The sequence below is a fragment of the Aeromicrobium sp. UC242_57 genome (assembly GCF_044452305.1).
Lineage (GTDB): Bacteria > Actinomycetota > Actinomycetes > Propionibacteriales > Nocardioidaceae > Aeromicrobium.
This window is the reverse complement of sequence record NZ_JBIOAM010000003.1, coordinates 526,796-634,007: the sequence shown is the minus strand read 5'-3', so window position 1 is coordinate 634,007 and position 107,212 is coordinate 526,796. Positions and strand designations below refer to the sequence as shown.

Sequence of the window (107,212 nt, the reverse complement as noted above, 5' to 3'; positions counted from 1 at the left end):
CTGCACCGGGACGATACGTCGCATGTCGCCGTAGGCCGGGTCAACCACCCGCAGGTTGATGCCGCGTCGCTTGCCGCCCAGGTCGGCCTTCATCGGCATCTCGCTCACGATCGAGTGGAAGTCGATGCTGAACTCGTCCATCGTCTCGGCAAACACCCGACGTATCTCAGCGAGATCAGTGCGTCCACCCGACTCGCTGTAGGGGTAGAGCCGAACGTCGCCGCTCGTCCCTCCTGCCGTTCGGCGGACTCCACGATGGCCTGCTGCGCCATGCTGCCCACGGCGACCGCTGTCGTCAGGGAGCACACGGCGACCGCCACGCCCACCAGCGATAGCAGCACGCGCAGCTTGTGAATGCGAAGCTCCTGCCAGGCCTCGACCAGCGCGGCGACGAAGCCCGTCACACCGACACCCCTGCCTGCAGGCGGCCGCCTTCGAGCCGGAAGCGCTGGCGCGCCATCGCCGCGACGTTGACGTCATGGGTGATCGTGATCAGCGCGGCTCCCGTGTCGTGGGTGACACCATCGAGCAGCTCCATGACCTCACCGCCGGTCTCGAGGTCGAGTGCGCCCGTCGGCTCGTCAGCGAGCACGACCTTCGGGCCGCGTACCAGCGCCCGGGCGATCGCGACCCGCTGCTGCTCACCGCCCGACAGGCTCTCGGGCATCGAGTCGAGCCGGGCGCCGAGGCCCATCCGGTCGAGCATCTCGGCGGCGATCGTCCGGCGCCGCCAGAACTGCGGACCCGGCGCGTACATCAGCGGCGCCGCGACGTTCTCCAGTGCGGTACGGCCCGGCAACAGGTTGAACTGCTGGAACACGAAGCCCACGTCACGGCCGCGGATGCGGGCGGCGGCACGTGCAGACAGTGCGCGCACGTCCTGACCTGCCCATTCGAGCACCCCTGTGGTGGGGCGATCGAGCAGGCCCAGCAGATTCAGCAGGGTCGACTTGCCAGTGCCTGAACGGCCGACGATGCCCACGTGGTCGCCGTTCGAGATCGTCAGGTCGACCCCGGTCAGGATGTGAAGGTCTGAGTCGTCAGGCAGCTTGACGGTGCGGGTGACGTCGGTCAGCCGCAGCAGCTCACTCACCCGTCCATGCCCTCGGCGTAGGGGTCTTCCTCGCCGTTGTTCGTCGCTCCGCCGGGCACGAACTCGAGGATCTCGTCACCCTCCTCGACGCCTTTGCGCACCTCGACCACCTGGCCATCGCTGATGCCGAGCCGTACCTTGCGCTCGACCGGCTCCCCGTCGGTCATGACCCACACCGAGCCCTTGCCGATCAAGCCGCGCACTGCGGTCACCGGGATGACGAGCACCTCCTCTGCCCGGCCGACGTCGATCGACATCGTCATCTCGAGCTGGTCGAAGACCCGGACGTCCTCGGGCACGACACAGGTGACTGACGCGCCACCGCCTTCGCCGCCCATCGGCTCGCCCTCGTCCATGCCCATCTCGTCGTAACCGCCACCGGACTCTGGGGCGGCCGTCGACGTGGCGCCGATCGTGAGGTCTCCACACTTGAACGGGGCAGGACCGTCGGAGATCGTGACCGTGGCCGATCGAGGCGGGTCGAGCAGGCGGTACTGGTCGACTGCTGCGATCGAGCCGCTCGCCTTGAACGTGTCACGACGCACCGTGCCCACGACGTCCCCCTTGGCGACCGGGTCGTTCAGCGACTTGGCGTAGGAGGCCACTTTGCCATCCCGCGTTGCCAGGACGTTGTGATAGGTCGGCCGCGGCTTGCTCGGCGCCTTGTCCTCGTCATCGCTCTCGCCAGACTCCGAGACCTCGCCCTCGGACTTGATCTGGAACAGCGCGTCGCCGGCCTTGACCTGGGCCCCCACCGGCAGGAAGACGTACGTGATGACCCCGTCGTGGCTGGCCTTCGCCTCGACCGGCGGATCGACCACGATCGTGCCACCGACCTCGAGGGTGTTCTCGATCGAGCCCCGCTCCACGACGGTGTTCCGCAGGACCATCTCACCGGTGGGCTTGACGCCGCTGCCCTCGGCCTGTGGCTCGTCACCGAACGCCAGCACAGCCAGGCTGACGGCGATCACCGAGAAGATCACCACCCAGACGACGGGAAGGATCACCTTGCGGAAGACTCTCATGCCTGCAGTTCCTGTCGTCGCTGTGCGTGAGCCCTCGCTCAACGTCACGTCAGTGTAGGGACGATCAGGGACCGCTTGAGGGAGAACACCGCTTCCTGCGAGTCGGCGTTCACCCGGCGAAGAAAAATCACCGAACAGAGTCGGTCGTGACTCTCCACGCGGTTATGGTGACTTCATGCTTCTGATCGGAATCATCCTGTTCGGCATGATCATCGGTGCCGCTGCACAGCTCATCGTCGGCAAGCCCGAGAAGGGCATCGACTGGTCGATGGCATTCGTCTCCGGACTCGTGGGCTCCTTCGTCGGCGGACTGCTGATCAGCCTGCTCGCCGGCGATGGCATCGAGCTGCGTCCCAGCGGCATCATCGGCTCCCTGGCCGGCGCGGTGCTGGTGACCCTCGGCTGGCAGCTGTCCCGCCGCAAGGCTTGATCGCTGACCGGCCATTCGATGTCTCGTCAGCTGATCCCGTCGGATTCGTGCGAGCGCTGTCAGGTTCGCAGCCAGTCTGGGACACTGGAGATATGAGCGTTGCGCCGATCCTCGACATCGAAGCCATCGCTCACGCCTGCGAGCAGCACGGGGTCGCCCTCTTGCAGGTCTTCGGCTCAGCCGTCACGGGTCGCTTTGACGAAGATCGAAGCGACATCGACTTCTTCGTCGATTTCCTTCCTGAGATTCACGATCTGCTCGCCAGCTATTTGGCCCTCAAGGCCGACCTTGAGCAAATCACGGGCCGAAAAATCGACTTGGTGATGTCTGATGCAGTCGAGAACCCCTACTTTGCGGCCCAGGCATTCCGAACCGCCCAGAACGTCTATGCAGCCTGAATCTGCTGCTCTGGGACCTTGGGACCGCAGCGAAGCGGATCCAGAATTTTGTGTCAGGCAAGTCGTGGAACGACTACAGCAACGATCTCCTGCTCCGTTCAGGCGTCGAACGGCAATTCGAGATTGCCGGTGAAGCGATGAGCAAGCTCCGACGTGTCGACACCCACACCACTGAGCTCATTCCCAACGTTCACAAAATCATCGGTATGCGAAACATTCTGATCCACGGGTATGCACAGGTGAACGACCAGACTGTCTGGCGGACTGCCACGGAGAACCTCGATGAGATCGTGGCATCGGTGGACGTGTTGCTTGAAAAGCTCGGCCGACCGGACCGGAGCGTCTGACCACGCTGTACGGCCTTGTATCGATCATGGCGCCGGTTGATTGATCGCTACCTCCGCCACCTTCTCCACCGGCGCGTGGTCCAGCTCTGGCAACAGCCGATCCAGCCAGCCGGGCAACCACCAGTTCGCGACGCCGAGGAGCTTCATGGTGGCCGGGACGAGCACGAGGCGGACGACGGTGGCGTCGAGGAAGATGGCCGTGGCCAGTCCGACTCCCATCATCTTCACGACCGGGTCACTGCCCAGGATGAAGCCCGAGAAGACCGCCACCATGATCAGTGCAGCCGCGGTGATGGTGCGTCCGGTGCCGGCGATTCCCTCGATGACCGCGCGGGTGTTGTCGCCGTGGCGGCGGTACTCCTCGCGTATCCGTGAGAGCAGGAACACCTCGTAGTCCATCGAGAGCCCGAACAGGATCGCGAACATGAACAGCGGGATGAACGACACGATCGGCACCGCCTGTTCCACACCGATGAGACTTGCCGCCCAGCCCCACTGGAAGACCATGACCAGAACGCCGTACGCCGCACCGACGCTCAACAGGTTCAGCACGACCGCCTTCAACGGCACCAGCACCGACCGGAACAGCAACGTGAGCAACAGGAAGGACAGCAGCAGCACCGCCGCGACGAATCGCAGCATCCGCTCCTGCACCCGGTCACCGAGGTCGGCGAAGGTCGCGGTCTGCCCACCCACATGGGCCGTCGCAGAGGTGCCATCCAGTGCCGCCGGGAAGACGTCGCTCCGGAGCCTCGCGATGGTCTCCTGGGTGGCCTCGTCCTGCGGAGAGGTGGTCGGCTGCGCCACCAGGGTCGCCACGCCCGCCCGAAGATCGATGGCCGGCTTGCCGACCGACGCGATGCCAGGATCTGCCCCCACCGCCTGGGCGAGCGTCCCCACGGCGGATGTGTCCTGCGAGATGTCGACCGCGATCACGAGGAGCCCGTTGGCGCCGGGACCGAAGCCGTCGGCGATGAGGTCGTAGGCCCGTCGTTCGGTCCGCGACTCGGGCTTGGTCCCGTCGTCCGGGAAGCCCAGGTTGAGCGCGAGAACAGGCACGGCCAGGGCGATCATGACTATCGCTGCGCCGACCATGTACGCCTTCGCGTTGCGGGTCACGTGAGCGCCCCAGCGGTACCAGCCGGTGCTTGGCCGGTGCGCCAAGACGGTGGCCCGCCGCCGGCGTCCGTTGATCCGGTGCCCGGCCAGTCCGAGCAGCGCTGGCAGCAACGTGACCGAGGCGAGCACCATGACGAGTACCATCGCGGAGATGGCAACTCCTCCGCCGGTCACGAACGGGATTCCGGCGACGATCAACCCGAGGATCGCCACGACCACGGTGCCGCCCGCGAAGATCACCGCCTGTCCGGCCGTCGCGAGGGCCATGCCGGCCGCTTCCCGCGACCGGCATCCCCTGAGCCAGGTGCTCGCGGTGCCGGGTGACCAGGAAGAGCGCGTAGTCGATGCCGACGCCGAGCCCGACCATGGCCGCGAGCTGCGGCGCCCACGCCGGGATGTCGACCAGGTACGTCACGAGCTTCATCGAGGTAGCGCCGACGACCAGGCCGAACAGGGCCATCCCGATCGGCAGCCCCATCGCGACGAAGGAGCCGAACGCAATCAGCAGGACGACCATCGCCACCCCGATCCCGGCGACCTCACCGAGCCCGGTGGGTGCTTCCTCGAAGGCGAAGAACAAGTCGCCTCCGGCTTCGAGCGTCAGCGACGAGTCGTCACGTCACTCTGCGAGGGCGCCCTTCAAGTGGTCGAGGTCGGCCTTCTCGAGGTGCTCGATCGCTGGGTACTGCACGCGCACCAGCGCAATGTTCCCCTCTGGTGACACGTTGCTCGTCGTGCTCAGTACGTGTGGGAGGCCTGAGAGAGCGGCCTCCACCGGGGCCAGCTGCGTGGCAGCGTCCCGTGCTTCGAGGACGACGTGAGCAGTGACCCCGCCCTCGTCTGCCTGGGCCTGGTTGAGCAGCGAGCTGCTTGGTAGGAGTCGAGGCCAGGCGCCTCGAAGCTCTCATCCAGCTCACGCCCGAAGGCGGCGGACGAGGCAACGACGACCAGCGCGAGAACCACCCACGCACCGATGGCGACCCACGGCCGGGCCGCGGCAGACCGGCCGAGCCGGTAGAGGAGATTGGACATGCCTCCACGGTGGTCTGGCGCCGAGCGATCCACATCGGGCACATGACCGGTCAGCTCCTCAGCCGAAAGAACGACAGGCGGCTCGTGCTTTCGCCCCATACGCCCGCGCTTTTCAGTCTCTAGTCTGGGACGGTGCTCAGCTGCCTTCGTACGTTCGGTCCTTGCCGAGCCCCGCGCCCCGGACCCGCCAGCGCGGCGGTGGTGGGACTGGGCCTTGGTCAGCGCCCTCATGGTCTCGGCAACCGCGGAGGCGATCTTCCGCCCCGACCTCCCGTCGCGGCCCTTGGCCACCGTGGTAGCGCTCCTGGTGATCCCGGTCCTGCTCTGGCGGCGCACCCACCCGCTGCTGACGACGGCGATCGGCTTCGGTGGCGCCATGGTGCTGACCGTCCCCACGGTCGTCGACGGCGTCGACGTGGGACTGAACTCCATGGTCGCGATCGTCCTGCTGCCGTACTCCCTGTACCGCTGGGCTTCGGGACCCGAGGCACTGATCGGCACCGCCATCGTCGCCGTACCAGCGGGCCTCGGGCTCGCGGCCACCGAGTCCGTCGGTGACCTGATCGGCGGGGCCACGTTCTTGATCGCGTCGTTCGCGCTGGGAGCCGCGATGCGTTACCGCGCGGTGGCGCGTCAGCGCGAGGTGCAGCAGGTCAGGACGCTCGAGCGCGGAGAGCTCGCTCGCGACTCCACGACACCGTCGCCCACCACGTCTCGGCCATCGCGATCCAGGCCCAGGCGGGGCGCGCCGTGGCTGCGACAGACCCGGCCGCGGCCATCGAGGCACTGGCCGTGATCGAGGCCGAGGCCTCCCGGACGCTGTACGAGATGCGCACGATGGTCCGGGTGCTCCGCGATGGTGAGGCCGTCGACTACGCACCGCAGCGGGGCATCAGCGACCTGGACGGCTGACCCGGATGGGCCAGCTGGTACAGCTGCGCCGCACTGGCGACCTCGAAGGCCTGTCGCAACCGGTGCAGGTGGCGGTCTACCGGCTGTGTCAGGAGTCAGTCACCAACGCGATCCGGCACGCCCTCAACGCCACGCGGGTCAGCGTCGAGGTCGCCGGCGACTCCGACGTCGTACGGTTACGTGTGCACGACGACGGAGAAGCAGCCCGCCCCTCGACCACCGTGGGCTACGGCCTGCTCGGAATGGCCGAGCGCGCCAAGCTGCTCGGCGGCTCCTGTCAGGCCGGGCCTGATCCGGCCGGCGGCTGGACCGTCGAGGCGACCCTGCCACGTGAGGTGTCGCTGCCACGTGAGGTGCTGCGATGACGATCCGGGTGGTGGTCGCAGACGACCAGGTCTTGGTCCGCACCGGCCTCACCATGATCCTCAACGCGCAGCCCGGCATCGAGGTCGTCGGCGAGGCAACCGACGGCCACCAGGCAGTGACCGTGGCCCGCGAGCTTACGTCCTGACGTCTGCCTCTTCGACATCCGGATGCCCGGCATCGACGGCGTCGAGGCCACCCGTCAGCTCGCCGGCCCAGGGGTCGAGAACCCCATGGCGATCGTGATCATCACGACCTTCGACCTCGACGAGTACGTCCACGGTGCCCTCAAGGCCGGCGCCCGAGGTTTTCTGCTCAAGGACGCGGGGCCCGAGCTGCTGGTCCAGGCGATCCATGCGGCCGCCAATGGCGACGCACTCATCTCCCCTCACATCACCCGCCGCCTGCTCACGACCCTGGCCGGTCTGGACCGAGCCTCCCCGCCGACCCAGCCGATCGAGCCCCTCACCGAACGCGAGGAGGAGGTGCTGCTCACCGTTGCCCGCGGCCGCACCAACGCCGAGATCGCCGTCGAGCTGCACATCACCTTGAGCACGGTGAAGACCCACATTGCCGCCCTGATGAACAAGATCGGTGCACGCAACCGCGTCGAGGTCGCGATGTGGGCGTACGAGACAGGGCGGGTCAGGGACGTGGGCTGCTGATCAGTCTCGCCAAGAAGCGGGCGAAGTGGACGCATCCTCCCACCAGAAAACCCAACGCAGCCCCCAGGATTCCTGATGGCAAGCCAATTTCGAACACCGCAAACCAAGCGGTCGGAGCGTAGACATTGAGCCCGACGACCAGCCCGACAACTCCGCCAGCGACACCACAGAGCGCTGCGCCTAGGAGAGCGAACCGCAACATGATCGGGATCATGGCGATGTTGCGCCACAGCCTTTCGATCATGAGGTGACCTTGCTGTTTTGAAGGTTGTCGATCGCTTGGTCTACCTGCCGGACTCCAGAACTAGAGCCCACCTGTTCGTCGCGCCTTGGTCCAAGTCGACTCAGCGACAGCGTCACAGACTTCGAGGTTCCTTGTGGATATGGATCACGACGTCGGGCTCAGGGCTCCACTGTCCCTGGTGCTCTCCCACGCTGAACCCGCCTTTGGGAACCTTCCAGCCACGTACGGTGCAGGGTTCGTCCTCGTCTAGCGCAAGGGCGACCATCAGATCGCGGAACTCCTTTCCTTTCCGTGATCCCCTAAAGCCACCAAGGTCTTCGACGAACTCGGTGTCGCTATCGCGGGTATGCAAAGTAGAGCCAGCTCAAGTCCGAACACCTTTCCGACCTTCTGCGTTCTCGGACAGTCGCCCCTGCTGTGGGGAACGGGGCCCTCACTGTCGCTATCTCGCTCAGAGTACTGCGGTTGACTTGATACTGGATTTGGTCAGCGTTCCCTCGGAGGAGCTGCGGGGATCCCTCGCTGACGACCCACGCAGGCGGCTTCGCCGCGAGTGGTGCGCCGTGCTGGTGGGGCCCACTCGATTCACAGAGCCTTTATTCATGACGGATGCCCCGAGCAAAGAGCGCTCGGGGCATCCGTCATGAGTGGAGCTGCGGGGAATCGAACCCCGGTCCTACGGCGCTGAGTCAGGGCTTCTCCGGGTGCAGTCTGTCTAGTCGATTTTCTCGGCCCTGGCGCTCGAACAGACGCGTCGCCAACAGGCCCAGTCACAGAAAAGTCCCAATCACACCCTGCAACACAGTGTGATCAGCAAGTCTCCTTAATGAGACTGGCGATCCGGAGCGGAGACGCCCCCGGGCCAGCCCTTCACCTATCGCTTAAGCAGCGAGGGCGAAGTCAGTGCGCTTGGAATCGGCACTTGTTGGTTTCCAGAGATCGTTAAAGAGATAACCCTGGATCCTCTACCCGCTTCACCTGAATCGAACGACCTTAGTCGAAACCGATCAGCCCCTCTTGAGTTTTCAAGCGTTGCCGAAGCAACATCTCCATCCTACTCCCCTATGACACGCCTAGGTAGCAGCACGGCAGCGCAGGCAGCCGCAGCGACCAGCATGCCGATGCAGATCCACGTCCCCATCTCGAAACCCGGGCCGAACACGTCCGGGTCAGCGAAGTTCGATCCGGCGATCCCAGCGATCGGCGGGATCGCCGCCACGGCCAACAAGGACGCCGTGCGGGCGACAGCATCGTTGATGCCCGACGCGATGCCGGTCTGCTCCATCGGAGCCGCGGCCAGCACCGCCGTCGTCAGCGGCGCAACCAGCACCGTGATGCCGGCGCCGAACATGATCGAGGCGGGCAGGACGTCGGTCCACATGCTTGCCCCTGCGCCGATGCGGAGCATCATCGCCAGACCCACCGCAGCGATCAGCGGACCGACCGTCATCGGCAGTCGCGGACCGATGCGCGATCCCAGCTCGCCGGCCTTGGCCGAGAACAACAGCATGATGATCGTCATCGGAACGGTCGAGAGGCCAGCTTCGAGCGGGCGAGAAACCTGACACGTACTGCAGCTGCTGCACCAGCAGGAAGCCTGACGCTGCCAGGGCGCCGTAGATCGCGAACGTGCAGATGTTGGCGGCAGTGAAGACCCGATCGGCGAACAGCCCAAGCGGCACCAACGCGTGGGGCGTCAGCTTCTGGTGCACCACGAACACCACCATCAGCACGACACCGGCGGCACCCCACACCCAAGAACCGTCGACCAGTCCGTACGTCAACGCAGCCAGGCCTGCTGCCGTCAGACCGGCGCCCGCATAGTCGATCTTTCCCTGATCTCCGCTGGTCTCAGGCACGTGGCGCACCGTCAACCAGATCACGACTGCGGCAAGCGGGATGTTGAGCCAGAAGATCGACCGCCACCCCACCGAGTCGACCAAGGCGCCACCGACCAGCGGGCCGATCGCGGTCGTCACTCCCGACAGACCTGACCAGGCGCCGATCGCCTTGCCACGGTCTTCGGAGGCGAACACCGCCGAGATGATCGCGAGGCTTCCCGGCGTCAGCAGGGCCGCGCCGACGCCCTGCAGCCCGCGTGCGAAGACCAGCACACCGATCGTCGGGGCCACGGCGCACAGGACGGACGCGACCGCAAACCACGCGACACCGATGACGTACACCCGGCGACGGCCGAGCCGGTCTCCCAGCGAGCCGCCGACCAGGATCAGCGCCGCCAACGTCAAGGTGTAGGCGTTGACGATCCACTGCACGCCCGCCGCGCCGGCGTCGAGGTCGGCGTTCATCGCGGGCAGGGCCAGGCCGACGATCGAGCCGTCGAGGAAGGCCATGCCGGAGCCGAGGATCATCGCGGCGAGCAGCCACACACCTTGGGGTGTGGCGAGCCTGATGGTCCCGGCCTGGCTCACCGCGCGATGCCGAACAAGCCGACGCCGAAAGAGCTCGGCCGCATTGCTCCACAGCACCTGACGCATCCAGTCGTCGCCCAGGTCGAGCCGTTGCAGCACCTCGACCTGGTGCGCGTAGGCGTACGGGATGTTCGGGAAGTCGGTGCCGAACAGGATCTTGTCCTGCAGCGTCCGCAGCCGCGGGATGATCCCGTCAGGAACTGGTTGGCCCCAGAAGTCGACGAACGCCATCGTGGTGTCGAGCCGCACGTTCTCGTACTTCTCGGCGAGATCGCAGAACTCGTCGATCTCTGGCATGCCGAGGTGCGCGATGATCAACGCGAGGTCAGGGTGCCGCGAGAGGACGTCTGCAACGCCCGCCGGTCCGGTGTGCGCGCCAGGTGCCGGCCCGGATCCGGCGTGCAGGACGATCGGCGTCTCGCTCTCAGCCAGCGCACCCCACACCGGTTCGAGCAGCGGGTCGTTCGGAGCGAAGTCGCCGACCTGCACGTGCACCTTGAACACCTCGACGCCGTCGGCGATCAAGGCCGGCACGTAGGTCGCCGCCTCGGGGCTCGGGATAGAACGTCGCAGATCGCAGTGCCTCACGCGTCCGGTCGGCGAACGCGGCCGTCCAGTCGTTCATGAATCCCGCGATTCCGGGCTTGTGCGCGTACGACAGGGTCGAGAACTTGCGAATGCCCATCGAACGCAGGTGCGCGACCCGTTCTTCGTCGCTGGTGCGATACGTGATGGGCCACGGACGACCGAGCAGCGGACCCGCAGCATCGAAGTAGGCCCACACCTTCGCCAAGATCTGCGGCGGCATGAAGTGCGCGTGGACGTCGATGATGCCCGGCACACCGAGCCCCGCTGCCAGATCTGGCAGGTCGGCGTCGGCCAGTGCCACTAGTGGATGCCCTTGAGCCGCCGACCGAGATCGCGTTCGGCCTCACGGGTCGCATCACGTTCGGCGATCGCATGCCGCTTGTCGTACGTCTTCTTGCCGCGCGCCAACGCGATCTCGACCTTGGCGCGGCCGTCCTTGAAGTACAACGACAGCGGGATGATCGTCAGGCCCTTCTCGGAGGTGCGACGCTCGATGCGAGCGATCTCCTGGCGGTGCAGCAGCAGCTTGCGCTTGCGTCGCGTCGCGTGATTGGTCCACGTGCCCTGCGTGTACTCAGGAATGTGGACCTGCAGGAGCCAGATCTCACCGTTCTCGACATCACCGAAGCCGTCGACCAGCGACGCGCGCCCGGCACGCAACGACTTCACCTCGGTACCGGTGAGGACGATGCCAGCTTCGAAGGTGTCCTCGATGTGATAGTCGTGGCGCGCCTTCTTGTTCTGCGCTACGAGCTTTCGCCCCGTCTCCTTGGCCATCAGACCATTGTGTCATCCCGTGCCAGGTGGCGGCGAGCGAGCGTCCCGGCACTCGGCCTTTCGACGAGCTGAAGGAGCGCCAGTCACAGCCAGCCCATCGGGTTCACGGTCGAGCCGTTGGCCAGCACCATGAAGTGCAGGTGGCAGCCCGTGGAGTAGCCCGTCGTGCCGACGTAGCCGATGACCTGGCCACGCGAGACCTTGGAGCCGGCGCTCAGCGCGAACCGCGACATGTGGTTGTACGTCGTCACGACGCTGACGCCACGCTTGACACCGTTGTTGAGGATGACCCGGTTGCCGTAGGCGCCGTTGAAGTACTGCTCGACGATCGTGCCGCTGGCAGCTGCCTTGATCGGCGTGCCGCAGCCGACACCGAAGTCGGTGCCGTCATGCAGCTTGTACACGCCGGTCACGGGGTGCACGCGCATGCCGTACGGCGACGTGATGGGGCCGTTGACCGGGTAGGACAGCGCTCCCCCGCTGTCACCGCCCGATCCCTTGCCACCGGACTTGACCTGCTTGGCGGCCAGCGCCTTGATGCGGGCCTCGAGGGCCGCTGCTTCGGAGCGGAACGCCTGGTACTGCCGTTCGTCCTCGGCCTGGGCCGACGCCGCGAGGCGCTTGGCACCCTGGCGCTTGGTGACCAGCACCTCGACCTGCTCGGCCTGGACCTGTGCGATCTTCTCGAGCCGCTGCTTCTCGGCCAGGTTGGCGGCGGCCTGCGCGCGCTGCACCTTGACCTGGTCGCGCAGCTTCCGCACCTTCTGACGCTTCAGCTCGAGGATGACGCGTGTGGCGTCGAGCCTGCCGCATCGTGGCGACCTGCTGGTCGCTGATCGCGGTGTTGAGGCTCAGCTGCTCACCCGAACTCCTCAGCGTCCTCGCCGCGCAGCAGTCCGCTGACAGCGCGGAGCTTCGGATCGCCCTGCAGGAACTCCTGCACCGCGAACTCCTCGACGCTCGCTGCTGAGGCCTTGAGCTTCTTCTCGCCCTTCTTGAGGTTGACCCGTGCGGTCTCCAGCGCGACCTGGCTGCGGTTAGCTTGACCTGCATCTCCTGGTCGACCGCCTTCGCGGTGGCAACCTTCCCGCGGGTGCTTCCCAGCTCGGCGACTGCCGAGTCGAGTCGCCCCTGCGCCCGCTTCAACGCCGCAGCGGCTTCGATGAGCCCTGCGTGGACGCCTCGAGATCTTTCTTGGCCTTGGCCGCCTCGCTGGTGGCTTCCTTCTTCTGCCGTTCGAGATCGTCTTTCTTGTCGGCGAAAGAGGAATGGACATCGTCGCGACGAGTGCCGTCGCGAGCAGTCCGGCTGTCAGCGCATGGCGACTTCTGGTGAACATGACCTCGACCTTGGGGGAAGGATCCCCGCGGACCGGGGACTGTCGATGTGATGGAGAAAAACTATCAAGCCCGACTTTAGGCTACGAACCTCAGACGTCGAGGTATTTGCGCGTCAGCAGGAGTGTCGGGATCATCGCGAGGATCACCGCGAGGGCCGTCGTCAGGCCCATGACCTGCACGGCATCCGCCCAGCCCACCCACGTCGTGAAGTTGCTGAGGGTGTCGCGCAGGTAGCCGTAGACGACGAACTTCATGAAGGCCGCGAGCCCGCCGATCGCCAACGCCGCAGAGATCAGCGCCGCCAGCAGCGACTCGAGGAGGAAGGGCAGCTGGATGTGCCAGCTCGACCACACCGACGAGCCGCATGATGCCGATCTCGCGGCGCCGCGCGTAGGCAGTCATCCGGATCGTGTTGGAGACCTGCAGCACTGCCGCGACGACCAGGAGCGCCGAGATCGCCAGCGCACCGTTGCGGAGGCTTGTCGAGTGCCGTGAACAACGGGCCGAGGGTCTCCTTGAGCGAGATGACGCTGCCGACTCCCTGCATGCCACCGAGCTGGCTCTCGACGCTGTCGTACTTCTGCGGATCGTTCAACGTCACGAAGTAGGACGACGGGAACGACTCGGGGCTGATGGTCTCGAGCTGGCGACGACCCGTCTCTGACTGACCGAACTTCGCCTTCGCGCTCTCGTACTGCTCGGCCGGCGTGCGCTCGTCGAACGACTTGACCTGCGAGTTGCCCCGCATGGCCTCCTCGATCGCGGTCTTCTGCTCCGCTGTGGCGACGCCACCGATGCAGTTGGCGCTGGGCGAGTTCTTGGTGCACAGGTTGACCTGCAGCTGGAGGCGGTCGCCGAGGTACTTCTCGGTGCGATCGGACTGGGCCAGGATCAGCAGACCCGAAGCTGCCAGCAACAACGACACGGTCATCGTCACGATCAACGAGATCGACATCGACTTGTTGCGCGACAGGCTCTGGCGCAGCTCACTGAGGGTGCTTCGCATGATGTCCTTAGTTCTGGTAGCCGTAGATGCCGCGGGCCTCGTCGCGGACGATCAGCCCGCCTTCGAGCTCGATGACCCGTTTACGCATCTGGTCGACGATCGACGAGTCGTGGGTTGCCATCACGACGGTCGTGTCGGTGCGGTTGATCCGGTCGAGCAGCTTCATGATGCCGACGCTGGTGGCCGGGTCGAGGTTGCCGGTGGGCTCGTCGGCGATCAGGATCATCGGCCGGTTGACGAAGGCGCGGGCCACGGCCACACGCTGCTGCTCGCCGCCGGACAGCTCGTCGGGCATGCGATGCCCCTTGCCGTCGAGGCCGACCATCTCGAGCGTCTCGGGCACCAGCTTGTTGATCTCGCTGCGGTGCTTGCCGATCACCTCGAGGGCGAACGCGACGTTCTCGGAGACGGTCTTGTTGGGCAGCAGCCGGAAGTCTTGGAACACCGTGCCGACCTGGCGGCGCAGCTCGGGCACCTTCCAGTTGGAGGCTGTTGATCTCCTTGCCCGCGACGTAGACCCGACCGCTCGTCGGACGGGCCTCCCGCAGGATCAGCCGCAGGAAGGTCGACTTGCCCGAGCCCGAGGCTCCGACGAGGAAGACGAACTCGCCCTTCTCGATCTCGAGATCGACGGCGTCGAGCGCCGCACGCTTCTGGCCGGGATAGGTCTTGGTGACCTTGTCGAATCGAATCACCCGATCGAGTTTAGGCAGGTACGCCCAGCACGTGGGGACGCACCGCCGTTCGGCCCCGCCAGTTCGAACAGATTCAGCCGCGTGCTCGCGACGCCAGCGAATACCGGCCTCGATGAAGTCGTCGATCTCGCCGTCGAGCACCGCCTGGGTGTTGCCGGTCTCGTACTCGGTGCGCAGATCCTTGACCATCTGGTACGGGTTGAGGACGTAGTTGCGCATCTGGTCGCCCCACGATGCCTGCACGTCGCCGCGCATCTCGTCGAGGTGCGCCCGCTCCTCGGCCTTCTTGAGGGCGAGCAGCTTGGCCTTGAGGATCACCATCGCGCTGGCCTTGTTCTGCAGCTGGCTCTTCTCGTTCTGGCAGCTGACGACCGTGCCGGTCGGGATGTGCGTCAGGCGGACGGCCGAGTCGGTCGTGTTGACGCTCTGACCACCGGGACCGGACGAACGGTAGACGTCGACCCGGATCTCTTCGTCGGGGATGTCGATCTCGTCGGTCTGCTCCAGCACCGGGACGACCTCGATCGCCGCGAACGACGTCTGACGACGTCCTTGGTTGTCGAACGGCGAGATGCGCACCAGGCGGTGGGTGCCGGCCTCGACCGACAACGTGCCGTAGGCGTAGGGCGCCTTCACGGCGAACGTCGTCGACTTGAGCCCGGCCTCTTCGGCGTAGGACACGTCGTAGATCTCGACGGTGTATCCGTGGCGCTCGGCCCAGCGGATGTACATGCGCTGCAGCATCAACGCGAAGTCGGCGGCATCGACGCCACCGGCGCCCGAACGGATCGAGACCAGGGCGTCACGTTCGTCGTACTCGCCGGACAGCAGGGTGCGGATCTCGAGCGAGTCGATGGCCTTCTTGATGCGCACGAGCTCGGCGTCGGCTTCGGCGAGGGTGTCGCTGTCGCCCTCTTCGGCGGCCATCTCGTGCAGGAGCGAGACGTCGTCGAGGCGCGACCGCAGGCCCGTGACCCGCTCGACCTCGGCCTGGAGCACCGAGAGTCGGCCGGTCACGCGCTGTGCGTTGGCCTGGTCGTCCCAGAGGTCAGGTGCACCGACCTCTTCTTGCAGTGCAGCGATCTCCACGCGCACCGCATCGAGGTCGAGCACTTTCTCGATCGACGTGAGGGTCGCATCGAGTGCCTTGGTCTGCTCTGCAAAGTCAGGTGTTGCCACCTGTCGAGGTTACCGTGCCGGGTCAGACGCTCTTGCGGCGGAACTCCGGCGACTGGGTCGGCCCGGTCGCACCGTGGGACTTCTCGCTGCCGTCATGGTCTGCGCCCTCGGCGGTTGCGTGGTGCTTGCCCGCCTTCTTCTCCAGGGCTTCGCGGAACTTCGCCTTCATGTCGGCCTTCTGGCCGTCATCTGTCGATCCTGTGCCTTGTGAGTTAGCCATGGGGCCACCTTAGCGTCCGTGTGATGTGATCGTCCTGTGAGCAAGGAGTGCCTGTTCTGCGGGATCATCGCCGGGACGATCCCCGCTGCGGTCGTGCTGGAGACCCCTGACGTCGTCGGCTTCCTCGACACGCGTCCGGTGTTCAAGGGGCACGTGCTGCTCGTGCCGCGCATCCACGTCGAGACCCTGCCAGATCTTCCGGAGACGCTTCTCGTGCCGCTGTTCTCGACCGCGCAGCGTGTCGCGGACGCCCTCACGTCCGGGCTCGGTGCGCAGGGGACGTTCGTCGCGATGAACAATGTGGTGTCGCAGAGCGTCCCCACCTGCACGTGCACGTCGTGCCGCGCACCAAGGGCGACGGGCTCAGGGGCTTCTTCTGGCCTCGGACGAAGTACGCCGACGACGAGGCCGAGCAGTACGCCACACGTATCAAGGAGGCACTGGCATGACCCTCACCCGCGACGAAGCCACGGCGAAGGCCTGCACCGTGCTGGCGGCCGAGGTCACGCCGTACGCCTCCAGCGGCTCGAGAACGACCCGGTGTGCGGCGGCTACGCCTTCCTCGCTGGTGACACCGCCGCGATCATCGGCTTCCACGGGGGCTACCAGACCAGCATGCTCGGGCACACCGGCGAGTCGATCGAGACCCTCATCGCGGGGTGGCTCGTCGAGCAGCGGCACCACCACGGCGTCGAGGCCCCGGTCGCCGCCCACGCCACGCATCCCTGCCCGATCTGCGGCGCCCTGACCGCGCACACCGATCGCTATCCCCACTCGGTGTGCGTCGACTGTCAGAGTCGGGCAACCGACCGGGAGGGACGTCGGATCGTCGGCTACAACGAAGGCTTCTCCGGCGGGCTGATCGTGTTCTACGCCGAGTCCCCCGCGGGTCCGCAGTCCGAGATCGCCGGCGAGGTGCTCGAGACCAGACGCTGCTGGATCGACGGCATCGAGTGCACGATCGGCGAGGCCCGCTTCGGCGGTGTCGTGATCGAGCGCCAGTAGACGACCGAAGGCCGAAATCGCAGGCGGAAGACCCTCCGCACGGCTTATCCTGCCCACGTGACCACCATTGATCCGTTGTTCCTGCCAGAAGGCACGACGTTCACTGCTGCTGACATCACCTTCTACGCCGCGCAGGACCGCAGGTCGATCGACGACGCGATCGACACCGCCGACCTGCTCATCAGCTGCCCGCACTCCGGTGCAGCGATTCCGGGCGAGCTGCGCCCGTTCTTGGTGCCGGAGTTCAGCCGTCGTCTCCAGCACCGACTACACCGACTGCTCGACGTCGCCGATCGCCCGGCGGTGGGCCGAGCTGGACCCGTCCGTGGTCTACGTCGAGAACCCGCACCCCCGCCTCGTCCGCGACCCCAATCGCGCCCGTCCGGGCGACCTGGCCGCAACACTGACCGAGGCCCTGCACCGCGTGCGTGAAGCCGGGCCGTTCAACCCCGTCGACCTCACGGGCGTCGACGCGATCCGCCCGGTGACGTTCTCGTTCTTCCCGATGCTCGTCGTGCCCGACAGCGATGCAGGTGTCGCCGAGCTCGTCGACGCCTTCGTCGAGGCCGGTTCCCGTGGGGTGGACGTGTACCAGGCGACGCGCGAAGACCTGATCGAACGCATGGTGTCGCGCACCCTGGCGGGGGTCTCGCCGTCCACCCACTTCACGACCCTGTCGTTCCACGACACCATGAACTGCACGACGACCCGGCAGGGCGCGGTCAACGTCGAACGAGATCCCAAGGACCGTCTCCCCGCGATCGTCTCGCTGTCCAACCGCGGCGACCACGACGGCGAGCCCCGGGCCGACGACCCCGTCGTCACGATGGCGCCCGACCGCCTGCGAGTGCTGGCCGAGGCACACCGTACGGCGTTCGAGGCGGCAGACCCGCACGACGTCCAGCTGAACCAGCCCTATCTCGGCAGCCAGGAGATCATCTCGGCCGGCGCGCGGTTCCGTCAGCTGGCGCCGCAAGCAGAACGAGCCGGCGTGACCCTCGACGCCGTGCAGGGCGAGTTCTTGCGCGAGCTGCTGCTCGGCGCCGAGAACGCCGCCCACATCAGCCGTCCTGGTGGCGACTCGCCCGACGCTGACCCCGATCACGTCGACCGGATCGCCCGGTCGTGCATGGCCGCGTGGGCGACGTACCGGGAGCAGCGAGCGGGCTCCTGATCGGTCAGCTGTCCCCTCAGCCGAGGACGAGGCCCAGCAACGCACCCGTCGCCACCGTGGTGACCGCCAAGATGATGGTCGGCAACGCGAACGAGTGATCGATCAGCTTGGTGCCGAGCTTGGTGCTCCCGGTCTCGTCGAAGTTCGCGGCCGCGATCTGGGAGCCGTTGGTCGGCAGCAGGTAGATGCCCGCGAAGGCACCCGCCCACATGCCCGTCAACAGACCCGGCGCGACCCCAGCGGCTAGTCCGATCGGCACGATCGTCCGGGTCGCGGTCGACTGGCTGGTCGTCAGGACGCAGACCACGAACACGCCCAACGCGAAGATCCACGGCGCGTCCTCGACGAGCCCGCCGATCGAGTCGACGATCTCGCTGGTGTGTGCCGAGATGAACGTGTCGGTCATCCAGGCCAGACCGAACAGCGCAATTGCCGAGACCATGCCGGCCCGGAACACCGTCTGCTCGGGGATCGCGGCGACCTTCGGGGCGCGAGACCAGCAGGATCAGCGTGCCCACGACGAACATGATCATCTGGATGATGGGCGTCATGCCCAGCGGTCCACCATCGGCATCCTCTGGCCTCAGGCCCTTGAACAGACCCAGCACCACGATCGCAAGGACGCCTGACAGGAAGATCAGCGCTGCATTGCGTCCGGCCGTCGTGGCCTTGACCTCGAGCTCCTTGAGCGCCTTCGCTCCCGGTGCGTCGAGCTCGCCAGAGCGGATGCGCTCCTGGATCTCGGGATCGTCCTCGATGTCGGCTCCCAGCCGGTTGACGACGATCGAGCTGAGCACGATGCCCACGATCGCCGCCGGGAGCGTGACCTTGATGATGTCGAACATCTCGAAGTTGTACGGGGCGACCTCGGTCAGCGTCACCATCGCGGCCATCGCCGCTGACACGGGGCTGCACGCCAGGGCGACGCCGGTGGCCACGACCGACAACGACAGCGGGCGCGACGGTCGGACGCCGTTGCGGTACGACAGGTCGCTGATCACCGGGAGCAGCGGATACAAGATGTTCGACGTGCCCGCGCCCACCGAGAACAAGAACGACACCAGCGGCGCGATCAGCGTGATCTGCTTGGGTCGGGCCGCGATGAGCTTCGCGGCGACCGTCACAAGCCAGTCGATGCCGCCGGCCAGCTGCATCATCGAGGACGCCAGGACGACCGACAGGACGATCAGCAGTGCGTCGACCGGCGGGCTGCCGACCTCCTCGCCGAAGACGAACACCAGGATCGCGACGCCCGTGCCGCCCCACAGGCCCAGGGCAACGCCGCTGGATCGGGTGCCCATGACGATGGCACCCAGCACGACAAGCAGTTCCAAGATGATGATGAACGTGTCCACGAGCGCTCCTCGGCCAGGATCCTGTTGGCGAGGATCCTACTCACATTCGGCGTCATTGCGCCTCACTTAGCCGAGCCGTCGCTCACTCCCCCAGCGTCAGCCGCGCGGTCGCTTCAGCGACGATGCGGGTGCGAGAGCTCCATCCCGGTGGCCTGATGGCCAGGTCGATCCTCCGCTCGAGCCTGACCGTGACCTCGTCGTCGCTGATCGAGACCCGCGCGACCCGCGTCCCTGGTGTGGTCACGTACTGCCTGACGAGACGTCGTGCCTGACTCCGGTCGAGCACGATGTCACCCTTCTCGTAGAACGTGTCGCGGCTCAACCCGTCTGCTGCGGCGATCGCGGCCCCATCGGCGAGGTTGTCGAGCTTGCGTCGTTCGAGGAAGGCCGCCGACGAGTTGACGACCACGACCACGAGCAGACCGATCACGACCAGGAAGCCCACCGTCATGACCGTGATCTGACCCTCCTCACGGCTCGCGGCCGTCGATGTCATCGCCCGCTCCGGAAGCTGCCGAATGCCTCAATGTGGGTGCTGTCGACCCGTACCCCGCCCAGCTGTCCGCCGAGCACCTGCGGCGTGAGCGGCAGACGCTGAGTCGTCCGTACCCTCACCCGCACCGACGACCCCGGGCGCAGGCACGCTGCCCTCGTCGGCAGGCACGTGACGTCGACCGATGCGCCGCGAAGGCCTTGATCGCTCAGAGCGATCCTAGCTGCGGCCCGCGCTCGACGCTCGCCCGTCACCGCGTCTGGCGACTGCAAGAACGCCCTCGCTGCCGCTCGGCTCGCCGTCGATACTCCGTACGAGGCCCGCTGGGTGTCGAAGACCGCGATCAGGAGGTAGACGAACGGGACCAGAAGGAGCAGCGTCAACCAGACGAACTCGACGGTCGCGGAGCCACCGTCACGCCTGTTCATGGCGGCACTTCCCGCACCGCGTGGCCCTGCACCGCCACCGAGACCGAGGGACCGAACAGCCCGAGCGCAGGGACCCGGGCGCGCACCTCGACCTGCGCTGCCGGGACCCCTGAGATCGTCGTCCAGGTCGCCGTCACGTCAGCGGCGTACCGGTCGTCGAGGGAGTCACGGATGATCCGACGAGTCTGGTTGGTCCCATCCGAGGTCGTCGCACCGAGTGGTGCCGCGGCGCGGGCGCCTTCTGATGCAGCCGCTGCCAACGTGTTGCGGACGTGCAGCACGAGGGCCACCTGGGCTATGCCCAGCACGAGCGGGATCAACAAGGTCATGACCAGCACGAACTCGACCACCGCCGCACCCCGCTCGTGCTCCCGTGCCGCCACTCAGCCGCCAACCGCCGACAACGCCTGATCGAGCATGGTCTGCAACCGTGGCCCGGCCAGTGCGGCAAGCAGCGCGACCAGGCCTGCGGACATGACCGTGATCATGACCCATCCGGGCACGTCTCCCTGTTCATCTGAACGATGACTTCTCCACATGTGCCTTCTTCCTTTCCTAGGTGCCCGAGGTGAGGTGGAGCCCGACGAAGCCTGGGAAGAACGCGAACACGACCGTGATCGGCAGGATCAGGAACACGACCGGGAGCATCATCGCCACCTCCTTGCGTCCGCCGACCTCGATCAGCTCACGCCGGCTCAGCTCACGGACGTCGGCTGCCTGCGCGTGCAGCACGTCGACCAACGGCGTTCCCCGCTCCACCGCGATGGCGAGGCCAGCTGAGAACCGGGCGATGCTCGTCACGCCGGTGCGAGCCGCGAGACCGTCGAACGCACTGGCCATGGGCATGCCAGTGCGGACATCGGCGATGACCGTGCCCAGCCGTGGCTGAGAGCACCGCGACAGATCTGCATGATGCGGCTCAGCCCGGCGATCGGGCTCTCCCCTGCCGCGACCGCGAGTGCCAGCAGATCGGCGACGATCGGGAACTCCTCCTGCATCTCCCGCTCGTGGGCCGCCACGCGGGACGACAGGTGCTGGTCGCACAGCAGCACGCCGAGGACGAACCCGAACCCGCAGATCAGGAGCAGGAACACGACGTTCGTGCGCCCGCTAGCCCAGAGCGTCACCGCGATGACGACTCCTGCGGCGAGGCCAGCACCACCCCAGGCAACCTGCACGAGCCGAAAGTCCTCGACCGTTCTGGGCGACCCGAGCCGCACCAGACGCCTGGACACGCTTGCCGTCCCGCCGACCAGATCACCGATCACGTCGCCCAGCTTGCGGAGCGACGGGCCGAGCACGGCGTCGAGCACGTGGGCAGGCCGCGGCGTCGAGCTGGCCGGATGGACGTCACGGACGTAGGGCACGACCCGTTGGTCAAGAGAAGGTCGCCGAGCTCGCAGCCAGCCCGAGAGTGCCAGCACGAGGCCCGACGACAGACAGAACCCGATCAGCGCGCCGGTCATGCGAGGATCCGGCGTTCTTCGGGGAGGCGGCCGATCCACATCATGAGGCGGTAGGCGACGACACACAGCACCGCCCCGGTGGCCAAGACCGCGAGTCCGGCGCCTGTGGCGAACCGGCGCACCACATCACCTTGCAGGCACATCAGCAACAGCACGATCCACGGCGCGGCGACCGCAAGCCGTGCTCCGTTGACGGTCCAGGACTGACGTGACTCCAGCTCGCCGCGGGTGCGCAGGTCTTCGCGCAGGAAGCCGGACAGTGAACGCAGCATCCGGCCCAGATCACCGCCGCCGACCTCCCGGGCCATCCGCAAGGCCTCGACCACGCGATCGCCGACCGGGTCGGCGAGGCGGGCCTTCAGCAGGTCGAGAGACTCGTTGAACCGACCGGTGCTCTGGTAGTCGTGGCCGAACTTGCTGAACGGCTCACGCAGTCCGTCTGGGCCGCGCTCCCCGAGCTGGATCAAACCCTCTGGCAACGAAAGCCCGGCTCTGACGGCTGAGGTCAGGTTGTCGACCGCATCCGGCCACATCGCCGCGTGCTCGCGCAGGCGTCTGGCAGCACGCCCGCGCAGGATCGCCACAGGCGTCCCTGCCGCCATCGCACCGAACACTGCCCGATCGACACCACCCCCCGACAGGCCGGTCATGACCACGCCGGTCGCGATGAACGCTGCTGCAGACAGCGCGACGACCTGCGACGGCGAAACTCCTTCGACACCGGCGCGAGCCAGGAGGCCGGCCAGCCGCGACCGACCCGGCCGCTCCCGACGCGTCGACTCCTGTCGAGGGTCGCTGAACGTCCAGCCGATCAGCAGGACCCCGACGCCGGCCAAGAAGCCGATCAGGGCGCCCATCGCGCAACCCCCAGAACGTTCTCGATGTCGATGCCGGCCTGCTCGAAGGCCTGACGTCGCACCGGCACGCCGTGTCCGCGTTCGAGCCGACCATCGCGACGGGTGAAGACTGCCTCCGACTCGATCAGGTCGTTCTCGACCCGTCCAGTGACCGCCACGATCTCGCGCACCGCGCGGCGTCCTTCGGCGTCGAGAGCCGTGTGGATCACGAGGTCGACGGATGCGGCGACGCTCGGCACGACGAAGCGCGAGCCGATGTTGTCGCCGGCCAGGAGCGGGAGCGTGCACATCTTGACCAGCGCCTGGCGGGCCGAGTTGGCGTGGACGCTCGCCATGCCAGGAAGCCCGGCGTTCAGGGCCAGCAACAGGTCAAGACACTCTGCGGCGCGCACCTCGCCGACGATGATCCGCGAGGGACGCATGCGAAGCGCCTCCTTCACGAGCATGCGCAGGTCGACCGTTCCCGTTCCTTCGAGGCCCGCCTGGCGAGTCTGCAGCGCGACCCAGTCAGGATGACCGCACTGCAGCTCGAAGACCTCTTCGACCGAGATGAGCCGTTGGCTGCCGGGGATCGACGCCGCGAAGGCAGTTGAGCAGCGTGGTCTTGCCTGCCTGGGTACCTCCGGAGACGACGATGTTGAGGCCTGCCCGGACGCTCGCGTCGAGGAAGGTCGCGGCCGGCCCGTCGATCGTCCCTAGCGTCACCAGATCGGTCAGGGAATCAGCTGTGGCGACGAACTTGCGAATGTTGACGGCAGCGAACCCACGACTGATGCCGTCGAGCACGACGTGGAGCCGGTGACCACCCGGCAGCATCGCGTCGACGAACGGCTGGCTGATGTCGAGACGCCGCCCCGACGATGACAGCATCCTCTCGACCAGCTCACGCACCTGCTCGGCAGTCAGGATCACCGAAGTGAGCTCGTGTCGTCCCTGCCGTGCCACGAAGACCCGCGAGGGATCATTGATCCAGACCTCCTCGACCGTGTCATCGTCGAGCAGGGCATGCAACGGACCCAGCCCGCTGACGTCGGCCAGGATCTGGCCCACCAGAACCTCTGGCTCCTCCAGCGGCCGCACCGCACCGGTCAGGCTGCGGGACTCGTGCTCGGCGATCGCCTCGATCGCGGCCCGCCGCACCGACTCGGTGTCAAGACGCGGATCGATGCGCCGTTGACGGACCAGATCACGCACCCGGTCAGCCAGCACGGTCGCCTGCGAATCCATCATCTGTCCCTTCACCTCACGGGACGGATCCCCGAATCGAGTTGGGACAGATACTCACGAACTCGCGGCCCTGAAGGAACCACGGCGACCAAGCATCTGGGGGAAAACTTCGCCAAAACGCACGAAAACACTCATAGGTATGAGTGTTTTTCGGTGGGTGGCTCCTCCGCCTGGCAGGTTCGATCAGGAAGCTCTGGCTGATCTTCCGAGGTAGAAGGCACCCACGAGGAACACCACGGTCAGGATGAAGAGCCAGAACGCGCCTTTGATGATCGCCCCCAGGACGCCGGTGACGATGGCCAAAATGATCAGCAAGATGACAAGAACCATGCCTGCAACGTACCGCCGCCACGAGGACCTCGCCAGGCGGAAACTGCTCGGCTGAAGCCTGTTCGAGTCAAACTCCGACACGAGCCGCACCCGAATGCCGGCAACCTGATTCAGCGGTATTGAGAACTTGCCTCTACGCAGTCCCGCAAGAGCGCCTGTGGGGCCATACTGTTTTTCAGCTGACGTCATCAGCACGGTCCATGCACGCCGGACCACGTCTTCTTGGGGAGCATCCATGGATCTCGGAGTATCCGATGTCGTGCAGCAGGTGGCGACGGGAGCGCTTCCACCTGGCGGCACCGTCGATGCGCTGGTCATCGAGGCTTATGAGCACGCACGGCCGCACCTCGACGGGGCCGTCGCCGACTACATCCCGATCTTGGCCGCGGCCGATCCTGAGCTGTTCGGGGTCTGCGTCGCCGACGTCGACGGTGGCGTCCACGTCGCGGGAGACACCGAGGTCGAGTTCTCGATTCAGTCGATCTCGAAGGCCTTCGTGTACGCGCTGGTCTGCGAGGCGTACGGGCACGAAGTCGTCCACGATCGGGTCGGCGTCAACAACACGGGGCTCCCGTTCAACTCCGTCATGGCGATCGAGCTCGAACGACGGGCACCCGCTCAACCCGATGGTCAACGCCGGCGCCCTGGCCACGACAGCGCTGATGCCCGGCGAGACCCCGGCCGAGCAGTGGGAGGCCGTCCGGCTGGGGCTGTCAGCCTTCGCAGGTCGTCCGCTCGAGATGGACGGCGAGGTGTACCGGTCAGAGGCTGCGACCAACCAGCGCAACCGGGCAATCGCCGGTCTGCTGGAGAGCTACGGCCGGGTCGAGCTCAACCCCCTGGACGTCGTCGACGTCTACACCAAGCAGTGCGCGCTGCGGGTCAGCGCGCACGACCTCGCCGTCATGGGCGCGACACTTGCCGACGGCGGGGTCAACCCCGTCACCGGCGAACGCGTCGTCTCGCCCCAGGTGTGCAGCGACACGCTCGCCGTCATGGCCGCCAACGGCCTGTACGAACGCTCCGGAGAATGGCTCTTCGAGATTGGCCTGCCCGGCAAGTCCGGAGTCGCCGGTGGCATCGTGACGATCTCCCCCGGCAAGGGCGGCATCGGCGTGTTCTCGCCGCGGCTCGACCCAGCCGGCAACAGCGTCCGCGGCCAACGGGCCACCGCCTACCTGTCACGGGCCCTCGGCCTGAACATCTTCGCCTCCGCACCTCACGTACCCACGAAGGGATCCATCGATGAGCACTGACATCAAGCATCACGTGGAGGAGCGCGTCTCCTGGTTGCCGATGGTGGGGCTGTTCCTCGCCCAGGTCCTGATGTCGTTCAACGTGGCGTCGCTGCCAGTGTCGTTGGGCGGCATGGTCGAAGACTTCGACGTGCCTGCGACCACCGTCAGCACCGCGATCGTCACGTACGGCATCGCCGTCGCCGCGCTCGTCATGGTCGGCGCCAAGCTCGGCCAGCGCATCGGCTGGGTGCTGATCTTCCGGATCGTGGTGGCGCTGTTCGCCCTCTCGGCCGTCATGATGATCGCGGCACCGTCAGTCGGCTGGGTCATCGCGGCGCAGGCGTTCGCAGGTGCATCGGCAGCCATCATCGTCCCGGCCCTCGTCGCCCTGATCGCCGAGAACTACAGAGGCGACCAGCAGGCCACCGCGATCGGCTCCCTCGGCTCCGCCCGCGCCCTCTCGGGGGTCAGCGCCTTCTTCATCGGTGGAGCGCTCGGCACCCTGGTCGGCTGGCGCCCGTCGTTCGTCATCGTCCTGGTGATCGCCATCGCCGTGTTCGTCCTCAGCTTCACCCTGCGTTCGGACGGCGGCGACCCCGGCGTCAAGATCGACCTGGTTGGCGCGATCCTCATCGGCCTCGGCGTCGTCGCCCTCACACTGGGCTTCAACAACCTCAACAACTGGGGTGCGATCGTGGCCAACGACGACGCACCCTTCGACGTGCTGGGACTGTCGCCCAGTCCCCTGCTGATCCTCGCCGGAGTGATGCTCGGTCAGGGCTTCTTCTGGTGGACGCGGTACCGCACCCGCTCCGGCAAGACTCCACTGATCACCCTGAGCGTCCTGAAGGCGCCCCAGGAACGTGCCGCGGTGTACGCGATGTTCATCGTCGTCTTCCTCGAAGCCGCGCTGAACTTCACGGTGCCGCTCTACATCCAGATCGTGCAGGGACGCAGCCCGTTCTCGACCGCCGTGGCGATGATGCCGTTCAACCTGACGGTCTTCATCACCGCGACGCTGGTCATCCGCACCTACAAGAAGTTCCCGCCACGCACGATCGGCGTCTTCGCGTTCAGCCTCACCACCGCGGCCCTGGCTTGGCTGGCGTTCGTCGTCACCAACAACTGGGAGACCGTGCCGACGATCGTCGGGCTCGTCGCCTTCGGCATCGGCCAGGGCGCGCTCGTCACGCTCGTGTTCAGCGTGCTCGTCACCTCAGCGCCCAGCTCGCTGGCCGGAGACGTCGGCTCGATCCGCGGCACGACCCAGAACCTCGCATCGGCCGTCGGCACCGCGATCGCCGGCGTCATGCTCGTCTCGTTCTTGTCGATCAACATCGCCCAGGCCGTCACCGATCACCCCAACCTGACACCAGAGCTGGCCGCCCAGGCAGAGCTCGACACCGTCGGATTCATCAGCAACGACAACCTGCGCGAGTCGCTGGCCGACACCGATGCGACCCCCCGACGAGATCGACGCCCTGGTCGAGGCCAACACCGATGCCAGGCTCAAGGCGCTCAAGATCGGCCTGCTGATCCTGGCCGGAGTGAGCGCGACGGCGATCGTTCCCGCATCGCGTCTGCCGCGGTATCGACCGCACGAGATTCCTGACCCGAGCGTGGTGGAGTAGGGCTGGAGCATGGCTGCTGTGGATAACGCTGGTGCGCAGAAATCGAATGTCTGACCCTTCGTGCAGAGTGGTTTGTGAGCCGGAATAGCAGTGATTCCGGCTCACAAATTCACTCTTGGAGGCGTATCCGGTGTCGGCTGTTCTTGTCTCGTTTCCTGATCCGTTGTCGGGTGGGGTTGTAGCGCTCAAGGCGGCTCTGGACACGATGCCGATCGGTGCATGGTCTGGGCTCGAAGCAGTGACGGTCCGTGGCCTGGCTGAAGAGCTGATGCGGATCGAGGCCCGGGTCAAGGCCCACCGAGCTGCTGCGGCCCGGGTGCTGGAGGCTTCGGGTCTGGCGAAAGAGTCTGGTGCGACGTCGACAGCGGCGTTGTTAGCTGGTGCGTTTGGTGGTGACCGGCGTGAGGCCGAGACGATGGTCCACCGCGGCAAAGCCCTGGAGACCGCACCGACCACTGAGGAAGCTCTTGCTGATGGTCAGATCGGTGCCAAGCAGGCCGGGATCATCGCCGACGCGGTCAACGACCTACCCGATGATGTGACACCAGCGCAGAAGCAGGCCTGCGAGAAAGCACTGCTGGACGACGCCCCGAAGTACAACCTGAAAGATCTGCGGTCACGGTCCAGGCGGATCACTGACCAGTTCAAACCCGCCCCCGAGGTCGACCAAGACGAGAACGACACTCTCGAGGATGAGGAGAAGAAGGCGTGGCGGCGGTCGGAGTTCTGGATGAACGCCAACGGCGACGGCACCACCTCGGGTGGGTTCAGGTTGCCTGACGCACAAGCCGAGATGCTGGACGCGGCGATCAAGGCGATCTGCGCCCCCAAACGCGACCACCTCAGAGACCACCCCGGCGCCAAAACAGAACCTGCTGACGCGAAAGCCACTGACGGTGAGAAGACCAGCGACACGGCCGGGCATGCGTTCTATGACCGTGGGCTCGACTGGCGCACCCGGATGGGTGTCGGCTTCGCCGAACTGTGCTCCAGGTTGCCTGGGCACCTGCTCCCAGGACGCAGCGGCCTCGGAGCCACCCTGATGGTCCACCTCGACTACGACACCCTGCTGCATGGTGTGAAGGCAGCGACCTTGTCGACCGGCACCCGCATCTCCGCCTCCCAAGCCAGACTCATGGCCTGCAACCTCGGGATCGTCCCGCAAGTGTTCGGCGGCAAATCACTACCGTTGGATCATGGGCATGAGCAACGGCTGTTCACCAAAGCCCAAAAACAGGCCCTCGCGGCCCGCGACCACGGCTGCACCTTCCCCGGATGCGACCGGCCGCCCGAACAATCAGAAGCCCATCACTACCGAATGCCCTGGGCCAAAGGATCGACCACAAAGCTCGACGACGGGGTGCTCGATCTGCCCCCACCACCACCGCCTCATCCACACCGACAACTGGTCAATCAGACTCAACCGGGCCACCGACCGCATCGAATACCGCGCACCAGGCTCACTCATCTGGCAGACCAACCACCGATGGCGACCCTGAGGTGTGTGGGTAGGCTGCGTCGCAACCAGACCATGTGGTCGCTGATTTCTCAGTGATGGCCCATCGTTGCTGCATGCTCTCGGCAATACTTCATCTGAGGGCATCGGAACGTAAGGACATCATGACCATCGAAGAGACAGTCGAACCGTCTGACTTCTATGTCCGCGGCGTCGAACGTCTCATGGTCGCCGTCCAAGAGCTGTCACTGGCTCGAGACCTCACACGTGTGCAGGAGATCGTTCGTACGACGGCCCGCGCACTAGTCGGTAGCGACGGTGCGACCTTCGTGCTCCGTGACAACGATCAGTGCTACTACGCCGATGAAGACGCGATCGAGCCCCTCTGGAAGGGCAGCAGATTCCCGCTCGAGTCGTGCATCAGCGGCTGGGCGATGATCAACAAGCTGCCAGCCGTCATCGAAGACATCTACGTCGACGACCGCATCCCCATGAGGCGTACCGTCCGACCTTCGTCAGAGCCTCGCGATGATCCCGATCCGCAGCCTCGACCCCATCGGCGCAATCGGCAACTACTGGGCCGACGGCCACCTCGCGACCGCCGAAGAGATCCGGTTGCTGCAGGCGTTGGCCGATGCAACCTCGATCGCCATGGAGAACGTCGCGATCTTCGGCGAGCTCGAACGCCGGGTCGATGACCGCACCGCCGAGCTGGAGCAAGCCAACCGTGAGATCCAGGAGCTCGCCGTCACCGATCCCCTGACAGGTCTGCTGAACCGACGCGGCTTCTTCCAGATCGCGACACTCCAGCTCGCAGCCGCCCGCAACAACCAGCGCACCTGCCTCGTGGCGTTCGTCGACGTCGACGGCCTCAAGACCGTCAACGACAAGCACGGTCACGTGACCGGCGACGCCATGCTCACACAAGTGACCCAGGCCCTCCGGTCCGTCCTACGAGCCGATGACGTTCTCGCCCGCATCGGCGGCGACGAGTTCTGCGCGTTCATCGTGCAACCTCCGCCAGACGGAAGCAGCCTGGCCGACCGGCTGCTGAGCCAGCTCGCCTCGGTCGAACGAAGCCGGCGACCTCCGTTACCGCCTGTCCGCCAGCATCGGCACCGTGACGACCGCCGAACTGCCAGACGCCACGCTCGACGACTCGTGCTTGCAGCCGACGCGCGGATGTACGAGCACAAGCGCATCCGCAACCACGAACGGTGAGGTGACAGGATCGGTCCATGACGTGGACCGCTCCCCGCCCTCTGACCTCCCCGACGCGGCCGACGAACCGGCCCCGAACGTCCCATCCTCGAAGGCATGCTCGACTGGCACCGCTGGACGCTGCACAACATCTGCGCCGGTCTGACCGCAGACCAGCGCGCAGCGCGACCGATCCCCTCAACCGGCCTGAGCTGCTCGGGCTCGTCCGCCACATGGCCAAGGTAGAGCGGGTCTGGTTCCGCAAGCGCGTCGCAGGGCAAGACATCGAGCACCTGCACAACTTCCGAGGCCCGCGACGACACCGACTTCAAGGTCCTCGACCCAGAGGATGCACCTGATGCTCTCATCCAGCTGATCGAGGAGCAGGCAGCCGCAGCACAAGCTGTCGCAGACCTCGATCTGGATCAGGAGATCGACGTCCACGGCAGTCCCATGTCGCTGCGGACCATCCACGTGCACATGATCCAGGAGTACGCCCGGCACAACGGACACGCCGACCTGATCCGTGAAGCGCTCGACGGCACGACCGGCCGATGACCGAATCCGAACCGACACCGGGCACGATGAACCCATGAAGCGCACCTCCATCCTGCTGACCGTCCTGACCACGACCGCACTCCTGGTCGCCGGCTGCGGATCGGACGAACCGCGCGCGACACCCACGTCACCGTCACCAGTGACGACGTCAGCCCCCACCACGGCAGCGCCGACCGACACCACCTCGACGACCACGCCGGAACCGACCCCGTCGCAGACTCCAACGCCTGAGGCGACGACCGCCAGTCCGACGACGGCGCCCACCAAGCCGACGAACAGCCAGGTCATCAACTACGAGACCGATGACGGTGGCGTGCTCATCACCCGGGCCGCCGACACGGCCAGGCTCACCGGCGCACCCGCAGACTTCAAGAAGTTCGTTGCCGCAGAGCTCGCCCGAAGCCGGGCCGAAGCCGATGCGGGCTGCCCGGAGAAGCCTCAGCTGTACGTCGCCCGACTCGCCACGGGCGGCTGGGCCGCTGGCGGCTACTTCGTGCCGCAGTGCGGTGGCTACGCAGCCCTGTGGACCAAGTCGGCAGGGGCCTGGAAAGAGGTCTGGAGCGGGCAAGAGCTGGTCGACTGCGCGACGCTGACCAAGTACGCCTTCCCTGCGAGCGTCGCCGGGACGTCGTGCCTCGACGGCGACAAGTCTGTGAAGTACCCGCGCCGCTAGCTGCGCTCGTAACAATCGTGTTTCCGCCGCCTGGGACACAGGACAGATACGTCATTCGACCGACGCACTGACCTGCCCATCGTCCTTACGGTTCCTTAACAGCCCCGACAGCACGGGGATACATGTGAAGGAGCCCAGACTCGATGGACAAGCTGACCGGCCGGGTGGCCTTGGTCACCGGCGCCGCCCAAGGCATCGGACACGCGACAGCCACCGCTCTTGCCGATGCCGGAGCCGTGGTCATCGCGACCGATATTCGCGACCAGTCCGACCTGGGTGAGCACATCCAGACCCGATCGCACGACGTGACCAGCGAGTCGCGCTGGACCGAGATCGTCGACGAGATCGAGGCCGAGCACGGCCGCCTCGACATCCTGGTGAACAACGCCGGCGTGTCAGGCTACGACCAGCTCCACGAGCTCTCGTTGGCCGAGTGGAACCGGATCATCGGCATCAACCAGACCGGTGTGCTGCTGGGCATGCAGCAGGCCCTGCGCCTGATGCGTCCGCAGAAGTCAGGCGCCATCGTGAACGTCTCGTCGATCTGCGGAGCCGCCTCCGTGAAGGGCGTTGCGGCGTATCACGCCTCCAAGCACGCCGTGCTGACGATGACGAAGAACGCCGCGGTCTCGTACGCCGCTGACGGAATCCGCGCCAATGCGGTGCTGCCCGGCTGGATCCGTACCCCGTTGACCCTCGGACAGACCGACGAGCTCAACGGCGCCTTCTTGGACGCCACCCCGATGCGGATGGGCGGCGAACCATCCGACGTCGCCGATGCCATCTGCTTCCTGGCCTCTGACCGTGCCCGCTTCATCACCGGCGTCGACCTTCCCGTCGACGGCGGCTACCTCGCCCGCTGAAAGGACTGAGATGAACCGTCTCACTGACAAGGTCGCCATCGTCACCGGCGGCGCCGTGGGCATCGGCTGGGCCACCGCCCGGCTGTTCGCCGAGGAAGGCGCCACCGTCATCGTCGCCGACCTCGCCAAGCCCGACCTCGACGCCGAGGACCCCGCGATCGCCTATGCCGAGCTCGACGTCACCGACGAGCACGCGTGGACACAGCTGGTCGCCGACGTCCTCGCGGACCACGGCCACCTCGACATCCTCGTCAACAACGCAGGCGTGATCGACTATGCCGGCATCGCCGACGTCACCCCGCACGACTGGGAGCGGGTCATCGGCGTCGACCAGACGGGGGTGTTCCTCGGCATCCGAGCTGCGCTGCAGCCGATGCTCGCGCAGCAGTCCGGGTCGATCATCAACCTCTCCTCGGCCTGGGGCGTCGTCGGCTCCGACGGCGTCGCGGCGTACCAAGCAGCCAAGGGCGCGGTCCGAGGTCTCACCCGCAATGCTGCGATCAGCTACGCCCGGTCCGGAGTGCGCGTCAACACCGTCATTCCCGGCTGGGTCACGACCCCGCTGACCAACCGTCAACCCGCGGAGAAGAACGCCGAAGTCATCGCGCTCACCCCGCTGGGATATGGCGCCGACCCGCGCGACATCGCGTGGGGCTGTGTCTACCTCGCCAGCGACGAGTCCCGCTACGTCACCGGCAGCGAGCTCGTCATCGACGGCGGCCTGCTCGCACAGTAGGCCCACCCCGTCAGAACCCACCGACTCAGGAGAAACTCCATGCCCCGCACCCTGTCCGTCGCCGCTGCTCAGTTCGAGCTGCGCGAGGTCGACTCCTTCGCCTCCTTCGCCGACCAGGTCCGTTCGCTGCTCGACGACGCCCGTGAAGCCCGGCTCGTCGTCCTGCCCGAGCTGATCACCGAATCGCTGTTCACGATCGACCCGGACTGGCGGTCGCACGAGATCGGCCAGCTGACCCGGATCGCCGACTTCACCGATGAGTACGTCGCACTGTTCACCGCCGAGGCCGCCCGGCGCGACCAGTGGATCCTCGCAGGCAGTCATCTGGTGAGGACCGAGGGCGGGCATGAGAACGTCGCCCACCTGTTCAGCCCGTCCGGCGACGTTCACGCCCACGCCAAGACGCACATCTTCCCGGCCGAGGCCGACTGGGACACGCAGGAGGGCGACAGCCTGGCGGTCTACGACATCGACGGAGTGACCGTCGGCATCGCGATCTGCTACGAGGCCGAGATCCCGGAGGTCTGCACCACGCTCACCGCCCTGGGTGCCGAAGTCCTGCTCACACCGTCCTACACGTTCACCGAGGCCGGGTTCTGGCGTGTGCGTCACTGCGCAGCAGCGCGTGCGATCGAGGACCAGGTCTACGTCGTGCACTGCCCGGCGGTCTCGCACCTGACAGCGCCGCTGTCACCTGGTTTTCGCGCGAGCCTCGGTGCTCTCCCCCTGCGACCTCGACTTCCCGGCCGATGGCGTCCTCGTCGAGTCCACGACCAACCAGCAGGACGTCATCACGTACGAGCTCGACCTCGATCTGCTCCACCAGAACCGTGCATCAGGTGCCGCGACCACGCACCACGATCGCGGCCGCCGCAAGGACCTGTACGCCAAGTACGCGCACGCCACCCTCTCAGCTGCCAACCGCACCACTTTCGAAAGGACCACGTTTCATGCCTCTCAACCTCCCCGACGGCAAGAAGATCGCCGTCAACGTCGGTGCCGACTTCGACGCACACTCCGTGTGGATGGGCACGTTCGGCAAGACCAGCCCGGGCTACCTCTCCCGCGGCGAGTACTGCGCAGAGGTCGGCGTGCCACGCCTGCTGGGCCTGTTCGAGCGCTACGGCGTGACGGGCACCTGGTGCACGCCGGTGCACTCGATGGCCACCTTCCCCGAGGCGTTCAACAGCATCCTCGAAGCCGGTCAGGAGATCGCCGCACACGGCTGCTTCCACGAGTCGGTCCCGTCCCTGGACAAGGACGAAGAGGCGCGGCTGATGGAGGAGACCATCGAAGGCCACCTGAAGCATGTGGGCGTCCGGCCACGTGGGTACCGCTCGCCGGCGTGGGACTTCACCGAGCACACCCTCGAGCTGCTGGAGAAGACCGGCTTCGAGTGGGACTCCTCCCTGATGGGTCGCGACTTCCAGCCCTACCACCCGCGTCCCGTGGACGTCCGGTGGGAGGAGGCGTCGGTGTTCGGTCCTCCCAGCCCGATCCTGGAGTTCCCCGTCTCGTGGTACCTCGACGACTTCCCGGCAGGCGAGTACATCCCCGGAGTCAACCCGGGCCTGGGATCCAGCGAGGTCATGTTCCAGCGGTTCAAGGATCACTTCGACTACGCGTACGCCTACGAGGACAATCCGGTGCTCGCGATCACGGTCCACCCCCAGACCATCGCCAGGGCCCATCACATTCTCGGCATGGACGAGCTGCTGGAGCACATGGCCAGTCATGACGGCGTCTGGTTCGCCTCGCTCAGCGACATCTACGACACCTGGACCGACGACTGATCTTCGCACTGCACGGCCCCACCCCCAGGCACGACCCTCACAGAAGGAAGCACCCCCATGAAGACACGACACCTCACCAGAGTAGCGGCTGCCGTCGGCGTTGCCGCCTGCCTCGCGCTGAGCGGCTGTTCCAACGACATCGCCGACTCCTCCGGTGGTTCGGACAAGATCATCGACGCCCCGGTCTCGGACCCGGCTGACCTCAAGATCGCCTACTTCTCAGCAGGCACCAGCAACTCCTACCTGCAGGCCTCGATCGACGAGGCCAAGAAGGTCGCGAAGGAGCTCGGAGCCAAGATCGACATCTTCGACGGTGGCTTCAACGCCCAGTCCCAGTTCGACCAGATGCAGCAGGCCCTGACCAGCGGCAAGTACAACGCCTTCGCGGTGGAGCCGAACGACGGCAACCTGGTGTGCGACATCCTCACGCAGGAAGCACCGAAGAAGAAGGTGCTGGTCTCGGTCTTCAACCTGCCGATCTGTGGGCGCGCAACCAACACGGGGGTCGAGACGTACGAGCCTGGCACGATCACGTACGTCGGCGGTCAGACCCTCGACGTCTACGAGAACTGGGTGCAGAGCGTCATCGACAGCAACGAGGACGGCGCCAAGATCGGCCTGATCTCCGGACCCGACCTGAATGCCAACACGATCGCCTTCTTCAAGGCCGCGAAGGCATTCGCCAAGGAGAAGGGCTTCGAGGTCGTTGCCCAGCAGACCACGGACTACACGACCCCGAAGGCGTTCAACGCCGCGCAGACCATGATGCAGGCCAATCCTGACCTCGACGTGATCATGTCGAACTTCTCCGGCATGACCCGTGGCGTGGTCGAGGCCGTCGGCAGCAAGAAGGTCCAGATCTTCGACTTCGGCGGAGACACGTGGGCGCTCGACCAGGTCAAGGCAGGCGCCCTGACCAGCAGCGTCATGATGCTGCCTCGCCTCGAGACCCGCGCAGCCCTCGAGGGTCTGGCCGACTACGTCCGTGGCAAGGACGTGCCGAAGTTCATCAACCTGACCGAGTCCACTCGCTGCCCGGGACACCGTTCGCCACGGCGGACAACGTCGACGAGTTCACCGCTCAGTACTGATCCCCGCCCGACCGATGCAGTGGAGGCGTCTATGAATGACACAACCGAACGCGCGATCACCGCGAACGGCGCACGCAAGGTGTTCAACGGCTCGGTGGCCGTTCACGGCGCCGACCTGGAGGTACGCACCGGCGAGGTGCATGCCCTGGTCGGTGAGAACGGCGCTGGCAAGTCGACTCTGCTCGGGCTGATCAGCGGCCGGCTGGCAGCTGACGGCGGATCGGTCGAGGTCTTCGGACACCGCCTCCACGGCGGCAATCCGCGCGAGAGCCGAGAGCACGGACTGGTCGCGGTCTATCAGGAAGCTCACGATGATTCCGGGCCTGTCTGCGGAGGCGAACGTCTTCCTCGGACAGGTCCGGACACGGGGCGGCCTGCTGGACCGACGCGCGATGCGTGCACGCTACGAGGAGCTGTGCGACGAGCTCGACATCCACGTACCGGCAGACATGCTCGCCCGTGACCTCTCGGTCTCCCAGCAGCAGATGCTGGAGATCATGCGTGGGGTCCAGAGCAATGGTCGGATCCTCGTCCTGGACGAGCCCACGGCCGCTCTGGCCGAGCACGAGCGCGACACGCTCTATCGGGTCTTGCGTGCGCTGACCGCACGAGGCACCACGATCGTGTTCGTCAGCCACAACCTCGACGAGGTCCTGGACCTCAGCGACACCATCACGGTCCTGCGCGACGGTCAGGTCGTTCGCAGCGCGCCGCGGGCGGAGTGGACCAGGCCGACGCTGATCGAGCACATGGTCGGGCGCACCGTCGACGTGCTCGCTGATCGCGGCACCCATCAGCTCGGCCGTGAGGTGCTGTCCGCCGAGAGGGTCTCGTTGCCAGGCGTCCTCGACGACATCTCGGTCACGGTCCGGGCTGGTGAGATCGTCGGGCTGTGGGGGCTGGTCGGTTCGGGTCGCACGACGTTCCTGCGCTCGCTGGCCGGCGCCGAGCCGGCATCGACCGGCCGGCTGACGCTGCACGGTGAGGCGATGCCTTGGCCGCGGAGCGTCCGCCAAGCCATCCACGACGGCATCGTGATGGTGCCCGAGTCCCGCAAGCAGGCCCTGGTCCTGGGCATGGACGGGACCAGCAACTACTGGCTCGGACGTTCACGGACTCGGTCCCCTTTCCTCGACCGTCGCGACGAACGCACCGAAGCCGGCGACACCGGCGACGTCTTCGCCTTCCGGCGGGCCCGTCTCGGCACCCCCGTGCGCAATCTCTCGGGCGGAAACCAGCAGAAGGTGCTGCTGGCCAAGTGGGCCGGTCACCAGCCGGACGTGTTCCTCATCGACGAGCCGACTCGCGGAATCGACATCGGCGCCAAGGCCGAAGTCCTCTCCTCGCTCGTGCGTCTCGCCAGCGAGGGCGCAGCCATCGTGGTGACGTCCTCGGAAGCTCGAAGAAGTCCTTGCGATCGCGAATCGCCTACTCGTCTTCGCCCACGGCCGTGTGGTGCGAGACATCCCTGCCCACGACCCCGAATTCGACGTGGACGCCGTCGTGCGCCACGGTTTCAGCCAGGAGCGACTCATGAACCAGCCCACTGACCTCATCACCGAGGGCGCGACGACGCCCTCGCACGCCGCCTCGACCACGACCGAGACGGCGTCTCCGCCGGCGCTGTCGGGTCTGTTCTCGCGGTTCGCCATGGTCGTGGTCCTCGCGGCACTCGTGGTGCTGGCGACGATCCTCTACCCGGGCTTCCTCTCTCCGGACAACCTGCGGGACATCTTGGTGCAGAACACTGCCGTGGGCATCGTCGCGCTCGGGATGACCTTCGTGATCATCTCCGGCGGATTCGACCTGTCGGTCGGAGCGACCTATGCGCTCGGGTCCACTGTGTCGGCCGGCGTGGCGATCTCGACCGGCTCGCCCAATCTCGGAATCCTGGCGGCGGTCCTCGCGGGCGTCGTCTGCGGCATCGCCAACGGCGTGCTCGTGGCCAAGCTGAACATCAACCCGTTCGTGGCCACCCTGGGCAGCGCGTCGATCATCTCCGGCATCGCCTACATCTACTCCAAGTCCGCACCGTTCATCGTCTCCGATCCCAACTTCAAGCTCCTCGCCCGATCCAGCATCGCGGGATTCCCGGTCCCGATCGTGATCCTGGCCGTGACCTTCGCCGCCGGCGCCGTGCTGCTGGCGATGACGCGGTACGGCCGCAACATCTACGCGATCGGCGGCAACCACGAGGCGAGCTGGCTGTCGGGTCTTCGAGTCACGAGCCTGACCGGCAGCGTCTACGTCATGACCGGCGTGCTCGCAGCCTTCGCCGGCACCCTCGATGCATCCCGCCTGGGAGTCGGCCAGGCCGATGTGGGTGCCAACATCGCGCTCGATGCGATCGCGATCGTGATCGTGGGCGGCACGTCCCTGCGCGGCGGCGAGGGAGCCGTCTGGCGGTCGGCCGTGGGTCTGTTGATCTTCGCGACGCTCACCAACCTGTTCTACAGCCTCAACCTGTCGCAGCACTGGCAGCTGATCGCGAAGGGAACCATCGTGCTGATCGCTGTGGCGCTCGACTCCTGGTCCCGCAACCGTCGGTCATGACCGGCTCGTCCCCTGTCGTTACCTTTGGGAAACCCACCGAGACCGCAGGGAAAGTTACACTGAGAACCTGGCCTCTGGCCAGCCAGCTCGTCCCGGAGAAGGAGTAGCCGTGTCCCATGCTTCGGCCGCCTCTCCTCGCCCCCAGCAGGTCCACGAGATCGTCATCGATCCCGAGGGCGATCTCTCGAGCGTGCGGGGCATCGGGGCGGCCGAAGCCACCAAGCGGCTCGACGGTCTGGTCGAGATCGCTCGGCGGGCGGGCCAGATCGCAGGACACCTCGAGCTGTCGTTCTTCTGGCGTGGCGAAGGCGGAGAGCCGTCTTCGCCACGGTGCGCAGCATGGCGCACGAGGATCGGACGTCGCTGTCGTGGATCGAGGACGCCTCTATCCCGTACGGTCTCACTGCGCGCGAGCTCGAGGTCGTCACGCTGCTGATCGGCGGGTTGAGCAACAACGAGATCGCAGCTCGCCTCTGGACCAGTCCCCGCACCATCAGCACCCACGTCGAGCGGATCCTCGCCAAGCTCGGCGTCGCCTCTCGGGCCGGAGCGACCAGTGTCGGCCTGGAGGAGAGCCTCCTGGTGCTGCCGGTGCCGGGCGGCCCTGAGGGCTTCGAACGGCTGCTCATGGGCATGCTCAGCACACCCCAGCCCGGCACACCGGCCGAGACGGCACTGCGAGCGGCTCCCTACCGGTCAGGCCGACCCGAACGTCCACGCAGCGGCCGCCGTTCGGTGCGCCGCCCCATCCTTCTGGGCAGCGCGTTCCCGGTGACCGGTGAGATAGCCGAGGACGGCGTCGAGATGGTGCGGGCGACTCAGCTGGCGATCGACGAGCTCAACCAACGCGGTGGCATCGCTGGCCGTGCGGTCGAGCTCGTCAACGTCGATCTCGACATCAAGGATCCGGTGTCGATCGCCCACGCATTCGAAGATCTGGCCGGACAGGACGTCGATGCGATGGTCTCAGGCTATCTCGGAGACCAGGAGGTCGCCCATGAGATCGCGGCCGAGCACCGTGCGCCGTACCTGCATGCGGCCACGCTCGACTCGATGGTGCGACTGGTGGGCGACAATCCGGGACGGTACGGCAACGTCTTCCAGATCTGTCCGAGCGACACCAACTACGGGCCGGGGTTCGTCGACGCGATGACCTACCTGCGTGACAGCGGGCAGCTTCCGGCACGCTCGCGGTCGCTCGCTGTCGTCCGCGGTCGCTGGAAGCTGGGTGATCTCGGCATGACCGAGTCGCTGGAGATGGCCGAGCGCAACGGCTGGCGGATCGACTACATCGCCGACGACGTGCACGGTGAGGACGGCTGGCGTGAGCAGGGCCGCAAGATAGCCGAGCTCGCTCCCGCCGCAGTGATGATCGGCAGCTACTTCGTCAACGAGACCATCTCGTTCATCCGCGAGTTCCTGACGGCCCCTTCACCGACGGTGCTGTATGCGCTGTACGCGCCGTCGATCCCGCGGTTCCGGATCGAGCTGGGCGCGCAGGCAGATGGCCTGCTGTGGGCGACGACGACCGGCACCTACTCAGACCAGGTGGCCCGTCGATTCACCGACCGATACCGCAGCTTCTCGGGCTGTCAGCCCGGGGCGATCTCACGCAGGCATCGCCTACGACCGGGTCCGCATCCTCTCGAACGCCTGGGCCAACGCAGACTCCCCGCGCGACTTCACATCGGTGGCCGAGAGCCTGCGTCAAGGCGTCCATCGCGGGGTCAACGGCGCCTATAGCTTCACCGATGCCGGGCAGTCGGCGCTCGCGTATCCTCTCGCCACACCCGATCCGTCGATCGGCATGGCCCACCTGGTGTTCCAGATCCAGGACAACCGGCAGAAGATCGTGTACCCGACGCCCTACACCGGGGCACGCTTCCGCAGGCCGCCATGGTGGCCGTCCTAGGTCGTCAGCTCGGCCCCTCCGTCCTTGAGGCGCACGCCGGTGCCCCCCAGTCGACGGGCTCCGGCCATCAACGACGCGAGTGTCCGTGCTGCCGTCGCGTGATCCAGGCCGTGCGGCGGACGGATGTTCGAGACGCAGTTGCGGTCCGCATCGGCCATGCCGATGGTCGGCGCCCAGGTGAGATAGGCACCCAGGCTGTCGCTGGCCGACAGCCCCGGTCGTTCGCCCACGAGAACCAGCACCATGCGCGCCCGCAGGGCCACGCCGATGTGGTCTCCGAGCGCGACCCGGGCCTGGACGGCGATCACGGGAGCCGCAAGGGTCGTCGACTGGTCGAGGAGCAGGAGCAGCTGCGGCCAAGACCGGCACGGCCTGCCGCTGGACCGCCGTGGCTGACAATCCGTCGGCCAGGACGACTGCGAGGTCGACAGGCTCACCGGTGGGAAGCGCCGAGCCGGGCCGCCGGCCGAGGTCGGGGCGGGTCAGGTAGGTCGCGCGATCGGGGGCCGCCGAGGTCACCTGGTGCGGAGCGCCCAGACCAAGACCCTTCAGATCTGCCATCAGGGCAGGAACGTCGAGCGGCAGATGTACCGCATCGCGTGCTGCGGCATGGTCGGCGCCGGCCTCGAGCATCGCCTTGGTCGAGACCGCGTTGCCGTGCCGCCCGAGACCGATGCGCGCCGGAGTCATGGACCGCAGCTCGCTCCAGGGGTCCAGGCTCATGATGCCGCCAGGGAGCGCAGCGCGGACGACACGGGGTCCACGGCCCTGATGCCGCCATCTGCCGTGAGCAGTCCTATCCGGTCGAGCCAGTGCTCGAACTCCGGAGCAGTCCGGCGACCAAGCACCTGCCTGACGTAGAGCGCGTCGTGGAAGGACGTGCTCTGGTAGCCGAGCATGACGTCATCGGCTCCCGGCACAGCGATCGCGAAGGTGCATCCTGCCACGCCCAGGAGAGTCAGCAACGTGTCCGTGTCGTCCTGATCAGCCTCGGCGTGGTTCGTGTAGCAGACATCGACCCCCATCGGGACGCCGAGCGGCTTGCCGCAGAAATGGTCCTCGAGCCCGGCGCGAGTGATCTGCTTGCCGTCGTAGAGGTACTCCGGACCGATGAAGCCGACCACCGTGTTGACGATGAACGGGTCGAAGGCGCGGGCCACACCGTAGGCACGCGCCTCCAGCGTCTGCTGGTCGACCGGGTGGCCGCCGGTGCCGAGATGGGCGCCGGCGCTCAAGGCCGATCCCTGTCCAGTCTCGAAGTACATGACGTTGCTGCCCACGGTGCCTCGTTCGAGCGAGCGAGCAGCATCGTTGGCCTCGACCAGCAGCGAGAGCTCGACCCCGAATCCGGCATTGGCGCCTTGCGTGCCGGCGATCGACTGGAAGACCAGATCGACCGGGAGCCCCTTCGCGATCAGGTCGAGGGTCGTGCTCGCATGCGTGAGCACGCACGACTGCGTCGGAATCTCATAGCGTTGGCGCACTTCGTCGATGAACGTCAGCAGCCGCCCGATCGTCTGCGGATTGTCAGATGCCGGGTTGATGCCGATCACTGCGTCGCCACACCCGAGAAGCAGGCCGTCGAGCATCGCCGCAGCGACGCCCACCTGGTCGTCGGCGGGGTGATTGGGCTGCAACCTCGTGGAAAACGTCCCGGAAGGCCGAGCGTGGACCTGAAAGCCGTGACCACGCTGGTCGCCGCAGCAACCGTGATGAGGTCCTGATGACGCATGATCTTGGAGACCGCGGCGACCATCTCCGGGGTCAGACCCCGTGCAATGCTCGCCAGACGGGCTGCTGCTTGCGGCTGTGCCGCAGTCTCCAGCAGCCACTCGCGGAAGCCGCCCACGGTCAGGTGCCGCACCGCGGCGAATGCCTCGACGTCGTGGCTGTCGAGGATGAGCCGGGTGACGTCGTCGGACTCGTACGGGACCACCTGCTCCTCGAGGAACGTGGTCAGCGGCAGGTCCGCCAGCACGAAGCGAGCGGCAGCCCGCTCGGCAGCCGACTCGGCCGCACATCCCGCCAGCACATCGCCCGAGCGCAGCGTGGTGGCCTTGGCCATCAGATCCACGAGCCCGTCGAAGGCGTACGTGCGCCCGTGCAGGACGTGCGAGAACTTCATGAGGGCCTCCTGGCGTCTGCTGACGTCTCGAACCTACGCCGCCGGGCGACCTCGTCGCGTCCGTCAGAAGACGTACGTGTCAGCCTGCGAAGGACGCCAGCAACGGCCGGATCAGCTGCAAGAAGCCGTCCGGACTCGCCTCGCGGTTGGTGACCTGACGCACCGCCACCCCGATCGCGTAGTCGACGGCCGCCTCGGCCAGGACATCGAGTGTCGCATCGTCCACCGCATCGGTGGACACCATCGAACGGACGACGGCGCTGGCCTGCTCGACGGCCGAGTTCTGCCGGGCCGTCTGTGCGGCAGCAAGGCGCGGATCGCTGATCGTGTCGAGCAACAGCTCCAGCTCGAACCGCACCCAGCCGGACGCGGTAGCCGCGGCAGCCCATGAACGGACCTGGTCCAGCACCTGGTCCGGCGAGGAAACCGCTGACACGCTCGCCCCCAGAGCAGCGATCTGCTCGGCCTGGAGTTGCTCGAGCACGCGCAACGCCAGATCTGCCTTGCTGCCGAAGCTCGAGTAGACGATGCCGGTCGTGAAACCGGCCTCCCTGGCGACCGATGCCAAGGACGTCGCGACGTATCCGTCGCGCAGGAAAGCCGTCCGCGCGACATCGAGCACGACCTCGCGATTCTGCTCCTGCACCTGGGCTCGAGTCGGGCGCGTCATGGTCACAGCGTAGCCACGTCACGCCTCAGATCGACGAAGAGTCCGCACTGTCAGCGTCGTCAGGGGTTCCGCCGGGAGCCTGCTGCTGGCCGTCGGACTGTCCTGGCATCGACGGTGGCTGACCCATCCCACCGGGCCGACCACCCGGCTGGCCACCAGGCTGCCCACCAGGCTGCCCACCCTGGCCCGGCAGGTTCCCGCGCAGCTGCCCCGGCCCGCCGCGTCCGTTGTCAGAGCCATTGCCCAACGATCCGAGCGCAGCTCCTGCGCCGACCCCGAGCACCACGGCCGTGACGGCGGAGACGACAAGAGTGCGGGTCGACCAGGCGCGCGCCGGCGAGGAGGTCGTGTCATGAGGTTCTGTCATGACGCCGACCTTGCGCCGGCAACCTGTCTGGAGCCTGTGATCGGCCTCGCCGACGCCTGAGCGAACCATTCACAGGTTCACCACAGCAAACACCCATGCGACTCCCGATCAGGTGACTCACACTGAATACATGGCTTCTTCACTGACCAGGTCTGACGGCTCACCTCTCAGAGTCCTCGTCGTCGACGACGAGATCAACATCGCCGAGCTGCTCCAGATGGCGTTGCGCTACGAAGGCTGGGACATCCAGACGGCGCACACCGGACGCAAGGCCGTCGCCGCGGCCAAGGAGTTCGTGCCCGACGCGATCGTCCTCGACATGATGCTGCCGGACTATGACGGCATGGAGGTGCTGCGCAAGGTGCGGGCGTTCGCCCCCCGACGTCCCCGTGCTGTTCCTGACGGCGCGCGACTCCGTCGAGGACCGGATCGCCGGACTGACCGCCGGCGGTGACGACTACGTGACCAAGCCGTTCAGCCTCGAAGAGGTCATCGCCAGGCTACGGGGTTTGATGCGCCGTGCCGGTGCGCTCGACGCACGCCCCGACAACGTCATCACGGTCGGTGACCTGACGATGGACGAGGACAGCCGTGACGTCACCCGTGCAGGACGTGAGATCGAGCTGACCGCGACCGAGTTCGCTGCCTGCGCTTCCTGATGCGCAATCCCAAGCGCGTCCTGTCGAAGGCACAGATCCTCGACCGGGTGTGGGACTACGACTTCGGCGGCCAAGCCAATGTCGTCGAGCTGTACATCTCGTACCTGCGCAAGAAGATCGAGGCCGGCGACGACGCCCCCCATGATCCACACCAAGCGTGGAGCCGGCTACGTCCTGAAGCCCGCCGAGTAGACCGCGATGCGCACGTTGATGCCGTCATCACTGACGAGCCGGTTGATCCTGACGGTGGTGGCCCTCGTTGCCGTCGCCAGCCTGCTGGTAGCCGGTGCAGTCACGCTCGTCATGAGTCACTACCTGACTGATCGCCTCGATGCGAAGCTCAGCCAGTCGATGGAACGTGCGCAACGCGCGCCGGCCTTCCTGGTCGGCGGCACCGACGACGGTCCCGGAGCTGGTCGCCCCAACCCGGGTCGCGGGCAGGATGTCGGACTGATCACCGTCGTCCCGGGCTACCCCGGATCGATCGTCACCCAGAGCGGCGAAGCACCGCGCATCTCCACCGCCGCACGTGATCTGCTCGCCGACGTCGAACCGGACGGCAAGGCTCATGACATCGACCTGCCGGCCTATGGCTCGTACCGTGTCCTGGCTGAGGAGAGCCCCGACGGCTCGACTTTTGTCGTGGGGCTGCCCCGCGACGATGTCGACGACACGATCTCCAGCCTGATCTGGTGGGAGGTCCTGCTGGCCCTGGGCGCGATCGCTGCTGCGGCGGTGGCGGGTCGGTTCTTGGTGCGGCACCAGCTGCAGCCGCTGCGCGACGTCGCGGCCACGGCCCACGAGGTCACCGCAATGCCCCTGTCGTCCGGCAGTGTCGGGCAGACCGTGCGGGTGCCCGACAACCTGACGGATCCGACGACCGAGGTCGGACAGGTCGGCGAGGCGCTCAACCAGCTGCTCGGTCACGTCGAGGAGGCGCTCGACGCACGCCACGAGAGCGAGCAGCAGGTTCGTCAGTTCCTGGCTGATGCCTCCCACGAGCTGCGCACTCCCCTGTCGACGATCAAGGGATACGCCGAGCTCAGCCGTCGGACCGGACGCGACGACCCTGATCAGATCCTGGCCAAGGTCGAGTCCGAGGCGGGGCGCATGTCGACGCTCGTCGAGGACATGCTGCTGCTGGCCCGCCTCGACGCCGGACGCGATGTCGACCGCCGTCCGGTCGATCTGACCCGGTTGGTCGTCGAAGCAGTCAACGACGCCCGCGTCGTCGACCGCGACCGCACCTGGACGTTCGACGTCCCCGACGAGCCGGTCGTCGTGACCGGTGATGAGCAGCGCCTGCACCAGGCCGTCACGAACCTGCTGACCAATGCGAGCCGGCACACGCCTCCGGAGACCGCGATCGACGTGCGGATCTCGGTCGACGAGACCGTCCGGGTCGACGTCCACGACGACGGCCCCGGTGTCGATCCGGCCTTGCTGCCGACGGTGTTCGAGCGGTTCACCCGGGGAGACTCGTCGCGGACCCGTGCTTCTGGCGGGGCCGGGCTCGGCATGTCCCTGGTCAAGGCCATCATGCACGCCCACCGCGGAGACGCCTCGGTGCGGAGCGCCCCCGGCGACACCACCTTCACCTTGACCCTGCCGCGCGACTAGAACGGGCCACAGGGCTAGAACGGGTCACAGGGACGGCACAGACTGGCCACACCGCCGTGCCAGCGCAGGCATCGACCGTGGAGTCATGAGCCCCACCACCCTTTCGGCGCCGCCGACCGTGCAACGGCACGACGCGGCCACCGTGACCTCCACCGAACCGGCCGCTTCGGCCCGACTGCGTCGTCTGTGGCGCGGGCGGGCCGAGGACTCGCCACTCGTGCGCCCTGCGCTGATCGTGCTCCTCGCTGCCACAGCCCTGCTGTACCTGTGGGACCTCGGAGCATCCGGCTGGGCGAACTCCTTCTACTCCGCGGCAGTGCAGGCCGGGTCGGAGTCGTGGAAGGCCTTCTTCTTCGGCTCTTCCGACGCGGCCAGCTCGATCACCGTCGACAAGACTCCGCTGTCGCTGTGGCCCATGTCGTTGTCGGTACGGATCTTCGGCCTCTCCTCGTGGGCGATGCTGCGTGCCGCAGGCGCTGATGGGCGTCGCGGCGGTCGGACTGCTGTACGCCACGGTGCGACGCACGACGCAGTCGGCCTGGGCCGGACTGATCGCCGGGCTCGTCCTCGCCACGACACCCGTCGCAGCGTTGATGTTCCGCTTCAACAACCCCGATGCGCTGCTGACCCTGCTGCTGATCGGGGCCGTCTACGCCACGATCCGGGCCATCGAGGCGCCTGGACGAGCCGTCCGGTGGCTCGCCTTCGGCGGAGCGCTCGTGGGACTCGCCTTCCTGACCAAGATGCTCCAGGCCTTCCTGGTGCTCCCTCCCCTGGCACTCGTGTACCTCGTGGCGTCCCCGACCTCGATCGGCACCCGCATCAGGCACCTGCTGATCGCGTTCGGCTCGATGATCCTTGCCGCCGGCTGGTGGATCGCGATCGTCGAGCTGTGGCCGGCGTCCAGCCGCCCGTACATCGGCGGATCGCAGAACAACTCGATCCTCGAGCTGACTCTCGGCTACAACGGCTTCGGCCGGTTGAACGGCAACGAGACAGGTTCGGTCGGTGGTGGAGGTGGTTGGGGCGAGACCGGACTGTCTCGGCTGTTCAGCTCTGAGATCGGCGGCCAGATCGCCTGGCTGCTGCCGGCCGCAATCGCGCTGCTGGTCCTCGGTCTGTGGTTCCGCCGCAGCGCCGGCCGCTCGGACCGTCAGCTCACCGGTCTCATCGTCTGGGGAGGATGGCTGCTCGTCACGGGACTGACGTTCAGCCTCATGGCAGGCATCTTCCACGCCTACTACACCGTCGCGCTGGCACCGGCGATCGCTGCACTCGTCGGCATCGGCATCTCCATCGTGTGGGATCACCGCAGCTCGGTCGTTGCCACGCTCGGCGCAGCGTTCGTCATCGCGATGACCGCTGCGATGGCCTTCATGCTGCTGGACCGCACCTCGACGTTCCTGCCGTGGCTGAAGTACGTGATCGTGGTCGTCGGCATCGCTTCTGCCTTCCTGCTGGTGCTGCACCGCCTGCTGCCTCGCCGAGTCGTGATCGCCGTCGCCGTGGCGAGCTTCATCACGATGATCGCCGCCCCAGCGGCCTACGCCATCGACACGGCGACCACACCGCACACCGGTTCGATCCCGTCTGCTGGCCCCAGCACCGGCGGCGGCATGGGTGGCGGGATGGGCGGCGGCATGGGGCGTCCCGGACGCGGCACGCAGCCGACGGGCCAAGGCGCAGGCCAGCCCGGCGGACAACCCCACCGGCACTGGTGGCCCGGGCGGCCAGGGCGGCGCAGGCGGCCTGCTGTCGGGCTCCTCCTCGACCGACCAGATCAACGATCTGCTCACGACGGATGCGGCTCGTACACCTGGGTCGGCGCAGCGATCGGCTCCAACTCGGCGTCCGGCTACCAGCTCGCCACCGAGTTGCCCGTCATGGCGATCGGCGGGTTCAACGGCTCCGACCCGAGTCCGACACTGGCCGAGTTCCAGAAGTACGTCGCCGACGGCGAGATCCACTACTTCATCGCCAGCGGTGCTGGCGGCGGGCGCGGGATGAACGCCGGTGGCAGCACCAGCTCGGCGATCTCCACCTGGGTCGAGGCCAACTTCACGGCGCAGACCGTCGACGGGGTCACCTTGTACGACCTGTCAGGCGGCGTGAAGTGACTGCGTTCGCCGAGCCTGGACCCGCACAGCCCGTCCAGCCGCTCGCGACGACACGGCGTCCGAGCCTCGACATCGTGATCCCGGTCTACAACGAGGAAAGGGCGTTGGTGGGGTCGATCGAGACGCTGCGCGAGAGCCTTCGGGGCCTGCCGTTCGACCACCGGGTGACGATCGCCGACAACGCCAGCACCGATGCGACCAGCCTGCTGGCCCGACAGCTCGCCCACCGGTTCGACGACGTGCAGGTCGTGACGCTGGCCGAGAAGGGGCGCGGCCGGGCACTCAAACGGGCGTGGTCGGACTCCGATGCCGATGTGCTGGTCTACATGGACGTCGACCTGTCGACCGACCTCAACGCCTTGCTTCCGCTCGTCGCGCCGCTGCTGTCGGGGCACTCTGATCTTGCGATCGGATCACGCCTCGCGCGGACCTCGCGGACGACCCGGGGTCCCAAGCGCGAGCCGTCTCGCGGACGTACAACGTCCTGCTGCGAGGTGCCCTGCGCGCCCGGTTCTCCGATGCGCAGTGCGGGTTCAAGGCCATCCGCCGTGATGTGGCCGAGCAGCCTGCCGCTGATCGAGGACGATGAGTGGTTCTTCGACACCGACTGCTGGTCGTCGCCGAACGGGCTGGACTGCGGATCCACGAGGTGCCGGTCGACTGGGTCGACGACCCAGACAGCCGGGTCGACATCGTCCGGACGGCGGCCGCCGACCTGCGCGGCATGGGCCGGCTGGGCTGGGCGCTGCTGCGGGGACGCATCCCACTGGCCGACGTCGCCACCACGGTGGGTCGAGCCACCGCGAGCAGCGCCGGTGGACGGCTGCAGCCCCAGCTCGTCGTGTTCGCCCTGGTCGGCATCTTGTCGACGATCGCGTACGGCGTCCTGTACGTGCTGCTGCGGGGCAGCCTCGGCGCACAGGAGGCCAATGCCCTGGCACTCGCCGTGACAGCCGTCGCCAACACGGCGGCAAACCGGCGTTTCACCTTCGGCCTCCGAGGAGGCAGCGACGTGGTCAAGCACCACGTGCAAGGGCTGCTGGTGTTCGGCTGCGGGCTGGCCGTGACCGCTGGGGCGCTGGCCCTGATGCGTGCCCTGCGGGGTGACGGGCATCCTCTCGTCGAGGTGGCGGTGCTGACGGCAGCCAACCTGTTCGTCACGATCATGCGGTTCGCCCTGATGCGCTGGTGGATCTTCCGTCACCGCACCTGACCGGACAAAAGCCCCTCTGAGCACGACATCAGCGGGACATTGGTTGTCTCGGCTCGCTCGATGCAGCAAGATCGAGTGCGACGGCACCACGCACAGAACGCCGACTTACCGAAAGTGACGACCATGGCTCAGAAACAGTCCATCCTCGGGCGTATCGGGCAGCTGACCCGCGCCAACATCAATTCACTCCTCGACAAGGCCGAGGATCCCGAGAAGATGCTCGACCAGCTCGTGCGTGACTACACCGAACTCGATCGCCGAAGCCCAGGATGCCGTCGCCCAGACGATCGGCAACCTGCGTCTGGCCGAGGCGGACTACGCCGAGGACGTCGCCGCGGTCAAGGAGTGGGGCGCCAAGGCGCTGGCCGCGTCCCAGCGCGCCGACTCGCTGCGCACTGCCGGCCAGGCCGCTGAGGCCGACAAGTTCGATGCTCTGGCCAAGGTCGCGCTGAGCAAGCAGATCAGCTTCGAGGGTGAGGCCAAGGCCGCAGCCCCCCAGATCGCCTCGCAGAACGAGACGGTCGAGCAGCTGAAGACCGGTCTGGTCAACATGCAGGGCAAGCTCAGCGAGCTGAAGACCAAGCGCGACCAGCTGGTGGCTCGTGCCAAGACCGCCGAGGCCCAGGCCAAGGTGCAGGACGCCGTGTCGTCGATCAACGTGCTCGACCCCACGAGCGGCTGTCCCGTTTCGAGGAGAAGGTCCGTCGCGACGAGGCGCAGGTCGCCGGTCAGGCCGAGCTCGCGTCGTCCAGCCTCGACGCCCAGTTCGCCGAGCTGGAGAACGACACCGCCATGACCGAGGTCGAGGCCCGGCTCGCCGAGCTCAAGGCACTTGCCGCTGGCAACCAGGAGGTCACCCCGTGAAGCTCAACGAGAAGTTCAGCTATGACGGCGCGAGTGTCGAGGACGTCTTCGGGCTGCTGTCCGACCAGGCGTTCCGTACCGAGTCGTGTGCCAACCAGGGCGCGACCGACTACGAGGTGACCGTGGTTCCGTCCGGCGACGGCGCGACCGTCACGATCGTCCGCACGCAGGCAGCCGACATGCCCGACTTCGTCAAGAAGCTGACCGGCAGCACCGTGAAGGTCAAGCAGACCGAGGTCTGGAGCGGGCCTGACGGCGACGGCAACCGCACCGCCGACGTCAAGGTCAGCATCATCGGTCAGCCGGCAGAGATGACCGGAAAGGCCGAGCTGTTCGCCCGCGACGGTGGCTCCGACTTCACGGTCGACGGCGACGTCAAGGTGTCGATCCCGTTCATCGGCAAGAAGATCGAGCCCGAGGTCGCCAAGGCCATCAAGTCCTCGCTCCGCGAAGAGGTCGAGTACGGCATGTCCAAGCTCTAATCCACCCCTCACGCTGACGAGGTGGTTATCGCCCCTTGACGAGGTGGTTGTCGCCGGGCGACAACTACCTCGTCGGAGGGCCGTAACTACCTCGTCAGCGGTGGAGGTGGGTGAGGACGGCGTCGAGCTCTTGCGGGGCGTACCAGGCGAGGTCGCCGCTGTCGTCGATGTCGAGATGGAACGACGCGACATCATCGAGCGAGACCGGACCATCAGGATCGTCCAGGTCGACGGCCGCTGCGACGTCTCCGTGCTCGGCGGCCTCCTCGACCGCAGCGAGCTCGTCCTCCTCGTCAGTCGACGCGGCCAAGAAGGCCTCAGCCGGCGTGACGCTCTGCCCCTCCTGCAGCGCAGCCAGCCGTCGCGCGACAGGCTCACGTAGACCCTCATCAGCGCTTCGCCGGACGTTGACGTCCACGCGGCGCACGTGCGCGGCGTCCTTCGACAGTTTCGACCAGTTCAAGCAAGGCGTCCTCGATACATTGAGCCAGGACGTCCACATCAGGCACAGCCTCACGGTCGGCGACGATGCCGAAGAAGACCTTGCTGTTGTACGACGTCACTCCGATCGCCAGGGCACGTTTGCCACTGAGCGGGATACAGGGGTAGACCTCGGCGACGGCCTCGCCGTCGAGGTAGAGCGGGTCTTGCGGACCAGGCACGTTGGTGATGACGATCTGGTGGCCGCGGCCGGCCTCCGCGTCGGCGACGCGCGCGCCGACAGCGTGGAAGGTCGAGGTGGCGAAGCCGGGCAGGGCCGCGAGCTTGTTGGCCGCCACCGCCGAACCGGTCTCGCGATGGTCCTTGAGCGCATACGACACCTGGTGCAGCCGGACGACGGGGTTGGACTCCCCCACGGGCAGCGACAGCAGGTGCCCGCGGACCTTCGAGCCCAAGGACGTCGGCAGCCCGTCCTCGGCCACGACCGACATCGGCACCATCGCCCGAAAAGCTCGTCTTGGCGGTCACCGGCTCGGCACGTGTCAGGATCCAACCGCGGATACCACCGGCGATGACAGCCAGAATCACGTCGTTGACCGTGCCTCCGTGCTCCTCACGCACCCGCCGGAAGTCGTCGAGATCTGCCGCGAGCGAGGCGAACCTGCGGTGTCGGCTCAGCTCGGTCGACAAGACACCGTGCGGGGTCTGCGCCTCTGCTCCGACGACCGGCAGCTGCGGGCCACCCGACCGAGGTTGAGCTCGGCGATCCGCACGGCCTCACCGGGATGACGCAGATTGCGTCTGATCGAGCCGGCGATCAGCTCGGCTGCGTTGGGCTCAGCTCGCGGATTCCACTCCTCGAACGGGATGTCGCGATCGTGCGCGGTCTCCTCCAGCAGCACCTGGGCGAGGTCGACGGTCTCTGACCCGTCGACGAGCGCCTGGTGTGCCTTGAACAGCAGGGCGACGCGGCCACCGGTCAATCCCTCGATCAGGTACAGCTCCCAGAGCGGACGGTCGAGGTCGAGCCGGCGAGCGATGAGCCGTCCGACGAGCTCGTGCAGCGCATCACTCGTGCCGGGCTTCGGCAGGGCCGACCGTCGCACGTGCAGCGAGATGTCGAAGTTCTCGTCATCGACCCACATCGGGGTGCCGAGCGCGCCCGGCACGGGGCGGGCCACCTGCCGGTAGCGCGGCACCAGGTCGATGCGTTCGTTGATGACGTGGATGAGCCGGTCGTAGTCGAGAGGTTTCTCGCCTGCCTCCAGGATGGCCAGCGACGCGATCTGGCGCGGCATCGTGGGGCTGTCCTGGTGCAGGAACATCGCATCCAGCGGGCTCAACCGTTGCATGACTCTCCTTGGGACGTCGTGCCCAAAAGTTACCACCGGGTCATGTGTCGGCGGCTGCAAGGACCGCCCGCGGTGAGACGGCGTCCATCACGGCGGTGGTCAGACCCTCGACGCGCGCGACGAACGGCGACGACGGCACGGCTTCGCGAGCGCTGCGACCGTTCATGACAGCGAGATCCACTCCTGGCTGGTCCAGTGGCAAGAACACCGCGGGCTGCTGGCCGGTCAGCCGGAGCACGGTCGACCGCACCTCCCGCTCGCCCCACCCGAGCGATGGTCGCATCTGGTTGACGACGATGATCGGCGTGGTCACCACCTCACGCAAGTCGTGGAGGCCACGGATGAGCCTGGAGAGCCCGACGGGATCAGGCTTGCCCACGACGACCACCGCATCGGCCAGGTCGAGCACCTGGAGTGCCGTCTGGTTGCGCCCCTGTCCTGGCGCGGATCCGGGTTCGAGGCAGAAGCCGCAGTCGACGACGACCAGGTCGCTGGCGAGCCTCAGCTGGCTCAGGACGACGTCGAGTGCGCCGGGCCGAACTTGCGTCCACATGTCGGCGCGCGGCAGACCGGTCAGCAGCCGCAGCTGCGGGTCGATGTCGAGCAGCTGCTCGACGACCTGGTGCGACCGCCCCTGGTTGACGGTGCGACAGGCCGCGACCAGCCCGCTGACCTCGTCGAGCACGCTGAGCAGCTGCGCCAGCGATCCCCCGTAGGTGTCGGCATCGACGACGACCGTGTCGGTGCCATGCGCGGCGGTCGCGGCGGCCAGCGCGAGCGCCACGGTGCTGCGGCCCGGCGCCCCCTGCAGGCCCCCACACGGCGACGAGAGGTGCGCTCTGCCCGAGCCCTTCCCTGAGCCGTCGTGGTGCTGGCGGGCGTGTCGCGGGCGATCTCGTCGAGCTGCCCCAGCTGCACGATCCGACTGATGCCGACGGTCGAGCACCGTGCGGGGTCTGCCTGCACCGCGGCGACCCTGACGCCAGCCTGTTCGAGCCGGTGGACCGTGTCGACGTCGAGCCCGACCAGGTCGACCGAGACCAGCGCCGCCTGCGCCCGTTCGCCGTCGGCGGTCGCCAGCAGGTCGGCGACGTCGACACAACGCCTCACCAGGCGAACCGTCGTGGACGATTCGAGCCGTGCAGCGCGCGGCTCTCCCAGGCAGCGTCGCCAGCAGCAAGCACGATGTCCATGTCAGGAGACCCGGACGAGAGTCACGTGCCGTGAGGCCACGGTCGCGATGACTCCGTCGGTCAGCCTCGACTCCGCGACGTCGACCAGCACCGTCTGGGCCAAGGCTGTGCCGCCTGCCGCACCGTCGCCGCCTGAGTGCAGGACGCGTACGGACTCGAGCACCTGGATCGCCTGGCTGTCTGCGGTGTCGCCCGGACCGGGGCCGACCCACACGTCAACGAGGTCACCGCGGGCCAGGTCGGACGGTGCAGAGCCCTGGACGACGTTGAGCGGTAGCTGCCCCCGCTTCTGGTCCGAGGCTCGGACGAGCGAGTCCTTCGCGACCAGCGAACCTGCAACCGCCGCGTGCGCCCAGACCAGGTCGTCGAGCGGCTCTGCGAACTCTTCGTCGGTGCGGACATACGTGTCGCCGGTCGAGCCCGACAGCATGACGCGCGCCGGTTCGAGGTCTGATGCCTGCACCTGGTCGCCGGGGGCCACCGACGACCTGACTGACCAGTAGGTGACGCTGTCGTCGTGGGTCGCGGCGAGCCGGGCACCCAGCAGCGTCGCACCCAAGACCAGGAGCACCCCGATCAGCAGTCGGGGGTCCCGCCACGGCCGGACCTGGAGTCGGATCTGCCCCTGGACCGGTCGACCCGGTCCGCGCCAGCCATCATGGTTCGGTTCTACCGATTCGGCCGACATCCGTCCAGCGGTTGCCGAGGATGTCCACATAAACAGTCAGCCGCATGACAACCTTGACACCAGTTCGTGGGAAACTGGGGCCATGTCACCTTCCAGCCCGCGGTTTCTCACGCTGGCGGACGTCGCCGAGATCCTCAACGTGACGGTCCGGCAGGTGTACGCCCTGGTGCGTTCCGGCGATCTGCGTGGCATCCAGATCGGCGGTCGTGGCCAGTGGCGGATCGAGAACGATCAGCTCGAGGACTACATCGCCCGCCAGTACGCCCGGGCCGAGTCGCACGACCTCTCCGACGAAGAGGCACCCGACGAGGTCACGTCCGAGCGCTGACCACCGCGATTGATCGCCACACGACGATCTGGAGGCGCCCTGCCTCGCTGCGGAGCCGGACGAAGTCTTGGCCGACGACGTCGACCGTCCCGTCGCGGGCGGTGCCGTCGAGGAGCCTGATCCGGATCTCCTCACCGGCCTCGCGCAATGCCCGGAACACGTAGCCCCAGCCGAGACGGGCTCCGACGGCGGTGACAGAGTCGGCTCGACGTTGGGCCGAGTGCAGGACGGTGACCGCGTCGACGGCGACGACATGGTCGACAGCGTCACCCCGGGCTGGAGCAGCTGCTCGTTGACGAGTCCGGCGGTCCCTTCGAGACGGCCCGCGCCACGCACCTCCAGGACGATGTGACCACCGGCCAGCCACGCCAGGTCGTCTCGGCCCAGCTTCCGTAACGCAAGCCGCCGACCAGCGCATCGCGTTCTTGCAGCTCCAGATCGGCAGCCTGAGCCTCGAGGTCGTCGAAGAGTCTGTCCCAGCGCACGCCGGCACGTTATCGGAATCCGCCGGCCCCCGACAGTGTCCCCAGCTGCTCGCTCCTTCCCATTGACATTCTGCGCCGTTCGGTCTTTTCTGTAGTCAAACGTCATCAAACGTCATCAAAGGAATACAGATGAAGCTCTCGTGGAGTGGTCGCAGTCTTGTGGCACTGTCGTTGGCAAGCACCTGGCTGCTGGCGCCCGACGCCGCCAGCTACCTGAGCACCCTGCATGGCGCCGAATTTCCCGACGTCCTGCTCGCCGCTGGTGCGCTGACCCAGCTGGGCATCTCGGTCTGGATCCTGGCGACGTGTGGCCTGGCTGTGGCCGGCGGCTCGACCCGCCTCATCCGACTGACGACACCTGCCCTCCTGCGCCAGGCGTTGTTCGTCGGAGCAGCCGGGGTCCTGGCGGTGGCCCCCGCTCACGCCGAACCCCAGCACTCACTCGACGGGCTGCTGCTGCCCGACCGGCCGACCACCACGGCGCGGGTCGCGCCGGCCCACGACACGGGCAGCATCTATGTGCGTCCCGGCGACACGCTCTGGGCCATCGCGGAGCGGTCGTTGCCTGCCGGTGCGTCCGTCGCGGACATCGCCACGGCGACTGCACAATGGCACGCCGCGAACCGCGCCGTGATCGGCCCGCACCCTGATGTCATCTTCCCCGGACAGAAGCCACTCCACCCGTTGGGAAGGACCAGCCATGAGAGCTGCCACGGCGTTGATTGCGCCACCGTTGCACGAGCCGTTCGGTTCGCACCTCGATCCCGGAGCAGGGCAGATTCCGTTGCCTTTTCCAGGAATGAAGCCGGTGCTGCCTGTGCCCATCGAACGCAATGACGCTCAGGTGATCCGCGAACGCGCGGCCCGGTTCATGCAGGCGCTCGTCGAGGTCTTGGCGGGGGTACGTCCAGCACGGCAGATGGCGGCGTGGATGGCGCCCGACGTGTACGCCCAGCTGACCTCGCGTCTCGCCGTCCACGCCCGCGTGCCGCTGAGGGCCCGATCTGGCAGCGGCCCACGGATCGTGTCGGTCCACGTCGCGATGGTCAGTGACGAGGCCGCTGAGATCGCCGGACGGATGGTGCACCGTGGACGCTCTCGCGCCGTCGCCGTCCGACTCGAGCTCCAGACCACCCACCGGGGCGACAAGGTCTGGCGCTGCACAGCCCTAGCCTGGGCCTAAGCCACTCCGCTTCGCCCGACCTGGCCCTCAAGGTGACCATGGCCGAGCGAAGCGAGGCAGGTAACGGGCGAAGCCCGCCGCGACGAAGTCGCGGGCTGCGCGGAGCGCAGCTTTACCTATTGTTCTTGCGCGACTTCCGCTGCTGCTTCGACTTCTGGCGGGCCCGGTTCTTGGCGTTGGCCTGGCGGCGCGCCTCGGTCTCGGCCGGATCTTCGTCGGCCAGCTCGGCGTGCACCTCGGGGTCGCCGTCTTCGCTCGGGGCGGAGTAGGTCAGCGCCTGGGGCGCCGACTTCACACCGAGTCCCTTGGCCGACAGCTGCATCGCCTCGTCGTCATCGTCGTCATCGGCGACCTCGACCTGGACGTCGAGGTTGAACAGGAAGCCGACCGACTCCTCGGCGATACCTTCCATCATGGCGTTGAACAGGTCGAAGCCCTCACGCTGGTACTCGACCAGCGGATCACGCTGCGAGTAGGCGCGCAGGCCGATACCTTCGCGCAGGTAGTCCATCTCGTAGAGGTGCTCACGCCACTTGCGGTCGAGCACGCTGAGGACGACCCGGCGCTCGAGCTCACGGACGACCTCTTCGCCGAGCTCTTCCTCGCGCTTGGCGTAAGCCGCGAGCGCATCGGCCGCGATGCGCTCTGGAGACCGTCGCGGCTGAGTCCTTCACGTCCACCGGCATCGGCCTCGACCTGCTCGATGCTCAGGCTGATCGGGTAGAGCGTGCCGAGCGCGGTCCACAGCTGGTCGCAGCTCCCACTCTTCGGGGAAGCCTTCGGTCGCGCCACCGACGTATGCCTTGATGACGTCTTCGATGTTGGCGGTGACCCAGCCGCGCATGTCCTTGCCCTCGAGCACCTCGCGGCGCTCGGTGTAGATGACGGACCGCTGCGCGCTCATGACGTCGTCGTACTTGAGGATGTTCTTGCGGGTGTCGAAGTTCTGCGCCTCGACCTGCGACTGCGCCGAGGCGATCGCACCGGTGACCCGCTTGTTCTCGATCGGCACGTCATCGGGGATCTTCATGGTCTGCAGGACCCAGTTGACCCAGTCGGCCTTGAACAGGCGCATCAGGTCGTCTTCGAGCGACAGGTAGAAACGGGTCTCGCCCGGGTCGCCCTGACGTCCGGAACGTCCGCGCAGCTGGTTGTCGATGCGGCGTGACTCGTGGCGTTCGGTGCCGATGACGGCCAGGCCGCCGGCTTCGGCGACGGCTTCCTTCTCGGCCTTGACCTGCTGCTCCATCTGCTGGAGCGTGGCGGGCCAGGCTGCCTCGTACGCCTCGGAGTCCTCGAGGGGGTCGAGGCCCTTCTTGCGCAGGGCTGCATCGGCCAAGAACTCGACGCTGCCGCCGAGCATGATGTCGGTGCCACGGCCAGCCATGTTGGTGGCAACCGTCACGGCGCCCTTGTGACCGGCCATCGCGACGATCGCGGCTTCACGGTCGTGCTGCTTGGCGTTGAGCACCTCGTGCGGGACTCCGCGCTTCTTGAGCTGCTTGGAGAGCCGCTCGCTCTTCTCGACGCTGGTCGTGCCGACCAGGATCGGCTGGCCGGTGGCGTGCCGCTCGACGATGTCTTCGACGACGGCGTTGAACTTGGCCTCTTCGGTGCGGTAGACCAGGTCGGGCTGGTCGAGCCGGGCGATGACTCGGTTGGTCGGGATCGGCACGACGCCGGCTTGTAGATCTTGTCGAACTCGGAGGCTTCGGTCAGCGCGGTACCGGTCATGCCGCTGAGCGTGTCGTAGAGCCGGAAGTAGTTCTGCAGCGTGATCGTGGCGAGGGTCTGGTACTCCTCGCGGATGCGGACGCCCTCCTTGGCCTCGATCGCCTGGTGCAGGCCTTCGTTGTAGCGGCGACCGTCGAGGATACGACCGGTGTGCTCGTCGACGATGAGGACCTCGCCCTCCATGACGACATAGTCCTTGTCGTTCTTGAACAGCTCTTTGGCCTTGATCGCGTTGTTGAGGAAGCTGATCAGTGGCGTGTTGACGGCGTCGTAGAGATTGTCGATGCCGAGCTGGTCCTCGACCTTGTCGATGCCCTCTTCGGTCACCGAGATCGTGCGCTTCTTCTCGTCGACCTCGTAGTGCTCGTCGACCTTCATGGCACCGACGATCTTGGCGAACTCGCCGTACCACTTGACCTCGTCCTCGGTGGGGCCCGAGATGATCAGCGGGGTACGCGCCTCGTCGATCAGGATCGAGTCGACCTCGTCGACGACGGCGAAGTTGTGACCGCGCTGCACGCACTCGGCGATGTCGTCGGCCATGTTGTCGCGCAGGTAGTCGAAGCCCAGCTCGTTGTTGGTCGCGTACGTGATGTCGGCGGCGTAGGCCTCGCGGCGCTCGGCCGGGGTCATGTTGGGCATGATCATGCCGACGGTCAGGCCGAGGAAGTGGTGCACCCGTCCCATCCACTCGGCGTGGTACTTGGCCAGGTAGTCGTTGACGGTGACGACGTGGACGCCCTTGCCGCTCAATGCGTTGAGGTAGGCGGGCAACGTCGAGACGAGCGTCTTGCCCTCGCCGGTCTTCATCTCGGCGATGTTGCCGAGGTGCAGTGCCGCGCCGCCCATGATCTGGACGTCGAAGTGACGCTGGCCGAGCACACGCGATGCTGCCTCGCGCACCGTGGCGAACGCCTCGGGCATCAGACCGTCGAGCGTCTCGCCGTCGGCGAGCCGGCTGCGGAACTCCTCGGTCATGCCGCGGAGCTCTTCGTCGCTCATGCCGCGGAACTCGTCCTCGAGCGCGTTGACCTGCTTGGAGATGGCCTCCAGCTGCTTGAGGACCTTGCCTTCGCCCATGCGAAGAATCTTGTCGATGACCTTGGGCACGAAATGCACTCCTGAACGGGCGGGAACTACACGAGAACGATGAACTCGAACACAAAAACTGTGAGTGTGGTCAGTCTAGGCGACGGGCAAGGGCCACCGTGAGTTCCCCGCCAAGATCTCCCTTGGAAGGTGGGACAACCGTCCCAAGGCCGAGCCACCTGGCGAGCAGCAACAGCTCGTCGGCCAGCTCGTCGGCGGTGTGCTCGGGTGCGTGGGACTCGGCCCAGGCACCGTGCACCAGCAGTGCGCCGTTCTGGCGATCAGCCTTGAGGTCGACCCGCGCGACGAGCCGGTCTCCCAGCAGAAATGGCAGCACGTAGTAGCCGTGCACACGCTTGTGTGCGGGGACGTAGATCTCGATCCGGTACCGGAAGTCGAACAGCTGCTCGGCGCGCGTTCGTTCGAACACCAACGGGTCGAAGGGACTCAACAGGGCTCTCGCATCGACCTTGCGTGGTCTGACCGCGTCGCGATGCAGGAAGGCCGGACGTTTCCAGCCTGCGATCGTGGCCGGTACGAGCTCGCCGACCTCGACCAGCTCGGCGATCGCGGTCTTCGTCGACTCTGGGTCCATCCGGAAGTAGTCGCGCAGGCACTGGGCGGTGCCGACACCGAGCGCACGGGACGCGTGACCGACCAGGACCCGGTGCGCCTCGGACGAGGTCAGTGCCGGGGCTTCACGGTGCACCGCAGGGATGACTCGTTCGGGCAGGTCGTAGACCCGCTCGAACGCTCCGTTGCGACGCGCAGAGGTGACCTGGCCCTTGTAGAACAGGTACTCCAGCGCCTGCTTGACCTCGGACCAGTTCCAGCCCCAGTTGTCTTTCTCACGCGGCACGTCGTGCTCGATCTCCCGCGCGGTCAATGGCCCGTTGGCGCGCACCTCGTCGAGGACCCACAGCACGAACTCCGGCTTCTCCGCTGCGATCCGCGCCATGCCACCCCACATGCGGGCACCTGACTGCATCCGGAACTGGAATGCCTGCCAGAGCGCCACGTCGACGAGTGCCGCCTCGTGCGCCCAGTACTCGAACAACCGGCGCGGGGCACGTCCGGACGCCCGGTGCAGGAGCTCGACGTCATACGCGCCGAGCCGCGAGTACAACGGCATGTAGTGCGCCCGTTGCAGCACGTTGACCGAGTCGATCTGGAAGAAGCCGAGGCGTTCGATGACCCGTGCGACGTGACGGGCCGTGACCTCGCCGTCGACACCTGGCCGCGGTCGGGTGAAGCCTTGGGCAGCCAGGGCGATCCGCCGCGCCTGCAGGACGCTGGCTGGGCAGGCTGCTCGGTCACGGAACGTTGTCGACGAGCTTGCTGCGCACGGCGTACATGGCCGCCTCCATGCGCGACTTCATCTGCAGCTTCTCCAGGATGTTGCGGATGTGGTTCTTGACGGTGTTCTCGCTGATGAACAGCTCTTCGGCGATCTCACGGTTGCTCAGACCGCGGGCCACGTGCCGCAGCACCCCGAGCTCGCGCGGAGTCAGGTTGGTCGTCGGCGCCGGGCTCTTGGACATGTGCACGAACTCGTCGAGGAAGCTCGGTCGCCATGCTGGGGCTGATCAAGGACTGGCCCGACGAGACCAGGCGCACCGCTTCGGCGACCTGTTCGTACGTCGAGCCGTCCTTGAGCAGATATCCCGAGGCGCCGCTGCGAATCGACTCGTAGAGATCGGACTCGTCATCGCTGGCCGTGAGCATGATGATGCCCGTGGTCGGCGAGATCTCCTTGATCGCGGCACACACTTCCACACCGCTGCGGCCAGGCATCCGCACATCGAGCAGGACGATGTCGAAGGGATTCTCGGCGACCAGCCTCGAGCGCCTTGTCTCCGTCGTCGACCTCTTCGAGCCTCGAGGGTGTCGTCGGCGCCGAGAACCATCTTGACGCCTCGCCTGAACAGCTCTGATCGTCGACCAAGAGCACGCGGATGCTATCGCCCGAAGAAGTCACTCTGTGAGTCTCCCACGAAACGGTGTCGGAAGCGCGACAGGCTCACTCAGTCACGTCGAGGTGGATGACGCCGTAGTCATATCCCTTGCGCAGATACACGACGCTGGGCCTCATGGAGTCCTTCTCGAGGAACAGGTAGAAGTCGTGGCCGACGAGCTCCATCTCGTACATCGCCTGGTCGAGCGTCATGGGCGTGGCTTCATGGGTCTTCTCACGGACGACGAGGGGGCAGTCGCCCTCGACCTCGATCGGACCGGCCTTGCTGACCGGGACGTCGTCGCCGGGAGCATCGAGGATCGCGTCGTCTGGCGGGACGACCGCTGTGGCCTGGGCAACAGATCGTGGCGTCTTCTCGCCATGGTGGATGCGGCGGCGATCGACGGCGCGACGCAGGCGCGACTCCAGCTTGTCGATCGCGGAGTCGAGCGCGGAGTGCTGATCGGTCGAGGTGGCCTCGGCCCGGACCGCCGGCCCACGCGAGCGCAGGGTCATCTCGACCTTGGCGGCGGTGTCGTGCTGGCGGGGATTCTTCTCGTGCGTGACTTCGACTTCGACGCGAGTGATCTTCTGCCGAGCGTCGTACTTCTCGAGGCGGAGGCAGCTTCCTCGACCCGACCCCGAAAGGTCTCAGGATCTCGCTGTTGCGACCGTTGACGACAATTTCCATGGGAACTCCCTTGTCTCGGTATCACGCCTGACTGCAGCGCATGTCTCATGCCATACCTAGGACGTTAGACCGCTCAGATGCGAATCACCAGTGCAGGAAGCAAGTTCATGGCAGACCCTTGGAATGCCGGGGCGTGGTCGCGACGACAGCGGCGCCGATCGGGCGATGGCCGGTCGCGGTGAGCGCGCGAGCGGCCTCTGCAAGGGTCGATCCAGTCGTCAGGATGTCGTCGACCACCACGATGTCGCGCCCTCCCAGGTCGACCCGCGGAAGCACCCGGAACGCTCCTGCCACGTTGACCTGCCGGGCCGCTGCGCCGAGCCCGGCCTGGTCCCGGGTGACCCGCTGGAAGGTCAGCGCAGACGTGCTGACGACGTCGACGCCAGTGGTGCGGAGCAGCTTCGCGGCCGAGCTCGCCAGGTCGGCGACCAGGTCGCTGCCTCGTTGCCGCCTGCCGCGCCGGGAGGTCGGTACCGGCACCAAGACCAACCCTCGGCCCGGTCGCGCCTGTGCGACGACTGCCGCTGCCAGGTGGTGGTCGAGCACACTGGTCAGTCGGCTGACCCCGTTCTCCTTCCAGGCCACGACGACCTTTTGGAGGACGCCGGCGTTGATGCCCGCTGCGACCGCGAGGAGCGGTGGCGGCTGTCGGGTGTCGCCCGACGGCGGATCGGGCCAGACCTCGACAGGATCGGGTCTCATCGCGATCCCGCACCGACGGCACAGCATCAGCGCAGGGCGACGGCACCCTGCACACTGGGCTCCCAGCAGCAGATCGGCCAAGGGCAGGACGAGGTCTCGCACGACCCCAGCCTCGGCGCCGTGGCCGCCTGCCGCGAGGGCTGCGGCGCCGGCTGTGGACTCAGCCGCCGTACGTCAGTCCTGTGACCTTCGACGTCTTGACGAGCTGCCAGACCCCTCCGGTCGGCAAGAACCACAGCTGGCCAGCGCGGTCGGTCGCATACTGGTCGGTCCGGTCGCCGGGCCCCATCACCAGGTTGTCGATGCCGGTGTCGGGGAGCACAGCCGCGCTGCGGTCGATCCCTACCGTCGTCGCAGAGCCGTCGATCGCGACGTGGTGCACCTGCACGCCGGACTGGCTGTCGGCGAGCAGGCCCAGCTCGGTGCTGGAGGACCACGAGATGGCCCGTGGCTGCCCAGCAGGAGTGAAGACCTGGCCGGAGGGGCCGAGACCCAGGAGCCTGTCCTTGGCGTCGCGCAGCACCGTGCCGACTCGCACCTCGCGGTCCTGCCCGCGTCTGGTCTCGACGGCGTACCGGGTGCCGTCAGGCGACAACGCGAACCGTCGGACGTCACGTGCTGCGAGCCGGCCCACGTCGATCGACCTCAGCCGATCGCCGTCGCGGACCCGGATCCGCGTCTGGGAGCCTGCCGTGTCGACGAGCCAGAGCAGTCCGTCGCTGTCCCACTGCGGGGTGAGGAAGTCGCTGCCTGTGACGATGTTGGCGTCGCTGCCATCGGGCTGGGTGACTCGCACCTCGCTGCGACCGGGAAGCACGCCGGCAACTCCGTCGGACGACACGGCGGCGACCACGGCGCCCCGCGCGTTCTTGCCCCAGCTTCCCTTGACCGGGGTCACCTCGCCGCCGTCGATCGTGACGACGCGATCGTCGACCACCGCGTGGGCCCGGCCACGGGAGATGCTCGGGCCGAAACCGCCCCACGAGCTGATCGGCTGGTTCTCGAGACGACCACCCAGCAGCGTGCTCGTGTCGCCGATGATCTGGACCGACTCGATGGTGGGCACCTGCCGCAGCGTCCAGACGATCTGCGCCGACATGCGGTCACGCGCGTTCTCGGCCATGTCGCTCAGGTCGGAGGTGAACTCGACCTCGGCGACCCCGTCGCGCGAGATCGTGACGGCGGGCCGCAGCACGTCGAGCGGAGGCACGTACGTGCGGCTCGCGGCCTCCAGCGACTTCGGCTGCCCCCTGACCAGGCTCGTGATCAGGCTGGTCGCGAGCTGGTCGCCCACGACGATGTGCACCGGATCGGGCACGAGTCGGCGGCCAGGTCGATCGAAGAAGTACAGGTTGAAGGGGCGCAGGTAGTCGCTGAAGAACTTCGCGTTGACCATGAGCCCGTCGGGCGGGTCGACGATGCGCCACTGTCCTTCGGCGCGCTGCAGCGTGAAGGTGACGGCGGCGCCATCGCCGCGATGCGTGTAGTGCCCCTGCCCGTCGAGCTCGGCGTCGAGCACGTAGCTGAGCCTCACGTCGACACCGGCCGACCCACGCGCCTGAGGATCTTCGAGTCCCTTCGACGACGGCACCCGGCCGTCGACCTTGGGCTTGGAGTAGATCCTCATCCCCGACGCCGGATTCCAGCCGTCGGCCGACTTGGGAGTCAGGAAGGCGGCCGCCGTACGAGTCGCCGTCGGATAGGCCAGCATCGCATCGAGGAAGCCGCGAACGATCTGCTCAGGTGTCCCGTTCTCGATCGGGCCGGCCGGTGAGTAGCGGACGGTGCTCTCCCCCAGCCCGGTGTCGTCAGCGACCTTCGTGACCGGCCCCGAGGACGGGATGCCAGCGCACGCCGACACCGCCACGACAACCAGCACGGCCAGCGTGCCCAGCCTGCGTGTCGTGCGCGTCCTCATGCGTGCACCGACCTGAGCGCCGGGGTCTTGGCCGAGCCGTCGGGCTTGGGGATCGTGAGGATGAACTCGCTGCCGCGCCCCGGACGTCCCCACGCCTCCAGCGTGCCTCCGTGCAGCGCGGCGTCCTCGCGCGAGATCGGCAGGCCCAGGCCTGTGCCGCCCTGGGTTCTCGCCGGATCGGCCCGCCAGAACCGGTCGAACACGCGGATGTTCTCGTCGCCGGACAGTCCGACGCCGAAGTCGCGCACCGCGAACGAGACACACTCGTCATTTTGGCGCCACTTCGATCTCGATGACATCTGACTGGCTGTACTTGGTGGCATTCGTCAGCAGGTTGCGCACGATGCGGTCGATGCGCCGGATGTCGGCTTCGACGACGGCCGGGGTGTCGACCCCGATCAGTCGCACCTCGATGCCCTTGCGGGCGACGCCGGGATCTTCTGCGGCTTCGACGGCGATGCGCGACAGGTCGACCGTCCCGAGCTCGAGCTGCGCGGCGCCGGCGTCGAACCGGCTCAGGTCGAGCAGATCGGAGAGCAATGACTCGAACCGGTCCAGCTCGCCCTTCAGCAGCTCGGCCGAGCGGGCGGTGTGCGGGTCGAAGCGGTCGCGGGAGTCGTACAGCACCTCGCTGGCCATCTGGACGGTCGTCAGCGGTGTCCGCGGCCGTGCGACACGTCGGAGACGAAGCGCTGCTGCAGCCGGGACAGGTTCTCCAACCGCCTGATCTGGCTCTGGAGACTGGCGGCCATCTGGTTGAAGGAGTTGCTCAGTCGGGCGATGTCGTCCTCGCCGCTGACGTGCATGCGTTGCTCGAGGTGGCCGCTGGCGTAGCGCTCGGCGATACGTCGCGCCATCCGGACCGGGTCGAGCACCTGACGCGACACGAGCCAGGCCACCGCCGCGACCATCAGCACCATCGCGATGCCGCCGAGCAGCAGCGCCCGACGCACCAGGCTCAGCGTCTCCTGCTGGTCCTGCATCGAGAACAGGTAGAACAACGCATACGTGTCGCCGCTGCCCGGCACGCGCAGCTGGCTGCCGACGACGACGGCCGGCTCGACCTTGGACGATCCGAGCAGCGAGAGGTCGGAGTACCGCCAGTAGGTGCCCGGGGCGGAGCGCACCGCCTCGGCGAGGTCGTCGGGCAACGAGCCGGGCTCGATCGCAGCCGACGAACGGATCGGGACCTGTCCGTCGGCGGTCAGCAACGGACCTTCGAGGACGAGCTCGTAGGTGCGGGTGGCTCCCCCGGGACCGGGTCAACGAGTCGACCATCTGCGTGAGGGTCTGCGACTGCGTCGACGGCTCGGTCTCGACCGATGCGTCGAGCTGCGTCTGGGCGTAGTCGAATCCGGAACGCGCCTCGGAGACCGCCGCGATACGCCGGTCGTCGGCCAGACCGCTGGCGACGTCGCTGAGCAGGGCCCAGCCGGTCAGCGCAATGACGAGCGAGCTCAGCACGATCGTGCTCGTCACCACCCGGACCTGGATGGAGCGGCGCCAGAACTGCGCGAGGCCGCGCATCAGCGACTCATGCGGGTGGCGAGATCGCCTGATATCCGACGCCGCGCACGGTGCGGATGATCTCGGGATCCTCGGCGTCGTCCTCGATCTTGGAGCGCAGTCGGGTCATGTGGACGTTGACGAGCTTGGTGTCGCCCGGGTGGTGGTAGCCCCAGACCTTCTCGAGCAGCGTCTCGCGGGAGAACACCTGCGAGGGATCGCTCAGCAGGCAGGCCAGCAGGTCGAACTCGAGCGGGGTCAGCTCGAGCGGCACGCCCTTGCGGGTCACGGTGTGACCGGCGGGGTCAAGCACGATGTCGCCGAAGACCAGCATCTCCTCGAGCTGGTCGGAGCGACGCAGCCGGGCACGCACCCGCGCCGACGAGCTCGGTGTTCTTGAACGGCTTGGTGATGTAGTCGTCGGCGCCGGCCTCGAGCCCGGCCACGACGTCGGGGGTGTCTGACTTCGCCGTCAGCATGATGATCGGCACGGACGACCGTTCGCGGATCAACCGGCACACGTTCATGCCGTCGATGCCCGGCAGCATCAGGTCGAGCAGGACCACATCGGGCTTGAAGTGGGCCATGGTCGCCAGGACGCGTTCGCCTGACCGGCACACGGCCGTGGTGAGACCCTCACCCTCCAGCACGATCGTCAGCATCTCGGCGAGCGAGGCGTCGTCGTCGACGACGAGCACGCGGTCTCGTCGGGTTCGTCGATAGCTCATGCCGGTACTCCTGGTCGTCGAACGCCTTCCGTCGGCCACCTCAGCGATGTGCTGCTGCTGGGGTGGCCGACGGTCGGCGTGGTGATCATGCGGGGGCGGGTCGGGATCAGTAGCGGTAGTGATCCGACTTGTAGGGCCCCGCGACGTCGACGCCCAGGTAGGCGGCCTGTTCCTTGCTCAGCTGGGTCAGCTCGACACCGAGGGCGTCGAGGTGCAGGCGGGCGACCTCTTCGTCGAGGTGCTTGGGCAGGACGTGGACGCCCAGCTCGTACTGGCTGGCCTTGCTGTAGAGCTCGATCTGCGCCAGCACCTGGTTGGTGAACGAGTTCGACATCACGAACGAGGGGTGACCCGTCGCGTTGCCGAGGTTGAGCAGACGTCCTTCGGACAGCACGATGATCTTCTTGCCGTCAGGGAAGATCCACTGGTGGACCTGGGGCTTGATCTCGTCCTTGACGATGCCCTCGATCTTGGCCAGACCGGCCATGTTGATCTCGTTGTCGAAGTGGCCGATGTTGCCGACGATCGCCTGGTGCTTCATCTTCTCGAAGTGCTCGACCCGGATGATGTCGAAGTTGCCGGTGGTCGTGATGAAGATGTCGGCGTACTCGACGACCGACTCGAGGCGCTTGACCTCGTACCCGTCCATCGCTGCCTGCAGTGCGCAGATCGGGTCGATCTCGGTGACGATGACACGGGCGCCCTGGCCGCGGAGCGACTCTGCCGAGCCCTTGCCGACGTCGCCGTAGCCACACACGACGGCGACCTTGCCGCCGATCATGACGTCGGTGGCGCGGTTGATGCCGTCGATCAGCGAGTGGCGGCAGCCGTACTTGTTGTCGAACTTGCTCTTGGTGACCGAGTCGTTGACGTTGATCGCCGGGAACAGCAGCGTGCCTTCGCGGAAACGGTCGTACAGGCGCAGGACACCGGTGGTGGTCTCTTCGGAGACGCCCTGGATGTCCTTGGCGATGTTAGTCCAGTGCTGCGGCTTGTTGGCGACCGAACGGGCCAGGACACGCAGCACCTCCTTGAACTCTTCGTTGTCGGTGCTGTCCTGCGACGGGACGACGCCGGTCTTCTCGTACTCGACGCCCAGGTGCAGCAGCATCGTGATGTCTCCACCGTCGTCGAGCAGGACGTTGGGTCCGCCTTCGGCGAAGTCGAAGACCTTCTCGGCCTCGTCCCAGTACTCGGCCAGGGACTCGCCCTTCCAGGCGAAGACGGGGGTGCCCTGGGGGTTCTCGGGGGTGCCGTCACGGCCCACCACGACGGCAGCGGCAGCGTGGTCCTGGGTCGAGAAGATGTTGCAGGTCGCCCAGCGGACGTCGGCGCCGAGCGCGGTGAGCGTCTCGATCAGCACGGCGGTCTGGATCGTCATGTGAAGCGATCCTGCGATACGTGCTCCAGCGAGCGGCTGGCTCGCTCCGAAGCGCTCGCGCATGGCCATCAGGCCCGGCATTTCGTGCTCGGCGAGGTCGATCTCCTTGCGACCGTACTCGGCGAGCGAGAGGTCTGCGACGTTGTAATCCATGCCTGCCAGCCTACCGGCGAGCGACAATATTTACCTCATCGACTCGTCGTGCCCACCCGTGTGCGGAATCAGTGCGCCGAGAAGACTGAGAGCATCGCGGTGATGTGCTCCCAGCGAATGGCCGAGTCTGGGTCGAGGCTGCGATCGCAGGCTGACATGACGACCAGGACACAGCGCCCCCACACGTCGTGCTGCTCGATGAACGCCGGCCCGTGCAGCGGACGCACGATCCAGGCCGGGCCGAGCATCTGGTGATCGATGGCGACGGTGCAGCCACCGATCGACAGGCTCGCGCCCCAGACGCAGCTGCCGCATCGTGTCGATCCGTCCACTGCGCAGATGCGCAAGCCCCGGCACCGGCGTGACGACGGTGATCGGCACGCCGTCTTGGCCGAGGTGGAACAGCATGTGCACCACCTCATCGGCAGGCACCCGGGAGACGGTGTCGCGGCCGAGCCCGGAGAGCACAGCGCCACGGCTGTGGCGTGCGTCGGAGATGATCTCGTCGACATGGTCGTCACCGCTGCCTTCGGCCAGTCGAATGCGATCAGCACCCGTCGTCCTGGCCTTGCGGGTCTCAGACGCGGCCTCACCAGGCGTCCAGCTTCGCCCACCCAGCACCATCAGCGACTTCAGCGTGACCTGGTCATCGGAGGAGGCTGACGTATCCGCGGTGCAGCAGCCGGTCGTGGGCGTCGACCAGCTGGACGGCAGCAGGGTCTCGCGGCTCGTCGGACTCACTTGCGACGACCCGGGCCAATGCTGAGCGGTCGAGTCGCAGATTGACCCGGTGCGGGTCGAGAATCACCGGCTCTGTGGTGAGCGAGGGCGGGGCATAGCCGCGAGTCTCCGTCATCGATACTGCCGAGTTCACCCGTCATCGCGATCGGTGAGTCGAACATGGGCAGCCACGACATCAGGTCTGCCGGAGTGGCCTCCACCGCCACACCGGCCGCCGCAACGCGCGAGAACGGGGGGCTTGGCTCAGTCATGGGCTCTCATCGCGACGCATCCTTTTGGGTCGACAGATCGTCGACCCAAAGGTTAGCCTACCCTAATTTACATCCGGCTGAAGGTTCAGCGCAGCGCGCGTGCCTCGTCGACGAGCATCACAGGAATGTCGCGACGCACGGGTAGGCCAGCGCACAGGTGTCGCACCAGCTCGCTGGCGTCGTCGTCGACGAACAACGTGGCACGACACTGAGGACACACGAGGATCTCGAGCAGAGCCGGGTCAAGGTTCATGGCTCCACCCTAGTACGCGGGCTCGCCGGCCACGGTCGCGAGCGGTGCATGCCAGCCCCCGAGCGGTGCGCCTTGGACAGGCTCGCCGTGGCAAAGTCAATGGGTGGTGGCAACGGGTTGGTTTCACGCGGCCTCTTTGAGGAGCGTGTTCAGCGCTTGGGCTGGGGTCTTGAGGTTCAGCGTCGGGCGGGGACGGCGGTTCAGGGTCGCTGCGACGCGGGCGAGGTCCTCAGCGCTATGGACGGACAGGTCGCTTCCCTTCTCGAACCAGAACCGCAGCAGACGGTTGGTGTTCTCGTTCGTGCCGCGCTGCCAGGGCGAGTGCGGGTCACAGAAGAACAACTTCGTGTCCAACGCGGCTGGATGTCTTCATAGGCCGCGCGCTCGGACCCGCGGTCCCAGGTGATCGACTGCCGCAAGTGTTTGGGCAGGTCACGCATCGCGTCGATCATCGCCGCCGCGACGGTCTGCGAGTCATGGCGATCTGGCAGGTGCAGCAAGATCGTGAACCGGGTTGTGCGCTCGACCAACGTCCCGATCGCGGACTTCGAAGCCGGTCCAACGATCAGGTCACCTTCCCAATGACCCGGAACAGCACGGTCGTCGACCTCAGCGGGCCGGTCGCTGATCGTGAAGGCCTCCTTGTAGGGACTGCTGGCCTTGCGATCACGGGTCTGTGGTCGCCGGTTCGCGCGTTTCAGGCTGAGGTTGCGGTGCAGGTCAGCGCGCAGCTCGCCACGGGTCTGGACGTAGAGGGCCTGATAGATCGTCTCGTGGGACACCCTCCAAGTGTGATCGTCACCGAACGTCTTCGTGAGCATCCCGGCGATCAAGCCCGGCGACCAGCCCTCGTCCATCGCGGCCTCGATGAACCGGCACAACGGCCCGTTCGTAGCGGCTTGAAGGCCTTGGGCCGGCGCCGCAGCTCGGCTGCCAACCGGTGAGCGACCGACGCGTAATAGACCCCGTCCGGGCTCGACGACCGGTTGACCTCACGCCAGACCACCGACTTGTCCCGGCCGATGAAGATCCCGATCTGCGCGTACGACATCTGCAAACACCGACCGGCCTGAATCAACGACCTATCCATCATCGACAACGATCGACGGCAAGACGATGAGGACTTTCCTGGCAATGACGGTGGGATCGGGGCCACCAGACCGCCGCCATCTTTGCGACCGACAACGAGAGCAAGTTCCATCCGCCCAGACTGGCGCCACCAACGCGTCGCGGATCCAACCGACGCGCCGACACTCTGAGCCGCCGCCAGCAGCGACATCCCGCCACACACCGAATCAACGAAACGCTCACGCGTCCCAGGTTCGAACAACTTCACCATGACAACACTCCAATTCAACAAGCGTTGTCACGACCATATGAATCTGCCCGTCTCGGTACGTCCATTCCGCACCACTCGCGGTCAAGGCGGGGCTAGGGGCGGGCGCGGATGACCGCGAGCACCTTGTCGCGCACGTCGGCCATCGTGGCCTCGTCGTCGCCTTCGACGTTGAGGCGCAGGAGCGGCTCGGTGTTGGAGGCGCGGACGTTGAACCACCAGGTGTCGCCGGTGATCGTCAGACCGTCCATGCTGTCCTGGGGCAGGTCGGCGTAGGCCTGCGCCAGCTTGGCCAGCACCGCCTGGGCGTCGTCGACGGTGCTGTTGATCTCGCCCGACGAAACGTAGCGCTCGTACTGGGCCATGAGCTTACAGACCGTGCCGGACGTCTCGGCGAGGGCGGCCATGACGTGCAACGCCGCGATCATGCCGGAGTCGGCCAGGAAGAAGTCCTTGAAGTAGAAGTGCCCCGAGTGCTCGCCACCGAACAGCGCGCCCGTGCGGGCCATCTCGGCCTTGATCAGCGAGTGACCGACCGGCGTACGCACCGCGGTGCCGCCGTTCTCGGTGATGATCTCGGGCACGGGCCTTCGACGTGATGACGTTGTGCAGGATCGTGGCGCCGGGGTTGGCCAGCAGCGCCCGGTGCGCGATGAGAGCGGTGATCGCGCTGGGCGAGACGACTTGGCCGAGCTCGTCGACAACGAAGCAGCGGTCGGCGTCGCCGTCGAAAGCCAGGCCGATGTCGGCACCGGTCTGGCGCACCTTGGCCTGCAGGTCGACCAGGGTCGTGTGGTCGAGCGGGTTGGCGTCGTGGTTCGGGAAGGTTCCGTCGAGCTCGAAGTACATCGGCGTCAGGTCGACGTCCAGGTCGGCGAACACCGAGGGCACCGTGTGGCCGGCGCATGCCGTTGCCAGCGTCGGCGACGACCTTGAGGCGTCGCCCGGCCGGTACCGGCACGATCTGGTGGAGGTACTCGGCATAGCGGCTGAGCGCGTCCTGCTGCTCGATCGAACCGGTCGGCTCGGGCAGCTCGGTGCGGGTCAGCAGCGGTAGCCACCTCGGCCATCTTCGACAAGCCCGTGTCGTAGCCGATCGGCTTGGCGCCGGCGCGGCACAGCTTGATGCCGTTGTACTCGGCCGGGTTGTGGCTCGCGGTGATCATGGCACCCGGCAGGTCGAGGTCGCCCGAGGCGAAGTAGAGCAGATCGGTCGAGGCCAGGCCGATGCTGATGACGTTGCCGCCACGTGCGCGGACGCCGTCGGCGAACGCCTCGACCAGCAACGGCGAGGTGTCACGCATGTCGTGGCCGATGACGGCAGTGCCGCCGCCTGCGACGCTGTCGCCGTCGATCTGGGTCTCGAGGGCGAATGCCTCCCCCAGCGCGCGGGTCAGGGCAGGGTCGAGCTTCGGGCGAGCGGCCGCGTACGTCGTACGCCTTGACCACCAGCCCCAGACGGGGGTCGATCACGAATCGGGCCTCACGAGTCGAAGGGAAGGCGGGCCGTCAGGCTCGGGTGCCGGCGGGCGCCCTGCCTCACGTACCGCGTCGGCGAGGGCCAGCAGGTCGTCGTGCGACGGCCTGTCGGCCTCGGGGTCGGGGCAAGCCGCAGCACGTTCCAGCCCTGCGGGGCGGACGTCCGCTGGGCGTGCACAGCACACAGGTCATACGTGTGCGGCTCGGCGTAGGTCGCCAACGGACCCAGCACCGCCGTCTGGTCGGCGTACACATAGGTCAGTGTCGCCACTGCTGCCTGGGAGCACGCCGATCGCGTGCAGCGTCGAACTGTTGCCACGTGGCGAGGCTATCGGGGTGGTGGTGGCACACGCGTTAGGCTCACCGCATGGATCACCTCGGCGGCATCGTGACCGGCCCGCGACCCGGCCGGATGCGCGATCGGCGCGGCCGCGGCCCCCGCGGCCCGATGGCCCTTCCAGGCCCACTGTCCCCGCGCAGCGTCCCCGCGCACCGTTCACCGCGCGAGTCGTTCGATCTGCTCGTCACCGACATCTTGGCGGCGCTCGAGCCGCACTTCTCGATCGAGCCCGACCACGTCGAGATCGTCGTGGAAGAAGCACCGCTGCTGCCGCCCGAGTGGACCGACGAGGTGCCGCTATCGATCGTGGCCGCCACCCCCGAGCTGACCCGCATCGTGCTGTTCCGCATCCCGATCAGTCAGCGCTGCCCCACCCGCGAGGACGTCGAAGACCTCGTCTGGTCGGTCGCGCTCGACCGGCTCGCCGAGGTCTGGCACATGTCGCCGGACGACCTGGATCCGCGGCCTCGGTGAGAGCGGGTCCCCCCAGTTCAGGATGTCGGCGGTTTCACGTCGATGGAGGGCCCTGTTCGACCCAAAACCGCCGATATCCGGGGTGGCGCGTCAGCTGGCGGGGCGAACCTGTGGGGCCTTGGCCGCGAGCGGTGCGCCGTGGAGCGCCAGCGAAGCGATCTTGTCCTTGTCGGTGTAGGTCGCTGCGGCGATGACGTCGCCGTTGGGACGCAGGACGAGATAGGCCGCCGCCTTGTCCGGGGGCGTGAAGCCTCGGGTCGTGCCAGCGCCGATCGTGACGGAGGTCGACTTCAACGGCTTCATCGCAGCGTCGAAGGCCTGCACCTCGACCGTGGCGCGCTTGCCCGGCGCCGTCAGGATCAGCCGTGGCATGCCACCGGCGGCACCGAGGTCGACCGGCACGACCGTCGGCCCCGACAGCACCGGCGTCGACTCGGCGTAGGCGTAGTCCTTGGTGGTGGGGGCCATCCGCACCGTCGCCGAGACCGGCTGGTCGGACGTGATCCGCAGCGCCTGCTCGTCGGCGCCAGCCGACTTCGGCACCGTCACGGCCTGCACGGTCCCGGCCTTGACCTGGATGTCGTCCAGACCGGTCGGGCTCACGGTGCCCTCGCGGCCCACCACGTCGACCTTGACCCGTGCAGTCGAGCCGCCGGGGTTGAGCACCAGGAGCGTGCGCCCCGATGTGCCGGCGACGACGCCTCCGACGACCTGGTCGCGGCTGGGCTCCTGCGTGGCCGAGACCGGCTCGGTGCCCTGGAAGACTGCCGTCGAGGTGTCGTTCGCCACGGCCGACAACGAGCCCTGCCGGCGGTGCACCTTGACCGCGAGCCAGACTCCCCCGCCGCCAGGTCGTCGAGCCGGATGCGTGCGACCGACTGCGGCTCGATGACGATGCCCTCGTTGCCGAAGGCCTCGATCTTGCCCTTCGGACCCCACAGGGTCACGTCAGCGGCGGCCGTGGAGTCGCCCAGGTTGGTCAGGATCAACGTCGAGAAGTGCTTGCCGCCGGAGCCGAGGCCGAGGAACCAGGCGTCATCGACGATGCCGGGGCACTCGCCGACGACGAGGCCGCCGCCACCGGCTGCCGGTGCAGTCCCAGAGAAGTAGCCCACTGCTCCCGACGAGGTGCCCCGCTGCTCGACGATGACCCCCGACCCCTTGACGACCGACTGCTGCCACAGCGCAGGATCACCCAGCGCCGGATCGACGGTCTTGTCAGGCAGCGCAGTCGCCGTGCGCGCGGCACCGGCCGCGACCTGACCCGACGCGACCGTGATGCTCGAGCCGGCTGGACACGCATAGGTCGACTGGCTGACGGGGACGCTGCCCGCCGCGCGGGGCGTCTCCGCGTCGATGTCGACAGCCTGCCAGCAGGACCAGCACGACAGCCGCCAGCGGGAAGACCACACCTGCGAAACGCTTCATGAGGCGACCTCTTCCTCAGGGACGGCCACCGATCCGGTGCGACGCCTCCGTACCGGCAGCGACATCACGATCGCGACGAGCCACAGCACGACCTGGAGCCCCGTGACGACCGGGTGCCACAGCGGCGCCCGGGTCGTGTCGGCGCCGGGCTCGTCGACCATCGTCCACACCTGCGCGCCCGGCTGATCACTGCCGGAAGGCTCCAGCAGCGGCGCGGAGCCGACCCGGCGAGTCAGCTCGGGATCGGCATCAGGCGCATAGATCGCCGAGATCCCCAGCGAGCTGAGGGCCTTGACATCGCGTTCGGTGGGCTGTGCGAGCAGCCGACGCAGCGTCGCGGTCAGCTGCTTGGTCGAGGCGGACGTCGGCGTCGCAGCCTCCTGGCCGAGGAACGGTCCGGCGCCCGCGACCACCCGGTAGTCGACCCCGTCGTCGATGGTTCCGGCCAGCACCAGCGTGTCGCCGGGGCGCTCGGCCAGGAACACAGGGACGACTTCGACGCGCTGGTCGTCGAGCGGACCGGCCGATCCGTCCTTGAGCCACCAGCCCGCAGAGGCGAGCGGCAGCACCAGCGCGACGACGACCGCCGTGACGAGCGCGGCCCTCGGCCAGTCGAGTGCCGCCGGCACCGCGAGCAAAACCGCCGTCGACAGCGCGCCGATCCACAGGCCGGTCGGCACGCCGACCCACGGCGCGACGGCGGCTTGTCCAGCGCCGGTCGAGAACGTCACGAGCGTGCCGACCAGCGCGACACCGAGTCCGAGGATCGCGACCATCCAGGCCAGGTGCACGCCCGAACGGGTGCGCTCGGGCACCAGAGCCACGACGGCCAGCACCAGCAGGCCGACCGTGAACCAGCCCGGGAGCCCGCCGTCGCCGGCGCGACCCAGCACGACGTCGCGGATCGTGGCGCTGCCTGGCAGAGGCAGGCCTGCTTCCCACCAGACCAGCCAAGGTCGGAGTGCGCGCTGCGCCAGCCAGGGTCCCAGCAGGACCAAAGGCGTCACCAAGGCCACGACGAGCTTGCCGGCTGACCCACCGTCCCTCGGAGTACCAGAGGACCAGCAGGCCACCGAGGCCGAGAACCAGCACGACCGGCGCGAAGGAGGCAGCCACCGCGATCCAGATGCCGAGCCGCAAGGCCAGCTGCCAGCCAGGCGCCTCGGCCAGCTGCCAGGCGACGTTGACGATGATCGGAGCGATCACCAGCGCCACCACGGTGCCGATCCGGCCCTCGCTGACGGCACCGACGACGAACACCGACAGGCCGTACGACACGGCCCAGACGATGCGCGGCGCGCGATGGGGGCTGATCTGCCGTCCCAAACGGTGCGCGGTCAGCGCTGCCAGCGGCACGCAGAACACCATGAAGGCAGTGATGACCAGACCGGGAGCGAACCACACCGGGGTCGCGACGGCTGCCAGCGGCAGGGCGAACAGCGCCGGCAACGCGGTGCTCGGCAGGCCGACGTCGTGCTGTCGCTCGAACAGCAGAGCCCACCATCCGCCCGCAGTGTCGGGCGCCGGGAGCAGCGCTCCACCGCTCAGCGAGCCACCCAGCAGGCCACGGCCGGCGATGACCGACAAGATCAGCAGCACCATGACGACGGTGAACCAGGGACGACGCCACAGCAGCGACGGGGCGTTGTCGAGATCGACGGCCTCGTCGGGAGCCTGGTCGACGACGGTCGAGCGACGGCCTACCGTGACGACGGCCTCGGGCTTCACCAGCGCGGTGAAGGCGTGCCGGAGCAGGTCGATACCGTGCTGGTACGGCAACCAGAAAGGGGCGAAGAGCGTGCGGATCTCGCGGTGCGGACGCCGCGCCGTGCGGGCGCGATCACGTCGCGCACGGGCCAGCCTGACGGGGTGCAGGTACGCCGAGCGCAGCGCCAGCAGCTCGTCGCTCGCGGCCTCGGGGTCCTTGCCGACGACCTGCGCGACGACCCGGAGCAACGAGCCGAAGAACAGTCGGACGAACTGCCACCAGAACCGGGGCATCGGCGTGTTGACCAGCGAGGTGTAGATCGCCGCCCGGCGTTCCTCCCAGCGCGGCACGTCGCCAGCGGTGGCGGACGTTGCCCGCGCCGGCTCGACTCTGCGTGGAAGATGATCGCCGACGGGGCGGTGACCGTGCGATAGCCGGCGCGGGCCAGTCGCCAGCCGAAGTCGATGTCGTCGAAGTACAACGGGAGCTGGGGGTCGAAGCCGTCCAGCTCGTCCCACACGTCACGGCGGATCAGGATGCCCGCAGTGTTGACCGCCAGCACGTCGCGGGGACGGTCGTGCTGCCCGGCGTCGGGCTCACCGGTCTCGAGCCCCGTCTCGCGGGTGCCCGTGGCGGTGACCGTCAGGCCCACCTCGAGCAGGCGACGCAGTGACGGCCACTCACGGATCTTGGGGCCTACCGCGGCGATGTCAGGCGCGGACGTGGCGGTGTCGAGCAGTCCGGCCAAGGTGCCGGGCAGGACGGAGGCGTCGTCGTGCAGCAGCCAGATCCAGTCGGTTCTGGGCAGCTCGGCTACTCCGCGTCGAACCGCCTCGCCGAAGCCAGTGCCCGAGGGCGCGTACGTGATGCGATCAGACCCGAACGAGTCGCGCAACAAGCTCGGCGCTGCCATCGGTCGAGCTGACGTCGACGACCCGCCAGGCCGTCGGCGCGTGGAACATGTTGCTGAAGGAAGAAAGTACTTTGGGCAGCCATCTGGCCCCGTTGTGGGAGACCAGCACGGCTCCGACGGTGGGGGATCGTCGAGCCAATGGCGCGTCGTTTTCGATCTCGTCCACACCATGACCCTAGTGGACGAGAAAAGAGCGTTGTTTACGCTCGCTTCTTGAGCTTGCGCCGTTCGCGTTCAGACAGGCCACCCCAGATTCCGAAGCGCTCATCGTGCGCCAGGGCGTACTCAAGGCATTCACCGCGAACGTCACACGTCAAGCACACTCGCTTGGCCTCGCGTGTCGAACCGCCCTTTTCAGGGAAGAATGCCTCGGGGTCTGTCTGAGCACACAGAGCGCGCTCCTGCCACATGAGTTCTTCGTCGACCTCTTGTGGGATCCCCAAATCGAATGACATAGATGAAATTACAGTCCTGTGGTGTCTCACATGTCAAGCCGGATGGCAAGATTCTCGAAATCTCCGGCGTGTCGCCCCGTTGCGGGCGCCTCAGGGACGGCACGACACAATGGCGTACATGCGGATCACGCTCATCACCGGCGCCGACGGCGCCGCATTCGCCCATGACCTGGGCACCTCGTTGTCCCCCGACGACCGCCTCACGGTGATCGCTCCGACGGTCCGCGGGCACATCAGCGCCGGCCTGCTGGCCAGCCCCGACCTCGACGGACTCCTGACCCCGCCCGGGTCGGCTGCCACGTTCGCCACGGCGGACGCGCTCGAGGCGATCGGCTACGCCCCCCGCTGGCAGCGTGCGAGCGATCAGGCCATCGCCGCTCGGATCGTGCGCACCGACCTGACGGCGAACGGGACGTCGCTGACCGATGCCACGATCGCCGCAGCCACCCGATCAGGCCTGCCCTACCGTCTCCTCCCCGCCTGCGAGGACCGCGCCGAGTTCCGGGTCGTGATCGGCACCGACGACCCCCGCGCCATCCACGTCGAGCAGTACCTCGCCGACCCCGCCGCCCACGAGGCCACCCAGCTGCTGCTGGTCGCCGACCAGATCACGATCTCCCCCGCCGTCGCGCAAGCACTCGCCGAGACCGACGTCCTCGTGCTCGGACCGTCGAGCCGCACCCTGGCGATCGACCCCGTGCTGCGCACCCCCCGGCCTCCGCGAGCTGATCACCGATGCCCTCCCGACGCTGGTCGTCCATCACGACGACCCGGCCCCGGCCGGCTCGTCACGGTCGCCGGCCTGAGCGAACCCGATCCGGGACGTTTCGAGACCGTGCCTGCAGACGCCGTGCTCGACCACGCCCGGAAGGTCACGGCATGACGCGGCGTCAGGTCACGACCCTCGACCAGCTGCTCCGAGTCAGCAACGATCCTTCGCAGCCGTTGCTGACCTACTACGACATGTCGAGCGGCGAGCGCGTCGAGCTCAGCACCACCACGACTGCCAACTGGGTCGCCAAGACCAGCAACTTCCTGGTCGACGACCTCGACGCCGAACCCGGCACCAGGATCCGCATCGGGCTGCCGAGTCATTGGCTCACCATCGTGTGGATCCTGTCCGCCTGGAACGTCGGAGCGTGCCTCGTCGACTCGGCAGCAGACATCGGACTCAGCGGACCCGATCTGGCCGCCGACGAGCCACACCGGGTGGCCGCCTCCCTGCGACCGTTCGGCGGTCGGTTCGTCGACCCGCCGCAAGGATTCCTCGACCTCGGGGTCGAGGTGCCCGGCCACGGCGACCACTTCGAGTCGTTCGATCCCCCGGAGCCCACGACCGCCGCCCTCGACCTCGACGGGACGCACTCGTCGCACGCCGACGTCCTGCAGGCGGCGACCCCCGATGATCGACGTCTCGTCGCCACTGCCGGCACCGTGCCGCGCGACGCGATGCTGCTGGTCAACGCCTGTCTCGGCGGCGGCTCGCTCGTCATCGTGACGTCCGCAACACCAGAAGAGATCGCTCGCGTTGCGGCCCAAGAGGGCGGCAACATCCATGACCCGATCCACTACACTCGACGAGGCTGACGCGGAGTCCTCACTCCATGCCCCGGACCGCCCCAACAGTAGGGACACCCAACGACATGACAACTGCCGAGGATGCGGCGCGCGCAGGCCTGATCCGGGTCGGTGGACGCCCCTCGCTCATCGACTACGTCACCGAGGTCTGGCGACGCCGGACGTTCATCTACTCGATGGCACGGTTCAAGATCGAGTCCGAGAACCAGCAAAACTCCCTGGGCATGGTGTGGGTCGTCCTGAAGCCCCTGCTCAACGCTCTGGTGTACGGCGCCGTCTTCGGCTTCCTGATCGGTACCGAGGGGCGGCCCGACTACTTCGTCGAGTTCCTCATCATCGGTGTGTTCATCTTCGAGTTCTTCGCCCAGTCGTGGACCGCAGGCGGCAAGGCCATCACGAACAACGCGGCCCTCGTGCAGAGCCTCGCGTTTCCTCGCATGGTGCTGCCCCTGGCTGCCGTGACACAACGATTCCTGCAGTTCTTGCCGACCATCGCGATCATGCTGCTGTTCCTGCTGGTCATGGGCCACTCCCCCAACTGGGAGTGGCTGCTCATCGTCCCGTTGATGGCGCTGTACTACATCTTCAACGCCGGTCTGGCGCTGGTCACCGCTCGACTCTCGGTGCACTGGCGCGACCTCAACAACTTTCTGCCCTTCCTGACTCGGTTCATGTTCTACACGTCGGGCATCTTCTTCAGCGTCGAGCAGCGCTTCGGCCCAGATGCCCGCGGCGGCGGCAACGAGTGGGTCGTCACGATCAGCAACTGGCAACCGGTGCACCAATTCCTGAGCCTGGCTCGCGCCTGCCTGCTCGAAGGACCGCACTACACGATGAGCACGAACTTCTGGTACGGCGCGATCGCCTGGTCGATCGGCATCTTCGTCGTCGGGGTCTGGTTCTTCTGGCGCGCCGAGGAGAGGTACGGACGTGTCGACTGATCCGACTGAAACCCGACGCCCCGTCGTCATCGTCGACGACGTCCACGTCGAGTACAAGGTGTTCTCCACCGGCAAGCGGCCCACCGCAGCCGATCGACGCAATCTGAAGCTGCGCGCCCGCGGCAAGCAGATGCGCTCGGTGCACGCCCTCAAGGGCGTCTCGTTCACCGCCTACGAGAACGACTCGATCGGGGTCATCGGCACCAACGGTTCGGGCAAGTCGACCTTGATGCGAGCCATCGTCGGGCTCACGACGACCAGCAGCGGCGCGATCTACGCGCAGTCCCGTCCCAGCCTCCTCGGCGTGGGTGCCGCGCTGATGAAAGACCTGTCGGGTGACCGCAACATCATCCTCGGCGGTCTGGCCATGGGCTTCACGATGGAAGAGATCGAGGAGAACTACGACGACATCGTCTCGTTCGCCGGTCTCGAGAAGTTCATCGATCTTCCGATGCGCGCCTACTCCTCCGGCATGACGGCGCGGCTGAAGTTCGCGATCGCCAGCGTCAAGACGCACGAGATCCTGATCGTCGACGAGGCTCTCGCCGTCGGCGACCGGACGTTCAGGCAGCGCAGCGAGGCTCGCATCCGCGAGATCCGCGACAACGCCGGAACCGTGTTCCTGGTCAGCCACTCCATGAAGTCGATCAAGGACACCTGCAGCCGGGTCATCTGGCTCGACCAGGGCAACCTGATCATGGACGGCGACCCCGACACCGTCATCGCCGCCTACAACGAGGCCCAGGACAAATAAGCCGCTTGGCTTAGCAGTCGGCGTTCAGGTCGTCGGAGTTGTTGGCCTTGCGCGCCGTCGGGTCCTTGGTGGTCGTCGGCGCCGGCGCCACGCCTTCGGACTTGTCGATCGCCTTCTGGATCGCGGCCTGGATCGCCGGGAAGTCTGGCGTGACGGTGTTGAACTGCGGCGGGACGATCGAGACCGTGCGGATCTTGGTGCCGCGCGACTTGAGCGCCAGATCGGCGAACTGGCCGAGCCCTGCTGAGGGATCGTGGTGCTCAGCAGACTTTGCCGGCCTTGCCGATCTTGCTGGCCTTGGTCACGACGGTCGCGGGGCTGAGCTGGTTGGCCATCGCGGCCATGAGGCACTTCTGTCGTCCCATGCGGGTGTAGTCGTCTGACTGCACCCGGCTGCGGGCGTACCAGAGTGCCTGCTGGCCGTCGAGCTTCTGCTGGCCGATCTCGATGTACTTCTGCTTGTACGCGTCGTCGTGCCCGAACATCGCGATGCGGGTCTTGACGTCCATGTCGACGCCGCCGACCGCGTCGACGAGGCCTTTGAAGCCGTTGAGGTTGACCATGATGTAGTAGTTGATCTTGAGTGCCGTCACGCCCTCGACGGCGTCGATCGTGGCGTCGAGCCCCGGATCATCGCTGTCCGGGTAGAGGTCGGTGCGGTTGGAGGCCGTGGTGTGCACGGCGTTGAGCAGGCACTCCGAGCCGCAGTTGAAGCCGTACGGGTAGACCTGCCTCATGGGCGAGTCCTCCGAGAACGGCACGTTCTGCAGGTTGCGGGGCAACGACACGAGCACGACCTTGCCGGTGTCGGCGTCGATGCTGGCCACGACGAGCGTGTCGGGTCGGATGCCGGTGCGATCTGCTCGTGCGTCAGAACCGATCAGCAAGATGTTGTAGCGCCCCTGCAGCGGTGTCGAGGTCTTGGTCTCCTTGAACACCGTCTTGACGACGCTGCGCTGCACCTCGATGAGCTGAGAGGCGAAGGCCGTGGACGTCGCGACACTGCCGATGATCGCGAGGTTGACGATCGCGATGACCGCCCCGCGCACGAACGTCAGCCTGAACGGTGAGCCGAGGCGGCACGCGTCGATGAACAGCGCGACCCACAGCAGCGCCACCACGACCATGCCGAGGCGCACCGCGAACAAGATGTCAGGGTCGGTGAACCAGGTCAGCACCTGCGCACGGTCGGTGCGGTACTTCCAGTACAAGAACCCGACGGCACCGAGCAGGGCCACCCACATCGTCACGGCCAGCCAGCCGATGACCTTCTTGCCCAGAGCGATCTGGGCCGAGCCGGGCACCACGATCGTCATCAGGCACAGCGCGAGGGCGCGCCGGAAGCGGACGCGCGGCGAGTCCAGGTGACGATCCTGGTAGCCGCGGCCCAGGAGACTCGCGCGATGCGACATGTTCCCTCACGATGATGCGGCCGGTGGTGCAACCCATTATGAACGATGACAGTAGCGACCTACGGCAACAGGTTGCCGTCGTCGCGCGCGGATCAGCAGTCGGCACCCAGGTCGGTGCTCTGGTTGGCTCCCAGCGGGTCCTTGTCCTTGGCCTTGGGCATCGACAAGCTTGGCCGACGCGATCGCGCTCTTGGCCTCTGTCGTGCCCTCTGCCTTGTCGATGGCCTTGCTGATCATGCGACGGACCTTCGGGTAGTCCGGGTTGCCGGTGTAGATGACCGGCGGCACCAACGACACCGAGGCGATCTTCTGCGACTTGGCCTTGAGCGCCAGGTCGGCGAAGACGTCGAGGTCCTGACGCGGGATGCTCGTGGTCAGCATGCTCTTGCTGGAGTTGGCGATCTTGTTGACGTTGAGCAGGACCTTCTTGGGGCTGAGCTGCTGGACCATCGCGTTGATGACGCACTTCTGTCGTCCCATGCGGGAGAAGTCGTTGTTCTGGACCCGGCTGCGGGAGTACCACAGCGCCTGGTCGCCGGTCGGCTTCTGCTCGCCGGCCTCGACGTAGCCGCGGATGGGCGAGCCGATCCCGCCGATCGCGGTCCGTTCGCGCACATTCATCTCGACCCCGCCGACCGCGTCGATCAGCTTGGCGAAGCCCTTCATGTTGACCATCGCGTAGTAGTTCATCTTCAGGCCGGTGATCTCCTCGACCGCGTCCATCGTCGCGTCCATGCCGGGGTTCTTCTTGCCGAACTTGGCCGCGTTGTCGTTGGCCCATGTGTTGACCGCATTGAGGTAGCAGCCATCGCAGTTGAATCCGTCGGGGAACTCCTTGTCCATGACCGAACCGGCCGGGAACGGAACGTCCTCGAGGTTGCGAGGCAGACCGATCAGGACCGCACGTCCGGTGTCCTTGTCGATGCTCGCGACGGTCAGCGAGTCAGGTCGCACGCCGCTGCGGTCGGGGCCGGAGTCGCCGCCCAGCAGCAGGACGTTGTAGCGCCCGTCAGAGGGGTCGGAGGTCGTGCCGGAGGCGAACACCGTGCCGATCGACGAGTTCGCGGTGCTGACCATGTGGGCGGCGAACAGCATGACGGCGGCGGTGACGAAGCACAGCACGCTGTTGAGGCCTGTCGTCCAGAGCCGATGATGGCGGCGCATCTCCAGCGGACGTCCGAGCCGCCAGGCATCGACCATCAGCGCGACCCACGCGAAGGCCCCCAGGATCAGCACCCAGCGGCCGAGGGTCAGCGGCGTCGACGATTCCAGGGTCAGCGACAGCAGCGTCTGGCGCGAGGTCAGCGCGATCAGCAGCAGGCCGGCACCGACGGCCAGGAAGCCGAGCCAGACCCGCACAGCGATGTGGCCGACCCGCTTGTTGCCGGCCACGATCTGGGCCGAGCCGGGCATGACGAGAGTCATCCCCATGAGCGTCAGCCCACGGCGGAACTGGATACGGGCAGACGTGTCGGCCGGGCTGGCATAGGAGCCGCCCATGACACTGGATCGAACGTCAGACATGAAGTCCTCGCAAAATGGGGAAGAAGCTGAGGCGGTCTCAGTATCCCCACAAACTCTCAATCAAAGGTTGAGGGCGCGCCGAGACCTGGTGGCATTTTCCGGCCGGGGCGCGGCAGTTGCTCCGCCGACACCTGCACCCTGTCCGGTACCGTTTCGGGCATGTCAGACGAGCGCCCCCAGGGCAACTATGGGTGGCTGTACGGCGAGGACGAGCCGACCCGCACCACGGCCGCACCTCCGCCACCGGGAGACCTGCCACCGCCCAACCTGCCACCGCCGGGCAAACGTCCCGCCACCGCAGGCGCCACGCCGCCCGACAAGCCCAAGAAGCGCAAGACCAAGCGACGCATTGCGGGCATCCTCGTCCTGGCCTGGATCATCTTCCTCGTCGCGGTGCCGATCTGGGCGTGGGGCAAGATCGCCAAGGTCGACGCCTCCCCCGCCAGCGGCCGACCTGACGACCAGCCGGGCACGACCTACCTGCTGGTCGGCTCCGACAGCCGCCGTGGACTGACCAAGGCAGAGCAGAAGGACCTGTCGACCGGCGGCGACGGCGGCGGTCGTGGCCGCACCGACACCATCATGCTGCTGCACACCGGCAGCGGCCCCAGCGTGCTGATGTCGCTGCCGCGCGACTCCATCGTCGACATCCCGGGCTACGGACGGACCAAGATCAACGCCGCCTACGCCTATGGCGGTGCCAAGCTGTTGGTCCGCACGATCGAGAAGAACACCGGCATCCGCGTCGACAACTACATCGAGGTCGGCTTCGGCGGGCTGGTCAAGGTCGTCGACTCCCTCGGCGGCATCGAGATCTGCCCCAAGGAAGACCTCAAGGACAAGGATTCAGGCCTCGACGTCAAGAAGGGCTGCCAGAACGCCGACGGCAAGACCGCGCTGGCCTACTCGCGCAACCGGCACTCCTACGCCACCCAAGACATCCAGCGCGTCCAGAGCCAGCGCGAGGTGCTCGGCTCGATCGCGTCCGAGGCCAAGTCGCCGTGGACGGTGCTCAACCCGTTCCGCTACGTCAGCGTCGCGAAGGGTGCCTCCGGCTCCCTGACGATCGGCGACGACGTAGGACCCATCGCTCTGGGCAAGTTCGCCCTGGCACTGTCGGCTTCGATGAGCGGCAAGGGCCTCAACTGCACGGTTCCGCTGCAAGACTTCGCGGTCAACTGGGACGCGACCCGCGCGCCCGAGATGTTCGACCACATCAAGAAGGACCAGACCGACAAGATCGGCTCCCTGTGCACCAAGGACGGCCTGCCGAAGGGTTGAGGTACCCACGATAGATTTGGGCGCATGACTTCTGCGGAACATCCCGGCGCCTACGCGTACGGAATTGCGACCCTGACGGCCGACGGATCTGTGCTCGATGTCTGGTACCCCGAGCCCCGCCTTGGCGCTGCCCCTGAGGTCGATCCTGAGCCCGCCGAGCTGACCGCTCTGGCTGGTGAGGACGAGGTCCGTCAGGTGACCAAGGCCGTCGTCCACACCACGATCGCCGACCTGCAGCAGGCCCCTGTCGACGCCTACGACGTGTGGCTCCGGCTGCACCTGCTGTCGCACCGGCTGGTGCTGCCCCACACCCTCAACCTCGACGGTCAGTTCGGCCTGCTGACCAACGTCGTGTGGACGTCGATCGGCCCCTGCGCCGTCAACGGCTTCGAGGCCACCCGTGCCCGGGCCCGCGCAGCCGGCCTGAACGTCCAGGTGACCAGCGTCGACAAGTTCCCCCGCATGACCGACTACGTCGTGCCCACCGGCGTCCGCATCGGCGACGCCGACCGCGTCCGCCTCGGGGCCCACCTGGCCGAGGGCACCACGGTCATGCACGAAGGCTTCGTCAACTTCAACGCCGGCACGCTCGGCGCCTCGATGGTCGAGGGCCGCATCTCGGCCGGCGTCGTCGTCGGCGACGGATCTGACGTCGGCGGTGGCGCCTCAATCATGGGCACGCTGTCCGGTGGCGGCACCCAGGTCATCAGCGTCGGTGAGCGCTGCCTGCTCGGCGCCAACTCCGGGCTCGGCATCTCCCTCGGCGATGACTGCGTCGTCGCCGCTGGCGTGTACGTCACCGCGGCATCGAAGGTCACGACCCCCGACGGCAGCATCGTCAAGGCCGTCGAGCTCTCGGGCCAGGACGGCATCCTGTTCCTCGTCAACAGCGAGACCGGCGTGCTCGAGGCCCGTCCCCGCGGAGAGCGCACGGGCATCGAGCTGAACGCCGCGCTGCACGCCAACTAGTCGGCCTTGGTTTGAGATTTCGCTGGTTCGTCGTCGCCGGGCCGGTCACCGCCTCGGTGCTGGTGGCGACGACCCTTCGAAGATCGCACCCCGTCCCGGGCCGAGTTCTGCGTCGCGGAGGTCGGTGACGTCCGCGCCCAGGTCGACCTCGAACAAGGTCAGTGGAGTGCGCTGATGGCCGCCAAGGCACAGCAGCGCGGGCTGCCTCCGCGCGCTACCACGATCGCGATCGCCACCGCCTTCCAAGAGTCGAAGATCCACAACATCGACTACGGCGACCGCGACTCGATCGGGCTGTTCCAGCAGCGCCCTTCACAGGGCTGGGGCACGGTCGAGCAGATCATGGCACCCGCACTACTCGATCGGAAAGTTCTACGAGGCGCTTGCCAAGGTCGACGGCTACGGTTCCATGGAGATCAACGACGCCGCGCAAGCCGTGCAACGCTCTGGCTTCCCCACGCTTACGCCCAGCACGAGGACTACGCCCGTGCGCTCGCCTCGGCCCTGCGGGGTTACAGTCCGGCGAAGTTCACCTGCCAGATCAACCCCCGAGGCGCCGGCAGCATCAAGCGCATCACCGCCGACGTCGCCCAGGCGTTCGGCGACCTACCGGTCACCCGCGACGGCGATGTCGCCGGTACCCGCTGACCGGCAAGGCCGGCGACGTCAAAGCCCGCGGCTGGGCGCTGGCGCACTACTTGGTCGCCAACGCGGCCAACCTCGGAACACACGAGGTGTCGTTCCGTGGCCGGACCTGGACGTCGACCGCCTCGCACGAAGGCTGGCGCAAAGACCCCGACGCGGTCAAGACTGCGGTCGTCGTCTCGACCAACTAGGTCGCCTGGCCCGCGCGGCCCCGCAGTTCAGGAGAGACGTTCGACAGCTGCGGCGATGCGTTCGTCGGTCGCGGTGAACGCCACCCGCACATGCTGGGCACCAGCCGTCCCGTAGAACTCGCCCCGGCGCCACGAGGATGCCTCGCTCAGCCAGCCAGGCGACGGTGTCGCGGCACGGCTCGCCTCGCGTGGCCCAGAGATAGAGCGCGCCCTCAGAGTGATCGACGCGGAAGCCCGCCCCTTCCAGGGCGGCACGCAGGCTCGCCCGGCGCGCTGAGTAGCGTTCGCGCTGCTCATCGACATGAGCATCATCGGCCAGCGCCGCAGCCATCGCGTGCTGCACCGGCGCAGGGAGCATGAAGCCCATGTGCTTGCGCACTGCGAGCAGCTCGGAGATCACCGACTGATCTCCGGCGACGAAGGCATCGCGGTAGCCGGCCAGGTTCGACCGCTTCGACAACGACTGGACGGCCAGAAGGCCGTCGAAGCTGCCGCCGCAGATGTCGGGGTGCAGGATCGAGTAGGGCTCGTCCTCCCGACGAGAACTCGAGGTAGCACTCGTCCGAGACGAGCAGCGCACCGCGTTCGCGGGCGAACTCGACCATCTTGCGCAGATGGTCGGGGCCCAAGATCTTGCCGTGCGGATTGGCCGGGGAGTTGATGAAGATCAGGCTTGGGTTTCTTGGACCGATCGCGACCGTCGAGTCTGCGGCCAGGATCTCGCACCCGGCGAACTTCGCGCCCACCTCGTAGGTCGGGTAGGCCAGCTCGGGGAAGACGACCAGGTCGTCCGGTCCGAGACCCAGCTGGGCCGGCAGGTTGGCGATGGGCTCCTCGACCCGATCGTCGGCAAGACCTGCGAGGCGCTCAGACCCGTCACGCCGAAACGTCGCTGCATCCAGTCGACGACCGACTGCCGCAACGACTCAGGGCCGTAGACCGTCGGATAGCCCGGCGAGTCGGCCGCCGCGATCAGGGCATCGCTTGCCACCTGCGGGGTCGGGTCGACCGGCGTGCCGATCGAGAGGTCCACGATCCCGGCCGGATACTCGGCGGCACGCTGCTTGGCTTCAGCCAGCGTGTCCCAGGGGAACTCAGGAAACAGTGCCGAGACCTTGCGTCCCATGAAGGGGCCTACTCCTGGTTCTGCGGAGGAAGTGCCGAGATCATCGGGTGGTCCTTGTCGATGACGCCGAGCTTGGCGGCACCACCGGGCGAGCCGAGGTCGTCGAAGAAGTTGACGTTGGCGTCGTAGTAGTCCTTCCACTCCGGCGGCGTGTCATCTTCGTAGAAGATCGCCTCGACCGGGCAGACCGGCTCGCAGGCACCACAGTCGACACACTCGTCGGGATGGATGTAGAGCATCCGGTTGCCCTCGTAGATGCAGTCCACAGGACACTCATCGACACACGCCCGGTCCTTGAGGTCGACACATGGCTGGGCGATCACGTACGTCACGGGTTTTCTCCTTCGGCGAACCTGACTCCAGTATCTCGTCTGCGACGGCGGTACCGGAGGTCAGGTCTGCCTAAACGACATGGAAGTCTTGGTCATGACTCTAGAGGGTGTCGCGCTCGGTTCTCGCATCGTCGTGCGGCACGAGACAGGGCGTGTCGGCCCGAGCGGCGGACCCGAGATGACCGACGTGATCGGGCACGTGCAGTCCGTCGACGACGCCACGGTCACGATCCTGCGACGAGACGGCGACTGCCGGACCGTGGAGCTGCAGACCGTCGTGACGTGGAAGCCCGTCCCGGAGCCCGCTCCAAGACGCCAGCGTGCCCGTTCGGTCAGCGCCGAGCAGCTGACCCGCATCACGTCGCGCGGCTGGCCTGCGATTGAGTCCGTGCCGCTCGGTGACTGGGAGCTGCGTGCCGCCGGACGGTTCACGGGTCGCGCCAACTCGGTCGCGGCCGTCGGCTCCCCCGGCGTTCCCTTCGACGAGGCCCTCACGGACGTGCGCGACTTCTACCGCCAGCGAGCCATGCCCGCCCTCGTGCAGGTCGTCGTCGGATCCGATCAGGACTCGACGTTCCGCGCCGCTGGCTGGACCGCGCTCGAGGGTTATCACGGTGGGGCGGTCGTCCAGGTCGCCGATCTGCGTCAGTCGTACCAGGCAGATCCGGCCGCGCGCGTCGCAAGCGTCGCCGACGACGACTGGCTGGCCAACTACGGACGTGTCGACGACGTCCCCTCGGCCAGGGCCGTGCTGGAAGGCCCCGACCTGGTGCGGTTCGTGTCGATCGGCACGCCGGCCGTTGCGATCGGACGGGTCGTGGTGACAGATCAGTGGGCGGGCCTCTCAGCGGTCGAGGTACACCCCGAGCACCGCCGCCATGGTCTGGCGCGCCGCATCGTCGAGACCTCGCTGGCCTGGGCGGTCGAGCACGGCGCCGACAAGGCGTACCTGCAGACGATGCGCAGCAACACGGCGGCGCTGGCGCTGTACGAGCCGTACGGGTTTGCCGACCACCACGACTACGTCTACCTGCAGGACACAGGATCCGCACAGCAGTGACCTGGTGCGCGATCAGCCTCGGCTCGTAGCGTGGTACGCATGAGCCACCACGATCACGACGCAGACAGCGTGCACGAGCACGATCTCGGCCTGTCCCACGACCTGCCGACGGTCCTCAACCGGCGTCGGGCCCTCGGCCTGCTCAGCGCCGCCGGCCTCGCAGCAGCCCTCGCAGCGTGCGGTGGTGGCAGCGACTCCTCCGGCGCCACGAAGACAGCTGGCGGAACCCCGTCTCAGTCCGGCAGCACCGGCGGCTCCGGCGCCTCTGACGTCGCGGACGGCGAGATTCCCGAGGAGACGGGGCGGCCCCTATCCCGCCGACGGCACCAACGGCGTCAACGTCCTGACCGAGAGCGGCATCGTCCGTCAGGACATCACGACGCTTCGGCGGGGCCAGCGGAGTCGCCGCGGGTGTGCCGACGACGGTCTCCCTCACGATCATCGACATGAACGGCGACCAGGTCGCCCCGCTCGCGGGCGCAGCGGTCTACCTGTGGCACTGCGACCAGTCGGGCCGGTACTCGCTGTACGACGGCGAGATCAAGGAGGAGAACTACTTGCGTGGCGTGCAGGTTGCCGACGCGGACGGGAAGCTTGTCGTTCACGACGATCTTCCCGGCGGCCTACTCGGGCCGTTGGCCGCACATGCACTTCGAGGTCTACTCCGACGAGAAGTCGGCAACGACAGCGACCAACAAGCTGCGCACGTCGCGGCCGCGATCCTGAGGACGTCTGCAACACGGTCTACGCGACGTCGGGCTACGAGTCGAGCGTGCAGAACATGGCTCAGACCTCGCTCGACAGCGACATGGTCTTCAGCGATGGCTACTCGCTCCAGATGGCCAAGGCCACCGGCTCGGTCGACGAGGGCTACGCGCTCTCCCTCAACATCGCCGTCTAACGCTGACGAGGTGGTTGTCGCCCCGTGAGGAGGTGGTTACCGCCCTCCCCGGAGGGCAACAACTACCTCGTCATGGGGCGGTAAGTACCTCCTCAGCGGGGAGGGAGGGGGGTCAGTCGTCGGACTTGGGCTTGGGCTTCTTGCCGCAGATGACGTGATCGGCTGCCTGGTAGTTGGCCGTGTCGGTCTCGGTCTTGACCTTCTTGCCGTCCTTGTAGAACGTCCGGTAGATGTCGATGTCGAAGCCGTTGATAGGTGCCTGCGGGACACACGCGGGCGTGTCGTCGTACTGCTTGCCCGGCGCACGTCCGTTGCGCTCCCCCGACGAGCCTGCCGTGATCTTGTCGTAGACCTTGGTGCTCCACAGCTCGACGTGCATCTTGCCCGGCGAGGACGGGGTGCTCTTCTCGACGTACGAGCGCACCAGGACGCCATACTCCGTGGGGTTCTTCCACCGCAGGTCGAGGCTGCCGAAGTAGACCGTCGCCTCGCGACCCTTGGGGTAGCGGTTGATGTAGAAGGCGTGCGGATGGTGCTCAACGTCCTCCATGCCGCCGAAGAATCCGGCGTTGTACATCGTGGTAGCCACCTGCGACACGCCGCCACCGAGCTCTTCGCGGAACACGCCGCCGTTGATGACGGTGCCGGTCGTGAAGCCGTTGGCGACAGTACGTTCACCGACGATGTCGTTGAAGCTGAACGTCCCACCGGGCTTGATGATCGTGCCGTTGATGAGCTCGGCCGCCCGGCCCTGGTTGATGTTGCGGTACTCGGCGTACGGGAACTCGGTCGTGAACTCACCGACCTTCTCGCGGATCTTCAGCGCCTTGGCGTCGTCGGTCGTGAAGTCGGGCTCGACGACCTTCGCCTCGACCTCGATCGCACGCTCGGTGCCCTGGCGGGTCAGCGCCGGGAGCAGCAAGGTCGCCATCTCCTTGGGCTGCAGGCCCACGCCTTCCTTGCCCGGAACGACGACCGGCTTGTTGTTCTCGATCTTGACCGTCGCGTCGACGGCCTTCTTGCCGATGCCGGTCGTGGAGTCGGTCAACGGCTCTGGCGAGCTTCTGGCATCGAGGTGCAGCTTCATGAGCCCGCCCTCGACCCGCACCGACAGCGCTGGCGCATATGCCGAGACCGGGAGCGAGACCTCCTTGTCGCCCACGACGACCCGGACCCGGACCGCTGACCGCCGGTGCGGCCAGTGTCTTGACCGCCTCGGCCAGGCCATCGGCGTCGACCGCAGGCTCGACGTCGACCGTCGGCACCTTGATGGGCTTGTCGCTGACGAGATAGGACGACAGGATCGCCTTGCGGGTGTCGGACTTGGAGACGACGCGTCCGGCCTTCGGCTGCCGGGTCACCGGCTCGCTGCCCTTGAAGGTGATCTGCGCCTCGACGACATCCTTATCGACGCTCTCGCTGATCGTCGTGATCGCGCTCTGCAGCTTCGCGTCGTCGACGTCGAACGCCAGGTCGTTCTCCTGCTCGCCGAAGAAGAGGGCCGCCATGTCGCGCGGATCCCAGCTGCGCTGACCGCCTGCTCGATCGACTGAGGCCTGCGCGTCGAGCACCAGCCCGACGTTCTTGGGCTTGATCTCGAACACCGTCTTGCCACTCGTCAGCTCGATGGACCGGCCTGTGCCCGGCTCGAGGGCGCTCTCGAGTGCCGTCCTCGCGGCTGCGGGGCTCTTGCCGCTGACGTCGACACCGCCGATCGTGGCATTGGCCGGAAGGCGGGTGCCGGTCAGGTAGTAGCCGGCGGCATACGCCGCACCGACGACCACGACGGCTCCGAGCAGGATCTTGCGTCCCTTGCGCCCCCCACGGCTCTTGGACTTCTTCGCCACGGGGGCAGGCTCCTCAGGTTCGAATTCTGGTTCTGGTTCTGGGTCTGGTTCTGGTGCTGGGTCGACAGGCTCGTCGTCGGCAAAGGCCGCAGCCGGGACGACGATGGCTTCCGGCTCCTGCTCGGGCTCGGGGTCTGGCTCTGGCTCCGGCTCCACGACGACTCGGGCTCCGGCTCGTCCGGCTGGTCGCGGGACGTCATCTCGTCGCCGAGGTCGAGCGTCGGACTCCTCGACGAGGTGCCTCTCGACCTCGACGGCCTCGTCGGGCCCCGGGTCGTTCGTCTCGTCGTCGGGCTCGTCATGCGGCCCGGTGCCATGCGGCGGTGTGTCGGTCATGCGCCCCCCTCGTAGACGGTCTTCTCCGAGTCAGGCCGCCGCACGATCGTGCCGTAGTGCGAGCGGTAGTACAGCAGCGGGTCGTCGAGATCGTCACGTACTCCCGCGCCGGTCACCGCCCCGATCAGCACGGTGTGATCGCCCGCATCGACCACGGTCTCGGTCGTGCACTCCAGCCAGGCCAATGACTGATCCATCAGCACGACGCCCGACTCTGCACGGTGGTGGGCGATGCCCTCGAACTGCGACTCCAGTGGCCGTCCCTTGTGCGCGAACCACGCCGAGGCGGCCATCCCCTCCTCGGCCAGGATCGAGATGCCCCAGATCTTGCTGTCGAGCACCGCGTCGTGGAACCGGCTCGTCTTGTGCGAGCACAGCAGCACGAGCGGCGGGTCGAGCGAGACGGCCGTGAACGCACTGGCGGTCATGGCATGGTCGACCCCGTCCAAGACCGTCGTCGCCACGGTCACACCGCTGGCAAAACGGCCAAGAGCTCCACGAAAAGCACTCTGGTCGACCGTTTGCGTCATTGGCCCAGCCTAGGAGGACGCACCATGGCCAGGACGATGCCCCCCAGCGAAACGCCGGTGAACACCCAGCCGAGCCAGTCCGAGGCGATCAGATAGCTGCCGCCCGGAGACCACTGCAATGCGAGCAGACCGCCGGCCCAGCCAAGCGCGAAGCAGGCACTTCCGGTCCTGGCGAGCAGCTCGGCGGCCACCGCGACGACGTAGGTCACGGCGACGGCCAGCACCAGCCCCACGGCCACGTCACGTCACCGGCGACGACCACCTGGCGGTGGGTGACGGCGCCGAGCAGGCACACGTACAGCCCGAGCACCGCCACGAGCATGCGTCTCATGAGCCAGATCCTGGGTGCTAGAGAGACCGGCGAACAGGTCTTCTTCGTAGCCGCTGGCGCCGACGGGGCCGCGGGTCCCTTGATCAGACGGTAGAACTCCTGGCCCCACACCACGGCGGCCATGTCCATCCCCCCGGCGAAGAAGGCACCGTCCTCGGTGATCTGGGTGCGGTGCGCCTTCATGGCAGCCAGCTTGGCCGGAACGTGCTCGGGCCCCTCGATGAGAGCGTCGAGGTACTCGTCCTCGATCGCGAACGGAGGCAGGTTGTCGGCGTCCATGCCTTCGAACGTCGTGGTGTCTCCGGCGTCGCGCAGCGCCTTCAGGCCCTCACGGAACCGGGACGCCGACATGGCGACCCAGTAGATCTTGCTGACGTCCCAGGCTTCACCGAGGTCAGGACGGAACGACCGTGCGGCGGCCAGGTCGGCGGCGTAGTGCGCGACGCGGTGGGCCTGGATGTGGTCGGGGTGACCGTAGTTGCCGAACTCGTCGTACGTCACGAGCACCTGAGGGCGGACCTCACGGATGATCTCGACGAGTGCTGATGCTGACTCGGTGAGGTCGGCGTGCCAGAAGGCGTTGTCGTGGATCTCGTCCGCGGCGGTCGCATGACCGTTCTCGTCCCACTTCATGCCGGAGTCGCGGAACCGTCCAGCACCGCCCAGCAGACGGTGGTCGGTGACGCCGAGCTCGGCCATCGCCTCGGCGAGCTCGGTCTGCCGGTGCTGGCCGAGCTGATCGTCCTGATCGGCGGCGAGGTAGGCGAGCTCGGGCACGAGCACTTCGCCGATCTCGCCGAGTGTGCAGGTCACGAGGGTCACGTGCGCGCCTTCGGCGACGTAGCGGGCCATCGTCACGCCGTTGTTGATCGACTCGTCGTCGGGGTGGGCATGGACAAGCAGGATCCGTCGATCGGCGAGGGGCATGGGTCAAGGCTACTGGCCGCCCCCGCCGCCGGAACGGGAACTGGTGGTCGGACCAGCGCTCACCGGACAAACGGGAGTACGCTCGAAGGAGAGCATCTTCTCAGCAGTGGAGGTCTCGTCATGACGCGCAACAGCGACGAGTGGACCGGCAGCATGAGGCATCCGTGGGCGAACCCGCCCATGAAGTACAAGCTCGGTGCGGCACGCGGCCTGTGGTGGAGACGATGGCCGCCCTCAGCGCGCTGACGATCGCCGTGTTCGTCGTCCTGGTGCTGGTCGACCAGGACGTGCTCAGCGAGGGCTGGGCCTACTCGATGCTGCCGATCGGCGTCGTCGCCGTGGTCGTCATGGGCCTCGTCACGGTGTTCAAGGCAGTCGGCGAGGAGAAGGGGCAGGCGGAGCGCGGACGGGACCAGTAGCGCCTGCCGATGGGCCGATTGTGCGCCGGATGATCGGATCGGACCATGACCGTGTCGTATCCCCGTCTGGCCGCCCGCACGCTTCGCTTCACCCTCGGCATTCCGCGCAACATCACGGTGTCGCCCGACGGCCGGACGGTCCGCTTCGTCCGCACCCCTGACGGCGTCACCCGCACGGGACAGCTGTGGGAGCTCGACGTCGCCACAGGCACCGAGTCCATCCTGGTCGATCCGGCGGCCCTGCTTGGCGACGACGGCGAACAGCTGTCGGCGGCCGAACGCGCGCGACGCGAGCGCAGCCGCGAGTCCGCTGCCGGTGTCGTCGCGTACGACGTCGATGACACGGGTCGCTGGGCGTGCTTCGCCCTGTCGGGCCAGCTGTGGGCCGTCCACCTGGGTGCCAAGGCCGTCACGGCACTGCCGAGCGTCGGGGCCGTGATCGATCCGCGGCTCGACCCGACCGGACGGCTCATCGCCTATGCCTCGGACGGCGCGTTGCGGGTCATCAGCACCAGCGGCCAGGACGAGCGCGCACTGGTCTCGCCCGAGTCCGACACCGCGGTCTGGGGCCAGGCCGAGTTCATCGCCGCCGAGGAGATGGACCGCTTCCGCGGCTTCTGGTGGGCGCCCGACGGGCAGTCGCTCCTGGTCGAGCGCTTCGACGACGCGCCGGTCCAGACCTGGCACGTCGCCGATCCGGAGAACCCCGACCGGGTCCCGGTCGCGCAGCGCTATCCGGCCGCCGGCACCCCCAACAGCGTCGTGTCGCTGTGGCACGTCGGTCTCGACGGCAGCCGCACCGAGATCACCTGGGACCGTGAGGCGTACGAGTACCTCGGCCGGGTCAGCTGGTCACGTCACGGCGAGCCCCTTCTGCAGGTGCTGAGCCGCGACCAGAGGACGTCGCAGGTGCTGAGCGTCGACCTCGGTTCGGGCGCGACGAGCTCGGTGCGCGAGCTGGAGGACGACGCGTGGGTCGAGCTCTGCGTCAGCGCCGCAGCACGGGCCGGGCGGGCAGCTCGTCACGGTCGAGGACGTGTCCGGATGGCGCCGGGTCGTCGTCGACGGCTCCCCCGTGACCCCCGACGGCTGGCAGGTCCGCGGCATCGTCGAGACGTTCGCCGACTGCGTCATCGCGACGGCGTCGGCCGAGCCGACCGACGTGCAGGTCGTCCGGTTCGGCTTCGACGGCACCGTCACCCCGATCACCGAAGGACAGGCCGTCCATGGCGCTGTCATCGGCGGGCCGACGACCGTGATCGTCCGCTCGGGTCTCGAGCGCGTCGGCACCACCGTGACGGTTCATCCCGAGAATGGGGAGACGTCCGAGATCCGGGTCGTCGCCGAGCCGGCACCGCACGAGCCGACGATCCACCTCCTCGCCGCCGGCGAGCACCTGATCCGCACCGCGGTGCTGTTCCCGCGCGATCACCAGCCAGGATCACACCGCCTCCCGGTGCTGATGGATCCCTACGGGGGTCCGCACGCCCAGCGGGTGCTCTCGTCAGCTCGGGCGTTCCTCGAGGCGCAGTGGCTGGCCGACCAGGGATTCTGCGTCGTCGTCGCCGACGGTCGCGGCACCCCGGGGCGCGGTCATGCCTGGGAACGTGCGATCAAGGACGACTTCGCAGGGGTGACCCTCGACGACCAGGTCACGGCACTGCAGACCGTCGCCGCGGCGTTCCCCCACGACGTCGACACCTCCCGGGTCGGCATCACGGGCTGGTCGTACGGCGGCTACCTCTCGGCGCTGGCGGTGCTCAAGCGCCCTGACGTGTTCCATGCGGCGGTGGCCGGGGCGCCGGTGACCGAGTGGCGGCTGTACGACACCTGCTACACCGAGCGCTACCTGGGCGATCCCCGCACGAGCCCCGAGGTCTACGACGCCAACTCGTTGATCCCGCTGGCACCGGGGCTCGAGCGGCCGCTGATGCTGATCCACGGCCTGGCCGATGACAACGTCGTCGCGGCGCACACCTTGCGGCTCTCGTCGGCGCTGCTCGCAGCTGGCCGGGCGCACACCGTGCTGCCGCTGTCGGGGGTCACCCACATGACCCCGCAGGAGGTCGTCGCCGAGAACCTCGAGCTCTTGCAGGTCGCGTTCCTGAAGGAATCGCTAGCCGTCTGAGCGCTTGATCCGCTTCGGCGCTGCTGGCAGGTCGAGCGGCGTCGGGGCGAGGCGTTCGTCGCCGGGCAGCCAGCCGCCGTACACGTCGACCATCGCGACGACCCGGTCGTCGAACGGTTCGACGTGCAGCACCCAGGCCCGGTCCTCGGAGTCGTCCTCACCGGCGAATCCCTCGCGCTCCAGCGAGGTCGTAAATCCTTCGGATCGCAGCGCGGCGACCAGCTCGTCGGCATCTTCTGCCGAGTCGAAGAAAATCGTCATGCTGCTGATCGTATGATGGGCAGGTACCCATCCCCGAGAACGAGGTCACCAGTCCGTTGAAGCTCTGAGGTCATTCTCCGCCCGCACCAGTCGATGACGACGATGCGCGCGATCCTTCTGACCTCATGGGAGCGCACATGCGCACTTCGATATCTGTCAACGATCTCCACTTCTCCTGGCCCGACGGGACGACGGTCTTCGAGGGCCTCGACCTGTCGATCGGTCCCGGCCGTCACGGCTTCGTGGGACGCAACGGCTGCGGCAAGTCGACCCTGCTGCGGCTCCTCGCCGGAGCACTGACCCCTGAGGCCGGGGCGATCCTGGTCGACGGCACCCTGGCCTACCTGCCGCAGGATCCCGGCAGCGACCCCACCCGCACGGTGGCCGAGCTGCTCGGCGTCGCCGGCACGCTCGCGGCGCTGGCTCGCATGGAGTCCGGCGACGTCCGGCCAGAAGACTCGACCTGATCGGGGACGACTGGGACATCGCCGAACGCACGACGGCCGAGCTTGGCCGTCTGGGGCTCGACCACGTCACGCTGGACCGGACGGTCGACAGCGTGTCCGGGGGCGAGCTGGTGCTGCTGAGCCTGACGGCGTTGCTGCTGCACAGGCCGTCGGTGCTGCTGCTCGACGAGCCGACCAACAACCTCGACCTGGCGGCCCGCCGCCGGCTGATCGACGTCATCGGGTCGTGGCGCGGCACGTTGGTCGTGGTCAGCCACGACCGCGAGCTGCTGAACGTCATGGACGACATCGGCGAGCTGCGACAGGCTCAGCCGCACAGTCCGCACACCGTAGCTGGTACGGCGGCGGGTACGACGACTACGAGGCGGCCATTGCCGCCGAGCAGGAGGTCGCCGAGCGAACGGTCCGAGCCGCCGAGGCGGATGTCCGTGCGCAGAAGCGGGAGCTCGCGGAGGCGCAGACCAAGCTGGCACGCAGCGCCCGGCAAGGTCGCCAACAGGCCGACAGCCTCCCGAAGATCTTGGCCGGTGCCCGCAAGCGCGCCGCCCAGGAGACCGCTGGCCGGGTCACCGGAGTTCACCAGGACCGGCTCGCAACCGCCACGAGCCAGCTCGACGAGGCCGAGGCACGGCTGCGCGACGACGCCGAGATCCGCATCGACCTGCCTGCCACCGCGGTGCCGCCATCGCGCTCGGTGCTGTCGGCGGTGTGCCTGCGCCCACCTCACGGCAGCGTGACCCTCGACCTCGACATCCGAGGCCCTGAACGGATCGCGCTGACCGGCGCCAACGGGACCGGCAAGACATCGGCACTGCGCACGATCATCGGCGAGCCGCCCCGCTCGACGGCTCGGTGCACGTCGCGGTGCCGTTCCGCTACCTGCCCCAACGCATCGACGTGCTCGACGAGTCGCTGACCGTCGCCGAGAACATCGCCCTCAGCGCGCCGGACAGCTCGGAGACCGAGCGCCGTTCGCGGTTGGCCAGGTTCTTGTTCCGGGGTCGGGCCGCCGATCAAGCCGCCTCGACGTTGTCGGGCGGCGAGCGGCTGCGCGGACGCTGGCCTGCCTGCTGCTGGCTGAGCCCGCGCCCCAGCTGCTCGTGCTCGACGAGCCCACCAACAACCTCGACCTGCCGAGCGTGCGTCACCTGGTCGAGGCCCTGAGGTCGTTCAAAGGGGCGTTGCTCGTCGTCAGCCATGACGAGCGGTTCCTCGACGACCTCGACCTCACCCGTCGGATCGAGGTGTGACCCAGCCCGGGACGTCATCCCGGATGCGTCAACGTACGTACTGTCGTGATGACCTCCCGAGGCGCACACTGAACGGGTGAGCGACACCAACTGGGCTGGAAATCTGACGTATCGAGCAACGCACGTGCACCGGCCGACCAGCGTCGAGCACTTGCAGGACCTCGTCGTTGCCGCCCAGCAGGCCCGGGCGATCGGCAGCCGGCACTCGTTCAACGCGATCGCCGACACGCGTGGCGTGCATGTCGACGTGTCGGGGCTGCCCGACCGCTTCGACCTCGACGAGCAGGCTCAGACGGTGACTGTCCCGGCCGGTCAACGTCACGGCGAGCTCGTCGAACGCCTCGACCGGGCTGGTTGGGCGTTGCACAACCTCGCGTCACTGCCGCACATCTCGGTGGCGGGGGCCGTGGCCACCGGCACCCACGGTTCGGGTGACCGCAACGGCAGCCTCGCCTCCGCCGTCGCAGGCCTCCAGCTCGTGACGGCCGCCGGCGAGCTGCTCGACATCGCGCGCGGTGACGACGACTTCGACGCCATGGTCGTCTCGCTCGGAGCCCTCGGCATCGTCACCTACGTGACGCTCGACGTCCAGCCGACCTTCGACGTCCGCCAGGACGTCTTCGAGCACCTGCCCTGGGCCGACGTCATCGAGCACTTCGACGAGATCACCGCGAGCGCCTACAGCGTCAGCATGTTCACCGACTGGGGCGACGACATCACGTCGGTGTGGCTCAAGTCGCGCGCCGGAATCCGCAGCGAGCTCTTCCGGCGCAGCTCCGGCGACCGCCGAGGCTGCATCCGCTGCCCGGTATCGACCCCGGCGCCACGACCAGGCAGCTGGGCGTCCAGGGACCGTGGTGGGACCGGCTGCCGCACTTCCAGCTCGCCTTCACCCCGAGCAACGGCGACGAGCTGCAGACCGAGTACCTCGTCCCGCGCGCGCACGCGGCCGAGGCCATCGCCGCCGTGCGCGGACTCGCCACCAGCATTCGTCCCCTGCTGCTGGTGTCGGAGATCCGCACTGTTGCGGCCGACTCGCTGTGGCTGAGCCCCAGCCACACCACCGACTGCGTCGCGCTGCACTTCACGTGGCGACGAGACGTCCCGGCGGTAACAACATTCCTGCCCTCGCTCGACGACGCACTCGCGCCCTACGCGGCACGACCCCACTGGGGCAAGCTCTTCGTGACCGAACCCGGGCGGCTGCAGGAGGCCTATCCGCGGCTGCGCGAGTTCGGTGGCCTCGCCGACCGGCTCGACCCGACCGGGACGTTCCGCAACGAGCAGACCGATGAGTGGCTAGGCCGGGGTGCTGCTGGTGCTGGCGTTGACGGTGCGTCGTGACAGCACGTACCCCCACAGTCCGGCGAAGGCGAACATGAAGATCGAGTAGACCGCTGCCGGGATCGAGATCTCCGTCGTGTCGAGCACCTCGACCGCGATGTAGATCGCGAGCGTCGCATTGTGCACGCCGATCTCCATGGACGACGCGATCGCCTGCGACTCCGTGACCCCCCAGCGCCTTCGGCACGACGTAGCCGACGACCAGGCTGATCGCGCAGAACAGACCCGTCGCGAGTCCGACGTCACCGATGTACTCGCCGATCTTGTCGCGCTGGTCGACGCCGATGCCGATCACCAGGACGGCCAGGATGACGGCTGAGCCGATCCGCACGGGCTTGTCGGCGCGGGCTGCGAAACCGGGACGGGCCGACCGGACGAACATGCCGAGCACCACCGGCACGAGCACGACGGCGAAGACCTCGACGACCTTCGTGAACTGCAACGACACCGAGTCCTCGCGGTCGTAGTAGGCGATCGCGAGATTGGTGATGATCGGCAGCGAGAAGATCGCGATGATCGAGTTGATCGCCGTCAAGGTCACGTTGAGCGCGACGTCGCCATGGAAGAGGTGGCTGAACAGGTTGGCGCTGGTGCCTCCGGGCGACGCTGCCAGCAGCAGCATGCCGATGCCCAGCAGCGGTGGAAGGTCGAGCAGCAGCACCAGGCCGAAGCACACCAGCGGCAGCAGCAACAGCTGGCAGGCCAGAGCGATGAACACCGCTCGCGGGTGCTGCCGGACCCGGCGGAAGTCGTCGACCGTCAGCGAAAGACCGAGGCCGAACATGATGATGCCGAGCGCCAGTGGGAGACCGACCGTCGTCAGAGCTGAGTCCATCCCGACACCCTAGGGGTGATCTGGGTCACAGCGCATCTGCATCGACACCTGTCCCCTCGGCACGTGACTCGTTCGGCACTGACTCACCCAGCGCATTCGTCGCACACCGTCGAGACTGGAGACGTGCCCTTCGAGCCGCTCGCACCCCCGGTTGACGGCCTCCGCATCATGCGCCAGGAGTGGAACCGGATCACCTTCATCCACTGGGCTGTCGACCCCGACCTCGTGGCCCCGCTCCTGCCAGCCCTGGCCCGCCCGGACGTCGTGGACGGTGTCACGTATGTCGGTCTGATCCCGTTCGAGATGAATCAGGCCAGCTTTGGACGCGGACCCGCCGTGCCGTTCTTGGGCGACTTCGCCGAGACCAACGTGCGCCTCTACTCCGTCGATCCGCAGGGCCGTCATGGCGTCGTGTTCCGGTCGCTCGAGACATCGCGCCTCATGGTGGCACTGGGCGCGCGTGCGGCCTTCGCCACGCCCTACATGTGGGCGCGGATGCGCATCCGGCACGACGGCGACGAGATCGAGTACTCGTCCCGGCGTCGGTGGCCCGGCCCGCTCCACGCCGGCGGAACCATCCGAGCGCGCCTGGGGGCGGCCGTCCAACGGCCCGACCCCGTCGAAGAGTTCGTCACCGCCAGGTTCGGGCTGCACACCAGGTGGCTGGGTCACACCCTGTGGATCCCGAACCACCACGAGCCGTGGCCGCTGCGCCGCGCGGAACTGACGGAGCTCGACGACACTCTCGTGTCGGCGGCTGGTCTGCCCGGTGTGATCGGTCGTGCACCCGACTCGGTGCTGCACTCCGACGGCACCCGGACGACGTTCGGACGTCCGCAGCTCGTCAGACGATGATCCGGCGCTGTCCGACCGACCAGGTCACAGCGCAGCATCAATCGCCGGGATCCTGGCCCGGAACGCCTCGACCCGATCACGGGTGCGCTGCGGCTCGCCGACCTTGGCGAGGTTCAAGAAGCCCTGGTCGCCGCGAGCCTGCCCCGCCTCGATCCGGTCAGCGGCCATCGACATCCGTTGGACAACCGCGTCGAGGACCGTCATCGGGCCCCACTCCCCATAGGCCTCGACCAAGATGTCGAGACGCCGGACGACATCGTCGAGAGGAATCTCGCGATACAACGGAATCGCCGTCCAGGCCAAGAACGCCAGGTCGTCGATCGGGCGGCCCGGCCCGGCCAGGTCCCAGTCGATCATCGCGACGAAGTGCCCGCTCTGGATGATCCAGTTGTACGCGCCAGGGTCGTTGTGGCAGATGATCTGGCTGTCGTCGAGCACCGCCTCGCCGGTGCGCCACGTCCGGGCGCCCTCCGGCCGGAAGCCGTCGACGATGTCGTGGAAGTCGCGCAGCCAGGTGACTGCCTCCTCCAGGACGGAGTCGAGCACCACCTCCGCATCGATCGGCACACCGCGGCCCTCGACGTACTCAGGACCTCGCGACCGTCCTCGCTCATGCCGTGCACGGTCGGGATCGCCCCCAGGCCCTGAGCACGGAGATAGGTCGACAGCCGTGGACTGCTGGAGTCCACGGACCGCTCGGCCGCCTCACAGTTCGCCCGACCCGTGTCGCGCCGCTCATGGCGCCGGGCAGATGCTCCGTGTCGTTGCTGTCGTCCTGCTCTGGCACCCTTTCATCGTGGCACATTCGCATTCGCACTCGCACTCCACAGTCGACCCCGGTCCGCCCCGGCGACAGCTGGCCATCACGTTGACGATCGTCGTGCTGACGATCGCCGCAGCCGCGCTGGCCGCGATGATCGCCCTGTGGCCCGACAGCGATGCCGTGCCGCGCGGCCAGAACCCCTATGGCGCCGACGGGGTCAGCACCGTCGATGCGACCGTCACGAAGGTCAGCCCGTTCAACTGCCACAGCGGCGGCGCTGGACCCGACGGCAGCATCGAGATCGCCGGAGACTGCGCCAAGGTCACCGCGGACGTGGACGGTGGAAGCGGCACGTTCAGCCTCGACGCCTCCCGCTACAAGGCCGGCATCGAGCCTGGCGACAAGATCCGGTTGATCCGCATCGAGCCGCAAGGCCAGGAGGCCTCCTACGAGTTCCTCGACTTCAAGCGAGGCATGCCCCTGACCGCGCTGGCGCTGATCTTCGGCGTGCTCGTCATCGCGATCGCCAGGTGGCGGGGGCTGTTCGCGATCGTCGGCATCGGAGTCACCCTGCTCGCGCTGACCAAGTTCATGCTGCCGGCCTTTCTCGCGGGTGAGAATCCGCTCGCGGTCGCCGTCGTCGGCTCCACGGTCATCATGCTGATCGTGCTCTACCTCGCGCACGGCGTCTCGATCCGGACGACCTCGGCGCTGTTCGGCACCCTGGTCGGCATCGCGATCACGGCACTCATCGGTGTCGTGGCCACCGACTGGACCCGCTGACCGGCATCGGCTCAGAAGACGACCAGCGACTGCTCGCGACCGTCCCCAACGTCTCGTTGTCGGGCATCGTCGCCGGAACCATGGTCATCGCCGGCCTCGGCGTCCTCAACGACGTGACGGTCACCCAGGCCAGCGCGGTCTGGGAGATGCGGGCCCTCAAGCCGGCCGCACGCGGCGCCGAGCTGTTCGCCTCGGCGATGCGGATCGGCCGCGACCACATCGCGTCGAGCGTCTACACGTTGGTCTTCGCCTACGCCGGATCGGCCATGACGATCCTGCTGCTCGCCTCGGCCTACCAGCGCGGGCTCGCCGACATCGCGACGACCGAGGAGATCGGCCAAGAGATCGTCCGCACACTGGTGGGCGCGATCGGGCTCGTGCTCGCAGTGCCGATCACGACCCTCTTCGCCGTGTGGCTCGCGCCGACCCGGGTCGTCGAACAGGTCACGACCCGCAGCGCAGGGCGACGTGCAGGACCCGTCGGAGGATGACCCGTGGCGCGTTTCGACGCCCGAAACCGGGGGCTTCGCAGGCAAGATGACCCCTGCGGGGGTACCATGGTGGCGACGCCGAACCTTGCAGCGTCGCTCACCGAGCGACATCGACTGCCCAGGGCCGTGACGCGACATCTGATCCTGAGATCAGTTCGCCGCAGGTCAACCGTCCGCCGTAGCTGTGCCTGTCACCCAGGTCCACCAGCGGGAACGGCGTCGGCAGATTGTCGGGCACCCGCCCGACACTCCAACAGGAGGATCTCTTGGCTCGACGAGGCCAGCGGCAGACCGGCAACACACGCACGGCACCCCGCCAGCAACGTGCTGCCCGACCGCTCGAAAAGGGCGACATCATCCGGGTGCTCGCGCGCGCCGTGCGCGAGGTCGAGGCCAAGGCACAGCGTGGCCCGTTGACCGCTGCCGGCCGCACCAAGTTCCAGGTCGTCGCCCTGCTCGTGCGTGAAGAGCGCACCCGCGTCAAGAACCAGAAAGACATCTCCGAACCGCAGCGCGCCGAACAGCTCAAGCGCCTCGACGGTGTCGCCACGATCCTGGCCCAGACCGTCGCCCTCGACCCCACGGTCTACCCCCTCCTCGACGAGAACGCGGTCTTCACCGACGCCGCCGACACCCTGCGCACCGAGATGCTCCAGGCCGCTGGCATCGAGCAGGCCACCACGACCAAGGCCGCCGACGACGACGTGACACCCGCTGCCGCCGAGCGCCGCGTCGTTCCCCAGTCGGTCATCTCCCGCCAGCTCGCCAACCCGTTCCTCGCCCCCGACTTCTCCGCAGTCACCCAGCGCGCCGACAGCCCCAAGCGCCTGTCGACCTGGGAGCTGTTGGGCCCCCTGTTCCGCGCCTTCGAGTACGGCGGATCGTCCTCGTGCATGCCGCTGCCTGAGCCCGGCTTCCTGATGACCCCCGGCGGCCTGGAGCTCATGCCCCACCAGGCCCAGGTCGTGGCAGCAGCCGCTGAAGGCCACCGCACGTTCCTGCTCGCCGACGAGCCCGGTCTCGGCAAGACCGCACAAGCCCTCCTCGCAGCCCACGCCGCCGATGCCTACCCGTTGCTGGTCGTCGTGCCCAACGTCGTCAAGACCAACTGGGCGCGTGAGGCCGATCTGTGGACTCCCAGCCGCAAGGCCACCGTGATCCACGGCGACGGCGACTCGATCGACGGCTTCGCCGACATCGTCGTCGTCAACTACGAGGTGCTCGACCGGCACGTCGGCTGGCTGGGCGACTTCGGCTTCCGCGGCATGGTCGTCGACGAGGCGCACTTCATCAAGAACAAGTCATCGCAGCGTTCGCAGCACGCCCTCGAGCTGTCCGAGCGCATCCGCAACCGCACCGCCCGACCGCTGCTCATGGCGCTGACCGGCACACCTCTGATCAACGACATCGAAGACTTCCGGGCGATCTGGCAGTTCCTGGGCTGGATCGACGACAAGAAGCCCCTGGCCGAGCTCATGGAGAAGCTCGAGGCGACGGGCCTGTCCCCCGCCGACCACGGCTTCTACTCAGCCGCCCGCACCAGCGTCATCAGCATGGGCATCGTGCGTCGCCGCAAGGTCGACGTCGCCGCCGACATCCCGGCCCGCCGCATCGCCGACCTGCCCGTCGAGCTCGACGACGCGATCGGACGCTCGATCCGCGACTCCGAGCGCGAGCTGGCTCGCCGACTCGTCGCCCGCTACGACTCGGCACTCGAGACCCGTTCGGCCGGTGTCGTCGTCGACGGCATCGACCACGACCTGGTCCGCCGCGTCGCCACGTGGGAGCGCGAGGACACCGACAACGAGAAGACCGGCGAGAACGTCTTCACGATGATGCGCCGCATCGGTCAGGCCAAGGCCGGGCTCGCGGCCGACTACGCCGCCCAGCTGTCGCGCAACGTCGGCAAGGTCGTCTACTTCGCCAAGCACATCGACGTCATGGACGTCGCCGAAGAGACCTTCGCGAAGCGCGGGATCAAGTTCACCTCGATCCGGGGCGACCAGAGCGCCAAGGCCCGCCAGGCCGCGATCGACGGATTCACGAACGACGAAGACGTCGAGATCGTGGTCTGCTCACTGACCGCCGCGGGTGTCGGCCTCAACCTGCAGGTCGCCTCCAACGTCGTGCTCGCCGAGCTGTCGTGGACCGACGCCGAGCAGACCCAGGCGATCGACCGCGTGCACCGCATCGGTCAGGAAGAGCCCGTCACCGCGTGGCGCATCATCGCGGCGCAGACGATCGACGGCAAGATCGCCGAGCTCATCGACAGCAAGGCCGGCCTCGCCGCCCGTGCGCTCGACGGTTCTGACGAAGAGGTCTCGTCGTCTGCCGACATCCAGCTCGAGGCGCTCGTCGCCCTGCTCACCGAGGCGCTGGAGAGCCGCTGACGTCGGCGGGCTGATCAGCGACGAGCAGCCCGTCCCGACGAGATGAACGCCCACGGGCGCAGCATCGCCGGGCCGGGCAGGTAGTGCTGATCCAGCTCGGTCACCTCGAACCCGGCCACACGCAGCAGCTCGGGCACGTCCCGCGTCAGGTGACAGCCGCCCGCCAGCTGCTTCTGAACCGGCTCCCATCGTCGCTGCGCCCTGGCGACTCCCTTGGCCGGCGCGAGGCCATGCTCGAGGAAGACCACGGCTCCACCTGGCCGCAGCACCCGGTGCGCCTCCCGGAGCGCGAGCGCGACATCAGGGATCGTGCACAGCGTGAACGTTGTCAGGACGGCGTCGAACGACTCGTCCGACTCGGCGAGCGCCTGCCCGTCGAGCCCAGACCTCACGATTGGCACACGCGACGAGGTCCGCCGCTCGGTCGACAACTGCCAGGCGAGATCAGATGGTTCGACCGCTGAGATCGAGGTGACCGAATCGGGGTACAGGCCGACGTTCAGCCCCGAGCCGAAGCCGATCTCCAGGACCCGGCCGTCGAGGCGTTCGCAGGCACGCTGACGTTCTTTCATCACGGGTCCCGTCGACAGCGAACGGTCTACGAGCCGCGGAAGCACATGATCGCTCCACCAAGCCATGGACTGAGAGTATGGCCCTCGTCAAGAGCCGACGGCCTCAGACGAGCAGCCTCCGGACGCCGGCACGCGCCAGCAACAGGGTCAAGATCAGTGCGGTGACGGACCAGAATCCACCCAGGCTGACCGAGTCACCGAACAGCAGATTGACGAGCTCGAGCACCACGAACTTGCTGCCCGCAGCGACCACCCAGATCAACAGCGCGACACCTGCCTTGCCCCGCGCGTTCGAGGCGGCCCGCAGCCGGGCTGAGCCGGTCCTTGAGCGCCAGGACGACCTCGAGCGCGATCTTCAGGAGCACCGCGGTCAGCAGCGACAGCGTGAATCCCTCGCTGATGACCTGCGGGACGTACTCGACGGCGAGGTTGAGCACCACGACATAGACGAAGACGTCCACGATGTCGCTGGGCCGCGCGCGGGCCCACCGCCGGATCGGGCCGGGTCGTCTCTCGGTGCTCACCGCGTCAGCATGACAGGTCGTGCGGTGCGTCAGCGACTACCCGAGGCCTCGGTCAAGCCCTTGGTGGCCAGCTGGTCCGCAAGCTCGTTGTCAGGAACTCCTGCGTGCCCCTTGACCCAGAACCACTCGACGTCGTGGCCGTCGCAGGCCGCCTTGAGCCGCTTCCACAGGTCGACGTTCTTGACCGGCTGCTTCGCTGAGGTCTTCCAACCGTTCTTCTCCCAGCCGGCCATCCACTGCGTGATACCGCCCCGGACGTAGGTGCTGTCGGTGTGGATGTGCACCGTGACCCGGCGGGTGAGCGCCTCCAGGGCCATGATGGGCGCCGTCAGCTCCATGCGGTTGTTGGTCGTCTCCTCGGGCTCACCACCGAACATCTCGCGCACGTGGTCGCCCATGCGGAGCACGGCCCCCCCAGCCGCCGGGGCCGGGGTTGGGACGACAGCCGCCGTCGGTATGGATGATGACGGTCTGATCGCTCACGGAACCATCTTGCCGGATCACCCCTGCTCCCCCGCCGCGG

General features: G+C 67.3%; 123 protein-coding genes, 1 other RNA gene and 27 pseudogenes (1 of these 151 only partly in view). 67 read left to right on the top strand and 84 right to left on the bottom strand.

Annotated features, from left to right (window positions below; genetic code table 11):
• The 3 genes from ACHMWU_RS13825 to ACHMWU_RS13815 all read right to left on the bottom strand — a co-directional run.
• On the bottom strand, positions 1 to 156 hold the start of the coding sequence (locus ACHMWU_RS13825) for an ABC transporter permease (RefSeq protein WP_396044515.1). 798 nt of this gene lie to the left of the window's left edge; only the first 156 of its 954 coding nucleotides appear in the window; its start codon is at positions 154 to 156; the stop codon falls past the left edge of the window.
• A gap of 244 nt (positions 157 to 400) precedes the next feature.
• Positions 401 to 1,093 (bottom strand): ABC transporter ATP-binding protein, encoded by a 693-nt coding sequence (locus ACHMWU_RS13820; RefSeq protein ID WP_396044513.1) that lies wholly within the window; start codon positions 1,091 to 1,093, stop codon positions 401 to 403.
• Complete coding sequence (locus ACHMWU_RS13815) at positions 1,090 to 2,118, bottom strand: hypothetical protein (RefSeq protein WP_396044511.1); 1,029 nt, start codon at positions 2,116 to 2,118, stop codon at positions 1,090 to 1,092. The genes ACHMWU_RS13820 and ACHMWU_RS13815 overlap by 4 nt, the downstream gene beginning before the upstream one ends.
• Positions 2,119 to 2,293: 175 nt before the next feature.
• Here ACHMWU_RS13815 and ACHMWU_RS13810 point away from each other — a divergent pair, with 175 nt between their 5' ends.
• The 3 genes from ACHMWU_RS13810 to ACHMWU_RS13800 all read left to right on the top strand — a co-directional run bounded on the left by ACHMWU_RS13810 (position 2,294) and on the right by ACHMWU_RS13800 (position 3,293).
• Entirely contained in the window at positions 2,294 to 2,548 is a 255-nt protein-coding gene (locus ACHMWU_RS13810; RefSeq protein WP_396044509.1) for a GlsB/YeaQ/YmgE family stress response membrane protein, read from the top strand.
• Positions 2,549 to 2,640: 92 nt separating this feature from the next.
• On the top strand, positions 2,641 to 2,946 hold the full coding sequence (locus ACHMWU_RS13805) for a nucleotidyltransferase family protein (protein WP_396044507.1): 306 nt from the start codon (positions 2,641 to 2,643) through the stop codon (positions 2,944 to 2,946).
• On the top strand, positions 2,913 to 3,293 hold the full coding sequence (locus tag ACHMWU_RS13800; protein WP_396046752.1) for a DUF86 domain-containing protein: 381 nt from the start codon (positions 2,913 to 2,915) through the stop codon (positions 3,291 to 3,293). The genes ACHMWU_RS13805 and ACHMWU_RS13800 overlap by 34 nt, the downstream gene beginning before the upstream one ends.
• A gap of 24 nt (positions 3,294 to 3,317) precedes the next feature.
• Here the strand turns inward: ACHMWU_RS13800 and ACHMWU_RS13795 are convergent, their stop codons facing one another.
• The 3 genes and pseudogenes from ACHMWU_RS13795 to ACHMWU_RS13785 form a co-directional block, all read right to left on the bottom strand.
• Positions 3,318 to 4,679 (bottom strand): MMPL family transporter, encoded by a 1,362-nt coding sequence (locus ACHMWU_RS13795; protein ID WP_396044505.1) that lies wholly within the window; start codon positions 4,677 to 4,679, stop codon positions 3,318 to 3,320.
• A 91-nt stretch (positions 4,680 to 4,770) separates the two neighbouring features.
• Positions 4,771 to 4,929: pseudogene (locus ACHMWU_RS13790) on the bottom strand (hypothetical protein); the annotation flags it as partial.
• A 221-nt stretch (positions 4,930 to 5,150) separates the two neighbouring features.
• Positions 5,151 to 5,444: a hypothetical protein gene (locus tag ACHMWU_RS13785; RefSeq protein ID WP_396044503.1), complete on the bottom strand. Its 294-nt coding sequence runs from the start codon at positions 5,442 to 5,444 to the stop codon at positions 5,151 to 5,153.
• A gap of 214 nt (positions 5,445 to 5,658) precedes the next feature.
• Between ACHMWU_RS13785 and ACHMWU_RS13780 the strand changes: the two genes are divergently transcribed.
• The 4 genes and pseudogenes from ACHMWU_RS13780 (at position 5,659) to ACHMWU_RS13765 (ending at position 7,384) form a co-directional block, all read left to right on the top strand.
• Positions 5,659 to 6,240, top strand: coding sequence for a hypothetical protein (locus tag ACHMWU_RS13780; protein ID WP_396044501.1), 582 nt, complete (start codon positions 5,659 to 5,661; stop codon positions 6,238 to 6,240).
• Positions 6,165 to 6,356, top strand: coding sequence for a histidine kinase (locus tag ACHMWU_RS13775; protein ID WP_396046750.1), 192 nt, complete (start codon positions 6,165 to 6,167; stop codon positions 6,354 to 6,356). The genes ACHMWU_RS13780 and ACHMWU_RS13775 overlap by 76 nt, the downstream gene beginning before the upstream one ends.
• A 5-nt stretch (positions 6,357 to 6,361) precedes the next feature.
• The gene (locus ACHMWU_RS13770) at positions 6,362 to 6,721 is read left to right on the top strand and encodes a sensor histidine kinase (protein WP_396044499.1); all 360 of its coding nucleotides are present in this window, start codon (positions 6,362 to 6,364) and stop codon (positions 6,719 to 6,721) included.
• A pseudogene (locus ACHMWU_RS13765) lies at positions 6,718 to 7,384 on the top strand (response regulator). Before ACHMWU_RS13770 ends, ACHMWU_RS13765 begins: the two are co-directional and overlap by 4 nt.
• Positions 7,385 to 8,273: 889 nt before the next feature.
• Here the strand turns inward: ACHMWU_RS13765 and ssrA are convergent.
• From ssrA to ACHMWU_RS13710, 11 genes and pseudogenes are all read right to left on the bottom strand, one after another.
• Positions 8,274 to 8,643: a transfer-messenger RNA gene (gene ssrA, locus ACHMWU_RS13760) on the bottom strand.
• Positions 8,644 to 8,797: 154 nt separating this feature from the next.
• Positions 8,798 to 10,591 carry an MFS transporter gene (locus tag ACHMWU_RS13755; protein WP_396044497.1) on the bottom strand — a complete coding sequence of 598 codons (1,794 nt, stop codon included), beginning with the start codon at positions 10,589 to 10,591 and terminating at the stop codon, positions 8,798 to 8,800.
• Positions 10,482 to 10,946 carry a hypothetical protein gene (locus tag ACHMWU_RS13750; protein WP_396044495.1) on the bottom strand — a complete coding sequence of 155 codons (465 nt, stop codon included), beginning with the start codon at positions 10,944 to 10,946 and terminating at the stop codon, positions 10,482 to 10,484. Before ACHMWU_RS13750 ends, ACHMWU_RS13755 begins: the two co-directional genes overlap by 110 nt.
• Positions 10,946 to 11,422 carry an SsrA-binding protein SmpB gene (smpB, locus tag ACHMWU_RS13745; protein ID WP_396044493.1) on the bottom strand — a complete coding sequence of 159 codons (477 nt, stop codon included), beginning with the start codon at positions 11,420 to 11,422 and terminating at the stop codon, positions 10,946 to 10,948. The genes ACHMWU_RS13750 and smpB overlap by 1 nt, the downstream gene beginning before the upstream one ends.
• A gap of 83 nt (positions 11,423 to 11,505) precedes the next feature.
• On the bottom strand, positions 11,506 to 12,183 hold the full coding sequence (locus tag ACHMWU_RS13740) for a M23 family metallopeptidase (protein ID WP_396044491.1): 678 nt from the start codon (positions 12,181 to 12,183) through the stop codon (positions 11,506 to 11,508).
• Between the two features lie 98 nt (positions 12,184 to 12,281).
• A complete protein-coding gene (locus ACHMWU_RS13735; RefSeq protein ID WP_396044489.1) occupies positions 12,282 to 12,761 on the bottom strand; it encodes a hypothetical protein in 480 nt (159 codons plus the stop codon).
• A gap of 90 nt (positions 12,762 to 12,851) precedes the next feature.
• The gene (locus ACHMWU_RS13730) at positions 12,852 to 13,043 is read right to left on the bottom strand and encodes a hypothetical protein (RefSeq protein ID WP_396044487.1); all 192 of its coding nucleotides are present in this window, start codon (positions 13,041 to 13,043) and stop codon (positions 12,852 to 12,854) included.
• A gap of 11 nt (positions 13,044 to 13,054) precedes the next feature.
• On the bottom strand, positions 13,055 to 13,768 hold the full coding sequence (locus ACHMWU_RS13725; RefSeq protein WP_396044485.1) for a cell division protein FtsX: 714 nt from the start codon (positions 13,766 to 13,768) through the stop codon (positions 13,055 to 13,057).
• Positions 13,769 to 13,775: 7 nt separating this feature from the next.
• Positions 13,776 to 14,463: pseudogene (ftsE, locus tag ACHMWU_RS13720) on the bottom strand (cell division ATP-binding protein FtsE).
• A gap of 87 nt (positions 14,464 to 14,550) precedes the next feature.
• A pseudogene (prfB, locus tag ACHMWU_RS13715) lies at positions 14,551 to 15,642 on the bottom strand (peptide chain release factor 2); the annotation flags it as partial.
• Positions 15,643 to 15,664: 22 nt separating this feature from the next.
• A complete protein-coding gene (locus ACHMWU_RS13710) occupies positions 15,665 to 15,862 on the bottom strand; it encodes a DUF5302 domain-containing protein (protein ID WP_396044483.1) in 198 nt (65 codons plus the stop codon).
• A 36-nt stretch (positions 15,863 to 15,898) separates the two neighbouring features.
• Here ACHMWU_RS13710 and ACHMWU_RS13705 point away from each other — a divergent pair, with 36 nt between their 5' ends.
• The 3 genes from ACHMWU_RS13705 to ACHMWU_RS13695 are packed head-to-tail and all read left to right on the top strand — an operon-like array spanning position 15,899 to position 18,041.
• Entirely contained in the window at positions 15,899 to 16,867 is a 969-nt protein-coding gene (locus tag ACHMWU_RS13705) for an HIT family protein (protein ID WP_396044480.1), read from the top strand.
• 57 nt (positions 16,868 to 16,924) lie between these two features.
• Positions 16,925 to 17,299 (top strand): hypothetical protein, encoded by a 375-nt coding sequence (locus ACHMWU_RS13700; RefSeq protein WP_396044478.1) that lies wholly within the window; start codon positions 16,925 to 16,927, stop codon positions 17,297 to 17,299.
• The gene (locus ACHMWU_RS13695; RefSeq protein ID WP_396044476.1) at positions 17,193 to 18,041 is read left to right on the top strand and encodes a hypothetical protein; all 849 of its coding nucleotides are present in this window, start codon (positions 17,193 to 17,195) and stop codon (positions 18,039 to 18,041) included. Before ACHMWU_RS13700 ends, ACHMWU_RS13695 begins: the two co-directional genes overlap by 107 nt.
• A 16-nt stretch (positions 18,042 to 18,057) precedes the next feature.
• On the opposite strand, the gene ACHMWU_RS13690 is transcribed toward ACHMWU_RS13695, so the two are convergent.
• From ACHMWU_RS13690 to ACHMWU_RS13635, 12 genes and pseudogenes are all read right to left on the bottom strand, one after another.
• Positions 18,058 to 18,483 carry an anaerobic C4-dicarboxylate transporter family protein gene (locus ACHMWU_RS13690; protein ID WP_396046748.1) on the bottom strand — a complete coding sequence of 142 codons (426 nt, stop codon included), beginning with the start codon at positions 18,481 to 18,483 and terminating at the stop codon, positions 18,058 to 18,060.
• A gap of 58 nt (positions 18,484 to 18,541) precedes the next feature.
• Positions 18,542 to 19,360 (bottom strand): annotated as a pseudogene (locus tag ACHMWU_RS13685) (anaerobic C4-dicarboxylate transporter family protein); the annotation flags it as partial.
• 118 nt (positions 19,361 to 19,478) lie between these two features.
• Positions 19,479 to 19,892: a pilus assembly protein TadG-related protein gene (locus ACHMWU_RS13680; RefSeq protein WP_396044474.1), complete on the bottom strand. Its 414-nt coding sequence runs from the start codon at positions 19,890 to 19,892 to the stop codon at positions 19,479 to 19,481.
• Positions 19,889 to 20,317 carry a hypothetical protein gene (locus ACHMWU_RS13675; RefSeq protein ID WP_396044472.1) on the bottom strand — a complete coding sequence of 143 codons (429 nt, stop codon included), beginning with the start codon at positions 20,315 to 20,317 and terminating at the stop codon, positions 19,889 to 19,891. Before ACHMWU_RS13675 ends, ACHMWU_RS13680 begins: the two co-directional genes overlap by 4 nt.
• Entirely contained in the window at positions 20,314 to 20,700 is a 387-nt protein-coding gene (locus tag ACHMWU_RS13670) for a TadE family protein (RefSeq protein ID WP_396044470.1), read from the bottom strand. Before ACHMWU_RS13670 ends, ACHMWU_RS13675 begins: the two co-directional genes overlap by 4 nt.
• A gap of 172 nt (positions 20,701 to 20,872) precedes the next feature.
• A complete protein-coding gene (locus ACHMWU_RS13665) occupies positions 20,873 to 21,157 on the bottom strand; it encodes a type II secretion system F family protein (protein ID WP_396044468.1) in 285 nt (94 codons plus the stop codon).
• Entirely contained in the window at positions 21,115 to 21,783 is a 669-nt protein-coding gene (locus ACHMWU_RS13660) for a hypothetical protein (RefSeq protein ID WP_396044466.1), read from the bottom strand. Before ACHMWU_RS13660 ends, ACHMWU_RS13665 begins: the two co-directional genes overlap by 43 nt.
• Positions 21,780 to 22,640, bottom strand: coding sequence for a type II secretion system F family protein (locus tag ACHMWU_RS13655; protein ID WP_396044464.1), 861 nt, complete (start codon positions 22,638 to 22,640; stop codon positions 21,780 to 21,782). The genes ACHMWU_RS13660 and ACHMWU_RS13655 overlap by 4 nt, the downstream gene beginning before the upstream one ends.
• Positions 22,628 to 23,167, bottom strand: a complete 540-nt coding sequence (locus tag ACHMWU_RS13650) for an ATPase, T2SS/T4P/T4SS family (RefSeq protein ID WP_396046746.1) — start codon at positions 23,165 to 23,167, stop codon at positions 22,628 to 22,630. The genes ACHMWU_RS13655 and ACHMWU_RS13650 overlap by 13 nt, the downstream gene beginning before the upstream one ends.
• Complete coding sequence (locus ACHMWU_RS13645) at positions 23,148 to 23,870, bottom strand: ATPase, T2SS/T4P/T4SS family (RefSeq protein WP_396044462.1); 723 nt, start codon at positions 23,868 to 23,870, stop codon at positions 23,148 to 23,150. Before ACHMWU_RS13645 ends, ACHMWU_RS13650 begins: the two co-directional genes overlap by 20 nt.
• Positions 23,871 to 24,050: 180 nt before the next feature.
• Complete coding sequence (locus ACHMWU_RS13640) at positions 24,051 to 24,386, bottom strand: hypothetical protein (protein ID WP_396044460.1); 336 nt, start codon at positions 24,384 to 24,386, stop codon at positions 24,051 to 24,053.
• Positions 24,373 to 24,639 carry a hypothetical protein gene (locus ACHMWU_RS13635; RefSeq protein ID WP_396044458.1) on the bottom strand — a complete coding sequence of 89 codons (267 nt, stop codon included), beginning with the start codon at positions 24,637 to 24,639 and terminating at the stop codon, positions 24,373 to 24,375. The genes ACHMWU_RS13640 and ACHMWU_RS13635 overlap by 14 nt, the downstream gene beginning before the upstream one ends.
• Between ACHMWU_RS13635 and ACHMWU_RS13630 the strand changes: the two are divergent.
• The 17 genes and pseudogenes from ACHMWU_RS13630 to ACHMWU_RS13550 all read left to right on the top strand — a co-directional run.
• Positions 24,577 to 24,762: pseudogene (locus tag ACHMWU_RS13630) on the top strand (glutaminase); the annotation flags it as partial. The gene ACHMWU_RS13635 and the pseudogene ACHMWU_RS13630 overlap by 63 nt on opposite strands.
• Positions 24,763 to 24,823: 61 nt before the next feature.
• Positions 24,824 to 25,453, top strand: coding sequence for a glutaminase (locus ACHMWU_RS13625; RefSeq protein ID WP_396044456.1), 630 nt, complete (start codon positions 24,824 to 24,826; stop codon positions 25,451 to 25,453).
• The gene (locus tag ACHMWU_RS13620; RefSeq protein ID WP_396044454.1) at positions 25,443 to 27,047 is read left to right on the top strand and encodes an MFS transporter; all 1,605 of its coding nucleotides are present in this window, start codon (positions 25,443 to 25,445) and stop codon (positions 27,045 to 27,047) included. The genes ACHMWU_RS13625 and ACHMWU_RS13620 overlap by 11 nt, the downstream gene beginning before the upstream one ends.
• A 149-nt stretch (positions 27,048 to 27,196) precedes the next feature.
• Positions 27,197 to 28,621: a DUF222 domain-containing protein gene (locus ACHMWU_RS13615; protein ID WP_396044452.1), complete on the top strand. Its 1,425-nt coding sequence runs from the start codon at positions 27,197 to 27,199 to the stop codon at positions 28,619 to 28,621.
• Positions 28,622 to 29,050: 429 nt separating this feature from the next.
• Positions 29,051 to 29,743: a GGDEF domain-containing protein gene (locus tag ACHMWU_RS13610; RefSeq protein WP_396044450.1), complete on the top strand. Its 693-nt coding sequence runs from the start codon at positions 29,051 to 29,053 to the stop codon at positions 29,741 to 29,743.
• A gap of 17 nt (positions 29,744 to 29,760) precedes the next feature.
• Positions 29,761 to 30,081 (top strand): DUF664 domain-containing protein, encoded by a 321-nt coding sequence (locus ACHMWU_RS13605; protein ID WP_396044448.1) that lies wholly within the window; start codon positions 29,761 to 29,763, stop codon positions 30,079 to 30,081.
• Positions 30,077 to 30,280, top strand: a pseudogene (locus ACHMWU_RS13600) (DUF664 domain-containing protein); the annotation flags it as partial. The gene ACHMWU_RS13605 and the pseudogene ACHMWU_RS13600, both read left to right, overlap by 5 nt.
• A gap of 34 nt (positions 30,281 to 30,314) precedes the next feature.
• Complete coding sequence (locus tag ACHMWU_RS13595; RefSeq protein WP_396044446.1) at positions 30,315 to 30,953, top strand: hypothetical protein; 639 nt, start codon at positions 30,315 to 30,317, stop codon at positions 30,951 to 30,953.
• A 143-nt stretch (positions 30,954 to 31,096) separates the two neighbouring features.
• A complete protein-coding gene (locus tag ACHMWU_RS13590; RefSeq protein ID WP_396044444.1) occupies positions 31,097 to 31,816 on the top strand; it encodes an SDR family NAD(P)-dependent oxidoreductase in 720 nt (239 codons plus the stop codon).
• A 10-nt stretch (positions 31,817 to 31,826) separates the two neighbouring features.
• Entirely contained in the window at positions 31,827 to 32,552 is a 726-nt protein-coding gene (locus ACHMWU_RS13585; RefSeq protein WP_396044442.1) for an SDR family NAD(P)-dependent oxidoreductase, read from the top strand.
• Between the two features lie 39 nt (positions 32,553 to 32,591).
• Positions 32,592 to 33,683 carry a nitrilase-related carbon-nitrogen hydrolase gene (locus ACHMWU_RS13580; protein ID WP_396044439.1) on the top strand — a complete coding sequence of 364 codons (1,092 nt, stop codon included), beginning with the start codon at positions 32,592 to 32,594 and terminating at the stop codon, positions 33,681 to 33,683.
• Entirely contained in the window at positions 33,644 to 34,345 is a 702-nt protein-coding gene (locus ACHMWU_RS13575) for a polysaccharide deacetylase family protein (RefSeq protein ID WP_396044437.1), read from the top strand. Before ACHMWU_RS13580 ends, ACHMWU_RS13575 begins: the two co-directional genes overlap by 40 nt.
• Positions 34,346 to 34,402: 57 nt before the next feature.
• A complete protein-coding gene (locus ACHMWU_RS13570; RefSeq protein ID WP_396044435.1) occupies positions 34,403 to 35,899 on the top strand; it encodes a substrate-binding domain-containing protein in 1,497 nt (498 codons plus the stop codon).
• Positions 35,811 to 36,986, top strand: coding sequence for a sugar ABC transporter ATP-binding protein (locus ACHMWU_RS13565; protein WP_396046744.1), 1,176 nt, complete (start codon positions 35,811 to 35,813; stop codon positions 36,984 to 36,986). The genes ACHMWU_RS13570 and ACHMWU_RS13565 overlap by 89 nt, the downstream gene beginning before the upstream one ends.
• Complete coding sequence (locus tag ACHMWU_RS13560) at positions 36,970 to 37,989, top strand: ABC transporter permease (protein ID WP_396044433.1); 1,020 nt, start codon at positions 36,970 to 36,972, stop codon at positions 37,987 to 37,989. The genes ACHMWU_RS13565 and ACHMWU_RS13560 overlap by 17 nt, the downstream gene beginning before the upstream one ends.
• 109 nt (positions 37,990 to 38,098) lie before the next feature.
• Positions 38,099 to 38,425: a hypothetical protein gene (locus ACHMWU_RS13555; protein WP_396044431.1), complete on the top strand. Its 327-nt coding sequence runs from the start codon at positions 38,099 to 38,101 to the stop codon at positions 38,423 to 38,425.
• Positions 38,329 to 39,732: an ABC transporter substrate-binding protein gene (locus ACHMWU_RS13550; RefSeq protein WP_396044429.1), complete on the top strand. Its 1,404-nt coding sequence runs from the start codon at positions 38,329 to 38,331 to the stop codon at positions 39,730 to 39,732. Before ACHMWU_RS13555 ends, ACHMWU_RS13550 begins: the two co-directional genes overlap by 97 nt.
• Before the next feature lie 165 nt (positions 39,733 to 39,897).
• On the opposite strand, the gene ACHMWU_RS13545 is transcribed toward ACHMWU_RS13550, so the two are convergent.
• The 5 genes and pseudogenes from ACHMWU_RS13545 to ACHMWU_RS13525 all read right to left on the bottom strand — a co-directional run bounded on the left by ACHMWU_RS13545 (position 39,898) and on the right by ACHMWU_RS13525 (position 43,063).
• Positions 39,898 to 40,209, bottom strand: coding sequence for an ethanolamine ammonia-lyase light chain EutC (locus ACHMWU_RS13545; protein ID WP_396044427.1), 312 nt, complete (start codon positions 40,207 to 40,209; stop codon positions 39,898 to 39,900).
• Between the two features lie 97 nt (positions 40,210 to 40,306).
• Positions 40,307 to 40,591, bottom strand: a pseudogene (locus ACHMWU_RS13540) (ethanolamine ammonia-lyase light chain EutC); the annotation flags it as partial.
• A 29-nt stretch (positions 40,592 to 40,620) separates the two neighbouring features.
• Positions 40,621 to 41,966 (bottom strand): annotated as a pseudogene (locus tag ACHMWU_RS13535) (ethanolamine ammonia-lyase subunit EutB).
• Positions 41,967 to 42,105: 139 nt separating this feature from the next.
• The gene (locus ACHMWU_RS13530) at positions 42,106 to 42,696 is read right to left on the bottom strand and encodes a TetR/AcrR family transcriptional regulator (RefSeq protein WP_396044425.1); all 591 of its coding nucleotides are present in this window, start codon (positions 42,694 to 42,696) and stop codon (positions 42,106 to 42,108) included.
• A gap of 25 nt (positions 42,697 to 42,721) precedes the next feature.
• Entirely contained in the window at positions 42,722 to 43,063 is a 342-nt protein-coding gene (locus ACHMWU_RS13525; RefSeq protein WP_396044423.1) for a hypothetical protein, read from the bottom strand.
• Between the two features lie 130 nt (positions 43,064 to 43,193).
• Between ACHMWU_RS13525 and ACHMWU_RS13520 the strand changes: the two are divergent.
• From ACHMWU_RS13520 to ACHMWU_RS13485, 8 genes and pseudogenes are all read left to right on the top strand, one after another.
• Positions 43,194 to 43,914: pseudogene (locus tag ACHMWU_RS13520) on the top strand (response regulator transcription factor).
• A 111-nt stretch (positions 43,915 to 44,025) separates the two neighbouring features.
• Entirely contained in the window at positions 44,026 to 45,342 is a 1,317-nt protein-coding gene (locus ACHMWU_RS13515; protein ID WP_396046742.1) for an ATP-binding protein, read from the top strand.
• A gap of 464 nt (positions 45,343 to 45,806) precedes the next feature.
• The gene (locus tag ACHMWU_RS13510) at positions 45,807 to 47,459 is read left to right on the top strand and encodes a glycosyltransferase family 39 protein (protein ID WP_396044421.1); all 1,653 of its coding nucleotides are present in this window, start codon (positions 45,807 to 45,809) and stop codon (positions 47,457 to 47,459) included.
• Positions 47,456 to 47,860 (top strand): annotated as a pseudogene (locus tag ACHMWU_RS13505) (glycosyltransferase); the annotation flags it as partial. The gene ACHMWU_RS13510 and the pseudogene ACHMWU_RS13505, both read left to right, overlap by 4 nt.
• A gap of 188 nt (positions 47,861 to 48,048) precedes the next feature.
• The gene (locus ACHMWU_RS13500) at positions 48,049 to 48,672 is read left to right on the top strand and encodes a GtrA family protein (protein WP_396044419.1); all 624 of its coding nucleotides are present in this window, start codon (positions 48,049 to 48,051) and stop codon (positions 48,670 to 48,672) included.
• A 60-nt stretch (positions 48,673 to 48,732) separates the two neighbouring features.
• Positions 48,733 to 48,867 (top strand): annotated as a pseudogene (locus ACHMWU_RS13495) (hypothetical protein); the annotation flags it as partial.
• A gap of 40 nt (positions 48,868 to 48,907) precedes the next feature.
• Positions 48,908 to 49,468, top strand: a complete 561-nt coding sequence (locus tag ACHMWU_RS13490) for a PspA/IM30 family protein (RefSeq protein ID WP_396044417.1) — start codon at positions 48,908 to 48,910, stop codon at positions 49,466 to 49,468.
• 64 nt (positions 49,469 to 49,532) lie between these two features.
• Positions 49,533 to 50,018, top strand: a complete 486-nt coding sequence (locus ACHMWU_RS13485; protein ID WP_396044415.1) for a DUF2505 domain-containing protein — start codon at positions 49,533 to 49,535, stop codon at positions 50,016 to 50,018.
• Positions 50,019 to 50,112: 94 nt separating this feature from the next.
• On the opposite strand, the gene ACHMWU_RS13480 is transcribed toward ACHMWU_RS13485, so the two are convergent.
• From ACHMWU_RS13480 to ACHMWU_RS13460, 5 genes and pseudogenes are all read right to left on the bottom strand, one after another.
• A complete protein-coding gene (locus ACHMWU_RS13480) occupies positions 50,113 to 50,481 on the bottom strand; it encodes a hypothetical protein (RefSeq protein WP_396044413.1) in 369 nt (122 codons plus the stop codon).
• A complete protein-coding gene (locus ACHMWU_RS13475) occupies positions 50,408 to 50,950 on the bottom strand; it encodes a WS/DGAT domain-containing protein (protein WP_396046740.1) in 543 nt (180 codons plus the stop codon). The genes ACHMWU_RS13480 and ACHMWU_RS13475 overlap by 74 nt, the downstream gene beginning before the upstream one ends.
• 151 nt (positions 50,951 to 51,101) lie before the next feature.
• Positions 51,102 to 51,757, bottom strand: a pseudogene (locus tag ACHMWU_RS13470) (wax ester/triacylglycerol synthase domain-containing protein); the annotation flags it as partial.
• Positions 51,758 to 51,851: 94 nt separating this feature from the next.
• Positions 51,852 to 52,595 (bottom strand): CpaE family protein, encoded by a 744-nt coding sequence (locus ACHMWU_RS13465; RefSeq protein WP_396044411.1) that lies wholly within the window; start codon positions 52,593 to 52,595, stop codon positions 51,852 to 51,854.
• Between the two features lie 410 nt (positions 52,596 to 53,005).
• Positions 53,006 to 53,575 (bottom strand): hypothetical protein, encoded by a 570-nt coding sequence (locus ACHMWU_RS13460; protein WP_396044410.1) that lies wholly within the window; start codon positions 53,573 to 53,575, stop codon positions 53,006 to 53,008.
• Positions 53,576 to 53,774: 199 nt separating this feature from the next.
• Here ACHMWU_RS13460 and ACHMWU_RS13455 point away from each other — a divergent pair, with 199 nt between their 5' ends.
• Positions 53,775 to 54,020 (top strand): helix-turn-helix domain-containing protein, encoded by a 246-nt coding sequence (locus ACHMWU_RS13455; protein ID WP_396044408.1) that lies wholly within the window; start codon positions 53,775 to 53,777, stop codon positions 54,018 to 54,020.
• Here ACHMWU_RS13455 and ACHMWU_RS13450 read toward each other — a convergent pair.
• Positions 54,004 to 54,387 (bottom strand): hypothetical protein, encoded by a 384-nt coding sequence (locus tag ACHMWU_RS13450; protein WP_396044406.1) that lies wholly within the window; start codon positions 54,385 to 54,387, stop codon positions 54,004 to 54,006. The two genes, ACHMWU_RS13455 and ACHMWU_RS13450, sit on opposite strands and share 17 nt — an antisense overlap.
• Before the next feature lie 247 nt (positions 54,388 to 54,634).
• Here ACHMWU_RS13450 and ACHMWU_RS13445 point away from each other — a divergent pair, with 247 nt between their 5' ends.
• Positions 54,635 to 55,342 carry a LysM peptidoglycan-binding domain-containing protein gene (locus ACHMWU_RS13445; protein WP_396044404.1) on the top strand — a complete coding sequence of 236 codons (708 nt, stop codon included), beginning with the start codon at positions 54,635 to 54,637 and terminating at the stop codon, positions 55,340 to 55,342.
• A complete protein-coding gene (locus ACHMWU_RS13440) occupies positions 55,314 to 55,688 on the top strand; it encodes an Rv3235 family protein (RefSeq protein ID WP_396044402.1) in 375 nt (124 codons plus the stop codon). Before ACHMWU_RS13445 ends, ACHMWU_RS13440 begins: the two co-directional genes overlap by 29 nt.
• 112 nt (positions 55,689 to 55,800) lie before the next feature.
• On the opposite strand, the pseudogene ACHMWU_RS13435 reads toward ACHMWU_RS13440, so the two are convergent.
• The 22 genes and pseudogenes from ACHMWU_RS13435 to ACHMWU_RS13330 all read right to left on the bottom strand — a co-directional run bounded on the left by ACHMWU_RS13435 (position 55,801) and on the right by ACHMWU_RS13330 (position 71,857).
• A pseudogene (locus ACHMWU_RS13435) lies at positions 55,801 to 57,363 on the bottom strand (hypothetical protein).
• An 83-nt stretch (positions 57,364 to 57,446) separates the two neighbouring features.
• Positions 57,447 to 58,502, bottom strand: a pseudogene (locus ACHMWU_RS13430) (DEAD/DEAH box helicase); the annotation flags it as partial.
• Positions 58,503 to 58,602: 100 nt separating this feature from the next.
• Complete coding sequence (locus ACHMWU_RS13425; RefSeq protein WP_396046738.1) at positions 58,603 to 59,778, bottom strand: winged helix-turn-helix domain-containing protein; 1,176 nt, start codon at positions 59,776 to 59,778, stop codon at positions 58,603 to 58,605.
• Between the two features lie 46 nt (positions 59,779 to 59,824).
• Positions 59,825 to 59,989: a response regulator transcription factor gene (locus ACHMWU_RS13420; protein ID WP_396044400.1), complete on the bottom strand. Its 165-nt coding sequence runs from the start codon at positions 59,987 to 59,989 to the stop codon at positions 59,825 to 59,827.
• A complete protein-coding gene (locus tag ACHMWU_RS13415; RefSeq protein WP_396044398.1) occupies positions 59,964 to 60,305 on the bottom strand; it encodes a response regulator transcription factor in 342 nt (113 codons plus the stop codon). Before ACHMWU_RS13415 ends, ACHMWU_RS13420 begins: the two co-directional genes overlap by 26 nt.
• 226 nt (positions 60,306 to 60,531) lie before the next feature.
• The gene (gene hpf, locus ACHMWU_RS13410; RefSeq protein ID WP_396046736.1) at positions 60,532 to 61,053 is read right to left on the bottom strand and encodes a ribosome hibernation-promoting factor, HPF/YfiA family; all 522 of its coding nucleotides are present in this window, start codon (positions 61,051 to 61,053) and stop codon (positions 60,532 to 60,534) included.
• A gap of 208 nt (positions 61,054 to 61,261) precedes the next feature.
• Complete coding sequence (locus tag ACHMWU_RS13405) at positions 61,262 to 61,960, bottom strand: ComF family protein (RefSeq protein ID WP_396044396.1); 699 nt, start codon at positions 61,958 to 61,960, stop codon at positions 61,262 to 61,264.
• 58 nt (positions 61,961 to 62,018) lie between these two features.
• The gene (locus tag ACHMWU_RS13400; RefSeq protein ID WP_396044394.1) at positions 62,019 to 63,776 is read right to left on the bottom strand and encodes an LpqB family beta-propeller domain-containing protein; all 1,758 of its coding nucleotides are present in this window, start codon (positions 63,774 to 63,776) and stop codon (positions 62,019 to 62,021) included.
• Positions 63,773 to 64,024 (bottom strand): ATP-binding protein, encoded by a 252-nt coding sequence (locus ACHMWU_RS13395; protein WP_396044392.1) that lies wholly within the window; start codon positions 64,022 to 64,024, stop codon positions 63,773 to 63,775. Before ACHMWU_RS13395 ends, ACHMWU_RS13400 begins: the two co-directional genes overlap by 4 nt.
• Positions 64,025 to 64,043: 19 nt before the next feature.
• Positions 64,044 to 64,415, bottom strand: a complete 372-nt coding sequence (locus ACHMWU_RS13390) for a hypothetical protein (RefSeq protein WP_396044390.1) — start codon at positions 64,413 to 64,415, stop codon at positions 64,044 to 64,046.
• Between the two features lie 11 nt (positions 64,416 to 64,426).
• The gene (locus tag ACHMWU_RS13385; RefSeq protein ID WP_396044388.1) at positions 64,427 to 64,987 is read right to left on the bottom strand and encodes a HAMP domain-containing protein; all 561 of its coding nucleotides are present in this window, start codon (positions 64,985 to 64,987) and stop codon (positions 64,427 to 64,429) included.
• Between the two features lie 323 nt (positions 64,988 to 65,310).
• A pseudogene (mtrA, locus tag ACHMWU_RS13380) lies at positions 65,311 to 66,010 on the bottom strand (MtrAB system response regulator MtrA).
• A gap of 106 nt (positions 66,011 to 66,116) precedes the next feature.
• Complete coding sequence (gene ahcY / locus ACHMWU_RS13375) at positions 66,117 to 67,544, bottom strand: adenosylhomocysteinase (protein ID WP_396044386.1); 1,428 nt, start codon at positions 67,542 to 67,544, stop codon at positions 66,117 to 66,119.
• 68 nt (positions 67,545 to 67,612) lie between these two features.
• Complete coding sequence (locus ACHMWU_RS13370) at positions 67,613 to 68,098, bottom strand: hypothetical protein (protein WP_396044384.1); 486 nt, start codon at positions 68,096 to 68,098, stop codon at positions 67,613 to 67,615.
• 92 nt (positions 68,099 to 68,190) lie between these two features.
• Positions 68,191 to 68,400, bottom strand: coding sequence for a hypothetical protein (locus ACHMWU_RS13365; protein ID WP_396044382.1), 210 nt, complete (start codon positions 68,398 to 68,400; stop codon positions 68,191 to 68,193).
• A gap of 221 nt (positions 68,401 to 68,621) precedes the next feature.
• Complete coding sequence (locus ACHMWU_RS13360; RefSeq protein ID WP_396044380.1) at positions 68,622 to 68,789, bottom strand: Trm112 family protein; 168 nt, start codon at positions 68,787 to 68,789, stop codon at positions 68,622 to 68,624.
• A 123-nt stretch (positions 68,790 to 68,912) separates the two neighbouring features.
• A pseudogene (locus ACHMWU_RS13355) lies at positions 68,913 to 70,128 on the bottom strand (IS30 family transposase).
• Between the two features lie 92 nt (positions 70,129 to 70,220).
• Positions 70,221 to 70,490: a hypothetical protein gene (locus ACHMWU_RS13350; protein WP_396046734.1), complete on the bottom strand. Its 270-nt coding sequence runs from the start codon at positions 70,488 to 70,490 to the stop codon at positions 70,221 to 70,223.
• A gap of 39 nt (positions 70,491 to 70,529) precedes the next feature.
• A pseudogene (gene manB, locus ACHMWU_RS13345) lies at positions 70,530 to 70,673 on the bottom strand (phosphomannomutase/phosphoglucomutase); the annotation flags it as partial.
• A 199-nt stretch (positions 70,674 to 70,872) separates the two neighbouring features.
• Positions 70,873 to 70,974, bottom strand: a pseudogene (locus ACHMWU_RS13340) (hypothetical protein); the annotation flags it as partial.
• Between the two features lie 5 nt (positions 70,975 to 70,979).
• Complete coding sequence (locus ACHMWU_RS13335; RefSeq protein ID WP_396046732.1) at positions 70,980 to 71,480, bottom strand: hypothetical protein; 501 nt, start codon at positions 71,478 to 71,480, stop codon at positions 70,980 to 70,982.
• A 114-nt stretch (positions 71,481 to 71,594) separates the two neighbouring features.
• Positions 71,595 to 71,857 (bottom strand): annotated as a pseudogene (locus ACHMWU_RS13330) (DUF3499 family protein).
• A gap of 114 nt (positions 71,858 to 71,971) precedes the next feature.
• Here ACHMWU_RS13330 and ACHMWU_RS13325 point away from each other — a divergent pair.
• Positions 71,972 to 72,418 carry a metallopeptidase family protein gene (locus ACHMWU_RS13325; protein ID WP_396044377.1) on the top strand — a complete coding sequence of 149 codons (447 nt, stop codon included), beginning with the start codon at positions 71,972 to 71,974 and terminating at the stop codon, positions 72,416 to 72,418.
• A gap of 90 nt (positions 72,419 to 72,508) precedes the next feature.
• Here the strand turns inward: ACHMWU_RS13325 and ACHMWU_RS13320 are convergent.
• From ACHMWU_RS13320 to ACHMWU_RS13300, 5 genes and pseudogenes are all read right to left on the bottom strand, one after another.
• A pseudogene (locus ACHMWU_RS13320) lies at positions 72,509 to 73,533 on the bottom strand (DUF5719 family protein).
• A 309-nt stretch (positions 73,534 to 73,842) separates the two neighbouring features.
• Positions 73,843 to 74,856 (bottom strand): hypothetical protein, encoded by a 1,014-nt coding sequence (locus ACHMWU_RS13315; protein ID WP_396044375.1) that lies wholly within the window; start codon positions 74,854 to 74,856, stop codon positions 73,843 to 73,845.
• 714 nt (positions 74,857 to 75,570) lie between these two features.
• Positions 75,571 to 76,467: a glycosyltransferase gene (locus ACHMWU_RS13310; protein WP_396044372.1), complete on the bottom strand. Its 897-nt coding sequence runs from the start codon at positions 76,465 to 76,467 to the stop codon at positions 75,571 to 75,573.
• Positions 76,427 to 76,633 (bottom strand): glycosyltransferase family 2 protein, encoded by a 207-nt coding sequence (locus tag ACHMWU_RS13305; RefSeq protein ID WP_396044369.1) that lies wholly within the window; start codon positions 76,631 to 76,633, stop codon positions 76,427 to 76,429. Before ACHMWU_RS13305 ends, ACHMWU_RS13310 begins: the two co-directional genes overlap by 41 nt.
• A 34-nt stretch (positions 76,634 to 76,667) precedes the next feature.
• Positions 76,668 to 76,922, bottom strand: a complete 255-nt coding sequence (locus ACHMWU_RS13300) for a WhiB family transcriptional regulator (protein ID WP_396044366.1) — start codon at positions 76,920 to 76,922, stop codon at positions 76,668 to 76,670.
• A gap of 118 nt (positions 76,923 to 77,040) precedes the next feature.
• Between ACHMWU_RS13300 and ACHMWU_RS13295 the strand changes: the two genes are divergently transcribed.
• Genes ACHMWU_RS13295 through ACHMWU_RS13280 form a run of 4 tightly spaced genes read left to right on the top strand, consistent with a single transcriptional unit; the run spans position 77,041 to position 80,195 of the window.
• Positions 77,041 to 77,805, top strand: a complete 765-nt coding sequence (locus ACHMWU_RS13295; protein WP_396044363.1) for a 2-phospho-L-lactate transferase CofD family protein — start codon at positions 77,041 to 77,043, stop codon at positions 77,803 to 77,805.
• Entirely contained in the window at positions 77,802 to 78,509 is a 708-nt protein-coding gene (locus tag ACHMWU_RS13290; RefSeq protein WP_396044360.1) for a TIGR03089 family protein, read from the top strand. Before ACHMWU_RS13295 ends, ACHMWU_RS13290 begins: the two co-directional genes overlap by 4 nt.
• Before the next feature lie 56 nt (positions 78,510 to 78,565).
• Positions 78,566 to 79,441 (top strand): ABC transporter permease, encoded by an 876-nt coding sequence (locus ACHMWU_RS13285; protein WP_396044358.1) that lies wholly within the window; start codon positions 78,566 to 78,568, stop codon positions 79,439 to 79,441.
• Entirely contained in the window at positions 79,431 to 80,195 is a 765-nt protein-coding gene (locus ACHMWU_RS13280; protein ID WP_396044355.1) for an ABC transporter ATP-binding protein, read from the top strand. The genes ACHMWU_RS13285 and ACHMWU_RS13280 overlap by 11 nt, the downstream gene beginning before the upstream one ends.
• A gap of 260 nt (positions 80,196 to 80,455) precedes the next feature.
• On the opposite strand, the gene ACHMWU_RS13275 is transcribed toward ACHMWU_RS13280, so the two are convergent.
• Positions 80,456 to 81,607 (bottom strand): LCP family protein, encoded by a 1,152-nt coding sequence (locus tag ACHMWU_RS13275; protein WP_396044352.1) that lies wholly within the window; start codon positions 81,605 to 81,607, stop codon positions 80,456 to 80,458.
• Between the two features lie 36 nt (positions 81,608 to 81,643).
• Entirely contained in the window at positions 81,644 to 83,131 is a 1,488-nt protein-coding gene (locus ACHMWU_RS13270) for an LCP family protein (RefSeq protein ID WP_396044350.1), read from the bottom strand.
• A gap of 159 nt (positions 83,132 to 83,290) precedes the next feature.
• Here ACHMWU_RS13270 and ACHMWU_RS13265 point away from each other — a divergent pair, with 159 nt between their 5' ends.
• The 4 genes from ACHMWU_RS13265 to ACHMWU_RS13250 all read left to right on the top strand — a co-directional run bounded on the left by ACHMWU_RS13265 (position 83,291) and on the right by ACHMWU_RS13250 (position 86,217).
• On the top strand, positions 83,291 to 84,412 hold the full coding sequence (locus ACHMWU_RS13265; protein WP_396044347.1) for an LCP family protein: 1,122 nt from the start codon (positions 83,291 to 83,293) through the stop codon (positions 84,410 to 84,412).
• Between the two features lie 24 nt (positions 84,413 to 84,436).
• Positions 84,437 to 85,381: a 2,3,4,5-tetrahydropyridine-2,6-dicarboxylate N-succinyltransferase gene (dapD, locus tag ACHMWU_RS13260; RefSeq protein ID WP_396044344.1), complete on the top strand. Its 945-nt coding sequence runs from the start codon at positions 84,437 to 84,439 to the stop codon at positions 85,379 to 85,381.
• Positions 85,382 to 85,555: 174 nt separating this feature from the next.
• Positions 85,556 to 86,029 (top strand): hypothetical protein, encoded by a 474-nt coding sequence (locus ACHMWU_RS13255; RefSeq protein ID WP_396044342.1) that lies wholly within the window; start codon positions 85,556 to 85,558, stop codon positions 86,027 to 86,029.
• Between the two features lie 50 nt (positions 86,030 to 86,079).
• Positions 86,080 to 86,217: a hypothetical protein gene (locus ACHMWU_RS13250; RefSeq protein ID WP_396044339.1), complete on the top strand. Its 138-nt coding sequence runs from the start codon at positions 86,080 to 86,082 to the stop codon at positions 86,215 to 86,217.
• A gap of 27 nt (positions 86,218 to 86,244) precedes the next feature.
• Here ACHMWU_RS13250 and dapC read toward each other — a convergent pair.
• A pseudogene (gene dapC / locus ACHMWU_RS13245) lies at positions 86,245 to 87,343 on the bottom strand (succinyldiaminopimelate transaminase).
• A gap of 8 nt (positions 87,344 to 87,351) precedes the next feature.
• Entirely contained in the window at positions 87,352 to 87,675 is a 324-nt protein-coding gene (gene fdxA / locus ACHMWU_RS13240) for a ferredoxin (protein ID WP_396044336.1), read from the bottom strand.
• A 79-nt stretch (positions 87,676 to 87,754) separates the two neighbouring features.
• On the opposite strand from fdxA, the gene ACHMWU_RS13235 reads away from it, so the two are divergent.
• The 5 genes and pseudogenes from ACHMWU_RS13235 (at position 87,755) to ACHMWU_RS13215 (ending at position 89,636) form a co-directional block, all read left to right on the top strand.
• Positions 87,755 to 88,735 carry a GNAT family N-acetyltransferase gene (locus ACHMWU_RS13235; RefSeq protein ID WP_396044334.1) on the top strand — a complete coding sequence of 327 codons (981 nt, stop codon included), beginning with the start codon at positions 87,755 to 87,757 and terminating at the stop codon, positions 88,733 to 88,735.
• 39 nt (positions 88,736 to 88,774) lie between these two features.
• Positions 88,775 to 89,185 carry a hypothetical protein gene (locus ACHMWU_RS13230; protein ID WP_396044331.1) on the top strand — a complete coding sequence of 137 codons (411 nt, stop codon included), beginning with the start codon at positions 88,775 to 88,777 and terminating at the stop codon, positions 89,183 to 89,185.
• Positions 89,182 to 89,307, top strand: a pseudogene (locus tag ACHMWU_RS13225) (3,4-dioxygenase subunit beta); the annotation flags it as partial. The gene ACHMWU_RS13230 and the pseudogene ACHMWU_RS13225, both read left to right, overlap by 4 nt.
• A gap of 22 nt (positions 89,308 to 89,329) precedes the next feature.
• A complete protein-coding gene (locus ACHMWU_RS13220; RefSeq protein WP_396047002.1) occupies positions 89,330 to 89,461 on the top strand; it encodes a hypothetical protein in 132 nt (43 codons plus the stop codon).
• A gap of 46 nt (positions 89,462 to 89,507) precedes the next feature.
• Complete coding sequence (locus ACHMWU_RS13215; RefSeq protein WP_396047000.1) at positions 89,508 to 89,636, top strand: hypothetical protein; 129 nt, start codon at positions 89,508 to 89,510, stop codon at positions 89,634 to 89,636.
• 112 nt (positions 89,637 to 89,748) lie between these two features.
• Here the strand turns inward: ACHMWU_RS13215 and ACHMWU_RS13210 are convergent, their stop codons facing one another.
• From ACHMWU_RS13210 to mshB, 5 genes are read right to left on the bottom strand one after another with little or no spacing between them, the layout of a single operon-like run.
• Positions 89,749 to 90,396: a VanW family protein gene (locus tag ACHMWU_RS13210; RefSeq protein WP_396046730.1), complete on the bottom strand. Its 648-nt coding sequence runs from the start codon at positions 90,394 to 90,396 to the stop codon at positions 89,749 to 89,751.
• A 37-nt stretch (positions 90,397 to 90,433) separates the two neighbouring features.
• Entirely contained in the window at positions 90,434 to 91,819 is a 1,386-nt protein-coding gene (locus tag ACHMWU_RS13205) for a peptidoglycan binding domain-containing protein (protein ID WP_396044329.1), read from the bottom strand.
• Entirely contained in the window at positions 91,816 to 92,349 is a 534-nt protein-coding gene (locus ACHMWU_RS13200; protein WP_396044326.1) for a flavin reductase family protein, read from the bottom strand. The genes ACHMWU_RS13205 and ACHMWU_RS13200 overlap by 4 nt, the downstream gene beginning before the upstream one ends.
• Positions 92,346 to 92,582, bottom strand: a complete 237-nt coding sequence (locus tag ACHMWU_RS13195; protein ID WP_396044324.1) for a hypothetical protein — start codon at positions 92,580 to 92,582, stop codon at positions 92,346 to 92,348. The genes ACHMWU_RS13200 and ACHMWU_RS13195 overlap by 4 nt, the downstream gene beginning before the upstream one ends.
• Positions 92,555 to 93,607 (bottom strand): N-acetyl-1-D-myo-inositol-2-amino-2-deoxy-alpha-D-glucopyranoside deacetylase, encoded by a 1,053-nt coding sequence (gene mshB, locus ACHMWU_RS13190; RefSeq protein ID WP_396044321.1) that lies wholly within the window; start codon positions 93,605 to 93,607, stop codon positions 92,555 to 92,557. Before mshB ends, ACHMWU_RS13195 begins: the two co-directional genes overlap by 28 nt.
• Before the next feature lie 120 nt (positions 93,608 to 93,727).
• On the opposite strand from mshB, the gene ACHMWU_RS13185 reads away from it, so the two are divergent.
• The 3 genes and pseudogenes from ACHMWU_RS13185 to ACHMWU_RS13175 all read left to right on the top strand — a co-directional run.
• A complete protein-coding gene (locus ACHMWU_RS13185; RefSeq protein WP_396044318.1) occupies positions 93,728 to 93,853 on the top strand; it encodes a hypothetical protein in 126 nt (41 codons plus the stop codon).
• A complete protein-coding gene (locus ACHMWU_RS13180) occupies positions 93,832 to 94,026 on the top strand; it encodes a hypothetical protein (protein ID WP_396044315.1) in 195 nt (64 codons plus the stop codon). The genes ACHMWU_RS13185 and ACHMWU_RS13180 overlap by 22 nt, the downstream gene beginning before the upstream one ends.
• A 45-nt stretch (positions 94,027 to 94,071) precedes the next feature.
• Positions 94,072 to 94,950, top strand: a pseudogene (locus tag ACHMWU_RS13175) (DPP IV N-terminal domain-containing protein); the annotation flags it as partial.
• On the opposite strand, the gene ACHMWU_RS13170 reads toward ACHMWU_RS13175, so the two are convergent.
• Entirely contained in the window at positions 94,879 to 95,052 is a 174-nt protein-coding gene (locus tag ACHMWU_RS13170; protein ID WP_396044313.1) for a hypothetical protein, read from the bottom strand. The pseudogene ACHMWU_RS13175 and the gene ACHMWU_RS13170 sit on opposite strands and share 72 nt — an antisense overlap.
• A 10-nt stretch (positions 95,053 to 95,062) precedes the next feature.
• On the opposite strand from ACHMWU_RS13170, the gene ACHMWU_RS13165 reads away from it, so the two are divergent.
• Positions 95,063 to 96,154 carry a S9 family peptidase gene (locus ACHMWU_RS13165; protein ID WP_396044311.1) on the top strand — a complete coding sequence of 364 codons (1,092 nt, stop codon included), beginning with the start codon at positions 95,063 to 95,065 and terminating at the stop codon, positions 96,152 to 96,154.
• On the opposite strand, the gene ACHMWU_RS13160 is transcribed toward ACHMWU_RS13165, so the two are convergent.
• Positions 96,143 to 96,415, bottom strand: coding sequence for a hypothetical protein (locus ACHMWU_RS13160; RefSeq protein ID WP_396044308.1), 273 nt, complete (start codon positions 96,413 to 96,415; stop codon positions 96,143 to 96,145). The genes ACHMWU_RS13165 and ACHMWU_RS13160 overlap by 12 nt on opposite strands.
• 137 nt (positions 96,416 to 96,552) lie before the next feature.
• Here ACHMWU_RS13160 and ACHMWU_RS13155 point away from each other — a divergent pair, with 137 nt between their 5' ends.
• The 7 genes and pseudogenes from ACHMWU_RS13155 to ACHMWU_RS13125 all read left to right on the top strand — a co-directional run bounded on the left by ACHMWU_RS13155 (position 96,553) and on the right by ACHMWU_RS13125 (position 99,476).
• Positions 96,553 to 96,882, top strand: a complete 330-nt coding sequence (locus ACHMWU_RS13155) for an ATP-binding cassette domain-containing protein (RefSeq protein ID WP_396044306.1) — start codon at positions 96,553 to 96,555, stop codon at positions 96,880 to 96,882.
• Positions 96,879 to 97,094: pseudogene (locus ACHMWU_RS13150) on the top strand (ATP-binding cassette domain-containing protein); the annotation flags it as partial. The gene ACHMWU_RS13155 and the pseudogene ACHMWU_RS13150, both read left to right, overlap by 4 nt.
• A gap of 14 nt (positions 97,095 to 97,108) precedes the next feature.
• Positions 97,109 to 97,798, top strand: coding sequence for a hypothetical protein (locus ACHMWU_RS13145; protein ID WP_396044304.1), 690 nt, complete (start codon positions 97,109 to 97,111; stop codon positions 97,796 to 97,798).
• Positions 97,747 to 98,046 (top strand): hypothetical protein, encoded by a 300-nt coding sequence (locus ACHMWU_RS13140; protein WP_396046998.1) that lies wholly within the window; start codon positions 97,747 to 97,749, stop codon positions 98,044 to 98,046. The genes ACHMWU_RS13145 and ACHMWU_RS13140 overlap by 52 nt, the downstream gene beginning before the upstream one ends.
• On the top strand, positions 97,983 to 98,132 hold the full coding sequence (locus ACHMWU_RS13135) for a hypothetical protein (RefSeq protein WP_396044302.1): 150 nt from the start codon (positions 97,983 to 97,985) through the stop codon (positions 98,130 to 98,132). The genes ACHMWU_RS13140 and ACHMWU_RS13135 overlap by 64 nt, the downstream gene beginning before the upstream one ends.
• A gap of 76 nt (positions 98,133 to 98,208) precedes the next feature.
• Entirely contained in the window at positions 98,209 to 99,180 is a 972-nt protein-coding gene (locus tag ACHMWU_RS13130) for an FAD-binding protein (protein ID WP_396044300.1), read from the top strand.
• On the top strand, positions 99,099 to 99,476 hold the full coding sequence (locus ACHMWU_RS13125) for a D-arabinono-1,4-lactone oxidase (RefSeq protein WP_396044298.1): 378 nt from the start codon (positions 99,099 to 99,101) through the stop codon (positions 99,474 to 99,476). The genes ACHMWU_RS13130 and ACHMWU_RS13125 overlap by 82 nt, the downstream gene beginning before the upstream one ends.
• A 253-nt stretch (positions 99,477 to 99,729) precedes the next feature.
• Here ACHMWU_RS13125 and ACHMWU_RS13120 read toward each other — a convergent pair.
• Positions 99,730 to 100,260: pseudogene (locus tag ACHMWU_RS13120) on the bottom strand (bile acid:sodium symporter family protein); the annotation flags it as partial.
• Between the two features lie 174 nt (positions 100,261 to 100,434).
• Here ACHMWU_RS13120 and ACHMWU_RS13115 point away from each other — a divergent pair.
• Positions 100,435 to 101,166 (top strand): YqjF family protein, encoded by a 732-nt coding sequence (locus tag ACHMWU_RS13115; protein WP_396044296.1) that lies wholly within the window; start codon positions 100,435 to 100,437, stop codon positions 101,164 to 101,166.
• A 24-nt stretch (positions 101,167 to 101,190) separates the two neighbouring features.
• On the opposite strand, the gene ACHMWU_RS13110 is transcribed toward ACHMWU_RS13115, so the two are convergent.
• Entirely contained in the window at positions 101,191 to 101,733 is a 543-nt protein-coding gene (locus tag ACHMWU_RS13110) for a phosphotransferase family protein (RefSeq protein WP_396044294.1), read from the bottom strand.
• A 229-nt stretch (positions 101,734 to 101,962) separates the two neighbouring features.
• Here ACHMWU_RS13110 and ACHMWU_RS13105 point away from each other — a divergent pair, with 229 nt between their 5' ends.
• The 3 genes from ACHMWU_RS13105 to ACHMWU_RS13095 all read left to right on the top strand — a co-directional run bounded on the left by ACHMWU_RS13105 (position 101,963) and on the right by ACHMWU_RS13095 (position 105,593).
• Positions 101,963 to 102,712, top strand: coding sequence for a YibE/F family protein (locus ACHMWU_RS13105; RefSeq protein ID WP_396044292.1), 750 nt, complete (start codon positions 101,963 to 101,965; stop codon positions 102,710 to 102,712).
• Positions 102,713 to 102,768: 56 nt separating this feature from the next.
• A complete protein-coding gene (locus ACHMWU_RS13100; RefSeq protein WP_396044289.1) occupies positions 102,769 to 103,203 on the top strand; it encodes a YibE/F family protein in 435 nt (144 codons plus the stop codon).
• A 266-nt stretch (positions 103,204 to 103,469) separates the two neighbouring features.
• Positions 103,470 to 105,593 carry a DEAD/DEAH box helicase gene (locus ACHMWU_RS13095; protein WP_396044287.1) on the top strand — a complete coding sequence of 708 codons (2,124 nt, stop codon included), beginning with the start codon at positions 103,470 to 103,472 and terminating at the stop codon, positions 105,591 to 105,593.
• 14 nt (positions 105,594 to 105,607) lie between these two features.
• Here ACHMWU_RS13095 and ACHMWU_RS13090 read toward each other — a convergent pair whose 3' ends face one another.
• The 4 genes and pseudogenes from ACHMWU_RS13090 to rnhA form a co-directional block, all read right to left on the bottom strand.
• Positions 105,608 to 106,165 carry a class I SAM-dependent methyltransferase gene (locus tag ACHMWU_RS13090; RefSeq protein WP_396044285.1) on the bottom strand — a complete coding sequence of 186 codons (558 nt, stop codon included), beginning with the start codon at positions 106,163 to 106,165 and terminating at the stop codon, positions 105,608 to 105,610.
• Between the two features lie 103 nt (positions 106,166 to 106,268).
• Entirely contained in the window at positions 106,269 to 106,391 is a 123-nt protein-coding gene (locus ACHMWU_RS13085) for a hypothetical protein (RefSeq protein WP_396044282.1), read from the bottom strand.
• On the bottom strand, positions 106,360 to 106,689 hold the full coding sequence (locus tag ACHMWU_RS13080; RefSeq protein ID WP_396044280.1) for a hypothetical protein: 330 nt from the start codon (positions 106,687 to 106,689) through the stop codon (positions 106,360 to 106,362). Before ACHMWU_RS13080 ends, ACHMWU_RS13085 begins: the two co-directional genes overlap by 32 nt.
• A gap of 29 nt (positions 106,690 to 106,718) precedes the next feature.
• Positions 106,719 to 107,172: pseudogene (rnhA, locus tag ACHMWU_RS13075) on the bottom strand (ribonuclease HI).
• Positions 107,173 to 107,212: the final 40 nt, after the last annotated feature.

Excerpts from the sequence above, each read along its gene's own strand:
- ACHMWU_RS13815 (WP_396044511.1), bottom strand. The coding sequence starts at position 2,118 with ATGAGAGTCTTCCGCAAGGTGATCCTTCCCGTCGTCTGGGTGGTGATC.
- ACHMWU_RS13810 (WP_396044509.1), top strand. The coding sequence starts at position 2,294 with ATGCTTCTGATCGGAATCATCCTGTTCGGCATGATCATCGGTGCCGCT.
- ACHMWU_RS13805 (WP_396044507.1), top strand. The coding sequence starts at position 2,641 with ATGAGCGTTGCGCCGATCCTCGACATCGAAGCCATCGCTCACGCCTGC.
- ACHMWU_RS13795 (WP_396044505.1), bottom strand. The coding sequence starts at position 4,679 with ATGGCCCTCGCGACGGCCGGACAGGCGGTGATCTTCGCGGGCGGCACC.
- ACHMWU_RS13785 (WP_396044503.1), bottom strand. The coding sequence starts at position 5,444 with ATGTCCAATCTCCTCTACCGGCTCGGCCGGTCTGCCGCGGCCCGGCCG.
- ACHMWU_RS13770 (WP_396044499.1), top strand. The coding sequence starts at position 6,362 with ATGGGCCAGCTGGTACAGCTGCGCCGCACTGGCGACCTCGAAGGCCTG.
- smpB (WP_396044493.1), bottom strand. The coding sequence starts at position 11,422 with ATGGCCAAGGAGACGGGGCGAAAGCTCGTAGCGCAGAACAAGAAGGCG.
- ACHMWU_RS13735 (WP_396044489.1), bottom strand. The coding sequence starts at position 12,761 with ATGTTCACCAGAAGTCGCCATGCGCTGACAGCCGGACTGCTCGCGACG.
- ACHMWU_RS13725 (WP_396044485.1), bottom strand. The coding sequence starts at position 13,768 with ATGCGAAGCACCCTCAGTGAGCTGCGCCAGAGCCTGTCGCGCAACAAG.
- ACHMWU_RS13710 (WP_396044483.1), bottom strand. The coding sequence starts at position 15,862 with ATGGCTAACTCACAAGGCACAGGATCGACAGATGACGGCCAGAAGGCC.
- ACHMWU_RS13690 (WP_396046748.1), bottom strand. The coding sequence starts at position 18,483 with ATGGTCTCGGCAATTGCGCTGTTCGGTCTGGCCTGGATGACCGACACG.
- ACHMWU_RS13680 (WP_396044474.1), bottom strand. The coding sequence starts at position 19,892 with ATGACATCGACGGCCGCGAGCCGTGAGGAGGGTCAGATCACGGTCATG.
- ACHMWU_RS13675 (WP_396044472.1), bottom strand. The coding sequence starts at position 20,317 with ATGAACAGGCGTGACGGTGGCTCCGCGACCGTCGAGTTCGTCTGGTTG.
- ACHMWU_RS13665 (WP_396044468.1), bottom strand. The coding sequence starts at position 21,157 with ATGGCCAGTGCGTTCGACGGTCTCGCGGCTCGCACCGGCGTGACGAGC.
- ACHMWU_RS13660 (WP_396044466.1), bottom strand. The coding sequence starts at position 21,783 with ATGACCGGCGCGCTGATCGGGTTCTGTCTGTCGTCGGGCCTCGTGCTG.
- ACHMWU_RS13655 (WP_396044464.1), bottom strand. The coding sequence starts at position 22,640 with ATGGGCGCCCTGATCGGCTTCTTGGCCGGCGTCGGGGTCCTGCTGATC.
- ACHMWU_RS13645 (WP_396044462.1), bottom strand. The coding sequence starts at position 23,870 with ATGATGGATTCGCAGGCGACCGTGCTGGCTGACCGGGTGCGTGATCTG.
- ACHMWU_RS13640 (WP_396044460.1), bottom strand. The coding sequence starts at position 24,386 with ATGACGTCAGCTGAAAAACAGTATGGCCCCACAGGCGCTCTTGCGGGA.
- ACHMWU_RS13625 (WP_396044456.1), top strand. The coding sequence starts at position 24,824 with ATGGTCAACGCCGGCGCCCTGGCCACGACAGCGCTGATGCCCGGCGAG.
- ACHMWU_RS13620 (WP_396044454.1), top strand. The coding sequence starts at position 25,443 with ATGAGCACTGACATCAAGCATCACGTGGAGGAGCGCGTCTCCTGGTTG.
- ACHMWU_RS13610 (WP_396044450.1), top strand. The coding sequence starts at position 29,051 with ATGATCCCGATCCGCAGCCTCGACCCCATCGGCGCAATCGGCAACTAC.
- ACHMWU_RS13605 (WP_396044448.1), top strand. The coding sequence starts at position 29,761 with ATGACGTGGACCGCTCCCCGCCCTCTGACCTCCCCGACGCGGCCGACG.
- ACHMWU_RS13595 (WP_396044446.1), top strand. The coding sequence starts at position 30,315 with ATGAAGCGCACCTCCATCCTGCTGACCGTCCTGACCACGACCGCACTC.
- ACHMWU_RS13590 (WP_396044444.1), top strand. The coding sequence starts at position 31,097 with ATGGACAAGCTGACCGGCCGGGTGGCCTTGGTCACCGGCGCCGCCCAA.
- ACHMWU_RS13585 (WP_396044442.1), top strand. The coding sequence starts at position 31,827 with ATGAACCGTCTCACTGACAAGGTCGCCATCGTCACCGGCGGCGCCGTG.
- ACHMWU_RS13580 (WP_396044439.1), top strand. The coding sequence starts at position 32,592 with ATGCCCCGCACCCTGTCCGTCGCCGCTGCTCAGTTCGAGCTGCGCGAG.
- ACHMWU_RS13570 (WP_396044435.1), top strand. The coding sequence starts at position 34,403 with ATGAAGACACGACACCTCACCAGAGTAGCGGCTGCCGTCGGCGTTGCC.
- ACHMWU_RS13560 (WP_396044433.1), top strand. The coding sequence starts at position 36,970 with ATGAACCAGCCCACTGACCTCATCACCGAGGGCGCGACGACGCCCTCG.
- ACHMWU_RS13550 (WP_396044429.1), top strand. The coding sequence starts at position 38,329 with ATGGCGCACGAGGATCGGACGTCGCTGTCGTGGATCGAGGACGCCTCT.
- ACHMWU_RS13530 (WP_396044425.1), bottom strand. The coding sequence starts at position 42,696 with ATGACGCGCCCGACTCGAGCCCAGGTGCAGGAGCAGAATCGCGAGGTC.
- ACHMWU_RS13525 (WP_396044423.1), bottom strand. The coding sequence starts at position 43,063 with ATGACAGAACCTCATGACACGACCTCCTCGCCGGCGCGCGCCTGGTCG.
- ACHMWU_RS13515 (WP_396046742.1), top strand. The coding sequence starts at position 44,026 with ATGAGTCACTACCTGACTGATCGCCTCGATGCGAAGCTCAGCCAGTCG.
- ACHMWU_RS13475 (WP_396046740.1), bottom strand. The coding sequence starts at position 50,950 with ATGTCGGTCGTGGCCGAGGACGGGCTGCCGACGTCCTTGGGCTCGAAG.
- ACHMWU_RS13455 (WP_396044408.1), top strand. The coding sequence starts at position 53,775 with ATGTCACCTTCCAGCCCGCGGTTTCTCACGCTGGCGGACGTCGCCGAG.
- ACHMWU_RS13445 (WP_396044404.1), top strand. The coding sequence starts at position 54,635 with ATGAAGCTCTCGTGGAGTGGTCGCAGTCTTGTGGCACTGTCGTTGGCA.
- ACHMWU_RS13415 (WP_396044398.1), bottom strand. The coding sequence starts at position 60,305 with ATGCCTGGCCGCAGCGGTGTGGAAGTGTGTGCCGCGATCAAGGAGATC.
- ACHMWU_RS13400 (WP_396044394.1), bottom strand. The coding sequence starts at position 63,776 with ATGAGGACGCGCACGACACGCAGGCTGGGCACGCTGGCCGTGCTGGTT.
- ACHMWU_RS13390 (WP_396044390.1), bottom strand. The coding sequence starts at position 64,415 with ATGGCCAGCGAGGTGCTGTACGACTCCCGCGACCGCTTCGACCCGCAC.
- ahcY (WP_396044386.1), bottom strand. The coding sequence starts at position 67,544 with ATGGATTACAACGTCGCAGACCTCTCGCTCGCCGAGTACGGTCGCAAG.
- ACHMWU_RS13365 (WP_396044382.1), bottom strand. The coding sequence starts at position 68,400 with ATGACGGAGACTCGCGGCTATGCCCCGCCCTCGCTCACCACAGAGCCG.
- ACHMWU_RS13360 (WP_396044380.1), bottom strand. The coding sequence starts at position 68,789 with ATGAACCTTGACCCGGCTCTGCTCGAGATCCTCGTGTGTCCTCAGTGT.
- ACHMWU_RS13350 (WP_396046734.1), bottom strand. The coding sequence starts at position 70,490 with ATGGCCCAGTACGAGCGCTACGTTTCGTCGGGCGAGATCAACAGCACC.
- ACHMWU_RS13325 (WP_396044377.1), top strand. The coding sequence starts at position 71,972 with ATGGATCACCTCGGCGGCATCGTGACCGGCCCGCGACCCGGCCGGATG.
- ACHMWU_RS13310 (WP_396044372.1), bottom strand. The coding sequence starts at position 76,467 with ATGGCAGCGCCGAGCTTGTTGCGCGACTCGTTCGGGTCTGATCGCATC.
- ACHMWU_RS13300 (WP_396044366.1), bottom strand. The coding sequence starts at position 76,922 with ATGTCATTCGATTTGGGGATCCCACAAGAGGTCGACGAAGAACTCATG.
- ACHMWU_RS13295 (WP_396044363.1), top strand. The coding sequence starts at position 77,041 with ATGCGGATCACGCTCATCACCGGCGCCGACGGCGCCGCATTCGCCCAT.
- ACHMWU_RS13290 (WP_396044360.1), top strand. The coding sequence starts at position 77,802 with ATGACGCGGCGTCAGGTCACGACCCTCGACCAGCTGCTCCGAGTCAGC.
- ACHMWU_RS13285 (WP_396044358.1), top strand. The coding sequence starts at position 78,566 with ATGACAACTGCCGAGGATGCGGCGCGCGCAGGCCTGATCCGGGTCGGT.
- ACHMWU_RS13275 (WP_396044352.1), bottom strand. The coding sequence starts at position 81,607 with ATGTCGCATCGCGCGAGTCTCCTGGGCCGCGGCTACCAGGATCGTCAC.
- ACHMWU_RS13270 (WP_396044350.1), bottom strand. The coding sequence starts at position 83,131 with ATGTCTGACGTTCGATCCAGTGTCATGGGCGGCTCCTATGCCAGCCCG.
- ACHMWU_RS13265 (WP_396044347.1), top strand. The coding sequence starts at position 83,291 with ATGTCAGACGAGCGCCCCCAGGGCAACTATGGGTGGCTGTACGGCGAG.
- dapD (WP_396044344.1), top strand. The coding sequence starts at position 84,437 with ATGACTTCTGCGGAACATCCCGGCGCCTACGCGTACGGAATTGCGACC.
- ACHMWU_RS13255 (WP_396044342.1), top strand. The coding sequence starts at position 85,556 with ATGGCCGCCAAGGCACAGCAGCGCGGGCTGCCTCCGCGCGCTACCACG.
- ACHMWU_RS13235 (WP_396044334.1), top strand. The coding sequence starts at position 87,755 with ATGGAAGTCTTGGTCATGACTCTAGAGGGTGTCGCGCTCGGTTCTCGC.
- ACHMWU_RS13230 (WP_396044331.1), top strand. The coding sequence starts at position 88,775 with ATGAGCCACCACGATCACGACGCAGACAGCGTGCACGAGCACGATCTC.
- ACHMWU_RS13205 (WP_396044329.1), bottom strand. The coding sequence starts at position 91,819 with ATGACCGACACACCGCCGCATGGCACCGGGCCGCATGACGAGCCCGAC.
- ACHMWU_RS13200 (WP_396044326.1), bottom strand. The coding sequence starts at position 92,349 with ATGACGCAAACGGTCGACCAGAGTGCTTTTCGTGGAGCTCTTGGCCGT.
- mshB (WP_396044321.1), bottom strand. The coding sequence starts at position 93,607 with ATGCCCCTCGCCGATCGACGGATCCTGCTTGTCCATGCCCACCCCGAC.
- ACHMWU_RS13185 (WP_396044318.1), top strand. The coding sequence starts at position 93,728 with ATGACGCGCAACAGCGACGAGTGGACCGGCAGCATGAGGCATCCGTGG.
- ACHMWU_RS13180 (WP_396044315.1), top strand. The coding sequence starts at position 93,832 with ATGGCCGCCCTCAGCGCGCTGACGATCGCCGTGTTCGTCGTCCTGGTG.
- ACHMWU_RS13160 (WP_396044308.1), bottom strand. The coding sequence starts at position 96,415 with ATGACGATTTTCTTCGACTCGGCAGAAGATGCCGACGAGCTGGTCGCC.
- ACHMWU_RS13155 (WP_396044306.1), top strand. The coding sequence starts at position 96,553 with ATGCGCACTTCGATATCTGTCAACGATCTCCACTTCTCCTGGCCCGAC.
- ACHMWU_RS13090 (WP_396044285.1), bottom strand. The coding sequence starts at position 106,165 with ATGAAAGAACGTCAGCGTGCCTGCGAACGCCTCGACGGCCGGGTCCTG.